Genomic DNA, 114,271 nt, shown 5'->3' with positions numbered 1-114,271 from the left:
TGCCCGCGCACCCTGGACGCTTGCCACGCCGCCCTGCCCCCGGCCGTGGCCCTGGGCGCGGGCCATGAGGCGCGCTGCATACGCCTGGGGGAGCCATGAGCACCACAAAATCAATAGCTGTTGGCGCAATATCCACGCGCGCTACAGGCCAAAATGACTCAAATAGTCCGCTGCTGCGCGTGCAAGACCTGCGGCGCGACTACCCGCTGCCGCGCACCAGTCTGCTAGGGCCGCGCCCCCAGGTGCACGCGCTGCGCGGCGTGAGCCTTGACATCCACGCCGGGCGCAGCCTGGGCGTGGTGGGCGAGTCGGGCTCGGGCAAGTCCACGCTGGCGCGGCTGGTGATGGCGCTCGACACGCCCAGCGCCGGCAGCGTGGAGCTGCTGGGCCGCGACCTGCACCGCCTGACCGCGTGCGAACTGCGTGCCGCGCGGCGCGACCTGCAGATGGTGTTTCAGGACCCCTACGGCTCGCTGGACCCGCGCCAGACGGTGGAGACCATAGTCACCGAGCCGCTGCAGGCGCTGGCCAACGCCACAAAGGCCGAGCTGCGCGAGCGCGCCGCCGAGGTGCTGGCCCAGGTCGGCCTGCGCGCGGGCGACGCGCACAAGTACCCGCATGAATTTTCCGGCGGCCAGCGCCAGCGCATCGCCATCGCCCGCGCCCTGATCACGCGCCCGCGCCTGATCGTCGCCGACGAGCCGGTGAGCGCGCTCGACGTCTCGGTGCAGGCCCAGGTATTGAATTTGCTGCAGGATCTGCAGGAGCGCCATGGCGTGAGCTATCTGCTGATCAGCCACGACCTGGCGGTGGTGCAGCAGCTGTGCGACGAAGTGCTGGTGCTGTACCAGGGCCAGGTAGTGGAGCGCGGCGCGCCCCAGGCGCTGTTCACCCAGCCGCGGCACCCCTATACCCAGGCCCTGGTGGCGGCCGTGCCGCGCATGGACTTGCTGTAGTACAAAGAGCCGCCCTTCAATCAAGGAGATTGCCCACATGTTCACCCGCCGCACCGCCCTCGCCTCCGGCGCCCTGGCCGCGCTGGCCACGCCGCTGCCGGCACTGGCCCAGGGCCGCAAGGACAGCGTCACCCTGGCGCTGGTGCTGGAGCCACCGGGGCTCGATCCCACGGCCGGCGCGGCCTCATCGATCGCCGAGGTCACGCTCTACAACCTCTACGAGACGCTGACCAAGATCCGCCCCGACGGCAGCGTCGCGCCCCTGCTGGCCGAGAGCTGGGAGGTCTCGCCCGACCTGAAGAGCTACACCTTCCGCCTGCGCCGTGACGCCCGCTTTCACAACGGCGCGCCGTGCAACGCGGCGGCCGTCAAGTTCTCCTTCGACCGCGCCGGTGGCGACAAGAGCACCAACAAGGACAAGCGCCTGTTCGCCGGCCTGTCCACCCAGGTGGTGGACGAGCACACGCTGGTGCTGCTCAACCGGGAGATAGAGCCCGACCTGCTGTTCCTGCTGGGCCAGGCCACGGCCATCATCGTCGAGCCCAAGAGCGCCGACAGCAACTCCACCAAGCCCGTGGGCACCGGCCCCTACCAGCTGGCCGACTGGCGCCGCGGCGCCTCGCTCACGCTCACCGCCTGGCGCGAGTGGCGCCAGGCCGCGCAGATCAAGATGCGCCGCGCCACCTTCCGCTTCATCCCCGACCCGGCGGCCCAGGTGGCGGCGCTGCTGGCCGGCGACGTGGATGCCTTCCCGCGCGTCACGCCGCGCGCCATGGCGCCGTTCAAGGCCAACCCGCGCTTTCAGCTCATCGTCAGCGGCTCGCGCGCCAAGACCATCCTGGCCATCAACAACGCGAGAAAGCCCTTGAGCGACCGGCGCGTGCGCAGCGCCATCGCCGCGGCCATAGACCGCAAGGCCGTCATCCAGGGCGCGGCCGACGGCCTGGGCGTTCCGATCGGCAGCCACTATGTGCCGGGCGCCTTCGGCTATGTGGACACGACGGGCATCAACCCCTACGACCCAGACAAGGCCAGGCGCCTGCTGGTCGAAGCCGGCGTGAAGACGCCTTTGGCACTCACCATGACCCTGCCGCCCGCGCCCTATGCGCGCCAGGGCGGCGAGGTCATCGCCGCGCAGCTGGCCAGGGTGGGCATCAACCTCCAATTGCAGAACGTGGAATGGGCGCAGTGGCTGTCGGGCACCTATGGCAGCAAGAACTACGACCTGACGCTGATCTCGCATGTCGAGCCCTTCGACCTGGGCAACTACGCCAAGCCCGACTACTACTGGGGCTACCAGTCGGTGCCCTTCAACGCCCTGTACGAGCAGATCAAGAACGCCGCGCGCGCCACCGACCGCGCACGCCTGCTGGCCGAAGCCCAGCGCCTGCTGGCCGAGGACGCGGTGCACGCCTTTCTGTACCAGCCGCAGTGGGTGACGGTGGCGAACAAGAACCTGCGCGGGCTGTGGAAGGACATGCCGGTCTTCGTCAACGACCTGTCGGCGCTGTCGTGGGCATGAGGACCGGCATGAGCGCGCTGCACGAACTGTCCGCCGCCCAGCTGCTGGCCGGCTACCGCCAACGCCAGTTCTCGCCCGTGGAGGTGGCGCGTGATGTGCTGGAGCACATCACCCGCTGGGAGCCGCACCTGGCCGCCACCTGGCTGCTGCGCCCCGAGGCCGCCCTGGCCCAGGCGCGCGCCAGCGAGGCACGCTGGCTGCGCGGCGCGCCCTGTGGCCTGCTGGACGGCGTGCCCGCCACGCTCAAGGACAACATCGCCACCGCCGGCGACCCCACGCCGCTGGGCACGGCCGCCGTGCCCCTGGTGCCGGCCAGCGCCGACGCCCCACCCGCCGCGCGGCTGCGCGAAGCCGGGGCCGTGCTGATCGCCAAGACCACCATGCCCGACTACGGCATGCTGTCCTCGGGACTGTCGAGCTTTCACGCGCTGGCGCGCAACCCCTGGGATTTGAGCAAGGGCCCAGGCGGATCGAGCGCCGGCGCGGGCGCCGCCGCCGCCGCGGGCTACGGCCCGCTGCATGTGGGCACCGACATTGGCGGCTCCATCCGCCTGCCGGCCAGCTGGTGCGGCATCTTTGGCCTGAAACCCAGCCTGGGCCGCGTCCCCATAGACCCACCCTACACCGGCCGCGCCGCCGGCCCGATGACGCGCACCGTGCAGGACGCGGCGCTGATGATGCAGGTGCTGAGCAGGCCTGACGCGCGCGACAGCATGAGCCTGCCACCGCAGGACATCGATTGGCTGCGGCTGGCGCCCGGCCTGGAACGCCTGCGCGGCCTGCGCCTGGGCCTGCTGCTGGACGCCGGCTGCGGCCTGGGCCTGGACGACGAGGTGCGCGCCGCCGTGGCGGCCGCAGCCCGGCTGTTCGAGCAGGCCGGCGCCATCGTCGAGCCCATGCGCCCCTTTCTCACGCGCCAGATGCTCGACGGCATGGACCATTTCTGGCGCATGCGCTCGCTCATCGATATGCGCCAGCTCGCGCCCGGGCAGCTGGACAAGGTGCTGCCCTTCATCCGCCAGTGGGCCGAGAGCGCCGCTGCCTTCGATGGCGCGCAGGTGTTCGAGGCCGGCGCGCAGTTCCACGCCACGCGCCTGGCCACGGTGCGCGCCTGCGCGCCGTTCGACTATGTGCTCTCGCCCGTGGCACCCATCACCGCCTTTGCCGCCGAGCTGCCCGCGCCCACCAACGACCCGCTGCAGCCGCTGGAGCACATCGCCTTCACCGTGCCCTTCAACATGTCGGAGCAGCCGGCCGCCTCCATCCACTGCGGCTACAGCGCCACCGGCCTGCCCATAGGCCTGCAGATCGCCGGGCAGCGCTTTGACGACCTGGGCGTGCTGCAGATCGCCCACGCCTTCGAGCAACTGCGCGGGCCGCAGCGGCCCTGGCCGCAGCCGCCAGAATGAGCATTAAAACAGGCTACAGCGCTTATCCATCAAGCGCTGACAGCTATCAAATCAGGAATCAACGCTGGGCCGTGGCCAGCCGCAGCGCCAGGCCCAGAAACACCAGGCCGGCCACACGGTTGAGCAGCCGCTGCGCCCTTGCCGAGCGCTGCAGCAGCGCGCCAAACGCCCCCGAGAAGCAGGCAATGGCGCCAAACACCAGCAGCGTCGCCAGCATGAACACCAGGCCCAGCAGCATGATCTGGCGCGCCATGCCGCCTTGCGCCGGGTCGGCAAACTGCGGCAGAAAGGCCAGGAAGAACACCAGCACCTTGGGATTCGTCAGGTTCATCACCACGCCGCGCCCCACCATGCGCAGGGCGCCGCCGTTGCCGCCGGCCGCCGCAGCGCCGCCGGGTGGCGCCTCGTGCACGCTGGCCGGCGCCCGCAGCGCGCCCCAGGCCAGCCAGGCCAGGTAGGCCGCGCCCACGACCTTGAGCACCGTGAACGCCATGCCGGAGGCTGCAAACACCGCCGCCAGCCCCAGGGCCACGGCCGCCGTGTGCCCCACCAGGCCCAGGCACAGGCCCAACACCACACACATGCCGGCACGCCAGCCGCGTTGCGCCGACTGCAGCAGCACGAAGATGTTGTCCGGCCCCGGGGTGAGGGCCAGCAGCACGGACACGCCAAAGAAGGCGATCAGGGTTTCGATGGAAGGCATGGGTGCCATTGTGCTGCGCCTGCCACGGCAGCCAACACCGGACGGGCGACAATCACCCCCTTTCGCCCGCTTTCACTTCAGTTTGCCCATGGATTTCTTTCTTCTGCTGGCCCTGGGCGCCACCGGCGCCTATGTGCTCAACCACCAGCAGCAGCGCCGGCGCATCGCCCTGCTCGCCCGGCACCTGCATCCCTACCAGATCGAGCGCCTGATGGAGCAGCTCACCCAGGGCTATCTGCGCGCCATGGGCGAGCAAGGCGACGAGCGCCGCCAGCAGGTGCTGAGCCTGCTGGCCGAGAGCGAGACGCAGCTGGTCGAGCAGTTCGAGCGCTTCGTGGACGACTTTCGCCGCGTGCCCACGGCACTGGCGCGCGTCAGCCGCCTGCCGCTGGGCCTGCCCTTTGCCACCCAGCTGTTGCCCGCCGCCACGTTCGACATGCGCGAGCTGCTGGCCATCCACGCCGCCGGCATGGGCCGCGCCCTGCGCAACGAGGGCAATCTGGCAGCGCGCGAGCGCGCCTTCACGATGACGGCCGAGCTGCTGCTGATGCAGCACAGCTGCCACTGGTTCTGCAAGTCCAAGACCGTTGCCTCGGCGCGCATGCTGGCGCGCCACCAGACGCCACACGCCCAGCTGCTGGCCTCGGTCTCGCCCGAGACAAGGCGCAGCTATCTGGCCTTGACCGGGCCGGTGTAAACCCGGGTCAACCCAGCGCCAGCGCCACCACGCCGCAGGCAATCAGCAGCGCCCCGGCGATGCGCGCGGCGCGGTCGCCCTCGCCCAGCAGATGGCCGCCCAGCAGGGCCGCGAACAACATGGAGACCTCGCGCGCCGGCGCCACATGGGACAGGGGCGCGCTCTGCATGGCAAACAGCACCAGCACATAAGCCACGGGGCTAACTGCGGCCACCAGCAGCGCAAAGCGCCACTGCGCGGCCCACAGCGGCGCCAGCTCGGCGGGTTTGCGCAGCGCCACGGGCGCCAGCACCAGCACGCGCACGAAGTTACCCATGTAGTCCACCAGAATGGGAGACAGCAGCATGACCTTCACCGCATAGCCATCGACCACCGTGTAGCTGGCGATGAACAGGCCGGTGAGCACGCCGTACTGCATGCCCTTCCTGACAAGCCGGCGCGCCTGCTCGTCCCGCCCGGCGCGCAGCAGGCCGGGCCCGCCGGCAATCAGGAACACCCCGGCCACCACACCGGCTATGCCCAGCACGGCGGTCAGCGACAGCCGCTCGCCCAGCAGCGTGACGGCCACCAGCGCCGTCACCAGCGGCCCGGTGCCGCGCGCCAGCGGGTAGACCACCGTCAGATCGGCCTTGCGATAGCCGCGCAACAGCACCACGTAATACAGCACATGCAGCACGCCGCTCAGGGCGACGATGGCCCATTCGCGCGCGCCCCACAGCGGCACGGCCGAGCGCCCCAGCCACCAGCCCAGTGGCGCCCAGACCAGCATCATCAGCACGGCGGTAAAGAAGGCAAAGCGCGCATCGCCACCGGCCTTCTTGGCGGCGATGTTCCACACGGCATGGATCAGTCCGGCGAGGATGATCAGGGCAAAGGCGTTGAGCGACATGCAAACGCAAGAAACCGCAGCGCCTTGCGGCCGGCTGCGGCGTTCAGTATGTGATTTGTCTCAGTTATAGATGATGCCGTGCGCTGCCCGCGGCCCATGAAACTGGCGCAACCCGAGCCAGGGCCGCCGCGCAAGGGCCGCCCCGCCGCGCTGGCGGCGTCCCCCTTCCCGTAGCGCGCAGCGCGTAGAGAGAAGGGGGAGGCGGCGCAAGCCGCTCAGGGGGTTGCACACCTCAAGCCCGGCCGATGATGCTGGCCGTGGCCATCAGCTCCTCGAGCAGCGCGAACGACACCTTGCCCGAGGACATATAGGGGTCGAACTCGGGCTTCTCGGAGTACTTGAGCACGATGGAATGGTTGAGCTTGGCCAGGTTCACATGGCCCATGGTCCAGCCGCCGAATCGGCGCTCGCAGATTTCCTCGAAGGCCAGCAGCTCCACGTCCTTGTGGCGCGCATCGCGCTGGATATGGCCGTAGAGCTCGCTCACCGCGGAGCGCCCGCCCTCTATGGCCTGCAGGAAGATGCCGCCGCCATAGCACAGCACGCCGGTAATGCCGGTGGCCGGGTTGTGTTGGCGCGATTGCGTGAGGATGGCCTCGATGGCCGCGGGCGAGGTGTCCACCGCGCGGCTGACGTAGAGCAGGCGAACCAGCATGGTCAGTTCCTTCCGGGTATCAGCGCCAGAAATTCGCGGCGCAGCGTGGAGTTGGTGAGGAAGACGCCGCGCATCACCGAGTTGAGCATCTTGCTGTCCATCTCGCGCACGCCGCGCCAGGACATGCAGAAGTGGCTGGCCTCCATGACGATGGCCAGGCCGTCGGGCTGGGTCTTCTCCATGATCAGGTCGGCCAGTTGCACCACGGCCTCCTCCTGGATCTGCGGCCGGCCCATGACCCAGTCCACCAGGCGCGCGTACTTGGACAGGCCGATGACGTTGGTGTGCTCGTTGGGCAGCACGCCGATCCAGATCTTGCCGATCACGGGGCAGAAGTGGTGGCTGCAGGCGCTGCGCACGGTGATCGGGCCGACGATCATCAGCTCGTTCAAATGCTCGGCGTTTGGAAACTCGGTGATCGCCGGCGGATGCACGTAGCGGCCCTTGAAGACCTCGTTCAAATACATCTTGGCGACGCGGCGCGCGGTGTTCTGCGTGTTGTGGTCACCGGCCGTGTCTATGACCATGCTGTCGAGCACGCCCTGCATCTTGGCCTCGACCTCGTCGAGCAGCTGTTCGAGCTCGCCCGGCCGTATGAACTCGGCGATATTGTCGTTGGCATGAAAGCGCCGGCGCGCCGCGGCCAGGCGCTCGCGGATCTTGACGGAAACGGGCAGGCCCTCGTCCGGTGTGCTGGCGTTGCTGGGTGCTACAGGTTCTGAAGACATGGCGGCATGGTAACAGCGAATGCTGATCACAGTTTTATGCTTGATTTATGCCCCTAACGCTTATCCAACAAGCGCTGGCAGCTATGTAAACAATAGCTCAATAGCGATTGCCCGTAACCCACAGCGCCGCGCGCATCAGGCCGAAGGCGACGCGGTCGAGCACCCGCTCGCGCCAAGGGCGGGCCGCGTACTCGTGCGGATCAAGCGGCCGCCCGCCCGCGTCGCGCGCGCGCACCAGGCGCGCATGCAGCTGCTGGGCAAAGGCCGCGTCGCGCACCACCACGTTGGCCTCACGCGCCAGCAGCAGCGACAGCGGATCCAGGTTGCTCGAACCCACCGTGGCCCAGGCGCGCCGGCCCTGCGCGTCCACCACGGCCACCTTGGCGTGCAGGAAGCTGGACTCGTATTCGTAGATCTCCACGCCCGCGGCCAGCAGCGCGCCGTAGACGGGGCGCGCGGCGTGGTATTGCATGAAATATTCGTAGCGCCCCTGCAGCAGCAGCTGCACGCGCACGCCACGGCGCGCGGCCAATATCAGGGCCCGGCGCAGCTTGCCGCCGGGCATGAAGTAGGCGTTGGCGATGATCACCTCGCGCCGCGCCTGGGCGATGGCGCGCAGGTAGGCGCGCTCTATGCTGGTGCGGTGCAACACGTTGTCGCGCAACAGCAGGGCGGCACGCATGCCGCGGCGCTGGCTTTGTGCGCGCTTGATGGCCAGGCGCGCCGCGCTGGCCGCTCGCATGTCGGCCAGCGCCAGCGACAGGCGGCGGTGGCGCACATCACTCACAGCGCGCATGCGCCACCACAACTGCTCCATGGTGTCGCTGGCATGCTGCACCAGGCTGCCCACGGCGCGCACGGCAAAGTCAAAGCGCGGCGCGGCCAACGGCCCGTGGTTGGGGTCGTAAAAGTCGTCCAGCACATTGATGCCACCGCAGAACAGCACGCAGCCGTCGATCACGCACAGCTTGCGGTGCAGGCGCCGCCAGCGCCTGGGCAGCAGCAGGCCCAGCGGCCCCAGCGGTGAATACACCTCGATGCGCACGCCGGCCGAGCGCAATCGCGTGCGCCAGGGCTCGGGCAGACGGCCCGTGCCCACGCCATCGACCACCAGGTGCACGCGCACGCCACGCGCGGCGGCGCGCATCAGCGCCTCGGCCACGTCGGCGCCCGTGCCGGTGCAATCAAAGATATAGGTCTCGAACTGGATGTCGGACAGGGCCGCATCCATCTCGGTGATCAGGGCCGGAAAGAACTCCCGCGCCCCTTCGAGCAGCTGGATCTGGTGGTCTGTGGCTGGCTTGGTCGGGCGCGTCGGGGTGACCATAGGGTGCGGTCAGAGCCGGAATTCGGCGATCAGCGGCAGGTGGTCCGACATGCGCCACCAGATGCGTCCGCGCGGTACCTGCAGGCCCAGCGGCGTGAGGCCACGCACATAGACATGATCGAGCTGCACGATGGGCAGGCGCGCCGGGTAGGTGAAGGTGCGGGCCGCATCGTCGTACTCGTGCAGGCCAAAACCCGCCAGCATGCGCTTGATCTGCAGGCCCCAGTCGTTGAAGTCGCCGGCCACGACCAGCGGGGCGCCGGCGGGCACTTCGCGCTCGATGAAGCGCTGCAGCTGGGCCACCTGGCGCACGCGGCTGCCCGGAATCAGCCCCAGGTGCACGACGATGGCATGCACGCGCCGGCCCTGCACCTCCACCTCGACATGCAACAGCCCGCGCTGCTCGAAGCGGTGGTCGGAAATATCTTCGTGCTGATGGCCAATCACCGGCCAGCGCGACAGCAGCGCGTTGCCATGCTCGCCATGGCGTGTCCAGGCATTGGTGCGATAGACCGCGTCATACCCTTCGGGCGCCAGGTACTCGGCCTGCGGCACGCGCGGCCAGCGCCGAAAGTACGCCGCCTCTTTGTGGTTGAGCCGGCGCACCTCCTGCAGGCAGACGATGTCGGCATCGAGCTGCTCCACCGCCAGGCCCAGGTTGTGGATCTCCAGCCGGCGCGCAGGGCCCAGGCCCTGCACACCCTTGTGGATGTTGTAGGTGGCCACGCGCAGGATGCCGGAATACTCGGCAGGCAGTTCTGAAATGGCAAAAGCAGTCATCGTGCAGCAAATCGGGGCAGCCAGAGTATGGCCTCGGCATTCGAGGGCGAGAAACAGCGATCCGCCGCCGCGCGCCAATTCAGCCAAGCATATGCCGTATGTTCGCGCGGATTCAAGACCACCGGTGTGCCCTGCGGTACCTGCAGGCCAAAGACATGCTCGGTGTTCCGCCACACGCCAGGGGCGTAGCGGTGCTGCCACTGCGGGTAAATGGCGTAAACATTCTCCAGCCCCCAGTCGCGCAGCCGGCAGCCGGGGGCGCCGGCGTCAATGCCTGTCTCCTCCCGCACCTCGCGCGCGGCCGTGGTGGTGAGGGCTTCATCCGGCCTGTCCTTGCTGCCGGTGACGGACTGCCAGAAATCCTCGGCCGCATCGGCGCGGCGGATCAGCAGCACCTGCAGGTCGGGGGTGTGGATGACCACCAACACCGACTCGGGGATTTTGTATGCCATGGTTGTGGTGGCGAATCTGAATCGTTCGCCTCAGCACCCGCAGTGGATAACAGCCGTGGCCTGCAGGAGTCTTGCCAAACCATGGGTCGGCGCACCGGAGGGCACTCTCGGCAGGCGCGCCAGCACAAATGCAGCCGGATGCCGCAGCCTCTGCACCGACTCGCCTGCCACGCCAAGGACGGAGCACCAATGGAGTAGCGGCCACGCAACCAGTGGGGCTGTCACGCCTCCAGCGGCAAATCGCCCAGTACAAACCCTGAAAGTACTTGCCATAGAATTCGGCACAATTTGTTTCATAAGTGAACAGTCGTTCTTTTCAGAGTCAGTCATGCGCAAAACATTGCAAATCCTCTGTCTACTTGGCTCCCTGTGCTGGGGAGCCCCGGCCTGGTCGGCCGTCGCGATTGCCGGCGTGCAGGTGCAGGAGACGGCCATCGTCGCCGGGTCGGAGCTCCGGCTGAATGGCGCGGGAATCCGATTCAAAGGCCCTTTCAAGGTTTATGTCGGCAGCCTTTACGCCAGCAAGCCAATCAAATCACTCGATGAGCTGATTGCTGCCCCAGGCCCCAAGCGCCTCAGCATGACGTTTATGCGGGAGGTCAAGTCGTCGGATTTTGGCAAGATGTTGACGCAAGGGATTGAAGACAACGTCAGCCGGCAGGAATTTCCCCAGATCATCCCGGGTATGGTGAAGATCAGTGAATATTTTGCACTGCATCAATCGTTCTCCCCCGGCGACGTGTGTTCCGTCGAGTGGGATCCTGCAAAGGGCCTGAGCATCTGGGTCAAAGGCAGGCAGCAAGGCGAACCTTCCAGGGATGCGGCTTTTTTCCGCGCCCTGATGTCGATCTGGCTTGGCCCTGCCCCCGCCGACTGGAAACTCAAGGAGGCCCTGCTCGGCGGGTCGCCATGATGCAAAAAGGGCGCCCGTTTGAGGCGCCCTTTTGATCCGGCGGGCAACACGGCCCACGGCAATGCTCAGCCTACGACCGCCGGGTTACGCAGGCGGATATGCAGCTCGCGCAGCTGCTTCTCATCCACCGGCGACGGCGCCTGGGTCAGCAGATCCTGCGCACGCTGGGTCTTGGGGAAGGCGATCACGTCGCGGATGGATTCGGCGCCGGTCATCAGCGTGATCAAACGATCCAGGCCAAAGGCCAGGCCGCCATGCGGGGGCGCGCCGTACTGCAGGGCGTCGAGCAGGTAGCCGAACTTGGCGCGCTGATCCTCGGGGGTGATATGCAGGGCGGCGAATACCTTGGCCTGCACCTCGGCGCGGTGGATACGCACCGAGCCGCCGCCCAGCTCCCAGCCGTTCAGCACCATGTCGTAAGCCTTGGCGATGCACTTGGCCGGGTCGGTGTCCATCAGGTCTTCGTGACCGTCCTTGGGGGCGGTGAAGGGGTGGTGCACGGCCACCCAGCGGTTGTCTTCCTCGTCGTGCTCGAACATGGGGAAGTCCACCACCCACAGCGGTGCCCATCGATCCTCGAACAGGCCGTGCTTCTTGCCGAATTCGCTGTGGCCAATTTTCAGGCGCAGCGCGCCGATGGCGTCATTGACGATCTTTGCCTTGTCGGCGCCGAAGAAGATCAGGTCGCCGTCCTGCGCGCCGCTGCGCTTGAGAACCTCGGCCAGGGCGGCGTCGTGGATGTTCTTGACGATGGGCGACTGCAGGCCATCACGGCCCTTGGCCAGCTCATTCACACGGATGTAGGCCAGGCCCTTGGCACCGTAGATCTTCACGAACTCGGTGTACTGGTCGATCTCGCCGCGGCTGATGCCGCCGTTCTCGACGGAACCATGGGGCACGCGCAGCGCCACCACGCGGCCGCCCACCATGTTGGCAGCGCCGGAGAAGACCTTGAAGTCCACGTCCCTCATCACGTCGGTGAGTTCGGTGAACTCAAGCTTGACGCGCAGGTCGGGCTTGTCGGAGCCAAAACGTGCCATGGCCTCCTGGTAGGCCATGATGGGGAACTCGCCCAGATCGACATTCAGCTGCGTCTGGAACACTTCCTTGATCATCTGCTGGAAGATGGCGCGGATCTCTTCTTCGCCCAGGAAGGAAGTCTCACAGTCGATCTGCGTGAACTCGGGCTGGCGGTCGGCGCGCAGGTCTTCGTCGCGGAAGCACTTGGTGATCTGGTAGTAGCGGTCGTAGCCGGCCACCATCAGCATCTGCTTGTACAGCTGGGGCGACTGCGGCAGGGCGAAGAACTGGCCGTCGTGCACGCGGCTCGGGACCAGGTAGTCGCGCGCGCCCTCGGGCGTGCTCTTGCCCAGCATGGGAGTTTCGATGTCGATGAAGCCCAGCTTGTCGAGGTAGTTGCGCACCTGGATGGCCGTTTTGTAGCGCAGCATCAGATTCTTCTGCATGGCCGGGCGGCGCAGGTCCATCACGCGGTGCGTCAGGCGCGTGGTCTCCGACAGGTTGTCGTCGTCCATCTGGAAGGGCGGCGTGACAGAGGCGTTGAGCACCGTCAGCTCGTGGCACAGCACCTCGATCTGGCCGCTTTTGAGCTTGTCGTTGGTGGTGCCGGCGGGACGCGCGCGCACCAGGCCCACGACGCGCACGCAAAACTCGCCGCGCACATCCTCGGCCACCTTGAACATCTCGGCGCGATCCGGGTCGCAGACCACCTGTACATAGCCTTCGCGGTCGCGCAGGTCGATGAAGATCACGCCGCCATGGTCGCGGCGGCGGTTCACCCAGCCGCACAGGCTGACGGTTTGGCCCAGGAGGGCTTCGGTCACAAGACCGCAGTATTCAGAGCGCATGGCCATGATGGGTTCAGCTTCCTGCGCCCTCGTGGGGCGCTTGTGTTGGGTTGTCTTTCTGCGCGCCGCCGATGAACGGGCACCCGGGAGCGCGCAACCTTGGTTTGTCTTACTTCGCAGCTTCCAGCGCTACCGGATCGGGCGGGGCCACCACACCCATGGAGACGATGTATTTCAGCGCCGCGTCAATGCTCATGTCCAGCTCCACGCAGTCGCTCTTGCGCATGAGCACGAAGTAGCCGCTGGTCGGGTTGGGCGTGGTGGGCACATAGACACTGACGAATTCATCGCGCAGATAGCCTGCCACCTCGCCGCTGGGCTGGCCGGTGATGAAGGCCACCGTCCACACGCCATCGCGCGGCCACTGCACCAGCACGGCGGTGCGAAAGGCGTTGCCGCTCTCGGAAAACAGCGTGTCCGACACCTGCTTGACGCTGGAGTAGATGGAGCGCACCACCGGTATGCGCGTCACCAGACTGTCGCCCAGCGACACCAGCTTGCGCCCGGCGAAGTTGCTGGCAAAGGCGCCCACGATGAGCAGGATGGCCAGCGTGAGCAGCACGCCAAAGCCGGGAATGTGAAAGCCCAGCAACCGATCCGGGTGCCAGGCCCCGGGCAGGATGGTCAGCGTCTGATCGAGCGTGCTCACTATCCAGGTCAGCACCCAGGCGGTGATGACGCCGGGCACGATGACCAGCAGGCCCGTGAACAGCCATTTGCGCAGTGCAGCCATGAAGATGTTCAGCCTTATGCGTCAGAACTGGCTGGAGCGCTTGCTGGTGCAGCGCTAACAGCTTCTTTTTTAGGAGCATCCGGAGCTGCTGGAGGGGCCGCCGCAGTGCCACCGGCGCCGCCGCGGAAGTCGGTCACATACCAGCCCGAGCCCTTGAGCTGAAAGCCGGCGGCCGTCAGCTGCTTGGTGAAGGTCTGCGCGCCGCAGGCGGGGCAGTCGGTCAGGGGCGCATCGGACATCTTTTGCAGCACGTCCTTGGCATGGCCACAGGTGCCGCATTGGTAGGCGTAAATAGGCATTGCGAAGTAGCGCGAAAAATGTGCAAAGCTTTTGATTATAGGTAGGCGCGCAGCAGACAGCCGGCGCGCCCTACTCCACCCCCACCACCCGGTGGTGCGGCGCGCGCGTATTGCGCACCATCTGCGGCGCCAGCGAGCCAGCCACCATGCCGAACACCGCGGACAACAGGCCGGCCAGCTGCTGCGGAAAGGCCTCGTGCAGCGCGGGCGTGAGCATGAACACCACCCACACGCCAATGCCCAGCACCACGGCGCAGACTGCGCCCTGGGTGTTGGCACGCTTCCAGTACAGGCCGAACACCAGCGGGACAAAGGCGCCCACCAGCGGCACCTGGTAGGCGCTGGACACCAGCTCATAAATCGGCGTGCCCTCCATCTTGATGGAGTAGACCAGCACGCCAGCGGCAAACACCAGCACGCTGATGCGCATGGTGAGCAGCTTTTCGCGGTCGCTGATGTGCTCGGGGCGGAACTGGCGCCAGATGTTCTCGGTAAACGTCACGCTGGGCGCCAGCAGCGTGGCCGAGGCGCAGGACTTGATGGCCGAGAGCAGCGCGCCGAAGAACAGTACCTGCATGACCAGCGGCATGCGCGTCATGACCAGGGTGGGCAGCACCTTTTGCGGATCCTCCTGCAGCAGCTCGGCGGCCTGCTCGGGCATGATGAGCAGGGCGCTGGCCACCAGGAACATGGGCACGAAGGCGAACAGGATGTAGGCCGAGCCACCGATCACCGTGCCATGCGTGGCGGCCTTTTCGGTGTTGGCCGACATCACGCGCTGAAACACGTCCTGCTGCGGAATCGAGCCCAGCATCATGGTGATGGCCGCGCCAAAGAAAAACAGCATCTCATGCCAGGTGGGCTCGGGCCAGAAGCGCAGCATGTCGCGGCTGGTGATCAGATCCACCACCTTGCCGGCGCCGCCGGCCATGTCGGCAGCAAACCAGGACAGGATCACCAGGCCCAGCACCAGGATGATCATCTGGATGAAGTCCGTGACGGCCACCGACCACATGCCGCCCCAGAGGGTATAGACCAGAATGGACAGCACGCCTATGGTCATGCCCCAGGGAATGCTGAGCGAGCCACCCGAGAGCAGGTTGAACACCAGCCCCAGCGCCGTGACCTGGGCCGACACCCAGCCCAGGTAGCTGAGCATGATGATCAGCGAGCAGATGATCTCCACCACCCGGCCATAGCGCTCGCGGTAATAGTCGCTGATGGTCAGCAGCGTCATGCGGTAGAGCTTGGCCGCGAAGAACAGGCCCACCAGGATCAGGCACATGCCGGCGCCGAACGGATCCTCGACCACGGCATTCAACCCGCCCTGGATGAACTTGGCGGGCACGCCCAGCACGATCTCCGAACCGAACCACGTGGCAAACGTGGTGGTGATGATCATGTACATGGGCAGGTTGCGCCCGGCAATCGCGAAGTCGGCCGTGTTCTTCACCCGCTGTGCGGCCCACAGGCCGATGCCGATGGTGACGAACAGGTAGGCAATCACCATGAAGATCAACACGTTGAAGCTCCTGGAGGAAAAAATGGATGGGGAGTGGTTCAGAAAAGGTGTACGCGCACCACCAGCTGCATCGCCAGCAGGCCGAGCACAAAGCCCAGGGCGCCGTAGATGATGCCTTGCAGCAGCCGGTTGGTGCGCTGCTGCGCGGCCAGCAGCGCCTGCAGGTCGGCGCGGCTGTCATGCGGGCGCTGGCGCAGATAGTCGTGCAGCAGACGCGGCAGGTCGGGCAGGATCTTGGCGTAATGCGGCGCCTCGGCCTTGAGCTCGCGCCACAGGCGCTGCGGGCCCAGCTGGTCGAGCATCCACTTCTCCAGGAAGGGCTTGGCCGTGCTCCACAAGTCCAGGTCGGGGTCGAGCTGGCGGCCCAGGCCCTCGATGTTGAGCAGGGTTTTCTGCAGCAGCACCAGCTGCGGCTGGATCTCCACCTGGAAGCGCCGCGAGGTCTGGAACAGGCGCAATAGCACCATGCCCAGCGAGATCTCCTTCAGCGGGCGGTCGAAATACGGTTCGCACACGGTGCGTATCGCCGCCTCCAGCTCGTTCACGCGCGTGCTCGCAGGCACCCAGCCGCTTTCGATGTGCAGCTCGGCCACGCGCTTGTAATCGCGCCTGAAGAAGGCCGTGAAGTTCTGCGCCAGGTATTCCTTGTCGAACTCGGTGAGCGTGCCGACGATGCCGAAATCGAGCGAGATATAGCGGCCAAAGCTGCTGCCATCCAGGCTGACCTGGATGTTGCCCGGGTGCATGTCGGCGTGGAAGAAGCCGTCGCGGAACACCTGGGTGAAGAAGATGGTCACGCCGTCGCGTGCCAGTTTTGGGATATCGACACCGGCGGCGCGCAGGCGATCAACCTGGCTGATGGGCACGCCATTCATGCGCTCCATCACGGCCACGTCGGCATGGCAGAAATCCCAAAAAATCTCGGGGATGAGCACCAGGTCCAGCCCCTCCATGTTGCGCCGCAGCTGGGCGGCATTGGCCGCCTCGCGCACCAGGTCCAGCTCGTCGTGCAGGTAGTTGTCGAACTCGGCCACCACCTCGCGGGGCTTGAGGCGCTTGCCGTCGGCCGACAGGCTCTCCACCCAGCCGGCCATCATGCGCATCAGCGCCAGATCCTTGTCGATCACCGGCAGCATGTTGGGGCGCAGCACCTTCACGGCCACGTCGCGCTCGCGCCCATCGCGGTCGCGGATCACCGCGAAATGCACCTGGGCGATGGAGGCGCTGGCCACGGGCTCGCGCTCGAAGGACACAAAGATTTCGCCCAGGGGGCGCCGAAAGGCGCGCTCTATGGTGGCAATGGCAATGTCGGGATCGAATGGCGGCACGCGATCCTGCAGCAGCGCCAGTTCGTCGGCGATGTCGGGGGGCATCAGGTCGCGCCGGGTGGACAGCACCTGGCCGAACTTGACGAAGATCGGCCCCAGGCTCTCCAGCGCCTCGCGCAGGCGCTGGCCGCGCGGGGCGTCCAAGCTGCGGCCTATGGTGATGATGCGCGTGAGCGCGCGCAGCCACGGGTGCTGGAAGCTGGACAGCACCAGCTCATCGAGCCCATAGCGCAACACCACCCAGACGATGCTGATGCCGCGAAAAAAACGACTCATAGACGCATGCGATCCGAAGCACCGGCGCCCTGGCCCATGCGAGCGCCGACGAAGCCGCGCAGCGCCCCGGCAGCGCGTTGCGCGACGGCGGCGAGCGCGCGCGCCGGCGCGTCGCCAATGACGCGCGCCAGGTCTTCCTCCACGTCCCAGCGCACATGATCGACCAGCCAGTTGATGTCGGCTGCCAGTTGCACGTCACCGTCGATGCGAATGGCGGGCTTGTCGCCACGCAGCGCACCCTTGGCCAGCGACAGCGGGGAGCTGTCGGACACCTCCACGCGCAGATCAGGCACCACGCCCAGCGGCGCCAGATCCAGCAGCCCCGCCGGGGTGACCTGCAGCGCCATGGTGAAGACTCGCCATTGCACCAGCGCCACCCGGCCGCGCTGGCGCGTCAGGCGCTCCATGGCCTCTCTTTCCTGCATCAGCACATGGTTCAAAAACAGCACCAGGCGGTGCTGCAGCTCATGCACCAGCCAGGCGGGCGGCTGCGGGCCGGCCAGGACGCGCTGGAGTAGCCCGTCCAGAAACGAAAAAGGGGACTGTGTTGCCATAGCCCCCGATTATCTGATCATTCGGCGCCGCGGCTTGATTGCCGCCAGCGCCGGCTGCTTATTGCAAGGCCTGCAGGCCCGCCACCAGCCAGCCGCTGGTGCCGCTCTTGGGCTTGGTCATGTTCCAGACCTCGCGAAACGGGCTGGGGCCAGCCGAGGGCTCCTCGCGGATCATGCCGGAGAACTCCACGCTGGCCATGTAGGCATCGCCCAGATCCTCGATGCCCAGCAGCTGCGCCTCCAGGATCACCACTTCGGTGTGGTTCGGGTGCTCGCCAGCGCGCTGTGCCTCGCGCTCGGCGAGCTGGGCACGGATCTCGTCGAGCATGCCGTCGGTCATCATGGAGCGCAGCGTGGCGATGTCCGACCTGTCCCAGGCGGCCTGCAGCGTGGTGAAGTTGCGCTTGGCCGCAGCCAGGAAACCCTCGGCATCAAAGTCGGCCGGCACGCCCCAGTTCTGCGAACCCGCCAGGGCCGAACCGATCATGCTGCCGCCGCCCTGCTGCGGGCTGGCCGAGAACTGCTCCCAGGGACGCGCCGAGGCGTCGTTGCCGACCTTCTCGGGGTTGTACTGGCGCGGCATCTGCACGTCGACAGGTGCTGGTGCGCCCGCGCCCTGGAAGGCAAAGGGCGAGCTGGCGGCCTGGCTGGCTGCGGGCTTGCGCGCACGCATCACCATGCCGATCACAACCATGACCACCAGCGCCAGCAGGGCGATCAGCAGGAAGTTGCCAAAGGCCGCCCCCAGGCCCAGCGAGTTGGCGAGCCAGGCCAGGCCCAAGCCCGCGGCCAGGCCGCCCAGCATGGCGCCCCAGGGCTTCTTGGGTGCCGCGGCAGCGGCGTTGGGCGCGGCCGCCGGCTTGGGCGCCGCGCTATTGGCGGCGTTTTGCTGCATGGGGGCGGCAGGCGCGGCGGGAGGCGCGGCCTCGCGCTGCGTCACATTGCTGGACTGCTTGCCGATGGACTTGCCACCGCCCATGCGGCGCGCGTCGGCATCCAGGTGCACGACCGACAGCATGGCGACCAGGATGACGGACCACAATTTCATGGCGTTACTCCAAAGTGTTGATAGTTATCAAGTATCGATTGTGCATCAGCATTTAATTCCGACATGCAACGCGGCAATACCCCCGGTCATGTTGTGATAATCCACATGGCCAAAGCCACTTTGTTGCATCAGGGCCTTGAGCTCATCCTGGCCCGGGTGCATGCGGATCGACTCGGCCAGATAGCGGTAGCTGGAGTCATCGCCCGCCACCAGCTTGCCCAGGCGCGGCAGCACCTGGAAGGAGTACCAGTCGTAGGCCTTGGCCAAAGGCTGGGCCACCTTGGAAAACTCCAGCACCAGCAGGCGCCCGCGGGGTTTCAGCACGCGGCACATTTCCTTGAGCGCCTCATCCTTGTGCGTCATGTTGCGCAGGCCAAAGGCCACGCTGACCAGGTCGAAATGGTTGTCCGGGAACGGCAGGGCCTCGGCGTCGCAGACCAGCGTGGGCAGCACCACGCCGAGGTTGATGAGGCGGTCGCGCCCCACGTTCAGCATGGCCTCGTTGATGTCGGTGTGCACCACTGTGCCCGTGCTGCCGACCTTCCTGGAAAACGCCAGCGACAGGTCGCCCGTGCCGCCCGCGATGTCCAGCACCTGATCGCCCTCGCGCAGGTTGGCGACCATCACCGTGTAGGCCTTCCAGGCGCGGTGCAGGCCGGCGGACATCAGGTCGTTCATCAGGTCGTACCTGGGCGCGACCGAGTCGAACACGCCGCGCACATGGCGCGCCTTGTCTTTCTCGTCAACCGTTTCAAATCCGAAATGCGTGGTACTCATATAGCGATGCATCCTAGGGGCGCACGCGCCCGGCGTACAGCGACAACCCCGCGTCCGCCCAGGGCATGTGTCGCAAAAAAGAAAATGCTTACCGCGCTTACAGGTAAAGCGCCAGCAGCTATGACGAAGATAGCATCAATGGCTGGAGCAACCCGATTTCTGCCCCTTTGGCGCCATCGGCGCATCCCTATCCAGTCCCGCGTCCCGCAGGCGCTGCAGGTAGCGCTGCCAAAGCGCATCCTGATCGCGCCCCAGCTCATACAGATAGGCCCAGGTGTAGATGCCGCTGTTGTGCCCGTCGGAGAAGCTCGGCTGTATGGCGTAGTTGCCCACGGGCTGCAAGTCCACCAGCGTCACGTCGTGCTTGCCGGTCTGCAGCACCTCCTGGCCCGGGCCATGGCCCATAACCTCGGCGGAGGGCGAGCACACCCGCAGCAGCTCCAGCGGAATGCGAAACCGCGCGCCATCGGAGAAGGCCAGCTCCAGTGCACGCGATTTTTCGTGCAGGGTGATGGATTCGGGAGTGGGGGTGCTGGGGGTCAGGCCGGCCATGGGTTACCTCTGAAATTTCACCGCATCAATCGTCGGAGCGCGTGCCGGTCCAGGCGCCAAGCCGCGCACGCATTGCCGCCTCCAGTGCCACCTGGCGCAGGCGCAGCTCATCCTCGCGCGCCGCTTCGCGCGCGCGCTGGGCGCCGGCCCACACCGGCGCGGGAAAGTGGCTGTCCCAGTCAAAGCGCGCGATCACATGCCAGTGCAGGTGCGGCACGACGTTGCCCAGCGCCGCCAGGTTGATCTTGGTGGGCTGCAGTTGCTCGCGCAGGGTCTGCTCGACCAGGGCCACGGCCTGCATGCAGTGCGCGCGCTCGGCCGCGCTCAGGTCGGAAAACTCGGCCACATGCGTGTTCCAGATCACACGGTAGAAGGCCGGAAAGCCGGCCTCGTCGGCGCGGATCACGCGCAGCTTGTCGCCGCGCCAGACGAGCTGGCCGCCGTCGCTGTCGCACAGCACGCAACTCATACAAGAACCCGCTCAATGCCGCCGGCGTTGGCCCGCGCCACGTACTCGGGCAGCCAGTTTTCGCCCAGGATTTGTTTGGCCATCTCGATGACGATGTAGTCGGCTTCCAGCAGGCCCGTGGACAGGTCATTCTCGTAGCGCGAGATGCCCTGCAGGCAGCTGGGGCAGCTGGTCAGGATCTTCACGTTGTCCTGCGCGCCCACCGCACCGCTGCTGCGCAAGGCGGCCTCGCCCTTCCTGATTTCTTCGGTCTTTCTGAAGCGCACCTGGGTCGAGATGTCGGGGCGCGAGACGCCCAGCGTGCCCGATTCGCCGCAGCAGCGCTCGCTCTTGAGCACCTTGTCGCCCACCAGCGCACGCACGGTGGCCATGGAATCGCCCTGCTTCATCGGGTTGTGGCAGGGCTCGTGGTACAGGTATGCCCTGCCCTTTTGGCTACCGCCTACGGCGTCCGCCGAAAGGGAATTACCTAAGGTAATTCCCTTTTCCAGCAGGTATTCGTGGATGTCGACGATGCGGCTGCCGGGGAAGATTTTGTCGAATTCGTAGCCCTGCAGCTGGTCGTAGCAGGTGCCACACGACACGACCACGGTCTTGATGTCCAGGTAGTTCAGCGTGGTGGCCACGCGGTGGAACAGCACGCGGTTGTCGGTGATCATCTTCTCGGCCTTGTCCTGCAGGCCGTTGCCGCGCTGCGGGTAGCCGCAGCACAGGTAACCGGGTGGCAGCACCGTTTGCACGCCGGCGTGCCAGAGCATTGCCTGCGTCGCCAGGCCGACCTGGCTGAACAATCTTTCCGACCCGCAACCGGGGAAGTAGAACACCGCCTCGCTGTCGGCGCTGGTCTGCGGGTTGCGGATGATGGGGACGTAGTCCTTGTCCTGGATGTCCAGCAGCGCGCGCGCCGTCTTGGTCGGCAGGCCGCCGGGCAGCTTCTTGTTGACGAAGTGGATCACCTGCTCCTTGATCGGCGCCGTGCCCACCGTGGCCGGCGGGCGCGCGGTCTGGGGCTTGGCGACGGCCTTCATCACGTCGACGGCCAGGCGCTGCGCCGGAAAGCCGACGTTCACCATGCCGGCGCGCAGCACGTTGATGGTCGTCGGGCTGGTGGCGTTGAGCATGGCCATGGCCAGCTTGTTGCCCGGGCGCCAGCTCTTTTTGTCCATCTTCACCAGCAGGTTGCGCATGGCCATGGTGACGTCGCCAAAGTCGATCTTCACCGGGCAGGGGTTGAAGCACTTGTGGCAGATGGTGCAGTGGTCGGCCACATCTTCAAACTCCTGCCAGTGGTGGCTGGAGACGCCGCGCCTGGTCTGCTCCTCGTACAAAAACGCCTCGGCCAGCAGCGAGGTGGCCAGGATCTTGTTGCGCGGGCTGTAGAGCAGGTTGGCGCGCGGCACATGGGTGGCGCACACCGGCTTGCACTTGCCGCAGCGCAGGCAGTCCTTGACGCTGGCGACGATGGCGCCAATGTCGCTCTGCTGCATGATCAGCGACTCGTAGCCCATCAGGCCAAAGCTGGGCGTATAGGCGTTGGTCAGGTCGGCGTAGCGCAGCGAGGTGCGCGAGCGTTTTTGGGCAATATCGGCGCTTTGCCCTTGTGGGTATTGCGCAAGCAGCTCCTGATTACGTAGCAATTTGCCCCAGTTGAAGCGCCCTTCGGGGTCGACGCGGCGCTTGTACTCGGCAAACGGCGCCAGCTCCTCCGGCGTGAGGAACTCCAGTTTCGTGATGCCTATGCCATGCTCGCCAGAGATCACGCCATCCAGGCTGCGCGCCAGCTGCATGATGCGCGCCACGGCCTGGTGCGCGGTCTGCAGCATCTCGTAGTCGTCGCTGTTGACCGGTATGTTGGTGTGCACATTACCGTCGCCGGCATGCATGTGCAGCGCCACCCAGACGCGGCCCTTGAGCACGCGCTGGTGGATGGCGATGGTCTCTTTGACGATGGGCTCGAAGGCGGCGCCGGTGAAGATCTCGGCCAGCGGCTTTTGCAGCTGGCTCTTCCAGCTGGCGCGCAAGGAATGGTCCTGCAGCTGCGGGAACAGCGCCTCGACACCATCGAGCCAGCCCTGCCAGAGCGCGCGCACCTCGGCCACCAGCGCTTGCGCCTGGGCCACGCGGTCGCCCAGCATGACGTCGGCGCCAATGCCCTGGGCGTCGCCCTGCTGGCTCAAGGGCAGGTCGCCGCGGGCCAGGAAGTCCCGCAGCGCGTCGCACAGCGCCAGCTTGTTGCGCAAGCTGAGTTCGATGTTGATGCGCTCAATGCCGTCGGTGTACTCGGCCATGCGCGGCAGCGGAATGACCACGTCCTCGTTGATCTTGAAGGCGTTGGTGTGCTTGGAGATCGCCGCCGTGCGCTTGCGATCGAGCCAGAACTTCTTGCGCGCCTCGCTGCTCACGGCCGTGAAACCCTCGCCGTCGCGCGAGTTGGCGATGCGCACCACCTCGGCGGCCGCGCGCGCCACGGCGTCCTGGTCGTCACCGACGATGTCGCCGATCAACACCATCTTCGGCAGCTTGCCGCCGCCCTTCTTGGATTTCGTCGCGTAGCCCACGGCCTTCAAGTAGCGGTCGTCCAGATGCTCAAGCCCCGCCAGCAAGACACCGCTGCGCTTTTGCTCGGCAAACATGAAGTCCTTGATCTCGACGATGCTGGGCACGGCCAGCTTGGCCGAGCCGAAGAACTCCAGGCACACGGTGCGCGTGTGCGCCGGCATGCGGTGCACGATCCAGCGCGCGCTGGTGATCAGGCCGTCCGTGCCCTCTTTCTGCACACCCGGCAGGCCGCTGAGGAACTTGTCCGTCACGTCCTTGCCCAGGCCCTCCTTGCGAAAGGTCTTGCCCGGGATGTCCAGGCGCTCGGTGCGGATGGCAGTCTTGCCGTCGGCCTCAAAGTAGGCCAATTCAAAGCTGGCAACCTCCACGTCGTGGATCTTGCCCAGGTTGTGATTGATGCGCGTGACTTCGAGCCACTGTGCATCCGGCGTGACCATGCGCCAGCTCGCCAGGTTGTCCAGCGCCGTGCCCCAGAGCACGGCCTTTTTGCCGCCGGCGTTCATGGCGATGTTGCCGCCTATGCACGATGCCTCGATGGACGTGGGATCGACGGCGAACACATAGCCGCCGCGTTCGGCCGCATCGGCCACGCGCTGCGTGACCACGCCGGCCTCGCTCCAGACCGTGGCGACTTCCGTGTCCAGCCCGGGGAGCTTGCGCATCTCCACCTCGCTCATGGCTTCGAGCTTTTCGGTGTTGATGACGGCGCTGCGCCAGGTCAGCGGAATGGCGCCGCCGGTGTAGCCGGTGCCGCCGCCGCGCGGGATGATGGTCAGCTCCAGCGCTATGCAGGCGGCCACCAGGGCGGCCATCTCGGCCTCGGTGTCGGGCGTGAGCACGACGAAGGGGAACTCCACGCGCCAGTCGGTCGCGTCGGTCACATGGCTCACGCGCGAGAGGCCATCGAACTTGATGTTGTCGCGCGCCGTGTGCCTGCCCAGGCGCTTTGCCACGCTCTTGCGCAGGGCCGTCACCTCGACCAGCGTGGCGTCGAACTCGGTGATGGCGCGGTTCGCCGCCTGCACCAGCAGGCCGACGCGGCGGTCGCGCCCGGCATCCTCCTGTGGCGTACGGCGTTTTTCGATCTCGCCCATGCGGTGCTGCATGGCGTCCACCAGCATCTTGCGACGCTGAGGGTTGGCGATCAGGTCGTCCTGCAGGTAGGGGTTGCGCTGCACCGCCCAGATATCGCCCAGCACCTCGTAGAGCATGCGCGCCGAGCGGCCAGTGCGGCGCTCGCGGCGCAGCTGGTCGAGCACGCCCCAGGCCTCGGCACCGAGCAGGCGGATGACAATCTCGCGATCGGAAAAACTGGTGTAGTTGTACGGAATCTCGCGCAGGCGCACGGGCTCTGTGCCAGCCGCCAGCAGCGCTGCGTGCGCTATCGGTGCATTCATGGGGTCAACCTGGGTTGGGCGCGGCGCGCCCTCATGCCTCGGGGCCGGGAATTCTATGCCACGGCTCCCAGGGACGCGCCCCGCCGCCGAGTGCCACTACGGCGCAGCAGGATGTCCCAGGTTGAATACAAGCAAAAACAGCCGCTAGCGCTTATGCACCAAGCGCTGAAAGCTATATTTATAGAAGCAACCTCAGAACAGCACGCGGCAACGCAGCGTGCCATCCACCTGGGCCAGCTTTTCCAGCGCCTGCACGGACGAGGCCGCGTCCAGGTCGATCACCACATAGCCCAGCTTGTCGCTGGTCTGCAGGTACTGCGCGGCGATGTTGATGTGCAGCTGTGCAAACACCTGGTTGATGGCCGACAGCACGCCCGGCTGGTTGCGGTGGATGTGCAGGATGCGGTGCTTGCCCGGGTGCGCGGGCAGCGCCACCTCGGGAAAGTTGACCGATGTGGTGCTGGTGCCGTTGTCGCTGTAGCGGACGAGCTTTTCCGCCACCTCCAGGCCGATGTTGGCCTGCGCCTCCTGCGTGGAGCCGCCCACATGGGGCGTGATGATGACGTTATCCAGCCCGCGCAGCGGCGACTGGAACTCGTCCTTGTTGCTCCTGGGCTCGACCGGGAACACGTCCACCGCCGCGCCCAGCAGCTTCTTGTCCTTGAGCGCCTGGGCCAGCGGCTCTATCTCGACCACCGTGCCGCGCGAGGCGTTGATGAGGATGGCGCCGGGCTTCATGGCCGCGATCTGCGCCGCGCCCATCATCCACTGCGTGGAGGGCAGCTCGGGCACATGCAGGCTGACGATGTCGGCGCGCCCGAGCAGATCGGCAAGGCCCGCCGCCTGGCGCGCATTGCCCAGCGGCAGCTTGTTCACCACGTCGTGAAAGATGACCTGCATGCCCAGGCTCTCGGCCAGCACCGACAGCTGCGAGCCGATGGCGCCGTAGCCGACGATACCCAGGATCTTGCCGCGCGCCTCGAAGGCGTTGTCGGCGCTCTTGAGCCAGCCGCCGCGGTGCGCCACGGCGTTCTTCTCGGGTACGCCGCGCAGCAGCAGGATGGCCTCGGCCAGCACCAGCTCGGCCACCGATCGGGTGTTGGAATACGGCGCGTTGAACACCGCAATGCCGCGCTCGCGCGCCGCGTCCAGATCGACCTGGTTGGTGCCTATGCAGAAGCAGCCAATGGCCACCAGCTTGTGCGCCTGCGCCAGCACCTCGGCCGTGAGCTGCGTGCGCGAGCGTATGCCGATGAAGTGCACGTCGGCGATCTTCTTGCGCAGCTCTTCGCCCTCCAGCGCGCCGGGCAGCAGCTCGATCTGGCTGTAGCCGGCGGCGCGCAGCACCTGCACGGCACTCTCGTGCACGCCTTCGAGCAGCAGAAACTTGATCTTGCTTTTATCCAGGGAGGTCTTGGGCATAGCTTGGCAATCCAGGTGGGCGCCTGCGGCGCGGTGGGTCAAAGAAGAAGAAAATTCAGCAACGCCGTTCATTGTGCAGCGCACAAATCCTTGCCGACATCCGGGAAATGGCATATCCCTGCTCGCGATAGCGCCATAAACCGCGCCAAAACGCGCAGATTCGCACACAAAGCATCACGCCAATGTCACAATTTGACCGTTCCGCCGGCTGGCGGGTTTCCCCGGTTGTTGCCGCATTTTCAGCATGCGACAACGACACCGTGTTGTCATGAAGCGGCCACACCATGGCGGGCTTCATGTCTGTCGTCCATCAACGAGGAGTATTTATGCAGTTCAAGCAACTGGCCCTGGCCGCGTCCCTGCTCGCCACCGGCCTGGCCGCGCAGGCCCAGACCGAGATCCAGTGGTGGCATTCCATGACCGCCGTGAACAACGAGTGGGTCAACGACCTGGCCCGGGACTTCAACGCCAGCCAGAAGGACTACAAGGTGGTGCCCACCTTCAAGGGCAGTTATGACGAGAGCATGACCGCCGCCATTGCCGCCTTCCGCTCGGGCAATGCGCCGCATATCCTGCAGGTGTTCGAGGTGGGCACGGCCACCATGATGGCCAGCAAGGGCGCCACCGTGCCCGTGGCCAAGGTAATGAAGGACGCCGGCGCGGACTTCAACCCGGCCGGCTACATCCCGGCCGTGGCCGCCTATTACACGGCGCCCGACGGGCAGATGCTGAGCTTTCCGTTCAACAGCTCGACCACCATCTTTTATTACAACAAGGACGCCTTCAAGAAGGCCGGCCTGAACGCCGACAAGGCCCCCGCCACCTGGCCCGAGGTGTTCGAGGCCGCCAAGAAGCTCAAGGCCAGCGGCCACAGCTGCCCCATGACGCTGGCCTGGAACGGCTGGACCCAGCTCGAATCCTTCTCCGCCTGGCACAACGTGGAATTTGCCACCGAGAGGAACGGCCTGTCGGCCAACGGCTACAAGGCCCGCATGAAGATCAACTCGCCGTTGCATGTGCGCCATATCGACAACCTGGCGCAGGCCGCCAAGGCCGGCGAGTATGTCTACAAGGGCCGTGGCTCGGCGGCCCAGGCATCCTTCACGGCCGGCGAATGCGCCATGATCCAGACGTCCTCGGGCTACTACGGCGACGTGGCCAAGAACGCCAAGTTCAACTACGGCCTGGCCCCCATGCCCTACTACCCCGATGTCAAGGGCGCGCCGCAGAACACCGTCATCGGCGGCGCCTCGCTGTGGGTCATGTCGGGCAAGAAGGCCTCTGAATACAAGGGCGTGGCCAAGTTCTTCGAATTCCTGTCGCAGACCAAGGTACAGGCCGCCAGCCACCAGCGCACCGGCTACCTGCCGATCACCATGGCGGCGTTCGAGCTGACCGACAAGTCCGGCTTCTACCAAAAGAACCCCGGCACCGACGTGGCCGTGAACCAGATGATCCGCAAGGTGACCGACAACTCGCGCGGCATACGCCTGGGCAACTATGTGCAGATCCGCACCATCGAGGACGAGGAACTGGAGCAGGTCTGGTCCGGCAAGAAGACCGCCAAGGAGGCGCTGGACGCCATCGTCAGCCGTGGCAACGAGCTGCTGGCGCGCTTTGAGAAGTCGTACAAGAAGTAAGCCTAGCGCTTCGCCCTCCCCCTACCGGGAGGGTTTGAAGAAAATTGGCCGCTAGCCCTTATAAATAAAGCGCAAGCAGCTATAAAAATATGAGTATTTCACAACCCTATCGCCAGCGCCCCGCCACCGCGGGTGCTGGTTTTTTTCCTGGGTGATGCGCCATGGCCATGGAAAAACGCGTTCTCTTCCGCTCCGCCTGGCTGCCCTGGGTGTTGATCGCCCCGCAGCTGGCCATCATCGGCATCTTCTTCTTTTTGCCCGCGGGCCAGGCCGTGCTGCAGTCCTTCCAGGTGGAGGACGCCTTCGGCATGAGCCGCGAGTGGGTGGGGCTGGAGAACTTCCGCCAACTCTGGGACAACCCGGACTACCTGGGCTCCTTCCAGCGCACGGCGCTGTTTTCGGTGCTGGTGGCGGGCATTGGCATCGTGGTGTCGCTGGCGCTGGCCATCTTCGCCGACCGCATCGTGCGCTTTGCCATGGTCTACAAGACCCTGCTCATCGTGCCCTACGCCGTGGCGCCAGTGATTGCCGGCGTGCTGTGGGTGTTCCTGTTCTCGCCCTCGATCGGCGTGGTGACCTACTACCTGGGCAAGCTGGGCTATGGCTGGAACCACCTGATGAACGAGAACCAGGCCATGGCGCTGATCGTGCTGGCCTCGGTGTGGAAGCAGATCTCGTACAACTTTCTGTTCTTTCTGGCGGGCCTGCAGTCGATACCCAAGGCCCTGATCGAGGCCGCCTCCATCGACGGCGCCGGCCCCTGGCGGCGCTTCTGGAACATCCAGCTGCCGCTGTTGTCGCCCACCACCTTCTTCCTGCTGGTGATCAACATCGTCTACGCCTTTTTCGACACCTTCGGCATCATCGACGCCGCCACCCAGGGCGGGCCGGGGCAGTCCACCTCCATCCTGGTCTACAAGGTCTATCTGGACGGCTTCAAGGCGCTGGATCTGGGCGGCTCGGCCGCGCAGTCGGTGGTGCTGATGGCCATCGTCGTGGTGCTGACGGTGATCCAGTTCCGCTACGTGGAAAAGAAAGTGCAGTACTGACATGGTTGACCGCAATCCCTGGCTGACTTTCCTGTCCCACGCCGTGCTCATCCTGGGCGTGGCCATCGTCGCCTTTCCGCTCTACCTGGCGCTCATCGCCAGTACGCACCAGGCCGAGACCATCGTGCAATCACCCATGCCGCTCTTGCCAGGCAGCCACATGTGGGAGAACTACCGCGACGCGCTGCTGGGCTCGGGCAAGCTGGGCTCCAACACCAACGTGGTGCGCATGATGTGGGTGAGCTTCGTCGTGGCCATCATCATCACGGTGGGCAAGATCGCCATCTCGCTCTTGTCGGCGTTTGCCATCGTCTACTTCCGCTTCCCGTTCAAGATGGCCTGCTTCTGGGCGATCTTTTTGACGCTGATGCTGCCCGTCGAGGTACGCATATTGCCCACCTACAAGGTGGTGGCGGATCTGGGCCTTTTGAACAGCTACGCCGGCCTGAGCCTGCCCCTGATCGCCTCGGCCACGGCCACTTTTTTGTTCCGCCAGTTCTTCCTCACCGTGCCCGACGAGCTGGTCGAGGCGGCGCGCATCGACGGCGCCGGGCCCATGCGCTTCTTCAAGGACATCCTGGTGCCGCTGTCGCGCACCTCGATCGCGGCGCTGTTCGTGATCCAGTTCATCTACGGCTGGAACCAGTACCTGTGGCCGCTGCTCATGACCACCAGCGAGGACATGTACCCCGTGGTGATAGGCATCAAGCGCATGCTCGCCGGCGGCGAGGCCGCCGTGGACTGGAACATCGTCATGGCCACCGCCATACTGGCCATGCTGCCGCCGACGCTGGTGGTGATCCTGATGCAGAAATGGTTCGTCAAGGGCCTGGTGGATACAGAAAAATAAGCCCCACGCCCACCGTGTTGCATATTGGCGCCTACCGCTTCTTTTCTATTTCAACAAAAAAAACGCACCCACACATAACATCACAGCCAGAAAAAACCGCATTGAAATGATTAACAAAAAAAAACCATGGATCAAGGCTAGATGGATAGGCGTTGCCCTGCTGCTGTTTGCCACGGGGTATCTAACACTCAATTATCGAATTCTCGTGGTCGGCGTCCTGTACCGATGGGCCGCGGATGATCAGTTCAATGCGATTTGGAATCTTGTCTCCTATGCCAGCCAAGGTCTGTTGTTATTTCTTGTCATTGGAAGCATCTCAGGCTGGGCATTTCGGAGTGTGCTGCTGCTCGTATTTATTTCCGGCACCGTTAATCTGGTTTATCAAAGCATCCTGTACGACCTGATTAACCTATCAACATTTCAATGGATGCTAGCGGAATCACGACAATCCCTTTCCGCCCTCAAGGAATTTTATAAGGATTTTATTTGGGGCGTAACCAGAGCGGGCATTGCAGTTGGTCTTTTCACGCTTACCAGAAAGGCAATAAAATACGCAGTATTTAGCAAGATGGCGCCACATCCAGAAAATGCCCCGATCTTGACAATAGTAGTGCTCATGATATTTCTGGCGGCTGATCCAGCACTAAAAGCATTGGGCAGAGATCGCGGCGCCGAAATGAATGTCTACGGCATGGCATATCAGACCATGACTGAGGAAATTCCAAATAGAATGCCGGCATCTGTAAAACCGGATTTCAAGCCATCCGCGAACAAAATCATCTGGTTAATTGATGAGAGTATTTCGTGGCGATACTATGATGAAATGTTCCGATCGGAGTGGGTGTCCAGGTGGGGTGGGATAGACTTTGGCGAGGCGCGCTCCTTAGGTAACTGCAGCGCCCAAAGCAATGCCGCCTTGCGCTGGGGCGTGAATGTAAGCAAGCTGAATGCCTCGACAGACCTCAGAACCAACAGTACGGTGTGGGCATATGCCAAGCAGGCGGGATTTCGGACGATCCTGATGGATGGGCAGGTACATGGGAATCCACAAAACTATCTCTGGCCGCCTGAGAAAAGGCTGATTGACGAGGTGGTGCCCATGGCCGCAGGACTGGACTCAGACCTAAAGATTGCCCGCCGGCTGAACGGACTGCTCAAGGCCGATGGACGGCACTTTGCGTACATTGTTCTAAAGGGGGCGCACTATCAGTACTTCTCCAACTACCCGGATGGAAATCTAGACCGGAGCTTACCGATTGAAGAGCAATACCGAAAGGCATTGAGGTATTCAAAAGGAAATTTCCTCAATGAACTACTAGACGGCGTTAACATGCGCAATGTGGTGATTTTTTACACATCAGATCATGGCCAGCACCTAGGAAATGGCGTTATTCCCCATTGCAACAACAAACCTCATCCGGAGGAGTTGTCCGTGCCACTTATTCTATTTACCGACCCAGATCTTAGAAACCAATTTCAGAGAAATGACGGCGAAATCCGATCGCACAGCCAGATATTTCCGACCACTCTTCTGCTGATGGGCTACGCGGCCGAGTACGCATCGCGGGAATACGACAATCCTTTGCCGACCACCTCAAAGCGTATTGTTCGCTTCGGAAAACGGATCTTTCCCAGCACCAACGCAGATTCAATAGAATTCTTTTTTGATGATTCAAACTAGTGCCAAACCGGCCTGGATTTTTCACCTCCAATTTATTGCAAGGCACAACCCTCAAATTCAAGACGTAAATTTGTATTACGCCGAATATATTCACGCACGATTTCAAAAATTTCACCAATTCAGTACAAGAGAAACGTCAACCAAAATTCACGAAGACCTGGAATGAGTACTTTGGCACTTGAAACCGCACCCCATGCCGTGGCCCTGCAATGCGCCGCCGACGCGCTGGTGATGACACTGCACTGCGGCCATATCCTGTCCGTGCCCCTGGTCTGGTTCCCCCGCTGGATTCGGGCCACTGCCGAGCAGTTGGCGGCCTTTGAATGGCTGGGCATGGGCGAGGGCATCCACTGGCCCCGGCTCGACAAAAACATCTCCATCGCCGGCCTGCTCGAAGGCCTCACCGCGCCCAACGCCTTACGACTCGCACTCACATGGCCTCCATCTCCCTGAAAAACATCGTCAAGCGCTATGGCAGCGGCAAGTCTGCCGTGCCCGTCATCCACGGCGTGAACGCCGAGATCCAGGACGGAGAATTCATCGTGCTGGTCGGCCCGTCGGGCTGCGGCAAGTCCACGCTGCTGCGCATGATCGCGGGGCTGGAGGAGATCACCGGCGGCGACCTCTTCATCGGCGACAAGCGGGTCAACAGCCTGGAGCCGGCCAAGCGCAACATCGCCATGGTGTTCCAGAACTACGCGCTCTACCCGCATATGAGCAACTACGAGAACATGGCCTATGGCCTGAAGCTCGCCAAGGTGCCGGCCGACGAGATACGCCAGCGCGTGGACAAGGCGGCCAAGATTCTGGAACTGTCGCACCTCCTGGAGCGCAAGCCGCGCGAGCTGTCGGGCGGCCAGCGCCAGCGCGTGGCCATGGGCCGCGCCATCGTGCGCCAGCCGCAGGTGTTTCTGTTCGACGAGCCGCTGTCCAACCTGGACGCCAAGCTGCGCGGCCAGACGCGCATCGAGATCCAGAAGCTGCACGCCGAACTCGGCATCACCAGCCTGTTCGTGACGCACGACCAGGTCGAGGCCATGACCCTGGCGCAGCGCATGATCGTCATGAACGCCGGCAACGTGGAGCAGTTCGGCACGCCCGAAGAGGTCTATCACCAGCCTGCCTCCACCTTCGTCGCCGGCTTCATAGGCTCGCCGCCGATGAACCTGCTGAAGAACGCCCCCGGCGGCCAGGCCGGGCGCATCCTGGGCATACGCCCCGAACATATCGACCTGGCGGCCAGCGGCGGCTGGCAGTTCCAGGTCGAGACCGTGGAGCTGCTGGGTGCCGAGCGCCTGCTCTACGGCAAGGTGGGCGGCGAGGAGGTGACCGTGCGCGTGGAGGAAGGCAGCGCCTACCCCCGCCCCGGCGAGACGGCGCATATCGTCCCGCGCGAGGATCGCCTGCACTGGTTCAGCCAGGAAACCGGCAAGAGGATCTGAATGAGTACGCCACTGCCACCCTGGCCCTACCCGCGCTGGATCGCGCACCGTGGCGCCGGCAAGCTGGCGCCCGAGAACACCCTGGCCGCCTTCCGCCTGGGCGCCCGGCATGGCTACCGCATGTTCGAGTGCGACGCCAAGCTCAGCAGCGATGGCGTGCTGTTTCTGCTGCACGACGCCACGCTGGAGCGCACCACCAACGGCCACGGCGCGGCCGGCGAGCGCAGCATGGGCGAGCTGGCGCAGCTGGACGCAGGCGGCTGGCATTCGCGCGCCTATGCCGGCGAGGCCATGCCCACGCTGGAGGCGCTGGCGCGCTACTGCCTGGCCAATGGCCACCACCTGAACGTGGAGATCAAGCCCACGCCCGGGCAGGAGCTGGCCACGGGCCGCGCCGTGGGCGAACTGCTCTCGCGCATCTGGCCGGCCACGGCCGTGCCGCCGCTGCTCACGTCCTTTAAACCCGCGGCCCTGACAGGCGCACGCGAAACGGCGCCCGCGCTGCCGCGCGGCCTGCTGCTGGACAAGCTGGCCGATGGCGCAGCCGATGTGCAGACCGCCCTCGACCTGGGCTGCCAGGCCATGGTGCTGAATCACGCACTGTGGGACGCCGCCCTGGTGGCACGCGTGCATGGCGCGGGCCTGCGCGCCCTGAGCTACACCGTCAACGACGAATGGGCCGCCGAGCGCCTGATCGCCCTGAACACCGACGGCATCATCACCGACCGCGTGGACTTGTTCAGCCCCGCCGCAACCTGAAGCACCAGGCGGACGGCAGACAATGCGGCCCATATGAACCGCAGCCATCCCCCCCGCCCAGACCTCACGCAGATGGCCCACGCGCCCCGACCCCTGGCGCGGCTGCTGTGCTGGCTGTCCGTCGCCTGGCTCATGGCCCTGGGCACACCGCCCACATTGGCCCAGGGCCGGCCCGCCAGCAGCGACGCAGCACCCACCGCCGCGGCCGACAAGCCCGGCGACAACGGCACCCCCCTGCCCCAGGTGGATGCGCTGCGCAAGCAGCTGGACGCCATTCCGCTCAAGCTCGGCGAGCCCGACGATGGGCGCAAGCTGCTGGCCGACATCAACGCCATCGGCCAGGCGGCAGAGCGCGTGGTCAGCCACCGCGGCACCGAGCTGGCCGAAATCGACCGCCGCCTCGAAGGCCTGGGACCGGCCCCGGGCAGCGGCGCGCCCGCCGATGCGCCGGACGTGGCGCAACAGCGCAAGCTGCTGACCCAGCAGCGCTCGGCCATCGACTCCGAGCTCAAGCTGGCGCGCCTGGTCGCCGTCGATGCCGAACAGCGCAGCGCCGACCTGGTGCGCCAGCGGCGCGCGCAATTCCGTGCCGCCTTGACCGCGCGCAGCGACTCGCCGCTGGCCCCCACGTTCTGGCGCAATCTGCGCAATGCCGCGCCGCGCGATCTGGTGCGCCTGCAGGCCCTGGGCGCGGATCTGGCCGGCGCCGTCAGGGCCACGCTGCAGTCGCCGCGCCACAACGCCTTCTGGGCCTACCTGGCACTGGCGCTGCTGCTGGCCGTGGGCGGCCCCTGGCTGGCCGAGCGCATTTTGCTGCGCGCCCTGCCGCCGCGCCTGCCCGCGACACGGCTGCGGCGCACCCTGCTGGCCAGCGCCGCCATCGTGACCCATGTGTTCATCGTTGGCACGGCCGTGCAGCTGGCCTGGAACGCGCTGCAGCTGGGCGCGCCGCTGGGCGACGATTTGCGCGCCTTGCAGCAGGCCAGCCTGCGCGCCGTGGTCTACGCCAGCTTTGTGATCGCACTGGGCCATGCCCTGCTCTCGCGCCGGCGCAGCTCGTGGCGGCTGCTGCCTATCGCCGACGAGCTGGCGCGGCGCCTGAGCCCCTTTCCCTGGTGGATTGCCAGCCTGTCGGCCCTGGGGGCGCTGGTGGCCGAGCTCAACGTCATCGTCGGCGCCAGCCTGTCGGCCGAGGTCTTGGTGCACGCCCTGTTTGCGCTGCTGCTGTCGCTGACGGTGGGCAAGGCACTGGGCCATATGCGCGCCGCGCCAGCCGCGTCGGATGCCGATGCCGGCGCGCCGCATGGCCAGGGCGAGCGCCCGCTGTGGCTGGGCCTGATCCTCGCGGCCGCCGGCCTGGCCGTGGGCGTGGCCGTGCTGGCCGTGGCCCTGGGCTATGTGGCCCTGGCCGGCATGCTGGCACGGCAGATGGTCTGGTCTGGCGTGGTGTTTGCCACCAGCTACCTGCTGATGCAGCTGGGCGACGACCTGTGCGACACGCTGCTGTCGTCCAAGGGCGGCTTTGGCGCGCGCATCCACGGCACCCTGGGGCTGGACGCCAGGCTGCTGGATCAGGCGGCGGTGCTGGTCTCGGGCGTGCTGCGGCTGGTGCTGTTTTTCTACATGGTGGTGGCGCTGATGGCGCCGCTGGGCACGGATCCGGACGAGCTGTTCCGGCGCGGCAGCAGCGTCGATCACAGCCTGCGCATTGGCGACATCACGCTGGCGCCCCAGGCCCTGCTCACGGCACTGGCCGTGGCCTGCGCCGGCTTTCTGGCCATACGCCTGCTCAAGCATTGGCTGAGCGAGCGCTTCTTTCCGCACACCACGCTGGAGCCGGGCATGCGCACCTCCATCGTCACGCTGCTGGGCTATGCCGGCGCGGTGGTGGTGGTGGCGGTGGCGCTGGCGGGCCTGGGGATCAGCGTGGAGCGCATCGCCTGGGTGGCCAGCGCGCTCACCGTGGGCATAGGCTTTGGCCTGCAGGCCATCGTGCAGAACTTCATCTCCGGCCTGATCCTGCTGGCCGAGCGCCCGGTGAAGGTGGGCGACTGGGTGGTGCTGGGCGATACCGAGGGCGATGTGCGCCGTGTGAACGTGCGCGCCACCGAGATCCAGCAAAGCGACCGCTCCACGGTGATCGTGCCGAACTCGGAGTTCATCACCAAGACCGTGCGCAACGTGACCCTGGACAGCGCCCAGGGCCGCGTGCTGCTGCGCCTGCCGGCACCACTGGACACCGACGCGCGGCGCATGCGCGCGCTGATCCTGCAGGCCTTTGAGGCGCAGGAGGCCATGCTGGACGACCCGGCGCCCTCGGTCACGCTGGAGGGCATACAGGGCGGCACGCTGACCTTTCTGGCCGTTGGCTACGTCAGCAGCCCGCGCCAGGTCTCGGGCGTGCGCAGCGATGTGCTGTTCTCCATCCTGGACGCGCTGCGCGAGGCCGGCCTGACGCTGTCGCCACCCGCCACCACCACCGTGGCCCAGCCCGTGAGCGAGGCGGCACCCGGGCGCTCGCTGATAGAGCGGATCTAATCGGACTTCAGCCGCGCCAGGCGCGCAACATGAGCCACTGGCTGCTGGCGCAGGCCAGCACCAGGGCGGCGTAGGTGAGCATCCGGCCATCGCGCCCCAGCCACGCCAGGCCGGCCACCAGCACCGCGCAGCCAACAACAAAATTGATAGCTATAGGCGCAACCCAGCCATGTGCTGCAGCCGTTTTTCGCATGAATAAATGGCTGACCAGCACGAGCAACACCGCCAGCGCCAGGGCCGGTGCGGCAAAGTTCAGAAGGTGGTTCAGGATGGCGAGCGGGTTCATGCAAACATGATGTAAATCAAGCATTTGACCGGTAGCGTGCCTGATTGCGCGGGCGATTTTATAATCCCCGGATATGGCAGTTTGGGCACTCGGCATCAACCACCACACCGCACCGCTGGATCTGCGGGGCCGCTTCGCGTTCGCGATCGATCAGATCGCGCCCACGCTGCACGGCCTGCGCCAGTCGCTGGCCAGCGGTGCCAGCAGCCACCCGGGTGTGGAGACGGCCATCATCTCCACCTGCAACCGCACCGAGATCTACTGTGCTGCGCACAAGCCGGCGCTTGATCACACGCTGGACTGGCTGGCCGCCAGCGGCGGTGTCAGCCCTTCGCTGCTGCGCTCGCACTCCTATACGCTGGAGAGCGGCCTGGTCGCGCGCCACGCCTTCCGCGTGGCCAGCGGGCTCGACTCCATGGTGCTGGGCGAGGCGCAGATCCTCGGCCAGATGAAGGATGCCGTGCGCGCGGCGGAAGGCGCGGGCGCCCTGGGCACCACGCTCAACCAACTCTTTCAGCGCAGCTTTGCCGTAGCCAAGGAGGTGCGCACCAGCACCGACATCGGCGCGCACAGCATCAGCATGGCCGCCGCCGCCGTGCGCCTGGCGGGCCAGCTGTTCGAGGACCTGTCCAAGATCCGCGTGCTGTTCGTCGGTGCGGGCGAGATGATCGAGCTGTGCGCCACGCACTTCGCGGCCAAGAACCCGAAGCAGATATCAATAGCCAACCGCACGCTGGAGCGCGGCGAGAAGCTCGCCACGCGCTTTGGCGGCGATGTGATGCGCCTGGCCGATCTGCCCGAGCACCTGCACGAATACGATGCCGTCATCAGCTGCACGGCCAGCAGCCTGCCCATCATCGGACTGGGCGCCGTCGAGCGCGCCCTGAAGAAACGCCGCCACCGCCCCATCTTCATGGTCGATCTGGCCGTGCCGCGCGACATCGAGCCCGAGGTCAAACAGCTCGAGGACGTCTACCTGTACACCGTGGACGACCTGGCCGGCGTGGTGCAGACCGCCCAGGCCAACCGCAAGGCGGCCGTGGCCCAGGCCGAGGCCATCATCGATGCCGGGGTGCAGAACTTCATGCACTGGATGGAGCTGCGCAGCCCCGCCAGCCAGGCCGGCGCCGTGGTGCCGCTGATCCGCCAGCTCAACAGCCAGGCCGATGAGTGGCGCGCCCTGGAGATCGCACGCGCCAAGCGCCTGCTGGCCAAGGGCGAGGACATCGACGTGGTGCTCGAAGCCCTGTCGCGTGGCCTCGCGCAAAAGATGCTGCACGGCACCATGGCCGAGTTGCGCGCCGGCGACGCCGATGCGCGCGCCCAGACGGCCGAGGCGGTTTCTCGCCTGTTCCTGCGCTCGCAAAGCAAGACCGGGCTGTAGCGCCGCTGCACCACAAGCCAAATCGGCATCCAGCGCTTACCAAGCAAGCGCTAATAGCTACATAAACAGTAGCAATAAATTTTCCTTTCCCCGATGAAACCCTTTCTCCGCAGCCAGTTGGAGCGCTACGCGCAGCGCCTGCAAGAGCTTGACTTCCTGCTCTCGCGCGAAGACATCATGGCCGACATGGCGCAATACCGCACCATCTCGCGCGAGCACGCCGAGGTCACGCAGATCGCCGGGCGCTACGCCCGCTACCAGCAGCGCGAGGCCGACCTGGCCGCCGCCCAGGAGCTGCTGGCCGACCCCGACATGGCCGAGATGGCACAGGAAGAAATCCAGGGCGCGCAAGACGAGCTGGTGGCACTCGAAGACGAGCTGCAGCGCCTGCTGCTGCCCAAAGACCCCGACGACGCGCGCGCGGCCTTTGTTGAAATCCGCGCCGGCACCGGCGGCGACGAATCGGCCCTGTTTGCCGCCGACCTGGCGCGCATGTACACGCGCCACGCCGCCAACGTGGGCTGGAAGGTCGAGGTCCTGAGCGCCAACGAAAGCGAGCTCGGCGGCTACAAGGAGGTGGTGCTGCGCGTGGACGGCGACAACGCCTACGGCGCGCTGCGCTTTGAATCGGGCGGCCACCGCGTGCAGCGCGTGCCGGATACCGAGACCCAGGGGCGCATCCACACCAGCGCCTGCACCGTGGCCGTGATGCCCGAGCCCGACGCGGCCACCGCTATCACGCTGAACCCGGCCGACCTGCGCATAGACACCTTCCGCGCCAGTGGCGCCGGCGGCCAGCACATCAACAAGACGGATTCGGCCGTGCGCGTGGTGCATATCCCCACAGGCATCGTCGCCGAATGCCAGGACGGACGCAGCCAGCACAGCAACAAGGCCAAGGCCTTGCAGGTGCTGCAGGCGCGCATCCAGGAGAAGGAGCGCAGCGAACGCGCCGCCAAGGAAGCAGCCACGCGCAAGGGCCTGATCGGCAGCGGCGACCGCTCGGACCGCATCCGCACCTACAACTTCCCGCAGGGGCGCCTGACCGACCACCGCATCAACCTCACGCTGTACAAGCTGCTGACCATCATGGAGGGCGATCTGGACGAGGTGTTGCAGGCCCTGCAGCATGCCCGCGAGGCCGAGCAGCTGGCCGAACTGGGCCTGGATTGATTTTGGCCTTGTACGCTTATCCATCAAGCGCCAGCAGCTATCAATAACAAAGCATTCATGCCCACCACCACCACCACCATCGCCCAGGCATTGGCCCGGGCACAGGCCCAGGGCCTGGCGCGCATCGATGCGCAGATGCTGCTGCTGCATCTGCTGGGCCGGCCCGTGAACGACCGCGCCTGGCTGCTCACGCATGACGGCGACGCCCTGGCGCCGCACGATGGACAGCGCTACACCGCGCTGTGCGCGCGCCGCGCGGGCGGCGAGCCCGTGGCCTACCTGACGGGCCAAAAGGAATTCTGGGGCCTGCCCCTGGCCGTGGACGCGCGCGTGCTCGACCCGCGCCCCGACACCGAGACCCTGGTGGCCTGGGCGCTGGAGGTCCTGCAAAACCAGCATGCCCCGCGCATCGCCGACCTGGGCACGGGCAGCGGCGCCATTGCCCTGGCGCTGCAGCATGAGCGCCGCGACGCCAGCGTGCTGGCCGTGGACGCCAGCGCAGACGCCCTGGCCGTGGCGCGCGCCAATGCCGAGCGCCTGGGCCTGCCGGTGCGCCTTCAGCATGGCAACTGGCTGGCCAGCATCACCGGCCCGTTTGACGCCATCGTCAGCAACCCGCCCTACATCCCGGCGCAGGACCCGCATCTGGCAGCCCTCACGCACGAGCCGCTGTCGGCCCTGGCCAGCGGCGCCGACGGCCTGGCCGACATCCGCGCCATCATCGCCCAGGCCCCCAGGGCGCTGGCCCCCGGTGGCTGGCTGCTGATCGAGCATGGCTGGGATCAGGCGCCAGCCGTGCAGGCCCTGCTGCGTGCCGCGGGCCTTGCCCAGGTGCAGGGCCGTAACGACCTGGCCGGCATAGCCCGCTGCAGCGGCGGGTCAATGCCAGTAGGGCTATCGCCTTCGGTGAAATAATCGCCGGTTATCGCCCCACACCGGGGCAGCCACTTCAGGAGAATTTGATGAGCGACGTGAAGCAACGCATTGAGCAACTGGTCAAGACCAACGACGTGCTGCTGTTCATGAAGGGCAATGCCAGCTTTCCCATGTGCGGCTTCTCGGGCCGCGCCGTGCAGATCCTCAAGGCCTGCGGCGTCGATCCCAAGGACATCGCGGCCGTGAACGTGCTCGAGGACGACGAGATCCGCCAGGGCATCAAGGACTTCAGCCACTGGCCCACCATCCCGCAGCTGTATGTCAAAGGTGAATTCATCGGTGGCTCGGACATCATGATGGAGATGTACGAGTCTGGCGAGCTGCAGCAGGTGCTGGGCACCAAGGCCCAGGGCTGACCTGCCCTCCGCCGCGCAAGAACCGCCCTCGCGAGGGCGGTTTTTTTTGTGCCCGCGCCGGCGATGCGGGATTACTCCGACAACCGCCGTTGCCCCGCTGTGCTTGAATGGCTGTGTCCATTGCCCTGGGGAGAGCATGAGATGACCAGCCACTGCCTTGTACCGCAAGCCCCAGCCCTGAGCCTGCCGGTGGCCCAGATGCGCAGCGTGTTCCACCCGGCCGACGTGGCGCGCAAGCTGGCCCGGCTGCAGGATGCCGGCGCGCAGCGCGACCATGAACCGTTGCGCACGGTGTACGAACGCATGCTCGAGCGCGGCCCCGAGCGCTTCCAGGTCAAACCCTCCGGCCTGCCCGACATGGCGGCCCTGTACGAGCAGCTGCCCAACTTCACCGAAGTGCTCGACGACGTGCGCCGCCAGGTGGCCCTGGCCCAGGGCAGCAGCGATGGCCTGGAGGTCACGCCCATGCTGCTGCTGGGCGCCCCGGGCATAGGCAAAACGCATTTCGCACGCCAGCTCGCAGCCCTGCTGGGCACGGGCATGAACCTGGTGCCGATGAGTTCCATGACCGCCGGCTGGCTACTCTCGGGCTCGTCAGCGCAGTGGAAGGGCGCGCGCCCGGGCAAGGTCTTCGAGGCCCTGGTGGAAGGCGAATATGCCAATCCGGTGATCGTGGTGGACGAGATCGACAAGGCCGCCGGCGACGCGCAGTACGACCCGCTGGGCGCCCTCTACGCCCTCCTGGAGCACGACACCGCGCAGAGCTTCACCGACGAGTTCGCCGACGTGGCCATAGACGCCAGCCAGGTCATCTGGATCACCACGGCGAACGACGAGCGCGCCATACCCGACCCCATCCTGAACCGCATGAACGTCTTCGCGGTGCAGGCGCCCACGCTGGCGCAGGCACGCGCCATCGCCCAGCGGCTGTACCAGGGCATACGCGCCGAGCATGACTGGGGCCGCCTGTTCGAGCCCGAGGCCCAGGCCGATGTGCTGGACCTGCTGGCCCAGATGCCGCCGCGCGAGATGCGCCGCGCCCTGATGACCGGTTTTGGCAACGCCCGCCTGGAGCAGCGCGAGCGCGTCGAGGTGGCCGACCTGCCGCGCACGGCCGGTGGCAAGAGCCGCATCGGTTTCCTGCAGTAGGCGCGGGCTACACTGGCTGCCATGGTGCGCCCAGCGCACGCCGCGGCGCCTGCCCATGAATCTGTCCCTGACCCACAGTCTGCTGCTCATTGCCCTGTTGATTGCCGCCAGCGCGTTTTTCTCGGTGGCAGAAATTTCGCTCGCCGCATCGCGCCGCCTGCGCCTGCGCCAGATGGCGGACGAAGGCGACACGCGCGCCGATCGTGTGCTGTTGATGCAGGACCAGCCCGGCGAGTATTTCACCGTGGTGCAGATCGGGCTCAACGCCGTCGCCATCCTGGGCGGCATCATCGGCGAAGGGGCGCTCAGCCCCTATTTCAACGCCCTGTTTGCGCTGTGGCTGCCTGAGAAGTCGGCCCAGACGCTGGGTTTTGTCGGCTCCTTCCTGGCCGTGACCTCGCTGTTCATCCTGTTTGCCGATCTGCTGCCAAAACGCCTGGGCATGGCCCACCCGGAGGTCGTGGCGCTGCGCGTGGTGCGCCCCATGCAGGGCTGCATGGCGCTGTTCAAACCCATAGTCTGGCTCTACAGCCGCTGCGCCGATGCCCTGCTGCGCCTGATGGGCCTGTCCAGCCAGCGTGACGAGCGCATCACGCCCGAAGACATCCTGGCCATGACCGAGGCCGGCGCACGCGCCGGCGTGCTGGCCCTGCCCGAGCAGCAGGTGATCGCCAATGTCTTCGAGCTCGACACCCGCAGCGTGACCTCGGCCATGACGCTGCGCGAGCGCATTGCCTTCTTCCTGCGCGACGACCCCGATGAGCTGATCCGCGCGCGCATCGCGGCCGAGCCGTTCTCGACCTACCCGGTGTGCGATGGCGACATCGACCATGTGGTGGGCTATGTGGATGCAAAGGATTTGTTCCAGCGCGTGCTGAACAACCAGCCCATCTCGCTGGCCGACGACCAGCTGGTGCGCAAGGTGCTCATCGTGCCCGACCGGCTGTCGCTGGCCGAGGTGCTGGCACATTTCCGCCAGGTGCACGAGGACTTCGCCGTCATCGTCAACGAATACAGCCGGGTGGTGGGCGTGGTCACGCTGAACGACGTGATGAGCACGGTGATGGGCGACCTGGTCGGCCCCGCGGACGAGGAGCAGATCGTGCGCCGCGACGAAAATTCCTGGCTCATCGACGGCACGGCCCCCATCGAAGACGTGCTGCATGTCCTCGGCCTGGACGAGCTGCCGCATTCCGAGGACTACGAAACCTTGGCGGGTTTTCTGATGGTGATGCTGCGCCGTGTGCCTCGGCGCACCGACAGCGTGACCGTTGGCCACTACAAGTTCGAGGTATTGGACGTGGACAGCTACCGCATCGACCAGGTCATGGTCTCGCGGCTCCTCACGGCGCCAGCGGAGAACGGGGCTCAGGCCGAGGCAGCGCGATCCTGAAAGGCCCAGCGGCTTTGCGCCGCGAACACCGCGTTCGGATACGGCGGCTTGCCACGGCTGCCGTTGTAACGCCCCAGGGCCATGAACAGGTCGCCGCGCTCGCGATCCAGGTAGTGGCGCAGGATGACGCAGCCAAAGCGCAGATTGGTCTGCATCTGAAACAGCTTGCCCGCGTCGCCATCGCCGATCGCACGGGTCCAGAACGGCATGACCTGCATATAGCCACGCGCGCCCACGCTGGAGACGGCAAACTTGCGAAACGCGCTCTCCACCTGGATCAGGCCCATGACCAGGGACACATCCAGCCCGGCACGCTTTGACTCGTACCAGACGGTCTGCAGGAAGTCGCGTCGCACCTCCCAGTCGGGTTTGTTGCGGCGCAGGCGGTCGCTCATGGTGCCCAGCCAGCGCAGGTAGGTCAGACGCGACTCGGTCGTGACAAACAGCGGCTCTGGTGGCGCCAGGTCGGCCACGGCGGAACTGAGCGCCATGCGCACCGAGTCCATCAACGGCTCCTCCAGCTGGCCACCGGCATGCGCAGCAGCCGGCAGGCCCAGCCAAGCACTCGGGCCGACCGCCAGCGATGCCAGACAGGCGCGCCGCGACAAGCCCGAAGCTGAATCTCCCCCTCTGGTCATACCTTTACACGTTCCTTCACGTAAGCAAACACCTCCGCCACCCCGAGCTTGGTAGTGGCGCTGTCACGGCGATGCTGGTATTCCACCTGGCCTTCCTTGAGACCCTTGTCGCCGATGGTGATACGGTGCGGCACGCCGATCAGCTCCCAATCGGCAAACATGGCGCCCGGGCGCTCGCCCCGGTCGTCCAGAATCACATCCACCCCAGCGGCAAGCAGCTCGCCATACAGCTTTTCGGCTGCTGCCCGGACTTCTTGACTGCGATCCATGCCGATCGGGCAGATGACCACGGTGAAGGGGGCAATGGCATCGGGCCAGATGATGCCGCGCTCGTCATGGTTTTGCTCGATGGCGGCCGCGGGCAGGCGTGTGATGCCTATGCCGTAACAACCCATCTCGAAGAAGGCCGGCTTGCCATCCTCGCCCAGAAAGGTGGCATCCATGGCCCTGGAATACTTGGTGCCCAGGTAGAACACATGGCCCACCTCGATGCCACGCTCTATGGCCAGCTCGCCCTTGCCATCGGGGGACGGGTCGCCCGCCACCACGTTGCGCAGGTCGGCCACGGCATCGGGCTCGGGCAGGTCACGACCCCAGTTCACGCCGGTGATGTGGTAGTCCTCCTCGTTGGCGCCGCAGATCCAGTCGGCCATCACGGCCACCTCGCGGTCGGCAACGATCCGCACCGATTGCTTGAGGCCGATCGGACCCAGGTAGCCGGGCTTGGCGCCGAAATGCGCCTCGATCTCGGCCACGGTGGCGAAACGGAAGCCCTTGTCCAGGCCGGAGACCTTGGAGACCTTGATCTCGTTCATGTCATGGTCGCCACGCAAGAGCAGCAGCCAGACCTGGGATTGGACGACTTCGCCCGCCTCGTTGGTCTCGTCGGTGGCCAGCACCAGCGACTTGACGGTGGTTGCCAGCGGCACGTTCAGCAGCTCGGCCACCTGGGCGCAGGTGGCCTTGCCGGGCGTAGGCGTGCGCGTCATGGGCGCTGCAGCTGCCGGGCGCGGGCCAGCTGGCGCCAGGGCCTCGGCCTTTTCCATGTTCGCGGCGTAGTCGCTGCCCGGGCAGTAGACGATGGCGTCTTCGCCCGTGGCGGCGATGACCTGGAACTCCTCGCTCAGATCGCCGCCGATGGCGCCTGAGTCGGCCGCCACGGCGCGGTAGGTCAGGCCGAAGCGATCGAAGATGCGGCGGTAGGCCTGGGCCATGACCTGGTAGCTGGCCTTGGCCGACGCCTGGTCACGGTCGAAGCTGTAGGCGTCCTTCATGATGAACTCGCGCCCGCGCATCAGGCCAAAGCGCGGACGGCGCTCGTCGCGGAACTTGGTTTGTATCTGGTAGAGGTTCTTGGGCAGTTGCTTGTAGCTGCGCAGTTCCTGGCGCGCGATGTCAGTGACCACTTCTTCGCTGGTGGGCTGGATGATGAAGTCGCGCCCATGACGATCCTGTATGCGCAGCAACTCCGGCCCCATCTTGTCAAAGCGCCCCGTCTCCTGCCACAACTCGGCCGGCTGCACCACGGGCATGGTGCATTCGACCGCGCCGGCGCGGTTCATCTCCTCGCGCACTATCGATTCGACCTTGCGGATCACGCGCAGGCCCATGGGCATGTAGTTGTAGATGCCGGCCCCCAGCTTCTTGATCAGGCCGGCGCGCATCATGAGTTTATGGCTGGCAACTTCGGCGTCGGCCGGTGCCTCTTTCAGGGTGGAAATGAAGAATTGGGAAGCTTTCATCGAACGCGCTCGGCAACTGGGGCTTCTAGGTTTGCCGCAGCCGGGGCAGCGTGCATAATGACCACAGTTTTAAAAATTTGGGGTTAGATTATGCTTGACAGGGACGGCTTTCGCCCAAACGTCGGCATCATCCTGCTCAACCAGAGAAACCAGGTATTCTGGGGCAAGCGCATACGCACCCACAGCTGGCAGTTCCCTCAGGGCGGCATTGACCGCGGAGAAAACCCGGAACAAGCCATGTTCCGTGAACTGCACGAAGAGGTAGGTCTGCAGCCCAGCCAGGTACGTGTAATTGCCCGTACGCGGGATTGGTTGCGCTACGAGGTGCCTGACCGGTACATCCGCCGCGACGCGCGCGGCCACTACCGTGGACAGAAACAGATCTGGTACCTGCTGCAGTTGCTGGGCCATGACTGGGACTTGAACCTGCGCGCCACCGACCACCCCGAGTTCGATGCCTGGCGCTGGAACGACTACTGGGTGCCACTGGACGTGGTGGTCGAGTTCAAGCGTGGCGTCTACGAAATGGCGCTGACCGAGCTGGCGCGCTTTCTGCCGCGTTTTGAACAGCGCAACCGCTACCTGCGCAGCGGCATGCGTGCGCGCGAAGCCGAGGGTGGCCAGCCGGCCATGCATCGCTCCGTCTCGATGATGCTCAAACCGGGGATGGAGCTGCCACCCGGGGCCAGCTTCGATCCCGACCCACAGAACAGCATGCCGGCGCCACTGCAGGAGGCAGCGCCCGCCGACCAGTACAACAAGCCGGCCAGCAGGTAGTTGGCACGTTCATGGCGGCGCGGCGGCCGGCCGCTGGTCAGGCCGTAAACACCACCATGTTGTCGCGGTGCACCATTTCGGGCTCGGCCGCATAACCCAGCAGGCGCTCGAACTCCGAGGATGGCTTGCGACACAGCCGACGCGCCTCGGCGCTGGCATAGTTGGCCAGACCGCGGGCAATCTCGGTACCGCCCGCATCGCGCACCGCGATCACATCGCCACGCGCGAAATCACCCTCCACCGCCACCATGCCTATGGGCAGCAGGCTCTTGCCCTCGCCGCGCAGCTTGGCGGCCGCGCCCGCGTCCACGGTCACCGATCCGCGCAGTTGCAGGTGATCCACCATCCAGCGCTTGCGCGCCTGTTTTTTCTGCGTCTGCGCCACCAGCAGCGTGCCGATGGCCTCGCCACGCGCCAGGCGCAGCAGCACGTCCGGCTCGCGCCCCCAGGCGATGACGGTGGAAGCGCCGGAACCTGCGGCGCGCTTGGCCGCCACAATCTTCGTGATCATGCCGCCCTTGCCAATGCTGGAGCCCGCGCCACCGGCCATGACCTCCAGCGCCGGATCGCCGGCTTTGGCCTCATGCACGAATTGCGCCTGCGGGTCGCGGCGCGGGTCGGCGGTGTATAGGCCCTTCTGGTCGGTCAGGATCACCAGGACATCAGCCTCCACCAGATTGGCCACCAGCGCGCCAAGGGTGTCGTTGTCGCCAAACTTGATCTCGTCGGTGACCACGGTGTCGTTTTCGTTGATCACCGGCACCACGCCCAGCTCCAGCAGCGTCAGCAACGTGGAGCGCGCATTCAGGTAACGCTCACGGTCGGCCAGGTCGGCATGGGTCAGCAGCACCTGGGCGCTGCCCATGGCCTGCTCGCGCAGCTTGGTCTCATACATCTGCGCCAGGCCCATCTGCCCTACGGCGGCAGCCGCCTGCAGCTCATGGATTTCGCTTGGGCGGCTGGACCAGCCCAGGCGCTTCATGCCCTCGGCGATGGCGCCGCTGGAGACCATGATGACCTCGCGCGCCACGCCGCCCTCACCGCGCACCAGCGCCGCCAGCTGACGGCTCCACTCGCCAATGGCGACCTCGTCCAGGCCGCGCCCCTCATTGGTGACAAGGCTGGAGCCCACTTTGACCACGATGCGACGCGCGTCGCGCAAGACACTGGAAACCATGTTTAGATTGAAATATTGCTCAAGCGCCCATCTATCAAGCGCAAACAGCTATATATTTTATAGTGAATAGATGATCAATCCTGGCCATGCTCGCCGGCAAAACGTGGATCGACCTCGGCGGGGGCATTTTGCGCCAGTTGCTCGGCATGCACATGCTGGAAGATCGCCTTCACCAGCGGGTCGCAACCCTCGCGTGTCAGGGCAGAAATCTCGTACACCGGCCCCTTCCACTTGAAGCGCTTGACGAAGTCCTTGACCCGCACGGCACGTTCCTCGGCCGGCACCATGTCCAGCTTGTTGAGCACCAGCCAGCGCGGCTTGCCATGCAGCCCTTCGTCGTATTTCTTGAGCTCGGCGACGATGGCCTTGGCCTGGGCCACGGGATCGACGGCATCATCGAAAGGCGCCATGTCCACCACATGCAGCAGCAAGCGCGTGCGCTGCAGGTGGCGCAGAAACTGGTGGCCCAGCCCAGCGCCCTCGGATGCACCCTCGATCAGGCCAGGGATATCGGCAACCACGAAACTCTGCTCCGGCCCCACGCGCACCACGCCAAGATTCGGGTAGAGCGTCGTGAACGGGTAGTCGGCAATTTTTGGCCTGGCATTGGAGACCGCGGCGATGAAGGTGGACTTGCCGGCATTGGGCATGCCCAGCAATCCGACATCGGCCAGCACTTTCAGCTCCAGCTTCAAGTTTTTGCGCTCGCCGGGCCAGCCCGGTGTCTTCTGGCGCGGCGCCCGGTTGATGGCGCTCTTGAAACGCAGGTTGCCAAAGCCACCATCGCCGCCCTTGGCAATGGTGATCACCTCGCCCGGCGTGAGCAGCTCGTACAGCTGCTCACCCGTGTTGGCATCGCTGATGATGGTGCCTACCGGCATCTTCAGCGTAATGTCGCTACCCGCCGCACCGAACATATCCGATCCCTTGCCATGCTCGCCGCGCTTGGCGTCATGGCGGCGCGAGAAGCGAAAGTCCACCAGGGTATTGAGATTCGGGTCGGCAACGGCAAACACATGGCCACCGCGCCCGCCATCGCCGCCATCGGGCCCACCGAACTCCTTGTATTTTTCGTGTCGGAATGACACGCAGCCATTGCCACCATCACCAGCGGCAATGTCAATAAAGGCTTCGTCGACGAACTTCATGGGTATCCAGTTTACAAAACCGCACCCGCGCTGCCCTTTGGGCCATGGGTGCCATCGGCGGACGCCATATGGCCAGGCGGTTCCGCGTTGAAAACAACAAAGCCCCGACGAATCGGGGCTTTGTCATGACGTCAGCAACTGACAGGCCAGGCCTTAGGCCGGCGTCACGCTGACCGTGTGCTTGGACAGGGCACCCTTGGTGCCAAAGGACACATGACCGTCCACCAGGGCAAACAGCGTGTGATCCTTGCCCACGCCGACGTTCACGCCGGGGTGGATGCGCGTGCCACGCTGACGCACGATGATGGAGCCCGCGCTGATCAACTCACCACCGTAAGCCTTCACGCCGAGCATCTTGGGCTTGGAGTCGCGCCCGTTTCGCGTAGAGCCGCCGCCTTTTTTCTGTGCCATGACTCTTGTCCTTCCTTAGGCAGTGATTGCACCGATTTGCAGCTCGGTGAACTGCTGGCGATGGCCTTGGCGCTTCTGATAGTGCTTGCGACGGCGCATCTTGAAAATGCGCACCTTGTCGTGCTTGCCATGGGCCACGATCGTGGCCTTCACCGCCGCGCCGGACACCAGGGGCGTGCCCACCTTCAGTTCTGCGCCGTTGCCGACTGCCAGAACCTGGTCGATCACGATCTCCTGGCCAACGTCCGCAGCAATCTGTTCTACTTTAATTTTTTCGCCGACAGCAACGCGATATTGCTTGCCACCGGTTTTTATGACCGCGTACATGTAAACCTCATCTGAGTTGGAGTTCTGTGAAACGGATTTCCACAGAACCGTCGATTGTACTGCGCGTTTGTACATTCCGCAAATTCAGGCTCCCGCCTCCCGTGCAAGCCGCGTGGCGCCGCGAATGCTTCGGGCGGCTTCCTATAATTGCCGCTTTTGTTTACCACCAGCATCCACCTTGGCCGCCAACTCCCCCAGCACCGCCGCCACCCTCGCCCTGATTGCCAACGACATGCAAGAGGTGGACAAGGTCATCGCATCGCGCCTTCAATCATCCGTCCCACTGGTGGGAGACGTTGCCCGCTACATCATCTCGGCCGGCGGCAAGCGCCTACGCCCCGCCCTGCTGCTGCTGGTGAGCGGCGCCCTGGGCTACCAGGGGGCGCAGCGCTTCAACCTGGCGGCTGTGGTCGAATTCATCCATACCGCCACATTGCTGCATGACGATGTGGTGGACGAATCCACCCTGCGCCGCGGCCGCGCCACGGCCAATGAAAGCTTTGGCAACCCGGCCAGCGTGCTGGTAGGCGATTTTCTGTATTCGCGCGCCTTCCAGATGATGGTGGACACCGGCAGCCTGCGCGTGATGCAGGTTCTGGCGGATGCAACCAACGTCATTGCCGAGGGTGAAGTCCAGCAGCTCATGAACACCCATGATGCATCGTTGGACGAAGCAGGCTACCTCAACGTCATACGTTCCAAGACCGCCAAACTCTTTGAAGCCAGCGCGCGATTGGCGGCCATTCTTGCCGGCAGCACGGCGGAAATCGAACAGGCCTGCGCCGACTACGGCCAGGCCCTGGGCACGGCCTTCCAGGTCATCGACGACGTCCTTGACTACGACGGCGACGCTCAGGAAATGGGCAAAAACCTGGGCGACGACCTGCGCGAAGGCAAGGTGACCCTGCCCGTCATCATCGCCATGCAACGCGGCACCGCCGAGCAGCATGAACTGCTGCGCAACGTGATCGAGACCGGCTCCACCGACGAACTGCAACGCGTGGCCGCCATCATTCGCGATACAGGCGCCCTCTCAGCCACGCGCGACGCAGCCGCCGCCCAAGCCAGATTGGCCATGGACGCCGCAGCGAAACTGCCAACCAATTCGTACACAGAAGGTTTGCTACAATTAGCGGCTCAGCTGCTTGAACGCCGCACCTAGGCGGTCACGGCACATCGGGGTGTAGCTTAGCCTGGTAGAGCGCTACGTTCGGGACGTAGAGGCCGGAGGTTCGAATCCTCTCACCCCGACCAGGACATCATAGAAAAAGCCCAAGTGAATCAACCACTTGGGCTTTTTGCTTTGAATCGTCATTCATGCCAATTGAGAGTAAATTTGTCCCATCGTTGTCCCAAATTTGTCCCAAATTTCCACAACGACATGAATGCAACCGTGTTGCGCCGCCTGCACTAGTCTTTGACAGACCGCGAATTGCTCGGTAGTGTTATGCACAGCCATGCACATTGCGCCGTATGTTCCCGCCTCCAAAAAGCTTCTTCGTGAGAGCCGAGATGCAGGGATGGACTTGGCCTGCAATTGCTTGTTGAGCGGCATGGCCTTGATGGCGTTCATGTTCTTAGCGGCGCCCTTGTTGCCAGGCATCGCGGGGGCACTGCTGACGCACCTACTTGCACTTAGCGTGATCGCCAGCGTTCTCGGCATCTTTGTTGCGATGATCGCTCTGTGGATCCCCTCGCATGACGATCTGGTCCGCCGCCGCAACGAACCCACCTATGACGGCGTGGATGCCTGGCGCGTCGCTCTGACTTGCCGGTTCTTTTCGGCCTCTCTTCTTCGGGCTACCCCGCCCCCTCGCCCCCTCCATCGCTGAACTTGCACGCAGCGCTGTCGTGCGCTGCATAGGCGACGCTGTCGCCCAACGCTTTCAGGATGGTGAAGAAGATGAGCATTAAATCAGCTGCGCCGAGCAGCGGCACGCCCCGGCGTATTGGAATTGAACGAACTTCGGCCATGATCGGTAAGGCGGAAACCACGATCAGGACTTATGCGACCAACAAGAAGTATCAGCACCTGATTCCTCCGCCATTCAAGATGCCGAATAGCAGGCGTCTGTGTTGGTTCGAACATGAGGTTCTGGCTTGGATGCAATCCAACCGACCAGCCGAGCCGCCACCGCCCAAACGACCGCGAGGACGGCCCACCAAAGTGGAGCAGCTTGCCCGCGCTCGCTGGCAGGAGCTAAATGCGTCTATCCAGGATCGGTCGCAGAGGACAGCGCCAGTCGAGCCACCTCCGCCCAAGCCACCGCAAAAACGTCCCCAAAAGATAAAGCAGCCTGCGCACGCAAGCTCGCACGAGCAAAACACAACAGATCAGCGTCGCGCAGGGGGTCAGAAATGAAAACCCATAAATTGCTCGACAAACTGCTGGCGGACGGTGAACTGATTCGCGCCACCTCACCTGACGGCGATGATTTAGCCTTCAATCATTCGCTGCTTTGCTCGATTGGCCTTCCCAGGCGCCCTGTCCCCAGTCGTGAATTTCTGCGACAAGCGGGCGAAGGGTGGTTGCACGTCCAGGCAGGAGTACTTGACGTAGGTGACGGCCCGGTTCTGCAGCCTGTACCTTACGGGGCCTTGCCGCGCCTTGCACTCATCTGGATTTCTACCATCGCCAGGCGTTCCAACTCCCGCGAAATATTCATCGGCCGTAGCGCAGCTGAATTTCTAGGGATGCTCGGCTTCGACCAGCAAGGGCACCGGTACTGCACATTACGACGACAGCTGCACGCACTGGCTGCCTGCCGGATGCAAATGGGCTTTCGAGGGCGCACGATCAACGAATCGGTGATCAAGCGCATCGATGCTTGGCTACCGTCTGCCCATACTCAACGCGCGACATGGCCGGGCTCTCTTGTGCTGGATGCCGAGTTCTTTGACGAGCTCGTGCAGCATTCAGTCCCCTTGGATGCACGCGCTTTACATGCACTGCGCGGATCGGCGTTGGCTCTCGATGTGTACGTCTGGCTGGCGCACCGCCTTCACCGCCTCAACCATCGACCAATGTGGCTTCCTTGGCGTACCCTCAAGACCCAATTCGGTCACGAATATCAAGGTGCGCACGGACAAGGTGACTTCTGCACCAGCTTCAAGACTGCCTTGGGCAAGGTTGTGATGGTATATCCAGCTGCAAGGGTATCCGTTCAGCGTGGCGGCATCGAGCTGCGTCAATCACCATCGCCTGTACCTGCCAGAACCTGGCTACCAGTCAAGGCACCCTCGTCAGATGCACGGGAGGCAGCATGAACGAACTAACCCTCAAAATTCAGGAGTTGGCAAACCGCTGCCAGGCCATCCTGGATACTATTGATCCGGCCCAATGAAGTTTTAAGCGGCATAGCGCACGCGAGGGTCTTGAAAGTAGCTGATCACACGCTCAGGATTGTTGTCCAGCATCCGCATATGCGCACTGGCTGCCTCGCGTAACTTGGCCTTGGTGCGCACCGGCACACGCTTGCCCATTTCCTGCTTCAAATCCGCGTTCAGCCGCTCCTCGGGATTGAGCTGTGGGCTGTAGCTGGGTAGATAGAACAGCTCGATTTGTTCCTTGCGCTCGGCCACCCAGGCCTTGACGATCTTGCTGTGGTGCACCCGCAGGTTGTCCAGAATCAGGAACACTTTGCGGCCCGCATCCTGAATCAAGGCTTGCAAGAACTCGATCAGCTTGTCGGCATTGAATGCTTCATCAATGATCATCCAGCGCGTCTTGCCCTGATTGGTGACGGTGGCGATCATGGACAGCTTCTGGCGTGTGCCGCCTACGGTGGGCAGCACCGGCGTTTTGCCTCTGGGCGCAAAGCTGCGCCCGCGCACGTCGGTGTTCACCAGCGCTGTCTCATCGCCCCAATGAATCTCGGCGCCCTCGGCGCGGGCACGCTTCTCGATGCCCGGATACTCGCCTTGCAACCACGCTTGCACCGCCTCGGGCTTTTGCTCGTAGGCGCGCTTGAGGGGGCGCTGGGGCGTAAAACCCCAGCGCGCCAGGTACTTGCCCACGCTGCGCGGTTGCAGGCGAATGCCGTATTCGCACTGGATGAGCTCGGCCACCGCAGCGCGACTCCACAGGAAGAAGTCCATCTTCAATTGCTCGGGACGGTGATCGATGATCATGCGCTGTATGGCTTGCTCCTGGGCGGGTGTGAGCACACGGCCAGCACCGCGCTGGCGTCCACGTCGCGCAGGTCTGATGGCCGCCCAGCCGCCCGCATCGAACCGATCTATGCAGCTCCTGACCGTGGGGTAACTGAGCCCCGTCATGGCCACGATCTGCATCACGCCCATGCCCCGCTTATGCAACCGCACGACCTGTTTGCGCCTTTCGTACAACTGCTCCAGGGTTTGCTTTCTTGCGTCTTCTTTGTCCATGTCACATCGGACTCAGTCATACACGGAAAGTTCATACTTCATTGGGCCGAATGAATATGCGCTCGACAGATGTACACGCCCTGCGAGGCCCCTCGCCCAAAACGAAAATTTCATACGAGCGACAAGCGCGGCAGCTTCTTCACCGTACGCTGCACACTGAAGGCGGCCTGTTTGCGGTCGTTCAATCAACAGTCCGTGTTACCACGTTTCGCAAACGCCTGGTAGCACTGGAACACTTCCTCGGCTCGGAGCAGGAACAACTGACGCGAGAGATGAGTGCTCCGGTCATACCCGCCGCAGAATTTCTGCATCTCCGCTTTCTTCTGCACCTAAAACACCTGCAAACGCTACAACGTCTGCGGCGGGAAGGCATGGCAGGTGAGCGTGCCAAACGCCGCAGCAAGCGTCAAGCACTGGCCGGACTACCGGCCAATTGGCGCATTGCCCTGTGCAAGCGCGCTGTAGGTGGCCGGTACCTGTTCTCGCTCATTGTGTTAGCCCTGACCGGGTGCCGCCCGAGTGAGCTGGTGCATGGCATTGACGTGTGGCGCGGGAAAGACGAAGTCACAGGCAAATGAGCTTGTCAGAAATTTTGTGTGTGAGGCATAGCATGTCGACAAGGAGCATGAATGCCACGCAAGACCAAACCCACCGCTTTGGCGGACCAGGCGGCACAGCCGCAATTTCACATCCCGGCCGAGCTGCTTGACCAGTTGGTGACCGGGCCCATGACGCCGGGCCAAGTCCAAGGGCTGTTCGATCAGTTCAAGAAGTCAATTCTTGAGCGGGCGCTGGGCGCCGAGATGAGTCATCACCTAGGCTATGCGCCCGGCCAAGCCAAGCCCACAGGCGGATCAGCCAACCACCGCAACGGCAAGAGCACCAAGACCGTACTGACCGATGTGGGGGCGCTGCGCATCGATGTCCCACGCGATCGCGAAGGCAGCTTCGAGCCGCAGCTCATTGGCAAGCACGAGCGGCGCTTTACGGGTTTCGACGACAAGATCATCGCCATGTACGCACGCGGCATGACGGTGCGCGAGATCCAGGGTTTCCTGGCTGAGATGTACTCGGTGGACGTCTCGCCCGAGCTCATCAGCCGTGTCACCGATGAGGTGATGGGCGAGGTCACGGCCTGGCAGACACGGCCGCTGGAGGCGATGTACCCGGTGGTGTTCTTCGATGCGCTGCGGGTCAAGATTCGCGAGGATGCGGTGGTGCGCTCCAAGGCCGTCTACCTGGCGCTGGGCGTACTGCCTGACGGCTCGCGCGACATCCTGGGAATCTGGATCGAGAACACCGAGGGGGCGAAGTTCTGGATGAAGGTCTTCAACGATCTGAAGACGCGCGGGGTGCAGGACATCCTGATTGCCGTCACCGACGGCCTCAAGGGCATGCCAGAGGCGCTGGGCGCAGTGTTCCCGGCGACGACGCTGCAGACCTGCATCGTGCACCTGATCCGGGGTGGCCTGGACTTTGCGTCATGGAAAGACCGCAAGGCGCTGGCCGCAGCCATCAAACCCATCTACACCGCGGTGAGCGCCGAGGCGGCCGAGGCCGAGTTGGATGCGTTTGCGGCCGGCCCCTGGGGGCAGCGGTTCCCGACCGTGGTCAGCGCCTGGCGCCGGGCCTGGGACAAGGTCATCCCGTTCTTCGCCTTCCCGCCCGAGGTGCGGCGCGTGATCTACACCACCAACGCCATCGAGAGCGTGAACGCACGGCTGCGCAAGATCATCAAAACGCGCGGCCACTTCCCCAGCGACGAGGCGGCCACCAAGCTGATCTGGCTGGCGCTGCGCAACATCACCGCGGACTGGGGGCGGGCGGCCAACCACTGGAAATCAGCGATGAACCAATTTGCGATCCTCTACGAGGACCGATTTACCAGATCGGGCCAGTAAGATCACCAAGCCGCCTCACGATTGAGTGACGGATTCAACAGCCTCACACACAGAAATCCTGACACTCCCAGGCAAATTGCTGATCCATTTCCGCATCCGGGGCGCCAAGGTCAAAGATTCGCAAGGCCAACCGCTTCGCACGATTTCCTATGACACCAATGATCCTCACCCCTTGGTCGTTGTCGTCAACGAACTGCTGGACACCCAGCCGGAACCACGGGTGTTCGCGCAGGTCAGGAGTGCCGTCAATTTGACCGTAGAGATACGCCGCCTGGCGCACAGCCTGTGGCCCAAGCACAAGCAACCGATCACGGCCTACTGCTTCCGCCACCAGTTTGCAGCCGATCTGAAGGCCAACGGCGATGACGAAGCCACAAGCCGTGGACTGGGGCACATCAGCGCCGAAACTCGGCGCTTGTATGGCACCGCCGGCCAGGCCAGCAAAGGGCACCGCCTTCGTCCTCTGCGGGTTGAAGTCGAACGCCCTGTGAAGCCTCGCCGTCGTGGGCCATGCACAAAGCGGCGTAACGAACCGTCTCAATAAAGCCTACCGTGCCGGACTGCCTTGCAGGCAGTTCGGCACGGCACTCGGCAATGACCTACAGGACTCTCGCCCAAGTCCCACCCCATCTTCAATTTACTCCGCTCAGCGTCACGTACCGAACGCCCGCTCCCTCTACTCGCACAGTCAGATGATCACTGTTTGACACTAAATAGGCGAGCGACTCCGCAAGGGTGAACGGAAACAGCACCGGCTGCAACGGCAGGTTCGAGATCGCCAGGGGCTTGCCCGCGTAACGCAAGGCGGCTTCGATCAGCCATGTCGTGAGTTCATCGCTCTCGACAATGGTTGGAGCCAAACGGATCACGCGCTTACCCTTTTCAACCCGCTCTACAGCACCCCAGCCAGCCTGACTCTGAATGACCATGTTGGTCATCCGGTAGGTGCCTTCGCGCTCGCCATAGGTTTCACTCATCCGCCGGTGGATTTCAGCGGACGCGCAATCGCCTTGCAAGGCGGACAAGCGCCCGATCAGTTCGGTTACCTTGCCGAAGAAGGGATAGGTGGCCACGGCCATGCCCCAGTGCAATGCGGCAACCGGCACGTCAGCATGCGCCTTAAAAATTGCCGCACCGCGATCTGCGTAGTCCACCAATTCGGCGCGCGGCTCCAGCCACAGACGGTTCAACACGGTGCGGGTTTTCGTACGCGCGGCAGCGCCCAGCCCGGCGGCGTCCAGCAATGCCTCCAGGTCTTCGCGTTGCGCTACGCCGGCACGAACTTTCAGCGCAGCCGTCGCCCAATCGAGATGTATGAACCGGTCAAAGCCGATCCGGGGAGCCGACACATTCATCCTTCACCACTCACAGCAGAAACCTTCACAAAAGGAACGATCAATTCCTCCACCGACACACCACCGTGTACCACCACCTGATCGCCGTCGGGTACGAACGCACTGCGTCTGCCTGCGAATAGAGGCGTGAAGTTCGCAGGCAGTCCAGCGATATCCAGGGAAATCGTTCCCGGATACGCCGCCGCCGAATCCGCACGCAACGATTCGCTGCGATACACCCGCACGCGCTCGCCGCGCGACTCAGCGATCACACCCTGATTGGGCCTGCCGACACCCGTAGCATCCACGTTGCCGTGATCCGCCGTGACATAGATGCTGAACCCTTCGCCTAGAAGGAATGCAAACAGCCGCTCGACGAATCCCGTCCGCACCCAGCGATCCAGCCAATACGCCACATCCGCCTTCGATCGCTCGTTATGCAGCCGCTCGTCCACTTCGTCGATCACCATGCCCAGCGCCTTGGGGTTGCGGTTGGTGATCTCGACTTGCAGCGCATCGAGTTGCTCAACTTGGCGCAGCGCGCGCCGGTACATCACATCATTGGGTGCGATGCCACCTTCGTTCTGCCAGAACGCCTTCCACAAGGCTTCTTCCTTGTTGGTGTGATCGATCGAGTCCTCGAACTCGCGTGGCCGCAAGCCGGAGAACAACGCTTGCCGCGACACCGATGTCACCGTCGGCAGCCAGGCGAAAGCCGTGTTTTCGTCGAACGCCAAGGGTTGCTGGCGGGCGATCAAATGCTCCCTGATCCGCACCCACTGGTCGAAAGCCATGCCATCGAACACCAGCAACGCCACCTTGGCTTCGCCCGCGCTGCGACGCTGGCGCAGAAAGCGCGGAATATGGTGCACCATCACCGGGCCTTTGATGGCCGGTTGCAGGATCAGGTCGGCGTAGTGGCGGGCCGCCACCCACGCCTGCAAACGCTCGTCCGACAGCGTCTGAATCGCCTCGACACGATCCCGAATCTTGGCCAACCGTTCACCGCCATCCTTGCCCGGCAAATCGTGAATCCGACTCAACATCTCGCCGTAGCGTTTGGCGAAGTCGCTCCACTGCTTGTGCGCGGAATCTGCGTCCGGCACCGCCAATGCCAATGCCGCGATGCTCTTCTCGGCCAGTGCAAACTGCGACCAAACGTCTTCGACGATGCCTACCCTGACCCAGGCCGGCACCGAGGCAGGAACGCCCGACACGGCCAGTGGATGAAGGCTTCCGTCAAGAAACATCGAATCGATGATGTTGCGCACATCCGTGTGGTCGAACGGAATCTCGATCTGTGCATTGGGTGGCATCAGATCAGACTCGGTAACGCGCCTACCTTCCAGCTTCAGCTTCTCCAGATAGCGATACCAGGCGTCCTGCACCACACGCAGCAGCGCACTTTTGGACGACAGGAATGAAGCCACCGGTTGCCCAGCAAGCAATCCCCTGCCACGCAGAATTCCAGCCACATGCTCGGCAAACGGCACCGGCAAGGCGCGGTTGGCGAAGTGCAGACGCAGCACCTCACGCCAGAAGTCCACCGGGGTACGGATGGAGCGCGGCATCAGCTGATAGACGTGTTCGAGGATGAAGTCTTTCGACTCACCTTCACCGCGCGCCGATTGCAGCTCGCCCTGGTGCGCCGCAAACAGTGCCGCCAGAAACTCAGGCTCTACCTGCCGCACCACACCGTAGGCCAGCTTGGGGAACAGCTCGGCCAGGCTCAACCGCACCTGGCGGGCGTTGCGCACGATGTCCCACGGCAAATCGTCCACGTTATCGCCGCGCAGATGCACGATCAGCGCCGCCGACGGCGCAGGCGCAGTGGAATCCCACGCGGCGCGATAGCGCTCCTCATATTCCGCGCGAAAGCCGAACGGATCGTCGTAGCCCATCAACTCGAAGCCGCGCGTGCGCAGCTCGGACAGCAGTTTTTCGTCCAGCAGCACACCGTCCGGATCGCAGGCCACCCACAGGCGGGAAAGATCCGCCGTGAACAAGCCGAGGATGCGCAGATGCCACGCGCTGGACGTGTTTGTCATGCCGCACCCTCGCAGTTCCGATTGGCTTTGGCATCAATCCGCACCATCGCCACGGCATTCAGTTCAGGCATGGTGGTCTCCATATCATCCAGCACAGCCAGGCGCGCCTCGTGCTCGGTTTGCAGACGGTGGCGACGGAACTCGCGCACGGCTGGCAAGCCGATGCGACCGATAGCCTGAAAACGAGCATCGAATGCGTAGGTCGCGCGATCTCGCTCTTCCTTGATGCGGGCGCGGTGTTCTTCCGCCAGCGCCGCGAACAGGGATTCGCCTTGCGCGCTGGCCACGGCGAATGAGACATCGAACCAGTGCGCCGACTCTTCAGCATCGGCCACGGTCTGCACGGATACGGCTTCGGTCAGCAGCAAGTCCCACACACGCTTGGCGGTGGGCACAAAGGGGCGGCCTTCGTCATTGATGAAGACCGGCAGAAACCGCTTGCGGCTGGCACCTTGCGCACCCAGCGCAATCTCCCACAGCGACCAGACGCCGCTGACCGACTCCGGCAGCCCCGTCACGCGGACAACCGGCAAGGGTTGCCCCGCCACGAAGCGCGGTGTATCGCCAATCAGGGCGCGGGCGCGCGGGTCTTCCAGTGTCAGCCACTGCGCAGCCGGGTTTTCATCCGCCGTGCGTGCGTCGAAGCACACCTGCGGCGACTCCGCACCGTCCGGCCAGCGCACGCGCCAGATGTCGCCGTTGCCACCGATATCGCCGTTTTTGCTGGCCGCGCCGCCGCGCGCCGCCAGGCCGTTGACGATAGCGCGTTCCAACCAGAACTGCGCCGGGTGGTCGCGCCAGCGGCGCGCTTCACCGGCATCCAGATCGTGCGGCATGGCCAGCAGGTCGCTGTGCGCGCGGGAGTCTTCCAGCGTGGTGCGCAAGGTCGATATCACGTTGTCTGTTTCCTGCTCAATGGCTTCCGGGTGTTGCAGGCTCCGCACGAACAACTCGTCGAACACCGGCTCCACTTCCGCCGAATCCATCACGTCCGCCGCCTTGTCCACGCCGAACTCCTCGGCGATGACGGCGAGCTTTTCCTCCAGAACCTGCCGCACGCGGTGCTCCACCGTATCTTCCAGCACAAAGTTCAGCGCACGCACGACGTGCTTTTGACCGATGCGATCCACGCGTCCAATGCGCTGCTCGATGCGCATCGGGTTCCACGGCATGTCGAAATTGACGATGACGTGGCAGAACTGCAGGTTCAGCCCTTCGCCACCCGCGTCGGTGGAAATCAGCACGCGCGCGTCCTGCGCAAACCGCTGCAAGGTGCGTGTGCGCGCTTCCATGTCCATGCTGCCGTTGAGCGTGGCCGCCGCAAAGCCACGGCTTTCAAGGTAATTGGTCAGCATCGCCTGCGTGGGCACAAACTCGGTGAACACCAGCACCTTGAGTAGTGGGTCGGCTTCTTCCTGTTGCAGCTTGTAGATCAGCTCCAGCAGGCTCTCAGCCTTGGCATCGGTACCTGCCGCCTCAGTCGAACGCGCCAGTTGCAGCAGCGTTTCCACCTCGGCCTTCTCGCGCTCGAAGCCCTCTGCCTGCAAGGCCAAGTCCACTTGCGCTTCACCGTCCAGCTCGGCCCAGTCTTCAGCGCTGACTTGCTCAAACAGGCGCGCCTGCGTCTGCGGCGTGTCCAGCACGACTTGGCGCTTTTCCAACGTGGCGCGAATCGCCGCCGTGCTGGATGTCACCAGCCGCTGCATCAAAATCATCAGAAAACCGACGTGGCGCTGCTTGGCCGCCAGCGCCTGGTTGTAGCCGTGGCGCACATAGTCGGTCACCGCCTCGTACAACTGCTGCTGTGCCGCGTGCCGCGCCTGCCACGCCACCGCGTGCAAGCGCGTGAGTCGGGGCCGAAAAAGCGGCTGGCCTTCGGTATTGATGGCGGCGCGCTTTTCGGTGCGGATCACGAAAGGCTGCACGCGCTCGCGGCTGACACTGCCTTCATCCGGGAAAGCGTCCCTGTCCAAAAGCTGCATCAGGCGCATGAACTGATCGGTCTTGCCCTGGTGCGGCGTGGCCGAAAGCAGCAGCAAATAAGGGGAGGCTTCGGCCAGTGCCGCGCCCAGCTTGTAGCGCGCCACCTGTTCGGTGCTGCCGCCCATGCGGTGCGCTTCGTCGATGATGACCAAATCCCATGCCGCCGACACCAAATCTTCGAAGCGTTCGCGGTTGTAGGTCTGAAGTTGTTCCAGAGTCCAGCCGCGCCGCGCTTCCAGCGGCTTGACCGAATCCAGCGCGCAGATCACTTGATCGTGCATCCGCCACGGGTTGTCTTCGGCATCATCTTCGCGCCACTGGCGCAAGGCGGCCAGCGCGGCAGGTTCAACAAAGTGGAACGGCTCGCCAAAGTGCGAACGCATTTCCGCCTGCCACTGGCGTACCAGCCCCTTGGGCGCCACCACCAGGATGCGCTTCACCCGGCCACGCAATTTCAACTCGCGCAGCACCAAACCGGCCTCGATGGTCTTGCCCATGCCCACCTCATCGGCCAAGAGGTAGCGGATACGGTCGCGACTGATGGCGCGGTTCAGTGCGTAGAGCTGGTGCGGCAGCGGCACCACGCTGGACTGGATCGGCGCCAACAGCAGGTTGTCCTCCAGTGCATCCAGCAGCTTGGCTGCCGCCGTGGTGTGCAGAATCTGCTCCACACTCGGGCGCACGCTTTCCAGCGCGGCCAGGTCAAGCGCCCGAGCGCGCACCACCGCGTCCTTGGCGGGCAGCCACACGCGGTAGGCCACGTCGCCCCACACGCCATGCCGCTCGATCACCCGGCACGGCGATGCCAGCCGGGTGAACCAGCACCAATCGCCGATGGTGAAGTCGCGCCTGACTTGCGTCATTGGCCCACCTCATCGCGCAGCACTTCGGGGGTGACTTGGCCCCGACTTAGTCCCAGATACGTCCTTGGTTAGCATGACGACATCAGCTCCCTACGCTTACCAAGCGACGCAAACCATCACGCAGCTTGCCGAAGCTGGGCGAAACATTGCGCTCCGGCTCTAACAAAGGGCCAATCCTTTCCGCCCACTCGCATTTGATTTGGCCCGGCAACGGCCATCCCGCCTTTTTTATCGCAACGGAGCCGCCGGGATAAATAGCATCGGCCAGCAGCTCCCACGTCCCGCAAACACTGTCCTGGGTGTAGCGTTGCAGCACATCGACCTTGGCTTTCGGGTAAGCCATGGTCAGCGCCTGCCGGTCGCCAAAATACCAGGCTTCCATTTCTTCGATGGCGATACGGAACAATGTGTTCGGCCCGGCGTTGCTGCTCGCCGCCAACGCTTTCAGCTCCACCAGAAAATCCGCGCAATCGCGCCGGTCGGAATCCAGCACCACCACCACGGCATCAATGCCGGGCGTCTTGCCATAGCCGCGCAGCAGCTTGGGTAGCTGATCGAGCAAAATCCGTTTCGCCGGGTCACCCCCTGCGTTCAGATTTTTCGGGATGCGCCCAATGCCTTTGTACGCATGGGTACGCCAGGTATGCGGCTCACCTTGCGCACCGAACAGCTTGGGCAATAGCGCTTCGAGCAGCTTCTCACCGGAAGCATCTTCCACCAATACCTCGATGTGCATCACTCACCTCGCATCGAGATAGTCGCTGTACCACAGCCCGCCCAACGGCAAACCTTCGGCCACCAGATTCGTGACCACTTCCAACTCAGATGCCCGGCGAATGGCGGAAAAACCGTCCGCGCCCTTCTCCAGAATCCACACCTCCTCTGGCGACAAGGCATCCACAAAATACGGCTGGTGTGTGGTCACGAAAACCTGCGGCGCATTTTTCTTGCCCGTGGCATGCGTGCGAAATTCCTGCGCAAGCGCCTCCAGCAGCTTGTGATACAGCCCGTTCTCCGGCTCCTCGATGCAGATGAAGGGTGGCGGGTCAGGGTCTTCCAGCAGCAACAGGTAGGCAAACATTTTCAAGGTGCCGTCGGACATCTGCTGCGCAAAAAACGGGTCGCCAAACGCGCCATCGTTGAAGCGCAACAGCACGCGCTTGTCGTCCGTCACCTTGGTGTCGATCTTCGCAATGCCCGGAATCTTGCTGGCGATGCGATCCAGAATGCTTTTGAAGCGATCCTTGTGCTCGCGCTCCATGAACTGCACCACGTTGCCGATGTTGTCGCCATGCACATTCAAATGCCGCTGCGGCCCCGCCGTGGGCAGGCTGCGTGCGGCATCGGGATAGAAATACGAGAGATACCAGCCTTTAAGGAAGTCCCGAAATTTGCCGATGCGCGGATGCTCTTTCAACGTCCCCAGGGTCGAAATCCCCAATTCACGCGGGTCGGTCAGCTCCACCGGGCTGCTGGCATTACTTTCCTCCTGCTCATCGCCCACCGCTTCCTCACCAGCCCACACCGTTCCCTTGCCATGCTCCAGCCGAAGAAAAGGAAAGGGGCGGCCACTCTTCAACCCCTTGCGCCGTTGCTTCAGTACCTCTGACAAAACAAAAGGTCGGCCACTGCTGTCCAGATCAATGGCCAGCTCGTAGCTGATGGGCCGCTCGTTCTGTGCCCCACGGTAGTAAATCTCAAAGCAGATGGGTTCGGTCACGCCCCTGGATCGCATGCGTTCAAAACCACCACGCTGCTTCATATCGCAGGCTGTTTCCACATCCGTCGCCAGGCAATCGGCCACAAAGCCAAAGGCATCGAACAAGGTGCTTTTGCCCACGCCGTTCTTGCCGATCACCACCGTGAATGGCGTCAGTGGGTCGCCCACTTGCTCCCCGGACAGCTTCCCCAGGGTCACATCGCGCAGCGCACGGAAGTTCTGTACCCGAAACCCTTCGATGATGGCCATGTCAATTCTCCTCGCTGCGCGTCAGCGCCATGTCGTACAGGGTGAGCAGCTTTTCGTCTTCCTGCAGGGTTTCGTCCGGCAGCTTGTTGGCGATGGCGAGGATGGTGGCGTAGTCCTTGCCCGCCCACGCGGCGCGGAACCCGGCGCGCAGCACTTCCAGCCGCGATTCCTTGATCTTGCGGCCGGTGAACGTCTTGTACTGCTCGAATTCCTTGAGCAGTGCCTTTTCGCGCTTCTTCTCCAAGTCCTGCGCCTTGTTCGGGTCGGGCACGTACCAGCGGTCTTGTGCCTTGGCGACCAGGCGCGGGTCGGTTTTCTCCAGCCCGCGCAGGTCGTGGTAGTTGGTGGACAGGTAACGGTGAATCTGGCTGGGCACCTCGCCTGCGCCCTCATAGCGCAGAAAGTTGGCTTCCAGCAGTGCCGAGAGTTCCGGGCGGGTTTCGTGCTTCTTCCAGCCTGCGCCCAGTTGCTTGATGAACTCGGGGTGGATGTCCTGATAGGTGGAAGGCCGCGCCTTCAGGTAATCCGCCGCCCAGTCGATGGCGCTGCGCTCGTCACTGACGAACAGCTCCATCTGCGGCGCTTGCGCCACTTGCGCGCGCTTCTTGTCGTACTCGGCCACTTGCTCGGCCAGAAAGACCATGCCGTCGCGCTCGGGGAAGCGGTTGCGCAGGCTGGACAGGAACTCATCGGTGGACAACGGCACCGGCGCGTCGTGGCGCACGAACCACGCGACCATGCGGTCATAGATGCGGCGCGGATCGCGCTCGATGATGAACTCCAGCTCGCCGCTCTTCACCTTGGTGACGGATAGTTGCCGCAGATGTGTCTGTACGAAGTCCCACGCCGACTCGACCGTCGCGCCACTCTTTGTGAAACGTTCTTCCAGCCCGCCGTTGGGCTTGTAAACGGAGATGACCAAATCCTGCTTGACGGTGTTGGGCGACATGACTTGCTGGAAGCTGCCTTGCACTTTGTCCAGTGCCGTGACTTCAGCCACGACGAAGCCGGTCTGCTGCAAAGCCACCTGGATAGCATTCCATACCGATGCCTTGCTGTTGGAAAAAACCACCGTCATCCAGCGACCCGGCTTGAGTACGCGGAAGTATTCGGCGAAGCAGCTATACATCAGGTGCTGGTATTCAGGGATGCCCTTTTGTCTGACACGATCGACGATGGCTTCCGGTTTCGGATCAGTTTTGACACCATGCCATGATTCGACAAGGAAGTTCAAATCCGAGTAGTAGATGTTTTCGCCGAATGGCGGATCGGTGAAGATATAGTCGATGGAAGCATTTGTCAGCGGCAAACGTGTCGCAGTGCCGGTATTGATGATCGCATTGCCGGAATGGGTGCTGAAATTCCGGAAAGCCTTGATGAGTCGATCCAGTTTGTTGTCCAAGTTGTACCAAGGACTGCATTCAGAAGTCTGTGACGCAACATAGTAGACACCAGACAACATGCGATTGACTTGAGAAAAGTGCGACGGGCTGTATCGATTGAGAATGGAAAACCCTGCAATCGCTTGCTCAACCATGAACAGCAACATGCTCCTAGTACGCGGCTCGGCATTTTTCTTGGCTTTGCTCCAAAGCAGCCCCATCGCCTGCGCCGCACGCGGAAGGAACATGAAGTGGATGGCCGCAGAGTTGGTTGTCTTCATCCGGCCCACCCGTGTCATCTGCATATCCGGAAAGCGATCCACCGGCAGGTCTTTTGGCAGCGGCAGCGCCGCAATTTTGGCGATTCGCTCCAAGTCGGCCTGATCCGGCTTCTTGGTGTAGGCCGTTCTACCCAGCTTGTATGTGATGAGCGACGGCACGCGCTTCGGGCGTTTGTCGGGCTGCCCAGTCGCCGGGTCAATGAAAGTTTCGAATTGCAGATCCATCTGCTCTTTCTTGGCCTGCGCGCCGCAATGCGGACAGGTCAGCAGATCCGCAACTGCTTTGGTTTCCTCATCCAATGCAGCATCAGTGAACACGATTTCGCCCGCGCACGAAGGGCACGCCAGCACTTCGCTCCAGACCGTGTAGTCAATCCGCACCACCGTCTTGCCATCGCTGTGCAGCGTCTCGTACATCCAGCCGATGTCCTGCTCCAAATCCTTGAGCAATTGCTTGCCGGCCTTGGCGAAGGCGTCCACATCGAAGGGAATGTTGTAGTTGGCGCCGATGAAGGTGGCGGCGGGCGACAGGTCGTTGAGCACCGCGCGGCGCGCACCCCACTTAGGCGCAGTGCGGCCTTCCTGTTTCCACGCCTGTTCCAGCTCAAAGCGGTAACTGGTGGGTGCCGTGCCGCACCACTGCGCGGCCACGCCGGTCATGCCGGAGCCGGAAAAGCCGTCCAGCACCACGTCGCCCGGCTGGGTGTAGTGCAGGATGGACGGCACGATGGCCAGGTGCGGCACCTTGGTGTGGTAGCTGTGCGCCTTGTAGATGGCGTCGGTCTTGCCGACGCTCACGTCAATCGCCAGCGGCTCGCGGCTGTACTTCACCGCCGGGTCGTAGGGCTTGCCGTAGTGCGCCACAAACTCCGCCAGCCACGGGTTGGGGCAGGCGGTGTAGTACGGCGGGTCGGACATGGCGAGGATGGCCGCGTCCGTACCCTGCGGGAAACCTTCTTGCTGTCGGAAGGCCGGGTCTTTAAGCCTTTTTGCCAGCAAGCCCAGGTAGTACGTGCGCCGGGCGCTATCATTTTCGAAGGTTTGACCGAGGCATTCGACGGGGTCGATGGTGGCTTCGCTAGTATGAAAAAAGTCGCTCATGTGCCTGTCTTATTTAGTCTTCGCTAGCTGCAAGTCGCTGCTGTAGCGCGGGATATGCGTAGTGGGAAGAAGCATCCCGGCTGGATAACATTCGGGCATTTATAAATGCCTGCCAATGGGGGCGGGACTGCGCCAAAAGACTCCGCGTGGCATCGAATACAGTTTCAAGAATTGCAGACGTTCCACTGGCGCCCCAGATTTGATCGTTTTCCTGGACTGCCTCAAGCATGACCCTTACGTCATCCGCATTCATCAACGGCGCAAGGGGGATCATCAATACCCGCCCACGCTGCTCGGCAGCTCGCCAACCACTGGCATCGCCATAAATTCGGATAGCCTGAGTAATGAACTCACGCCTTGGTATTTGAGAAATGATGCCGATCTGAACGTCTTGCTCAAAAGACTCAAATCGACCGACCAAGATAGAGGCCAATTCGGGGATGGCAAACGCATCGAAGGCCGAGTGTTTCTTGAGGGTTTCGGCATCGGCATCTTGAAGCAGCCTCCTGAATCGAATGCGCGTCGGCTCCGGCGACCACTCCCACAAGCGGGTATCGCACTCGACAAAGGCGCTGATGCTCAACAGCAGCGCATCGGGGATTGCGTCGAACTTGCGTGCAACGTGATCTTTGGCAGTTTCATCGTAGATCGCCGTTTTTGCTTTGGCGATCTCCCGCAGCGTTCGGGCAACCTGGTGTCGTTGCCCCATGTATTGAGCGGCCTCTCTGCCGAAAGGCGCGCTCAGCAGCGATTTGATCAAATTGACGACCATCACGTCCTTCGCGCGGTCGAGATACTTGGCGCGAACAAACGTGCCGATGCTTTCCTCATCCACCGGAAACGACGGGCTCAGCAGATCGGCATGGAAACGCTCAATCGCGCTCTTGCCTTGCAGCGGCGCATTGACGAGCAGATGCTTCAGCGCATGGGTAATGTGGGTGCGCACCAGTTCCGGTGTCGGCTGGAACAGGGCGTCTTCCGAGGCGAAGGCTGGATGCGCGCACAGATGTCTGTCCTTCTGTAAACGACTCAGATCCTCGAACTCGTGTGGAGCGAAGAGTTGGAGTTTTTCATTTGCCGTGGTCAGTACTACAGACTCTATGGCCTGCATTTTTTTCACATCGCGGCTCTGTATCGCGCACTCGATATCCTGCACAAACGTGGTGGCTGCGGCATCCCCATGCGCAGACAACTCCTTGGCTTTGGCGATGATGTCGTAGTCCACCGCGATCCATGTAGAGACAATTGCGGATCGCAATGCCCCACCGCGATAGGCCGAAAGAGCCTCACCAACGAGCCTTTTCGACTCGGGGTCGCGCACGGCCAGCGCCAGCGAATCGATGTCCGTCAACCCTTGACCTACAAGGGCGCTCATTCCTGCTCTCCAGCCGAATCTACGGTCTGCTGCTCGGCGTACTTCTTCATGCCATTACGCAGAATCTCAAGGAATGTGTGATTCCTGCGTTCTGCATCAGCCACGATCGCATCGAAAGACACAACAAAAGTCGGTGTTGGAACAATCCGCCCATCAGGGTGCGGCGTCTCGAATTCCTGATAGTAAACCTTGCCCTTCGAGAAGAATGGCGTCCACTTAAATTGTCGCAATCGAATGGCCGTGGCATCATTGATGTTCATGATTGCGTAGTACCAGACCCTTTGGATATTCGGGCAATATGCCACCAACTTCACAGCTCGATCAAGCAATTGATTAACAGCGTAGAAGTTGTCTTTCTCTTCGTCAGTTTTCTTTTTTATTTCAACCACCACCACATCGACTGGCGCTGCATCGCTTGGATTAGCCGAGAATATCATGGCAATATCTGGCCTACCTGTATCACCCACGCTTTCATCATCCAAGCGTATGGCATTGATTACAACATTCATGCTCTTCTCGCTCAGAATCGTGCGGAACACCATGAACTTGTCGTCTAGCAACCAAGCATTGTTCTGGTAAATTTCAGAAGACAAAGTGTCTTGCGAGAACTCCTTGAACCTTGGAACGATCAGATTGTGTATATCGGCTTCGGCGTTATCAGCCGTCATTGCTTTCATTCGACCAATGATCTTTTCGCGGTACAAGATGTACTCTGTCAACGTGCGAGACGAAAGTTCCAGCGATTTTTCATATGCAGCATCCGTCAGCATTTCACATTGCAGCACCTGTTTCTGAGCCTGAAAAAAGCGTTGCTGCGCGACATCCAAGGCATCATCTCGCTCAATCAGGCCAACGGTATCGTCCTCAAAGTAGCCCAGAAGATGCGGGAACTTCTCCTCAAATGTTTCTTTTACCTTTTTGTTCTTTTCTGTGATCTGGGGAATCTTGTCCGCTAGCACCTTGCCAACTTCCCGACGCAAAACGCGATAAAGACTTGCCACCGGCAAACCTTCTGGCAACACCAGCTTCTGGCGCGAGCTGTCGGCATTGGAATGGAACATCTCCGACTCGAACAAAAAGACACCAAGATAGCCCGCGGGAAAAGATGAAGGCGATATCAGACTTACCGGTATCGTCCGCCCATCAATACTGAAGGCAATGAGCAGGCTTCCTTTGCCCGACACCGGCTCGACGTGATAGTGCATGTCAATGGTTGAGAACGCGTCCAGAGAATCATCCTGGATGGCGATCTTGGTCATTGAAGGCAACTCATCTGGCGTTATCGCAACTTCGTGCGGAAAGAACTCTTTCTGCGCGTTGCTCTCAATGGTCTTCAGGCTGATTGAAATCTTGAACGCCTTGTCATCACGCTTACGCGCGTCAAGCGTCGGGAGGAACTGCTCGATCAATAGTGGCTTGATGGCATCCGGCTTCAGATCGTCATAGGACTTGACGCGCGCTCCGGTAAAGCCAGTGAAAGTCAGCGTCGTCTTGGCATCCTGCGCCTGCTCAATTTCTTGGAGCGGCGCGTTGCCATCAAAACCCTCTTTGAAGACGAATTTCCTCTGCCACTTGTCTCGCGTGCTGACAACTTCAACGCGATCAAAATAGTTGAGAAACACCAGGCGACCAATGCCCTTGTGGAATTTATCCCTTGGCTTCAACAAGGTTTTGAAGCGATCAAAGTTTTCTTCGGTAAATCCATCGCCGTTATCAGTAACGGTGATCTTCAGCGTGTCCGGCTTGTCGTATGCCTGCACATCAATATCAATGGACACATCCGTAGCACTGGCATCCAGCGCATTGGCCAATGCCTCGAAATAAACCAAGGCCAATGATGGATTGGGAAAGAACAGCCTTATGGCGCCAGAGGTTTCAATGTCCATGGTCTTCGTTCTCCGGTTGGCCTGCGGCCTGCTGTTGTTCGTGCAGTTGCTTTAGCTTCACACCTGCTTCGGTCAGCACATACCGCTGGGCAGGCGAAGTGGGCTTGTCCGGCACGGTCATTTTCAGAATCCCGCCCGCCAGCAGCGGCTCCAGATGCTGGCGCTTGAAGAAGGCGCGCTGCTTGTGGCCGGTGCGCCCCATCAGCTCGGTAATGGAACGGGGCGCGTCGGCAAAGGCCACGATCTGCCACTGGATGGCGGACAACTGCACAAGTGACTGCACAAGCTGGGCGCGCCCAGAGGCAGCTTGTGCAGTGGCTTGATCGGTGGCTTGTGCAGTCGCGTCGGTTGCCGCAGTTTCCGAGCCAAACCGTTGATTTTCTTCGCTATTTGCAGCCTGTTCGGGCGCGACGGGCAGAAAACGGGCGCGCAGGTGCTCGGCCAGAACGAACACGTTGTCGCTTCCGCCCTGCGCCACCAGCAGGGCTTGTACGGTGAGCCGCTGCGCAAGCTGGCGGGCGTCCGCACCAGACAGGCCGGTGAGCGCCTTCACGTCGGTCAGGTCGATCTGGCCCTTGCGGGTGAGGTAGGCGAAGACGTCGGCTTCCTGTGCGGACAGGTGTGCGCCCAGCTTGGCCTGCGCCAGCAGCTGGGCTTCGGTGATGAGTTTCTCCTTGCGCAGACGAAGGCGGAAGCTTTTTTCGGCCTTGTGGTTTTCGATTTCCGGCGGCAGGTAGCCCAGCTTGCGCCAGCCGTCGAAGATGGCGCGCACGCCGGTGCCGCCTTGGTCGGACAGGCCAATGCGGCGGAAGGCGCTGACGATGCTGGGGTTGCGCACTTCCTTGTCGCCGGGGTCGAGCAATTGCTCGCGCGAAGCGAAGGCATCGCCAGGGTTGAAGAACTCGGTCTGGTCGCGGAAGAAACGGATCACCGGCACGCGGGTGGTGTCGCCAAAGTCCTGATGGATGAGCAGGTTGATGGCGGCTTCGCGGAAGGAGATGTAGTCTGGCGGGTCGTCGTCGCGGCGCATCGTGGCCGCGTCCACGCCGAACGGACGCTCGCTGTGGCGGAAGTAGAACTCGACAATGGCCTGCCACGCCTTGATGAGGTTGTCTTCCACGGTGATGCGGTCGGCCCAGCGGATGGCGGAGTCGTACTCGGCGCTGGCATTGCGGTAGAGCTGCACGTCCACCGCCATGCGTGGCAGCACCTGGCGAACATATTCGCCGCTGCCCAGCACGAGGATGGCGGCGCGGGTGGGACGCAGCACGCCGCCTTGCTCAACCAGGAAGCCCCAGTTACGCAGGAAGGCGGTGTCATCGGCTGCGGTGTCCCCGCCGGGGTTGCTGGTGGCGAAGCGCGCGCGATACCAGCGCACGGTGGCTTCGTCGAAGCAGCGGCTGGTGTCCACGTCCAGCGGCTCGGCATCGAAGCGGATGTTCGATGCGTCACGGATGAAGCGCAGCAGTTCGTCGCCGGTGCAGGTGTCATCGCGACCACCCCGGCGGATGTGGGCTTTGCGCGGATTGCGCTCCAGATACACGGGTTTTTCGTTGCGCTGGGCTTCGGGCACATAGAAGGCAAGAACCGTGCCTTCAGCCAAGGCATGAACCGAGCCGTTGATGGGCAGAAACACGCTGATCTTGTTCTGGTCGCGCACCCAGCCAAGGAAGGTGTTTTGGACTTCGTCGGCATTGGTGACGCCGGTGACGGTGAAGGTGCCGTTGGCCTGCTTGACGCCGAACACCAGGTGCCCGCCCGATGTGTTGGCAAAGGCACTGACGGTTTCCAGCGCATCGCGGGGCGCAGCCCACGACGCTTCCTTGAATTCGATGTCGCTCCATTCGATGGACTGGAGCTTGGCAAGCAGTTCGTCTCGGGTCATGGCGTCACTCGATCACAAACCTTAGCTTGGTGGCGTCCTTGCCCTTGCCACGCTCGCTGATGAGCGTGTCAAAGCGCTTGCGCAGTTCGTCCAGCGTGGCGGGCGAGCCGCCGTGGAGCAGGGCGAGTCGCAGCTCGCCGGTGGTGACGATGATCTTCTCCAAGCCGGACAGAGCTTCCTGCACGGCGCTGGCGAAGTCGGCGGTGACTGGCTCCGGCAGCTTGCGCGCGGCTAAGAAGGCTTCGATCTGCTTTTTGCTGGTAGCGGGCAGCAGGCCGAGGCTGGCTTGCGTGAACGGGTCTTCCAGGTTCTCCAGCAGGGTTTGCTGCCAGTTGGCCTGCAACTGATCCAGGTCATCGTCCAGCTTGTGCAGGCGGTTGGCGGCGGGCAGCAGCTCCAGTTGCTCGGCGGACGGGCGGAACTGGCAGTGCGGGCACACCGGGATGGCGAGCAGGGTGGGTTCGTCCAATGCGGAGCAGCTTTTCAGGCCGCCCAGCTCATCCTCGAAGGCGGTGAGCTGGCTGGTGGGCATCAGCGACACGTTCGCCAGCACACGCAGGCCCAGCAGGCGGTCGTCGCGGCGCAGGGCGTTGCGGGTTTTCTCCTCGGACACGCCCAGCCGCGCCTTGCTGTGGCTGGCGATGTAGGCGGCGACATAGTCCTTCTTGAGCTTGGCCAGCGTCTGGCGGCCTTCGCCCAGCACGGCGGCGACGCGCTCTGCCGTGCGGTCTTCTCCCAGTTTGTCGAACAGCGCCTTGCGTGCGGCTTCGGCCTGCTTCACCCAGTCGTGACCGGGCTGCAAGACCATTTCGGCCTGCGACAGGTAGGACGCGGTGCTGCCCAGTTCGCCGACCAGTTCCAACAGGCGTTCGACGCCGGTGAGCACGTCGAGATTCTTCTTCTGGAGTTCGATGTCCTCCGGCGTGATGCGCAGGTTCTTGAGCTTACCGACGGTGTTGTAGGGCGAGAGCGATTCGGTGAATTTCTTGAGCGCATCCAGCCGCGCATACCAGTCCTTGGCTTCTTCGTCGCGTAGCAGGTTCTGGCCCCAGAAGCCGAGCTTGCCTTGCTGGAGATCGGAGCCCGCCTTGAGCACACGCGGCACCAGTGCGCTGACTGCGTCCTGCAACCGCCTGACAGGCTCCTCCTTCCCTTGAGCGGCTTCTTGCGCCAGGCCTGGTGGCAACCCAAGCAATTCGAACAGCGCGCGCAGCACCGCAAGGTTGATTTCCTTGGGTGCTTCGATGTGCTTGAAGGCCTTGAGCTCGTCGAGCGAGCGTTCGGCCAGCAGGGCGAGCTTGCTGGAGTCGATCTTGTCGCCGGTGATCGACAGCACGATGTCGCCGGTGTACGCCAGCACGCCCAGCACCACGACGAGCAGGTCAGGCTCCAGTCGCTGCTTGTCCGGAGAAAAGTACTCGACATCCGTGCTGCCCGTGATGAGTTCGTTGCGGTTGAGCACCTGCCCGTGGCCCTTTGCCGCAAGCCGCTTCAACACTTCTTGCGCATAGCGCGAATGGGCCGGGTCGATGCGTTCGCCTTCCAGCACTTCCAACGCATCGAGCACGGCGGTGGCGTCCTTGGTGCGCGTGCCGCCCGCCAGTGCGCGCAGCGTGCTGCCGATGAGGGATTTGCGGTTGGCCTCGGTGACCAACACGGGAAACTTGGGGTAATCCGGCGCGATGTCGGCAAAACGCTGGCCCAACACCAGGCCTGAGACGATATTCACGATGTCGCGGAAGTTGATGCGTTCGTCCGCGCCCAAGCGTGCACGGTCGCGCAGCGACACGCCCTTGGCCCAGTCTTGCAGGGTCTTTGCCTTGCCCTGATAGGTGACTTCAAAGGCGGTGAGCTGCTTTTCTTGCAGCCACTTGCTCATGGCACGCAGGGCATCCTGCGCCTTGGACTGGTACACCGCCTTTGCGCCGCCGCTGGCGGTGGAGGTCAAGTCCAACGCAGCGGCGTATTGCGACAAGTGGCGCTTGTAATTTTCATCCGGCGCTTTCAGGCGGAAGAACACTTCGTCCGGCTGTTGGGTGTCCGAAAAGCGGGGCTTGTCGAATGGCTGAATGAAGTAGATGTAGAAGTCGCGCTCGGGCTGCGCCGTGGGGCGGTCGTTGGGCGCGCCGAAGAACAGGTAGCCCAGGCGCTCGACACGGTGCTCCTGCCACTCGATCTGGTATTGCCAGATTTGAAAGCCGGGATAGCGCAGGTCGTCGCTGCACTCCATCAAGGCCTTGATAGCGCTGTAGTAGGCGCGGTCGAGCGCGTCGTCGGACAGGGTTTCGGCGCGCTTATCGATCTGGGCGTCGTAGTCAATGTCTTTCTTGAGATCGAGGTAGTACTGCTCTGTGTCCGATGTTTTGGAGATGAACTGGCCGTTGACGGTTTTCAGCACCTCGCGCATAACGGTTTGCACCATCGAGAGCAAGTTTTCGGCGGGCTCGCCGGGCATGTCTTCGACGCCGGGCTGAAACAGGCACAGGGAGTCGCGCAGCTCGGCGGCGGTGGGGCCAATGGGAATGTGGATGTCGCCGCCGGTGGTCAGGCGGTGTACGGACAAACCATTGATAACACGCAGCGCCATCGGCTTGTAGGCTGGGCGCGTGAAGGCCTGCTGAATGCGGGATTCGAGCACTTCGGAGACGCGCAGCACTTCCTTGATGTTGGGATCGGCTTTCAGCACCGAGTTGCCCTTGACCGTGCTCCAGAAACTCTCAAAGGCGATCAGTTGCGGGCGGTCGGTGGGCACGTTCTGATCGAGGATGGCCTGCATGGCGGTCTCGATGGTCTTGAGCGCGCCGCGCTTTTCGGTGAAGTGAATTTGCTCGAAGGTCTTGAGGTAGTCCGGGTGAACGGGGAACAGACGCACGTATTCGTCCATGCGTTCGTTCATCGAGCCATAGAACTTGGCAAACGGCGTGAGGTATTCGCGAATCTTGTTCTGCTGGTCGGTAGTCTTCTTGAGCAGACGTGCGGAGACGACGAAGCTCACGTCCTGACGGTCGATCAGGATTTGCGTGAAGCGCTCGTTGACGCGGCGGATGCTGTCGGCCACGTGCTGGAAGCGGCCATTGTCGAAAATGGCCTCCTGCACGCCCGCGACGAAGCGGAATTTCAGGTGTTTGGCGACTTCGCCGATCTGGCGCAGGATGGCTAGGTCGAGTACCAGTTCGTGGTCGCGGCGCGATTGCAGGTATTCGAGGAACTCGTCCACCACCAGCAGCAAGCCCTGGTTCGGGAATTTCTCACCAAACGCGGCCATCATCTCCTCGAAGGAGTCTTTATTGTTCAGCTCCTGATCCGCCGCCGGGAAGGTGAAATCGACACCGAGCTTCTTGAGAAAGCGTTCAAGCTGCTGGGTGATGACCTGGCGCAGCGGCATTTCCAGGCCGCCCACTTCGATGCGCAGCACCTTGAATTGTCCGGCAATGGATGCCACCGCATCCACAACCTTGGGGTGGCGGATCATCGGCGCGTAGGCGGCGTCCTCGGCGACCAGCGACAGCACCGACATCAAGTGCGATTTACCGGTGCCGTAGTTGCCGACAATAAGCACACCCTTGTGATCGACCGCTTCGTCGAAGCCGAGCTGCGGAACCATGAGTTTGCTGATACGTTCGGCCATGTCGTCGGAGATGACGAAGGTCGAGACGAGCTTTTTGGCCTCGTCGGGGCGGTCGGCGTCGAGCAGTTGAACCACCGACTCGATCTGCTCGAACTGGATGAGATCCCTGTATTTCATGTTCTGTTTCCTTATTGGCCCTACGTCGCCTCGAAGACGACAACGCCATCGCGGGTGTAGTCGCGGTATTCGGGATGCCCCATGCGGGCATACACCAAGCGGTCATCCCGCAGCTCGCCCGGCCACACGGCAACGACACGGCGCGAGTGCGCCAGCCGCTTGATCATGTCGAGCGGGTTGATCTTCAGGCTTGGCTCGAACAGCACTTCGAGGTTGTCGAGCAACAGCGGTGCGTTGCCGCGTGCGGTGTCGGTGATGTCGCGTAGCAGTTCGTTGGTCGAGAAGCCGCGCTCGGCAACGGGCGTGGCCGCCAACCGATGCCCCAGCGTCGCACCGACATTGCGCGGGGCGACGCTCAGCCGTTGCGCCAACTGACGCAGGAGAAGGGTCTTGCTGCTGTTGCCCACCAGCAGGATCAGCTTGCTTTGCAGATCGCCAACCTCTGCGACCAGCCGTTCAAGCCTGTCGAGCACCGGGTTGCTGGAATGACCTTGCGGGACACGATGGCTCACTTCTCCACTCCGTCTGACTTGGAGTGGCCGTGCGTATCAATCCGGCTTGCAATCCAACGATCCAGTTCAGTGCGCCGAAAGCGCCACGTACCGCCCAGCTTGAAGGCAGGAATCTGGCCGTTGGCCGCAAGGCGATAGACCGTGCGTCGCCCTGCTTTCAGGTAGGCAGCGACTTCGTCGATGGTAAGGATTTCATCGGACGCTTCGTTCATGTCTATGTCTGCTGGGTGTGTGTGAATTTGTGCAATCTTGGCACAGATTGGCAATACCTCGAACATGGAGGCACCCAGCCAGTTCTGACGAGCATCCGGCTGAAGCCTTCTTTCAGCCGCCAGTGCGAGCGACCCAAAAGTACATGCCACAACGGCAACTTCCACCGGCGTTGAATTCGCGACACGCAGACTGCCGTGACAACACCATAAAGACACCATAACGACACCTTCATGGCGCGCAACTGGCACCTATGTGATCCTATCCGTCACCCTGGCGGCACCTACCTGAGCCGCTCACGACACCTTGATGTTTGACTGGCCAACAGTGGCAGCGCACCATGGAAGCACCATGGAACCACCCAACGCGCACGCATATGGCACCGTTATGTCACCTGGATCGGGCATTGCCGCTGGAGAGGCTGCGTTTTCACGATGACGGCACCATGCGGGCACTTGAATGGCACCATCGCGACACGCTGGCAACACGTATTCGGCACCGCGATAGCACAGTGCTTGGACGCAAAGAGCCACAAAGAACACCTGTCCCCAACCCCATTCGTCCCATTCTTTGTGCTGGCTGGCCAAGCACAAAGAATGGGGCCGCTGGGTCAGATTGCGGGAGAAATCGGGCACGGCGGCTCCTGGGGACAAAGCCGCGCGTTCCTGCGTCCGAAGCGACGGCTCCTTTTGCGGCCACTTGCCGCGCTGCCGCCACGCGCGGTCTTGTGGCCTGAAACGATGGCGTTACCTTGGCACCAGCCAAGCCATGCAGAATTGCGAATCCCTCAGATTGTCAGGATTTATCCTTCCATAGCGTCGGATTCTCAAGAATCCACACAATCGTAAGGATTCGTTGTCAAACGCTCCAGCATGATAGAAAATCCTCTCAAACGCGAGGATTAACCATGCACATACCCATCCCCAACGCCGCCGCCATTGGCCAGGTGGTGCGCGCCAGCCGCAAGGTGCAGAAGATCCGCCAGGACGACGCCGCAGGCAGCATCGGCGTGAGCGAGAACTTCCTGGGCAAGATCGAGTGCGGCGGCGAGACGGTGCAGTGGGGCAAGCTCTTTCAGGTGCTGGAGGGCCTGGGCATCCGGGTCATGGTGGACGTGCCCGAGAGCGTGGCGGCTTATCTGAACGACCCGGCCAATCACAAGGACAAGGGCAAGGGCAAGCCATGAGTGGCCGCTCTTTGCGCGCATCAATCAATCAGCAGGAAGTTGGCAGTTTGCAGGAAGTGGCAGGGCTGTGGAGTTTTCAGTACACCCCGGACTGGCTGGCCAACCCCAAGGGCTTTGCGCTCAGCCCGCACATTCCCTTGTCTGCGCAACCTTTGCTGGATGGCGCCAGCCAGCGCCCGGTGCAGTGGTACTTTGACAATCTGCTGCCGGAAGAAGATCAACGGGTGTTGCTGGCCAAGGATGCCCGGCTGGATGCGGCGGACGCCTTTGGCCTGCTGGCCTGGTACGGGGCGGAATCCGCCGGGTCGCTGACCTTGCTGCCGCCAGAGGCCGCGCCGCAAACCACCGAGCCCTTGCGCCCCTTGCCCGACGATGCGCTGCAGGCGCGCATCCGCCAGTTGCCCAGGGCACCGCTGACGCACGCCGCCGTCAAGCGCATGTCGCTGGCCGGTGCGCAGCACAAGCTGGCCGTCGTTTTGCAAGATGGCGCGTTGTTTGAGCCAGCGGGCGCCACGCCCTCCACCCACATCCTCAAGCCCGATCACCCGGACGCGGACTACCCCCATTCCGTGATCAACGAATGGTTTGTGATGCGCCTGGCCAGGCGGCTGGGCCTGGATGTGCCTGAGGTGCATCGGCGTTACGTGCCATCGCCCGTTTACCTGATCGCCCGCTTTGACCGGATCGCTGGTGAGCAAGGCTGGCAGCGCCGCCATGCGATCGACGCCTGCCAGCTGCTGGGGCTAGATCGCAGTTTCAAATACACCCAAGGCAGCCTGGAAAGCCTGGCCGCGCTGGCCAATGCCTGCCGCAGCCCGGCGGTGGCGCGTTCGCGGCTGTTTGGCTGGCTGGTGTTCAATGTGCTCGTCGGCAACAGCGACGCACACCTGAAAAACCTCAGCTTTCTGGTGTCGCACGAGGGCGTTCAGCTGGCGCCGTTCTACGACCTGCTGAGCGTCGCAACGTACGACTCACCGGCCTTCGACAAAAGCGGCTGGCCTGCGCAAACCCAATTGGCTTGGCCGATCCTGAGCGTGCGGCACTTCTCGGACATTCGCCGGGGCCTGTTGCTGGAGGCCGGTGCGGCGCTGAACCTGGTCAAAGGCACGGCCGAGCGCCTGCTGGAGAGTCTGCGCAGCCGCATCGTTTCCGAGGCTGAAGCGCTGTATGGCGAAGTCGAAGCCGAGAACACCCAGATCGCCCATGCCCAACCTGAGCTGGCGGCGACGATGGCAGGTGAGTCCCGCTGTGTCAGGGCCATTTCGCATACCGTCATCAAAGAGATGGCTCGACAAATTCGTTGACGGGTTGGTGCCAATTGCGATGTGTCCTTATTTTTCACCGCCCCGACATGGAGTTTGCATCCGCTGCGGCTGTGTTTGCCTCACTGCAGACTCCAAAAGCCCCTGCAAACGGACTATGGCTGCAGGATCGCCCAGTCCTTGCTGAGGATCGGTCTGAATCAACCGAGCGCGGTCAGCGTCGGCCCATCCCTCTGGCGCATCATCAATGGCCAGCCAGCTCACCAGTTGCGCCCTATCCACATAGCGCCGAATTTGTTGATAGCGGGTCGCCCGATCCCACCACGTATTTCTGTTTCGGGTATAGAAATCGCCATAGTCATTGGATGCCATGCGGCTGTTCCACGTTGCGCCGATGACGCGCTGCTGCAGCTCGGGCGGAAGGAAGCTGCGTGCCCGCGTGAACCTCAATTCACGCGCCCAACTCGTGCTGAGAACGATCTGCACGCCTGGGTAATTTTTCAGCGCACCCACCAACAGTGGCGCCCACATGAACAGAGCGCCTTCTGCGCGCAGCACTGGACGGCCCTTGACCAAGTACGCCTCGTCAGGGTGCAGGACTCCGTCAAAATCCAGGAACAGAATCACCTTGATCTTTCAAGAAATGTCCTTCGGTGTGCACCTACATGGCGGAGCCATCTTCGTGTGTCATCGCACGCAGGGCAGAAGTGACCCGTCACCGTGATTTCGACCTTGTAGGAACAAGGCAAGTCATCCATTCCTTTACCGCAGGCGCCCTGCCCGCGCATAGTCAAACTTCCCCGGCTGAATGCAGCCACCGTTCATGTCGGTCACCCCGCAAAACCCCACACCAAAGGCCGCGAACCCCAGCCGCGCCTGATCGCGGCTGTAGTCCAGACAGTCATGGTGGTGGCCATGGAACGCCTTGCCGACCCGCAGGCTGCGCGCCAGTTCATCAATCGCATCAAAGCCATGCGGATGCGCGCTGGGCGCCTCGTGCGTCACCAGAATATCGGCGCGTTGCGAGACCAGGCGAAAGTAATCCTCCGGAAAGATGGAGCTGCGGTGCTTGCGCGGCAGGCCGTCGCGCCAGCGATTGCCCCTGCCGCAGCGCGCGGTGAACTCCTTGGATGACTCGTAGAGCCAGTCCACCGGCGGCGTCCATACCTGCCCCCGGAACACACCGCCCAGTCCGGCAATGCGCACGCCATTGACCACGGCGACGCGGCCATGCAGGTTCCTGTCTGCCAGCGCTGAACCAAACAAGTGGTCGTAGTCGGCATCGGAATCCGTGTCGTGATTTCCGTGGATGAACCACACTTCGGTCATCCCAAGAATGGACTCCAGCTCCACGTCCAGCGGTCGCTGCGCCTGCAGGTCGCCCAGGAAGACGATGGCAGCCGGGCAATCCCTGGAGACGATCTCCAGCACATGCTGGAAGTGGCCGTGGGTGTCGCCAAAGAAGTAAATCATTGCGCCCTCGCCATTCGCAATTTGCGCTCCAGACGATCGCACAAGCGCGGCAAGTTGGAAACCCAGCCGCGCCTGACGATCTCTGCCGATTCAACCTCCTCGCCGGGATGCGCTTCGAAGTACCTTGCCGCAGCCGCCGATAGCCTCTTTTGTGAAGCAGGAAAGCTCCTGCCGATGACCATCGCCGCCACACGCATGACATTGGCCTGCTGCGCAGAACAAGGCATTTCACGAACACCTTGGGCAACCTCCAGGCAGCTCATCAGCATGACTTCTTCGGCCTCGCGTGGATTCGTCTGCACGACCACACCCAACTGCTGCATGAAGGCGCGCTCGTTCTCCGACACCTCGTACTGCGCCAACACCGATCCAGCAGCCTCGTAGAGGTAGCGGCAGGCCCGGCCATCAAGCCTGGCGGCTTGAGTGCGCGACGCGGCAAGAGCCGCCAGCACCGGATATTCGGCAAGCTGGTGAAGTGTCTGCATCACGGCTGGATCGCCGAACGCCTGGCCGCACACCCAACCCTCCCAGTCCCAGGCGTAGGCAGCACGTTCTACCCCCTCGACGATGGGGCGCCCGGAGCCATGAAGCGCCGCCCAGAACTCATCCCGCCATGGCTGCGGGATGTCTGCCAGATCAACGTAGTAGCGCCCGCCTTCCGCGTTGCGGATGGATACGCTGGCGAGCAATTCCTGCCGGGTCATCCCCCGTGGCAAGGCCTGACCCGCGTGCAGCAGCAGGGTGGCAATTTCCTCCTGTCGGGCCATCTTTTGCGCGGACGTCCATTGGCTGGCGTAACCCATCTTGAGCAGCAAGGCCCACTCCCGACGTAGAGCGTCGGCCTGCTTCTGGCTCATGGGCTGGGTATGGTTGGCGGTCATGTTCATCTCCCGTGAAGGATTGTTATCACCAGCATGGGCTTGCATGGAAGGGCAATTTCATGGATAGTTAGTTTAACTAGTGTTGTTAATTAAACAAGCATGGCACGTCCACGAACCGGCAGGCAGTCCTCCGCCGAATACCAACGCCGCTACCGGGAGCGCAAAAAGGCCCAGGGCGCGATGGCGCAAACCAACTGGATGCTGGACATGCGTCTGGCGGATGCGATCCGGCACGAGGCCAAGACCCGAGGCCTGCGCGAATCCGAGCTCGCCACAGAAATCCTGGGCGAGTGGTACGAGGCGCGGTTTGGCGGGCGGCTGCCACCGGCGCAGCCCGAACCGCTCCAGGGCACCGCCGCGCCCACGCCACCACCGACACCCATCAACGCCACGGTCGAGCTGCTGCTGGGCAAGTTGGAGGAGCTGGGTTTCATCATTCCGCTGCAGGGCATGGCCACGCAGTGCCTGCATGGGGACGAACGCAATGGCCTGTGGGCCACGGTCACCCTCAACGGGCTGGACGCCATCGAGTTCGGCCTGGTCGAGCGCAGCGACGGCCTGGCGCAAAACATCCTGCATTGTGTGGTGGACACGGTCGCGCGCCATGCCTGGCTGACCAGTGACGCCTATGGCGATCTGAACCAGGACAGGGACATCGGCACCAGGATCAACACCAAAGGCCTGCAGGCGCTTGACGATGTGTTTGCGCGGCTGCGCGAGTTCATCATGGCCAAGCGCAAGCCGCTGCACTACGAAGAAACGCTGGCCGCGCTACCGGGCTATCTTGACCAGGAGCCGTCACGCTCGCTGCTGGTACTGGCGTTCCTGCGCGTGGGCCTGGAACTGGTGCACGTGGCGCCCACCGATCTGGTGATTTCTGCGGCTGAGCCGCCAGAAAACATTGCGCTGCATGACCTGCAAGCCCTGGCGCAGTACGTTCGACAGGAATTCCTGCGCATGGGGAAAACGGTTTGCACCTTCCCGCTGTGGGATGGCGGAGAACTCATCGCCTTCGCACCCGAGGAACGGGCTTTCGTCTATGCCGGGCTACGGATGCCGTCACCTGATACCGAGGGAGGCAATCCATGAACACCAACGAAGCCGCCGAGCTGGCGGCAGAGTTGCGCAAGGCCGCGCAAGACCTGCTGCTGTGTGTCAACACCATCGTGGGGCAGGAGCAGTCCCTGGCTGCTGATTTGCTGAGGCATTTTCCGGGGCGGCTGGAGTTGCTGGCCTTGCGCGTGGCGCCGCGCCCCGAGCCCGATCTGCCGCCCGAGTGGCCGCAATGGAATGCGCCCGGTGCAGACCATTTTCAGGCCCTGCTGGAACGCCAGCGGTGGAGGTTGGAACGTCGTTCGGAAAGGAACTCATCATGAATCGGAATCTGCGTGCTCTGCGGCGCTGGCTTGCATGTGGCTTGGCCGTGTTCGGCGTTGGCCTGGCATGGGCACAAATGCCCGTGCCGCTGCTCGATGCCAATGTTCCAACAGCCGCACCCTCAGCCGCTGCACAGCAGCTTGAATCCTTGCTGCAATGCAAGGCCGGAACGGTGCTCAAGACCGATGAAGTGGAATCCAGGCTCCGCGCAATCGGCCTGGTCAAAGGGGCTGATGGCTTCTTTCTGCCTCCACAAAAGAGTCCTCGCCCTTCGCTGTTCGGGGACGAGGTGGTGGCAGCGCTGGTGACTGCCGCAGAGGGCGAGAACAAGGCGACCGTCTATCTGAAACGCCAGACCGGCAAACAGATGGCCAAACGGCTGGGCGTCAGCCGGATCGACGAACAGGCGGACACCGATGAGCCGTCCTACTTCAAGCAGACCAGCAAGAAGACGACCTTGCTGGTAGGCGCGGCGTCCGAGGTTTTTGTGGGCAATGACAGCATCAAGTACCAATCGTCGGTGGCTTGTCAGCACGCAGCGCGTTGATCGCCTGGGAAACGGGGATGGCTGTCAATCGCCGCATCAAAACGCAGAAACCATCACTTAATCCATCACAAAGTCGTCAAGGTATAAAAAATCCGAAGCCGATGCCGCCGTGTATTTCAATTTCCTGTCTTCGCCGTCCTTGCCTGAGCCACGCCAGACGCGATGAAGCGCGTTCGCCCCAGCGTTGCGTGCAAGTTTCGAAAGGCGATGAAGTGCCTTCGGAGAGTGCGTACCAAATCCTATTGGTACGCTCAGCACATCCATCGAAGGCACCTTCCATTGGTACATCGCCGCGCCGTACACACCAGGCAAAACCATCGTCTCGAATCGCTCGAACCTCGCAATCGACGGTCCGAGGTAAACTTTACTAAAGCCAGCATCCAAGAGAAGATTGCCTCTTTTGCGTATGCGTTCGACCGGTTCGTCTTGAAGCGCAGGGGCAATTCCCACAACGTCAACTGGCTCGCCCCATACATTGGCAATGGTAGCGCTCAGCCTCTCGATGAATCGGCGCACAAGCTCAGTACGCCCCCATAAGTCCGTTTCCGGAATCACCCAGAGCATTTCAAGCGGGTAGCTCGTATCGGCAGTGGCTGCCCTCTTGAAGTGGTCGGCTGCGGCGGAGAGGGCCTCAACCAAACGATCCTGGTTCTTCGGCATATAGAGGGCGCCGAGCAGAGCGCGACTCCGCTTATCGTCATAGACCTCACCGTCCGCTCCACCATGGACCTCTCGTATATAGCGCTGGAAGTCGAAGTCCAGAGGCTTACGCAAGACCAGCTTGTGCCCGGATTGAATGACAGAGCTCGCCGACTTCCCGTCGGCTCTGCTAACAGGCAGGTATCGCAACAAGAGCGCGTCCTCGAAGAAGTCCACGAACCCCTTGAAGTAGTCGCTGTGCGCCTTGAGGCTACCGATACGATCCGCCGTGAGTCGCCGAACCCGCGAACGCAGTTCGTCAGGAAGGAGATCAAGTTGCGTGTCAACATCGAACTCAACGTTCCCATCGAGATCCACCTCGAAGTGAACCGGGAGCGGGACATTGAAAGGCCGCCCGGACGTGATGCTATCCACCTTGTAGCAGGAGAAAGCCCGCCGCCATTCTTCGTCTTGCTGAAAACGCTCAATGTCGAGAAAGTGCTGATGGAAGGCTGCCTCCGCACGCTCGACGGTTTGACCATGCGCCTCGTCGTTCGATGCCCATTCGAGTTCGAGTGCGTTGTCCCAATACGTTCCAGATAGCGCCTTCGGGATGGGCGTGTACGAGAGAAGCTCGAAGACCGGCCTGCTCTGGCGTTCAACGATCCTAGTGAATCTCGGCAGGTCATCGCTAGAACCAACAAAGCGGCCCTCAGCATAGGATGTGAGGGAGTACCGGCCACCGGACTCTTCGACGAGGCCCTCGCTGCGCAGCAGGTCGATGAGGTCGATGGTCTGGCTGCTACTGAGACCGAAGTACTCCTGCATGGCATTGATTTCAAGCGGCCCAGTGAGATGCAGTAGCCGAACGGCGAAGTCCGTCATTACGGGAACCTGTCGTTCGATCGAGACATGGCAACGCACGTGAAACTGCTGCGCCGGAATGGCAACCGCAACGGTGTTGAAGCGCTCACGCATGGGCAACGCTCCGCTTTAAGTCTTGCGAAGGTACGAAAGCCGCGAGGTCGCTGGCAGCGAGTTTCCTAATTTCCTCTAGCACGCTGTGCATGGGTGACCTTGGATGCGACTGCCACATTGCCGATGAACTGACCACGATGAGTCGATCCCTGGCTCTTGACATTGCGACGTTGATACGCTCGGGGTCAGAGAGGAATCCGATTGTCCTTGAAGTGTCGTTGCGTACCACGGACAAGATGATGATTCGATTTTCCTTGCCTTGATAGCTATCAACCGTGCCCACGCTGTACAGGTCGCGGATGTCTGCAGCCCAGTCAGCCTGCTCCAGCTTACGTCGAACAAGGTCTCGCTGCGCGGCATACATGGCAATGATCCCGATTGGTGGGTGCGTATCTCCATCCAATTCACGAACACGCCGGAGGAAGTCGCCTGACTTGGCAATGCTCCTAACGATGTCAACGACTGCCACGGCTTCGGCTTCGTTCTCCAGTGCGCCTTCATGCGTTCCCGCACTGCGGTGGAAGGCGCTGCGCGCCTGATCGCTGGTGTCCACCCAAACGACCTGCTTAGCCAGATAGCCAGGCAGTTCATCGTACTCGGGGCCGGGCGCGTCTCTGCCGACCTCCAGAGCATTCTTGTAGAAGCAGTGCGATACGACTTGATTGATTGCAGAAGCCATGCGGTATTGACGCAAGAGCGTGCGGCCAACTGCCTTACCATAGTTCGACGAGAACGCCCTCTGAAAGTTGTTCATCCGGCGGAACTCCCCGCGCGAAATACCCAGCATCTGCGCAGCGTTCTCTTCCACCGCAACGGGATAAGTTGGTGGCAATTGCAGATGATCTCCAACCATGAGCACTCGCTTTCCAGCCTGCATCGCGACGACGAGTTCCATAGGAGACGCCCGTGCAGCCTCGTCCACGATGACCCAGTCATAGGCCAGATCCACAATGCCCAGCGCGTGCTTGCCAACCCCGACGCACGTACCGGCAACCACGCTGGCGCTACGTGTCAGGAAAGCAGTGAAATTCGAACGCGGATTACGTAGGACTTGGGAGAATTCGGTGGATAGCCTTGCAATCTGACCGAGCCGTAAGCACTTTGCAGGACTCGGCGAATCATGCAGAGTGGCCAAATCGGCCAACTCGGCTTCTAGGACGGCCCCCAGATCATCGGTCGATGCGAGTTCAATGCCGAATCGTGCCGAGGCAATCTCAACGAACACTTCGCGCAGGCGCTGTATGTGGGTCGAAGATGCCTCCGAACCATCCTCATTGTTGTTTTGCGCTCGCTCAATGTAGCAAATGCGCTCTAGCAGAGTCCCGAGGCTCGTGTGCATCTCGACTGCGGCTCGGACGTACTCTTGCGGCAGGCCCATCGCGTAGCCCACGGTGCGCACGCGCTGCTTCAACTCAGCGTCGAAGGCCTCGCGGTAGCGTTGTCGAAGCGCATCCTCTTGAATGTGCCTCAGCTGCGGTGAAACCATCGACGGCAACCCAATGCGGACCATCGTGTCGTTCATACCGCTTTTGATGCTTAGATCAACCACCTTCTCCATCGCGTTGTTGACGGCTTCGTGCGACTGGCTGACCAACAAAACGTTGCTGGCCAAGCCGCGCGAAAGAACGAGATTCACGAAGGACGCTATGAATTTCGTCTTGCCAGTGCCCGGTGGCCCCTGGAGCAGTGACACCGGACCGAACGAGATGGCAGTGCGCAGCGCCTCGGCCTGCTGGTCATTCAACTCGTACTTGGACAAATCTCCCAAGTCTGCGACCTCCGCTTGGTATGGCATCAATTCCGTGCCGGGATCAAAGTAATCAACGATCCGGGGAATGAGTGCGCCACCCGCCAGAACCCGGTTCATGGCGGCCACTCGGCGCTCCGATGCCGATCGCTCCAGTGCGCCGCGCAGAAACAGCGATATACCTTCCTTGGGACCAAAGCGAAGACTCGTCTGCTGAACACGAATGACATCCTTGCCAATGTCTGGCGCGACGATACCAACTGTGTACCAGCGATCGCCGCCGTCAATCGGGTCGTGGCCGCGTTCGAGCAGTTCGATGCGCTCGTCCTCGGAGAAGTCAAGAACACCGCCATCGAGGTCGAAGGGAATGAGCCAGCTGCCGCTTCCTTCTGGAACTTGCCGCGCACCAGCTCGAACAGTAATGGATGCTCCGTTCATGTCGTCGGTGCTGGCCAAAGCGCTCCAGAGTTCACCTGTAGTGATGCTCCTAGAGTCATCTGTACGCGTTGCACCTTGGGCATAGGGATCGATAGTCGGTCGGCGCCACCCGGCGTCTTGGACGCCACTTTCTGGCAGGCTGTCGATGTACAGCTCATACAAGTCTTCGCCCAACGCCGTGGCATCGGCTGTGTCGTGCCATGCGACGTGAATTTTCGCGCGCAATACAAAGCTACGACGCTTGTACGCGCTCACGAACTCCTGATGGCCAATCTCCTTCAATGTCGCATGCACAGCAATTTTTCTTGTCAAATCGAACTTGATGAATAGCTGCTGCCTTACACCTGTCACGATGAACCGTTGCTCGCCTGCATACTCATCGCGAACGACACCGATTGAGAACTCGCCGTTATTGCTGTCCAAGTCCAGAGGTGGAGAAACATCGCGGCCACGACGTCTAAGTAAGACCAAATACGTTGGTGCCGTATCGATCCGGGGTGATAGTTCGCCCTTCAGCGTCTCAGCCAAGAGTTCGACCGGAGGCAATGCGTCCCCAAGCTCGAACGCACGTTCGGCATCTCTACGGGTGTTCGGAAATTCGTCCGTGAGCAGATCGAGACCAATTTGCGTAACGGCATAGAGGTCGCGATGCTGCGGCGAGGCTGATTCCAAAACGGGTGGCACACTGCCGACTGTCAGCCCCTCGTCGCCGTCGGCGCTAAGGTCCGGCACGTCGAGCAGGACGGCGCGTTCGTCCTCACTTTCGCTAGCCATGGCAATGACAATGTTGTGGGCCTTCAAGTCCCCATGGCTCAAGCCCAACGCGTGCAATCGGCATACCGCGTTAAAGAGGGACAAGGCTACGACCGCGCGCCGACGTGCGCTGGGCTCTGTACCCAACCATGTTGCCAAGGTGCTGCCCTCTACCCAACGGGTGACCAAGATCAGGCCGAACTGCCCCATGCCAAAATCCAGGACATCCGGAGCGGCATCAAAACCAGATTGACGCAACGATCTCGCTTGTTGTAGGAATCCAAGGAGCCGCAAGTTACGGGCTCCGTACTTGGGGTCGTACTTCAGATTCGTCCAGCACTTCACCAAGACCTTGACCCCGTCGCGCTCGGACAAGTAAACCATCTTGCCGCCACCCGACGAGATTTGTTCCTTCATCGGCAAAGTGAACGGACTAGCCTCGGTGCGGTACGCATCGAAATCGGACTCGGATACTGTGGGACCGCTCTCGACCGCAAAGCAGTCATTTAGGGCATCCAACGCCTCGACGGCGGACCGGAACCGCGCCGATGGCTCCCAGTCCATGGCACGCTCGTACCATTGGGCGAGGGCTGGTAATTGAAGCGGCAGCTTGGCGTCGTAGAGCGGAACGCGATTGACCCGCTCTAACTCCTTGCGTTCCAGCATCTCGTACACCAGCACGCCGAGCAGGAAAACATCGCGGGCGAATGGATCTGTGGACGACTTCCGCTCATCAGCACCGTCGTCTTCAGGGAGGTCGATGGAGCCAGTCTCCAACTCGAACCGATGTACGCCGACAGTCAAGGTCCCGGGGGCGCGAGCGGCAGCGAATGTCGAAAGGATCACGCGAGCCGGTTCCATGACCCATAGAGTTTTTTTCGTGATGTCCCGGTGGGCGATGCCCAGCGTGTGTAGTTTTGCGAATCGGGCCAGGATGCTCAGTGCCAGCGCACGCCGCTCCTCAAGCGCCATGTTCGGTTGACGCGAGAGATGCTCCGCAAGCCGCTCAATGCTTCCGGGTAATCGGTATGCCTCGACGAAATTGGTGGTGACATCATCGATAGTGGCGGGCGCCACTGGCTCAAGCAAGTCCGCATGCAGTTCTGGCGCCTGCACGCGCAGCATTTCGTTCAAACGCAGTTCGCGCAGCCCGATGGTTTGTCGCTCCACGGACGTGGTGCCACCGCCAGCCAGTTCCTGGAAGTTCCACTTGCGAAGCAGTGCCTTGGAACCACGATTTTCTCGGTGCTCGGCACGGAATTCAGTCCAGATTTTCTTCGGGTGATCGTAGTCTGCGGTTGTGTCCGCCTGCTCGAAGCCGTGCAGAACCATGCGGCGCTCAAGAATACCCTCGCTCTGGTTGGAGAAGATTCGCTCGTACTTCTGGCGATCGGGCAATGGATCTTTCGACCGATATGGCTGTCCCACAGGGGTATCGGGGAATTTCGCCTTGTAGCGGACAGGGTCTGAGGCCGCGTGGCAGAAGTCGGCCAGCGTCATGACAAAGCGCCTCTCCTCATCCGGAAAACGCACGAGCCGACATTGCGGGTGGCACAGAACAACGACATTCTCGATGAAGGGCACCGTCAATGCGGAGTTCTTGTCCTTGATAAACCCCTTGAGAACGCGTGCCTTGTTGTCGTTGACTTCTACTGGCGACTTCTTTGGCGTTCCCTTGTGAATCCACTGTCCTGCCGAGTATTCGATGTCGCCGGCCCAGTTCTTCAACTCGACGACAAGAATGCGGTTGTAAGTAAGGATCAAGAGATCCACATCCAAAGGGAGCTTCGATCCTCTAGCGAGCAGCCTAAACGCTGCGAAACCCATCCAGTCGCGGGGGAGACTGCGCTCCAACTCGCGCAACGCGCCTTGCTCTACTTCGAGAACGCCTTGGGCGCTCAGATAGTGAATTCGCACTCTTCTTAACTCCCTTTCCAATCGTGCAACTATAGAAGAAACAACTACGCGAGATGAATTTGAATTCGCCTGTGGAGCGATTCAGGTGGAACTCTTTGCCCACCGACGCGTCGTCGCCCGCAATGTCTGCTGCGCCTTGGCATTCAGGGGCATGTTGCCCACGAGCGCCAAGGCGGCTTCCAGGTTCACATAGCCGTACTGCAGCAGCGCGATGCAGAACTCCCGATCCTTCTCCCGTGCGGCCGCCGCCTTGGACAGGAAGAGATCGACAACGTCCAGGCAGTACCCAATGCGATCCTGCGTATTGCGGTTCTGGATGCGATGCACGCGCTGCATCCAGCCCGCTGGCAGGCACGCCGTTTCCGGGCCAACACCTTGAGCGTAGTAGCCATAGGTTTCATGGAACTGCGAGCCATTCGCCAATGGAGCCGTCGATCCTGTCGGCCAGCTCCGGCGCCTGCAGGGGATAGATGTCCGCTTCCATGGACACCGTGAACACCTCCTCGGGCCGGGGCACCGCGCCCAGGATGGACTGGCTGCCGACAATGACGAATTCGTACTGGTCGGTGATGTCACCGCTGGCACGGATGATGTGCTCCAGCTCTTCGCGCGTCATGGTTGCTCCTCGGGCGCAGCGCCCAGCTCATCGCCGATCGCAATCCCCTTCTTGAGTTCGCCCACCTGTTGCAGGATGGCCTGACGGGTCTCGGCCGACAGGGTCGTGACCAGCGGTGATGCCTGGCGCAGTTGCTGCGCGCGGCGGGTGTGGGCCAACACCTTGCGCCAGGCGCCCGCCTTCAGGATGTCCTCCCACTCACGCCACAAGGCTGCAGAGCGAACATCTCCAGTAGCCAGCCAGCGCTGGAGCGTGTCCTTTGCCTGCTGCACCTGAGCAGGGTCGGCCTTGGCCAGCCGCACGGCTTCTTCATGCAGGGCCAGGCTTTGTAGGTCCTGCAGCTGGTGTCTGGTTGGATCGGCACGCACGCGCACTTGCACCACGGGCGCGGGATGCCGGGAACGTGCGGCGGCGGAGCGCGCAGGCGCCGGTTGCAAGACATCGCCCGCCAACAATGCCAGATCACCACCAACGCCCAGGATGGACATGACGCGCAGATAGGTGCCGATGGACGGCGCGGGATCACCCGACTCGACCGAGCGCAGGGTGTTGCGCGTCATGCCTGCGCGCGCCGCAAGCTCTACCGTGCCCAGGCGCTGGGTCTTGCGCAGGTGCTTGAGACGGTCGCCAAGCTGCAGAAGCAGTTGGCGTTCAAGGAGGACATGCGATTCATGAGAACTCATTTGATCATTAATTTAACCAATTTCCATTTTTTGGTCAAATTATTGATCATTTTTTTGATACGCTCCACGAACCTCTACAACAACCCTGCATCCCCATCCCACTGTCGGCAAGGTCGGCTTGGTTTGGCTGCGCCACCTGAACCGCTACAGGCTGTCCAGGAATCCACCCGCCACGGCCACGCAGTGGTCGAAGCTGGGTGTGTAATCCAGCGTAGCGATAGCGCCAAACGCAGCCTGCAGACTGGCATGCGGCTGCCGAATCTGAGTCAGGAAGGCACTCCGATGGCGCAACAAGAATGGCTTTGCCGCCAAAAGCTGCTGCGGCTCTCGCTCGATCACCAACGCCAAATCAAACAGGTCACGTGCAGTGGCACGGTCGCCACGGTGATACATCTTCTTGGCGATGATCTCGGCAGCTGTTTCCACTTTGACGGCACGTCCTCCAATTTCCCAGGTATCCCAGGCGTCATCCAGCAGATTGGGGGCGGATACGAAGTCCACCTCACCCTCTTCGAACTGGAGCTTGACGAACATGCCCGGCTGTTCCGTGTAGTCCTCGGTCATATCCGCCGCCGTATCGCTCAGCCGTGGGGTGACAAAACCCAGGTACTGCGGATCAGGCACAAAGATGTCGATGTCCTTGCTCAACCGGTGACGGTAGCGGAACATCAACACGGTTCCACCGCCCAAGGTCCAGAACGGGTCTGCCATGCCGCCGTACTTGCTGATCTCGTCGATCAAGGCCAACGCACGCGGAAACAGGCTTTCCCAAGCCCCGCTGGGCAACGAATCGGTTTTCATGCCCACAGCGCCCGGCGATGGACAGACAGCGCCTCTGCGAGTTTTGCGACGTTGCGCCAGACCTGCCGAGGCGGCAGATGCGCATGCGCCGCAGCCTCCTCTACCGCCATCACGACGGTGGGCACGGGGGCCTCATCCAGCAGATGGGTCAGGTGTGGGGCGAACGCAGGCGGCACGTCGCCGCTGGCCAGCACCTGCTCCAGCACCTCGGGAACCAGCTCATGCACGTAGCTGACACTGGCCGTCTTGGCCGCCATCCACAAGCCACGCTTTTTGCGCCGCGCCTGGATGTCCGGCTTGGCGCTATCGAGCCCCAGCACCGCCATCACCTGCCCAACACGGTTGACACCCAGATCACTCAATGTGCCTTTTTCCAGCCCGACCACGGTCTGGCGCGACAGGCCGCTCAGGTGTGCCAGTTGCGCCTGAGTCAGGCCCAGCTCGGCACGCCGGGCTCCTACGACATGGCCGATTTCGATCAGATTCATGGTTGGCGGAGAAATTGAAATGTCTAAAATATTTGACATACTAGACTGCGACACGCTTCCGGTCAATTCAATTCAACTTGCCCTGCCTCAGCACCCGCAGACTTTTCCACTGATACGCAAGCGCTACCAGCAAGAATTAAAGGAAGGCTATAGGAACACGCTATAGGTATAGAGAAGGGGTGATCTAACGAATCGACAAGGGGCGATCTAACGAACCCCACCCCAGAACACGATCAGGGGCGATGTATCGAACTCTCAAGGGGCGATATAACGAGGACAACCCGTTCAGAACACAGCCTTGTCCACAGTCGAGGCTGGCTCAGCTACCCCAGCTTCTTCGCCAGGTCTTCGGCACGGGGATGGTAGTAACGCTTGAGCATGCGCAAGTCCTTGTGACCGGTCACGGCGGACAACTCCAGAACGTTGCTCAGCTTTTCCGACAAGCGCGATGCAGCTTCGTGGCGGGTGTCATGGAAATGGACATCCTCCAGAAAGCCACGAACAGGGCGTTTACTGGCTGCTCGGCAGTCTTCCTTGTACTGCTGCTGGGCACGTTCCAGGGCGCGCTTGAATCCTTTGCGCAAAGCCATGGCCGTCGTCTGAAACACCGGCCCTTCATGGGCGTCGTTTGCACCAGCCAAGACCTGCAGTTCCTGCAGGATGGACACTGCCTTGCGCGACAGGGGCACCATACGTGAGTCGCCATTCTTGGTGTCGGGCAGAAACGCGGTCTGCCGAGCCAGATTCACACACTCCCATCGCAACGACAACAACTCTCCTCGGCGCATGGCGGTCTCCACCGCCAATTCCACCAGAGGTTGCAGCCATGGGTTACGAGCCCCCTTGCTGAACGTGCCATCGGCCAGGCGTTCACCACCCGTCAAGGCCGCGAGCAGGTACACCATCTCTTCGTCCGAAAAGCGCCTGTCCCTGGCTTTGGCCTTCTCCGGTCGGCGTACCAGGGGCACGGGGTTTTCGATATGGATGCCCCACTCACGCCGCGCGTGGTTGATTGCAGCCGACAGAACATCGATCTCGCGGTTGACCGTAGCCCCGCTGACCTGCTTGAGGCGGCGGTCACGCCAGGCGGCAACAATCGAACTGTTCAAGGCCGAAATCTTGATCTGCGTAAGGGCGGCATCCCTGAGCAAGAGCTTGATCTTGGTGGACTCCATCACTGCCGATTTTTTCTGCGGCGTGACTTCCTGCGCGTACCGCAAAAGGATGTCGGCCAAGGTACTGCGCTCGGCCTCCCGGCGGTCGATAAAACCGGTCGTCTCCAGCTCGCGCTCCATCGCGCGAACCCAGCGTTCGGCGTCCTCCTTGTAGGAGAAGGTTCGTGACTGCGCAGGGAAACCACGGCGCCTGACCTTGGCCTGCCACTGCAGCTCTCCGCGTTTTGTAATAGTGCCCACCGGCCCGTGTCCCCGAAGTGTCCCAAATAATGGGTTTCATCGTACAACACATTGATTTTATTGGCAATAAATAGGCGTTCGGGACGTAGAGGCCGGAGGTTCGAATCCTCTCACCCCGACCAGAAATACCTTGTAAATCAAGCACTTAGAACAGCTGCCACGACGCGGCTGTTTTGTTTTCTGGCGGTTCTGTGCCAATTCTGTGCCAAACGGCAGAGATTCAAGGGCGCCGCAACCGATTGCGTATAAGCGCTCTGCCTACAGGAGTCTCCTCATTCAACGGAGATATCCATGGCACACATCGCCAACCGCAGCCGCTTTCGCGTCACCGTCAAGAACAAGCCCGACCTGACCCAGCACTTCAGCTTCAGCAAGGTGGCCGCAGTCGAGGCCTACATGAAGGAGCTGCGCGCCCAGGGCTACAAACCTCGCGCCGAGCAGCTCGACGAAAGCTGGCTGGTCCGCATCCGCGAGCGGGGGCACAAACCGCTCGAAGCCACTTTCGAGTCAGAAGCAGCGGCCACCCAGTTCATCGAGAAGACCAGCGAAGAGCGCAAGCGCGGCCTGTTCATCGACTACACAGCCGCCCTGAAGGTCACTTTCGCGGACATCCTGGTGCGCTATCTGCTCGAAGAAACCAGCCGCAAGAAAAGCGGCGAGGTGCTGGCCTACGTTCTGGAGGGCTGGCTCGAGGACAGCGGGCCCCGAGGTATCGAATTGCTCGCCCAATACCGTGAAGAGCTTCGGGCGCGGGGGCGCAAGGTGCGCCAGCCCAAATTCAAGATGCGCCAACCCAGCACGGAACTCGCCTGGATTCACAAGCGCCTGGCAGAGGTCACCACGGTCGACATCGAGGGCTTCATCGACGAGCGCCTCGAGGTCGTCGCAAAGGGAACGGTTGACCCGGAAATCGACCGACTCAAGGCCATCTTCAAGGTGGCACTGAAAGTCTGGGACTACAACCTCGCCAAGAACCCGATGGACGCCGTGCGGCGCCCGGACTTCTTCAACGAGCGCGACCGCCGGATTTCTGCCGACGAAGAGCGTCGGCTGCTGGAAGCGCTCGCCCAACTGGACCTGGAGCGCGCCGTCCAGCCCGTTCTGCGCGAACTTGCCGACCAGGAAATGTCGAACATGCAGTTCACCAGCCTGAGCGCCCGCAAGAAGGTATTGGTGGAGGTTCGAAATCGCCTGCGGGCGCAGGCCGAGGAAGAGGCTCATGTCGAGCCCTATCTGCAAGCTTTTTACCTCTTCCAGGTCATGACAGGAGCGCGCCGCGGCGAGACCGTGAATCTGACTTGGGACCGCATCGACTTTGAAGCCAAGACGGCCTACCTTCCTGAAACCAAGAACGGGCGTGCACGCAAGCTCGCACTGCGCCAGGACAGATGCTCTCGCAGTGCCCAACGCCTGATGACACTCAATGTCGCCACGTCAATCACTCCTGTACTCCTGCCACTAAAAGCAGCAGGTTAGGGTTCTTACGTGGGTCAGATTTGGATGGAAATTACCCGTGAAGGTGGGTCAGTTCTGGGTGGAAATCAACACATCAAACCCATCTACACCGCGGTGAGCGCCGAGGCGGCCGAGGCCGAGTTGGATGCGTTTGCGGCCGGCCCTGGGGGCAGCGGTTCCCGACCGTGGTCAGCGCCTGGCGCCGGGCCTGGGACAAGGTCATCCCGTTCTTCGCCTTCCCGCCCGAGGTGCGGCGCGTGATCTACACCACCAACGCCATCGAGAGCGTGAACGCACGGCTGCGCAAGATCATCAAAACGCGCGGCCACTTCCCCAGCGACGAGGCGGCCACCAAGCTGATCTGGCTGGCGCTGCGCAACATCACCGCGGACTGGGGGCGGGCGGCCAACCACTGGAAATCAGCGATGAACCAATTTGCGATCCTCTACGAGGACCGATTTACCAGATCGGTGTTGGCGCCGATTCAAAATTGAGCCACCGTGCCGCTTGAATTTTGAGCCAGGGCTGCAAGCCAGCCTGAGAGGGCCGGCTGTGGATAAGTGTAGTGCCTGATCCCGGTTCGTAATCTCCTTGAAGGACTGTTGTCATCGGTATTGAAGAAGGCAAGCCGCGCCAGCGGCTTGCCTTCTGGCCTTCAAAACGGCTGCCCCTTGTGTGCCTGTTCACGTGCCTTGATGCGTTTCTTGGCCACGGCCGTGCTGTGCAGGAAGCGGTGCGACTCGTTGCCCGTCTCCACGATGTGGCAATGGTGCGTGAGCCGATCCAGCAGCGCCGTGGTCATCTTGGCGTCGCCAAACACGCTGGACCACTCCTTGAAGTCCAGGTTGGTCGTGATCATCACGCTGGTGTGCTCGTAGAGCTTGGAGAGCAGATGGAACAACAAGGCACCTCCAGCCTGGCTGAAGGGCAGATAACCCAGTTCATCGAGGATGACCAGATCCATGCGCTGCAAGCTCGCTGCGATGCGCCCCGCCTTGCCCTGGGCCTTCTCCTGCTCCAGCGCGTTGACCAGATCCACTGTGGAGTAAAACCGCACCCGTGAGCCATGGCGCGTGATGCCCGCCACGCCGATGGCCGTGGCCAGGTGCGTCTTGCCCGTGCCGGGGCCACCTACCAGCACCACGTTGTGCGCCTGCTCGGTGAACGCCATGCCTGCGAGCTGTTCGATCAGCTTTCTGCCCACCGGCGAGCACTCGAAGTCAAAGCCCGCCAGGTCGCGGTGCACAGGGAACTTGGCCGTGTGCATCTGGTAGCTGATCGAGCGCATGGCACCGTCCGCCGCCTCGGCCTGCAGCAGGTGCTCCAGCAACCAGCGCGAGCTCTCCAATGTCGCATGACCGCCTTGCTTGACCAGATCCTCCCAGGCCCCCGCCATGCCATACAGGCGCAGCTCTTTGAGCTCTTTGTCCAACTCACGCATGATCGGCCTCCTGCACGACAATGTCTGTGCGCAGGCTGTCGTAGCGTGCCGTGTCGGCCAGGGGGGCCTGGCTCACCTGCAGGATGGTCGCAACTGTCTCGGGCAGGGGCTGTGCCTGCAAGCGTGCCAGCACGTTGATGACGTGTTCGCAGCTCACCCGCCCTGAGGGTGGGGCGCTCTGCAGCGCCAGCTCCACCGCCACCAGTACCGCGTCCAGCCCTTGCTTGGGCACTTCGGCCAGCACCTGCGCCATGACCTTGTCGCCGCCGTCCTGATGCAGCAGGGCGCGGCGCATGCGTTGCAAGGGGTCGGGCAGATCGGCAAACGGAGCGCCGTTGCGCAGCGCCCCTGGCTTGCGCTCGATCAGTGGCACGTAGTGCTGCCAGTCGTAGCGTCTCTGGTTGCGCTCGCTCAGGCGCTCGTGCGTGGCCACCACGGTATCGCCGGCCACCACCACGATCTGCGCCGGGTACAGGTGCGTGCTGACCATCTGCCCTGCCCATTCACAGGGCACCGAGTAGCGGTTGCGCGCCACTGTCACCAGGCAGGTGCTGCTGACCCGCACCGGGTGCTCGACGTAGCCGTCAAACGCCGCAGGCATGGGCATGAGGTGCTCTTGCTCGAGTTCGAGCATCTCAGCGATGCTGAATTCTTTGTGCTGCGGGTGGCGCAACTCCTGCCACAGGGCCCGGCAGCGCTCGCCCAGCCAGGCGTTGAGTTCGGCAAAGCTGCCAAAGCGCCGCTGCCCGGCCTCCAGCCAGATGCGCCTGCGACTGTCCTGCACGTCCTTCTCCACGCGCCCCTTCTCCCAGCCGCTGGCGCGGTTGCAAAAGTCCGCATCGAACAGGTAGTGCGCGCACATGGCGGCAAAGCGGGCGTTGACCACGCGGCCCTTGCCCTTCTTGACCTTGTCAACGGCCGTCTTCATATTGTCGTAAATGCCCCGGCGCGCCACGCCGCCCAGGGCCTCAAAGCTGCGTGTGTGGGCATCGAACAGCATCTCGTGGCCCTGGCTGGGGTAGGCCACCAGCCAGAACGCGCCGCTGGCGCACAGCAACATGTGCGAGACCTGCAGCCGGTAGTACACCCCACCGATCACCAGCCCGTCTTCGCTCCAGTCGAACTGGAAGGCCTCGCCCAGCTCGAACGTCAGGGGCACGAAAGCCTTGGCTGCATCGCCCTGGCCTTTGCCTTGGCGCCACTTGCGGATGAAGTCCGTCACCCGTGTGTACCCACCCTCGTATCCGGCCGCCTTGATCTGCGCAAACAGCGCCTTGGCCGTGCGCCGCTCCTTCTTGGGCCGCCTGGCATCGGCCTTCAACGCTTGTGTGAGTTCGGCCTCATAGGCCGACAGCTTCGTGGTCTTGACCGCCTCCCGGCGGTACTTGGGCTCGAGCGACTCAACCTCATCGAGCCACTTGGCCACCGTGTTCCTCGATAGCCCCGTCTCCCTCGATATCTGCCTCTTCGTCTTCTTGTCCCGGCGGTGCATCCGCCTGATCTTGCCAATCATGTCCATGGTGATCACCTTCTTCATTCCCCTGCTCAAAAATGCAGCAGGGTAGGTAAAACACCTGGCTCAAATTTGCGTCGGCATCACCGCAAAAAGTGGCTCAGTTTTCGGTCGGCGTCAACACAGATCGGGCCAGTAAGATCACCAAGCCGCCTAACGAATGAAAGGGACTTCCCCGTCCCAAGCGCAGCGCGTATTTGCGCAGAACGGCATCAAAGTGCCACGATGGGAAGTGCAATCTCTCATCAACACGCTTGTTTCATTGGAAGGGGAAGTCCATGACCATCGTAACCGTAGGAATCGACCTGGCAAAGAACGTCTTTGCCGTACACGGCGTGGATGCGGCAGGCAAGCCAGCCCTCGTGCGCCCGAGCGTAGCGCGCAGCAACCTGCTGGAACTCATCGCCACCTTGCCCCCGTGCCTGATCGGCATGGAGGCATGCTCCGGCGCCCACCACTGGGCCCGGGAATTCGAGAAGCTCGGCCACACCGTGCGGCTGATGGCCCCCAAGTTCGTCGCCCCCTACCGCCTCTCGGGCAAACGCGGCAAGAACGACGCGGCCGATGCCGCAGCGATCTGCGAAGCCGTCACCCGCCCCCAGATGCGTTTCGTGCCCCACAAGAGCATCGAGCAGCAAGGCCAGCTCATGGTGCACCGCACCCGCCAGGGATTCGTGGAACAACGCACCGCCACGCTCAACCGCATTCGGGGTCTGCTCTCGGAGTTGGGGCTGGTGCTGCCCCTCAAAGCCGCCACCGTGCGCCGTGAAGCGCTGGCACGCCTCGAAGAGCTGCCCGGCTGGGCCAACACCGTCATCGGCGATCTCTTGAGTGAAGTCACCCGGCTTGATGAACGCATCACCGAGTACGACCGCCACATCGCCCTCATGGCCCGCCACAGCACCCAGGCGCAGCAGTTGATGCAACTCGGCGGTATTGGCCAGACCACCGCCATGGCACTCATCAGCACCGTGGGCAATGGCCACGACTTCGCCTGCGGGCGCAGCTTCAGCGCCTGGCTGGGCCTGGTGCCCGGGCAATACAGCTCGGGCGGCAAGCAGAGATTGGGACGCATCACCAAAGCCGGAGACGCCTACCTGCGCAGCCTGCTGGTGATGGGAGCCAGAGCGGTGCTTGCCGCTGCCATGAACACCCGCACGCCCAAGCAAGACCCCATCAGCCGCTGGGCCCGCAGCCTGGCCGAGCGCCGGGGCTACTGGCGCGCCGTGGTGGCCATTGCCGCCAAGAACGCCCGCATGTGCTGGGCCGTGCTGCAGCGCGGGGAGGCCTTCAAGATGCCCGCGTGAGCTGGGCCGGCTACGCAACAGACACCAGAACAAGCTGACAGATCAGAAATCCGCCGCGTGAAGGCAGTCGTTGATGTGCAAAAGGCAAGGACCTGCGCCGGGGAATGCTCGGTTAACTCAAGGGGCCCCATGGGAGCCATCCCAAAGCCCGACTAACGAATGGAGCCCCCGGCGCGCGTCTTTCATCAGGGTTTGCTGCCAACCAGAAGGCAGCGTAATGACCGTTTGTAGTCACGCCGTCCGCACCGTTTGCCAAGAAGCATCGACGCGCTGCATGCACAAGGCTGGGAGCTGATCTGAAATTGACGAAAACCATGCCTGGGTTGATCGCTGTGCGATCAACCCAGGGAGAGGTATTGCTTGCAAAGGTGGGGAAGCCCTTGTAGATTGAGTGACGGATTCAACAGCCTCACACACAGAAATCCTGACACTCCCGGGAAAGCTTTCAGAGCCCAGACACGACACGGCGTCCGGGCTTTACTCCCTTCTTGAACCACGCCTGGTTGTGGACCGTCTGGACAAGGTCAACGCCTTGCTGACTCGACCGTCGTAGTCCACAGCGATAGCCTTGGGCGGTCACGCCCAGCCTGAACGCGCTGTGGTGCGACCGATGCACGGCCACGCCGTGGCTTACCGGCTGGGGAGGACCCAGTTCTCCACCTCGAGTGCAGGCACGCGCTCGAATTCCGACATGTTGTTCGTCACCAGCACCAGGCCCTCGCTGCGTGCGTGGCCTGCGATGTGCAGGTCATTCACGCCGATGGGCTGGCCGAGTTTTTCCAGGGCGGCACGGATGGCGCCGTAGTGCTGGGCGGCCTTGGCGCCGTAGGGCAGAACCTCCAGGCGGCTGCAAAAGTCTTCGATGACGGACAGGTTCTCGCTCACGCGGCTGCTTTTCTCCGCGCAGTGCAAGAGTTCGGCCAGGGTGATGGAGGAGATGGCCATGCGGCTGGCGTTGGCGTTGAAGGTGGCCAGGACCTCGATGGGGCGCCGCTTCAACACGTAGATGACGATATTGGTGTCCAGCAGGTAACGTAGCATCAGAGCGTTTCCCGCTCGGGCTGGTGCTGGCTGGCGCGCTCAGGCAGGAAGTCGTCGCTGACGGCGGGGCCGCCCAGGAAGAAACTGTCCCAGGTCTGGCCGACAGGGGCGATGATGCGCTCGTTGCCCCTGGCGCGGATTTCAACCTTGTGGACACCCTCGGGCAGGCGCACGTCCAACGGGAGGCGGACGGCCTGGGTGCGGTTGTTGACGAAGACGGTGCCGATGGACATGCCTTTCACCCCATGAAGATGTATATCGCAATTGTATATAGCATCGCAGACGCAGTCAATTCAGCTCTTTCCATAGGGTTCAGTTCGCGCCGCATCGGTACGCGTCACGAACAAAGCCAAGGATAAACAGCGGGACTAAGCACCCGCTCTGTGTCGCTTTCGCAATGATTGCGTGCGCCGACCGAGAACTTCAGGTCCCAAGCGCGGATGCAGAAAGGCGTCGGATGGCGCTAAAGCGGCGGCTTTAAGCTGCTTCAGGGCACCAACACCCGTCGAAATCAATGTCCTATACAACAGACAAATTCACAACTATTGTCTAAATTATCGGACAAACATATCCGGACAAGCCTATACGTCCGATACTATTGACAAAAATCCCAGAAGACGAAAGTATCGGACAGCATGACCAGGACCTTCCAGCGCCCCTTTCCGGCTGCCGAGCGGCAGATGACAGCGCTCGGCAGCCGCCTGCGCTTGGCTCGCCTGCGCCGGAAGATTTCGACGGTGCAGATGGCCGAACGCATGGGTGTCTCGCGCGACACCCTGCACCGCCTCGAGAAAGGCGATGCCGCCATCGCGTTGGGCACTTACCTGCGTGCGCTGCGCGTGCTGGGACTGGACCGGGACCTGGACTTCGTGGCCCGTGACGACGAACTGGGCCGCAAGCTGCAAGACTTGGCACTCGAGCCTGCGTCGGCGAGGGGTTCACGCCCTACCCGTCGGCGCAACCAGCCGTCCCCTTCCACGCCGGAGCCCGACCATGGCAACAAGTAGGCCCCGCGCGCGCGAGTCCTACCAGGTGCACCTGGACGCCCAGGAGCTCGGCGGCCTTGTGCGGGTCGGTACCCTCTGGCGGCACGACGCCAGGGCCGACGTGCCTGCCGCGTTCGAATACGACCCCGCATGGCTGCAAAGCGGCATGGCCTTCATGCTCGACCCCCGGCTGGAGCTGTACCGGGGCGAACAGCACCCGGCGCACCCGGCGTCGGCATTCGGCGTGTTCATGGACTCGGCCCCAGACCGCTGGGGGCGGGTGCTGATGGAGCGGCGCGAGGCCATCGCCGCCCTGCGGGAGGACCGCAAGCCCAGGCGCCTGCGAGAGATGGACTTCCTGCTCGGCGTGCACGACCTCACCCGGATGGGTGCACTGCGCCTGCGCGCAACGGACGATGGGCCATTCCTCGACCACAGCGCACTCGGCGCCCCGCCTGTCACTGACCTGGAGGAACTCGCGCGAGCCAGCCGGGCCATTGAGAATGCCGACGCCGAGAAGCTGCCCGAGTACGAGCGATGGCTCGCCATGCTCATCGCCCCCGGCTCATCGCTGGGTGGCGCCCGTCCCAAGGCCAACTTCATGGAAGAAGACGGCAGCCTCTGGCTGGCCAAATTCCCGGCCCGGGATGACCGCTATGACGTGGGCGCATGGGAATTGGTCGCACGCAACCTCGCCCAGCGTGCGGGCATCTGGATGCCCGAAGCACGGGGGCTGCGGCTGACCGACCGGCACCTGACCTACTGTGCCAAGCGCTTCGACCGGGAGGGGCAGAGCCGACGCATGTTCTCCTCGGCGATGACACTTCTGGAGTACACCGACGGTGAAGACGGTGCGAGCTACCTCGACCTGGCCGAATTCCTCAGCGACCAGGGCGCACAAAGCCACATCGAGGCCGACCTCGACCAGCTGTTTCGGCGCGTGCTCTTCAATATCCGCATCGGCAACCGCGACGACCACCTGCGCAACCACGGCTTCATCCGCACGCCGACCGGCTGGCACCTGGCGCCGGCCTACGACGTCAACCCCAACCCGCACAAGGACGCGCACGGCATCACGGTCGATGGCCAGACCGATGAGCCGGACATTCACGCGGCGATGGCCTGTGCCGACCTCTACCGGGTCAGTGGACGTCGCGCTCAGGAACTGCTCAGGGAGGTCGATGCAGCCGTCGCGGGTTGGCGCGACGAGGCCGCCACCCTCGGACTGGGGCGCTCCGAGGTGGCCGTGATGGAGCGCGTCATCGGTGCATGATGCGCCCCCTGCCACCGGCGTCCAGGCGCCAGGCCGGAGCATATAAACCGGTCGCTACATGTAGCACACGCACTACGGTTTCTGGAGCAGCGCTGCTCCAAATCTGCTCCAGATGACCGGAGCGCAACGGCACGAAACAACCCGAAACGGCGCGCAAAAATGCGCTAAGATGTTGATTCTTCGTACCAACGAGGCCCAAAAAGGCGTCCAGGCGAAATTCGGGACGTAGAGGCCGGAGGTTCGAATCCTCTCACCCCGACCAGTTCATTGGTCAATCTTTTACAAAGCCCCATCAACACGGGGCTTTGTCGTTTCTGCCACCTACGTAGACTTGTTGCACAGTCACTGGGCCACATACCACCCACAACACCGGACGTCGTTCTGCTGTTCACGCAACGCTACCCCTGGTAATTCTGTACATAGTTCAGGGTATCGGCGATGATAGGTGCGTTTCGTTTTCTCCCATAAGAATCCGCTGGTTACATGGCTACCGTCGATAGTCCTCAGAAAGCCGCTCAACCCGTTGCCTTGCCAGGCTTGGCACGGGCGTTGATGTCTGTAGACAAGCTGAATCAGAAAACCGCGGAAGAGATTTACAAGAAGTCTGTTTCCGGGCGCTCCAGCTTCATCGCCGAGTTGATCGGTGCCAATGTCATCACATCCACTGACCTGGCCCATACCCTGTCGTCCATCTTTGGCGCGCCGCTGCTCGATGTCCAGGCTCTGGATCGCGAGCGCCTGCCGCATGATTTGCTGGATCTGAAGCTGTGCCAGGCTTACCGCGTGGTCGTCCTGAGCAAGCGCAACAACCGTCTGATCGTGGCGACGGCAGATCCGACGAATCAGGAAGCAGCGGAGAAAATCAAATTCACCACCCAAATGGGTGTTGACTGGATCATTGCTGAATACGACAAGCTGATTCAGCTCGTGGATGCGGCAGCCAAGAGCAGCAACGAAGCTTTGGACAGCATCGTCAGCAGCGGCGACTTTGAATTCGGCGATATCTCCGTAGAGGAAGCCACGGAAGACAACAACGAGGCCGCACCCAACGAGGTCGAAGACGCTCCGGTGGTGCGCTTTCTGCACAAGATGCTGCTTGATGCGTTCAACATGCGCGCATCCGATCTGCATTTCGAGCCCTACGAACACAGCTACCGCGTGCGCTTTCGCATCGACGGCGAGCTCAGGGAAATCGCATCCCCCCCGATTGCCATCAAGGAGAAGCTGGCATCGCGCATCAAGGTGATATCACGCCTCGACATTTCAGAAAAGCGCGTGCCCCAGGATGGGCGCATGAAGCTCAAGGTCGGTCCGGACCGGGTCATCGATTTTCGCGTAAGTACGCTGCCCACCCTGTTTGGCGAAAAAATCGTGATCCGTATCCTGGATCCGAGCAGTGCCAAGCTGGGTATCGACGCACTCGGCTATGAACCGGAGGAGAAAGAGCGCCTGCTGCAGGCCATCAACCGGCCTTACGGAATGATTCTGGTGACCGGCCCCACGGGTTCGGGCAAGACCGTCTCGCTCTACACCTGCCTGAATCTGCTCAACAAGCCGGGGGTGAACATCGCCACGGCCGAAGACCCGTCGGAAATCAACCTCCCGGGCGTGAACCAGGTCAACGTCAATGAAAAGGCCGGCCTGACATTCGCCGTCGCCCTGAAGTCGTTTCTGCGCCAGGATCCAGACATCATCATGGTGGGTGAAATCCGCGACCTGGAGACGGCGGACATTTCCATCAAGGCCGCGCAGACAGGCCACCTGGTGCTGTCCACGCTGCACACCAACGATGCGCCAACCACGCTCACGCGGATGCGCAACATGGGGATTGCACCCTTCAATATCGCATCCAGCGTGATTCTGATCACGGCCCAGCGACTGGCGCGCAGGCTGTGCCCACAGTGCAAGGAACCAGCCGACATACCGCACGAGACGCTGGTAGAGGCCGGTTATCGCGACGAAGAGATCGATGGTTCCTGGGTCACCTATCGGCCCGTGGGCTGCTCGGCCTGCAACAACGGCTACAAGGGCCGTGTCGGCATCTACCAGGTGATGCCGATATCAGAAGAGATCCAGCGCATCATCCTGCGCGACGGCAGCGCGCTGGACATTGCCGAGCAGGCACGCCGCGAAGGCGTGCGCAGCCTGCGCGAAGCGGGCTTGCACAAGGCCAGGATAGGCCTGACCTCACTGGAAGAGGTCCTGGCCGTGACCAACGAATAAACATACCGGGGGGAATGCACCATGGCGACCGCTGCATCGCGAGGCATCAAGGACTTCGTCTTTGAGTGGGAAGGCAAGGACCGTACCGGCAAGATCGTGCGCGGCGAGGTTCGCGCCGCGGGCGAAAACCAGGTGCAGGCAACCCTGCGCCGCCAGGGCGTCCTGCCCACCAAGATCAAGAAGCGCCGGATGAGCTCGGGCAAGAAGATCAAGCCCAAGGACATCGCCCTGTTCACGCGCCAGATGGCCACCATGATGAAGGCCGGCGTACCCCTGCTGCAAGCGTTTGACATCGTGGGCCGAGGCAACACCAACCCCAGCGTGACCAAGCTGCTCAACGACATCCGTGCGGACGTGGAAACCGGGACCTCGCTGAACTCCGCGTTTCGTAAATACCCCATGTATTTCGACAGCCTGTACTGCAACCTGGTAGAGGCGGGTGAGGCGGCCGGTATCCTGGAGGCGCTGCTCGACCGCCTGGCGCTCTACATGGAAAAGACCGAGGCCATCAAGTCCAAGATCCGCTCGGCGCTGATGTATCCGATCTCGGTGATCGTGGTCGCCTTCGTGGTGGTGACCATCATCATGATCTTCGTGATTCCGGCGTTCAAGGAGGTCTTTACATCGTTTGGCGCGGATCTCCCCGCGCCGACGCTGTTCGTGATGGCCATCAGCGAGTTTTTTGTCGCCTATTGGTGGCTGATCTTTGGCGTGATTGGCGGCGGCTTCTACTTCTTCATGCAGGCCTGGAAGCGCAGCGAGAAAATGCAACAGGTGATGGATCGCTTCTTGCTGAAGATGCCCATCTTTGGTGCGCTGATCGACAAATCCTGCGTGGCGCGCTGGACGCGCACCCTGTCCACCATGTTCGCCGCCGGCGTGCCGCTGGTGGAGGCGCTGGATTCTGTGGGTGGCGCCTCGGGCAACTCGGTATACGCCATGGCCACCGACAGGATCCAGCAGGAGGTCTCCACCGGCACCAGCCTCACCGCCGCCATGGGCAATGCCAATGTCTTCCCCTCCATGGTGCTGCAGATGTGCGCCATTGGCGAAGAATCGGGCTCCATCGACCATATGCTGAGCAAGGCGGCCGACTTCTACGAGGCCGAGGTCGATGAAATGGTGGCAGGCCTGTCCAGCCTGATGGAGCCCATTATCATCGTCTTCCTGGGCACCATCATCGGTGGCATCGTGGTCTCCATGTACCTGCCCATCTTCAAGCTGGGGCAAGTGGTCTGATGACGGGCTCGGTGCTTGCGGACGCCGCGCTGTTCGGCGTCCTGGGGCTGTTGATCGGCAGCTTTCTGAACGTGGTGATCCACCGGCTGCCGCGCATGATGGAGCGGCAATGGGCCGCCGAATGCGCGCAATACGCCCAGGACACAGGCCTGGCGGCCGGCGGGCAGGCCGCAGCGCCAGCCGAGCCCTTCAACCTGATGCAGCCACGCTCGCGCTGCCCATCCTGCGGGCATGAGGTGCGCTGGTACGAGAACATTCCGGTGCTCAGCTACATCGGGCTGCGCGGACGCTGCTCTGGTTGCGGCACGCGCATCAGCGCACGTTACCCGCTGGTGGAACTGGCCACAGCAGGCTTGTTCTGCGCCTGCGCCATGCGCTGGGGCTGGTCTTTCACGACCCTGGCCTGGTGCGGGTTTTCCGCCGCTCTGGTGGCGCTGACGCTGATCGACTGGGACACCACGCTGCTGCCCGACGACATCACCCTGCCCCTGCTGTGGGCCGGCCTGCTGGCCGCCGTGGCGGGCTGGACGGCGGTGCCACTCGCTGACGCGGTCGTGGGCGCAGCGGCCGGCTATCTGTCCCTGTGGCTCGTCTACTGGGGCTTCAAGCTCGCTACGGGCAAGGAGGGCATGGGCTATGGCGACTTCAAGCTGTTTGCCGCGCTGGGTGCCTGGTTTGGCTGGCAGGCCCTGGTGCCCATCATCCTCATAGCGTCGGTGATAGGCGCCATTGTCGGCATAGCCATGAAGCTCGCCAGCAACCTGCGCGAGGGCAAATATGTGCCGTTCGGTCCCTTTCTTGCGGGCGGCGGCCTGGCTGCCATGCTCTGGGGGCCGGGGCACATCATGCAGACCATCTTTTCCACCCTGGGGCTGTAGATGACGACCACGCCCGCCCGCCCCATCTGCCCACGGCCACTACGGCTGGGGGTGACCGGCGGCATAGGCAGTGGCAAGAGCACCTTTGCCGCCATGCTGCGGGACTGCGGGGCGGCGCTGATCGATGCCGATGCCATCGCCCGCGCCGTGACGGAGGCCGGTGGGCCGGCCATTGCGGACATACGGGACACATTCGGCGCCGACTACATCGACGCCCAGGGTGCTCTGGACAGAGTACGCATGCGCGCCCTGGTGTTTGCCGATGCGGGTGCCAAGGAGCGGCTGGAGGCCATCGTCCATCCCCTGGTGGGCAATGCCATCGCCCAGGCCGCCGCGGTGGCCGCGCAAGCCGGTCAACGGCTCATCGTGTTCGACATCCCGCTGCTCACCGAGTCGCCGCGCTGGGCGCGCCAGCTCGATGCCGTGCTGGTGGTGGACTGCCGCGAGGAGAGCCAGGTAGCCCGGGTGCAGGCCCGCAACGGGCTCACCGAGGATGCCATCCGCGCCATCATGGCCACGCAGAGCAGCCGCGCCGTGCGGCGCGCGGCCGCCGATTTCGTGGTCTACAACGATGCCCTGACACTGTCAGATTTGCAAACAAAGGCGCGCCAGGTCGCGGCCGGCTTCGGGCTATGATGCAGGCGCACCCAGGAAGCCCGCAGCGTGATCCTTTACGAATACCCTTTCAACGAACGCCTGAGAACCTACCTGCGCCTTGAGCAGCTGTTTCGCCGCCTTGGCGAACTCATTGCGCGCACGCACCCGCTGGATCACCACTATGCCCTGGTGACCATCTTCGAGGTCATGGACGTGGCGGCACGTGCCGACCTGAAGGCCGATGTGCTCAAGGACCTGGAAAAACACAAACACCAGTTCGACGGCTATCGCGGCAACCCCTCGATCTCCGAGGCTGCGCTCGACGGCGTAATCGCCCAGCTCGACCAATGCTTTGCCGCGCTGAACGCGCAAACCGGCAAGGCTGGCCAGTCGCTGACCGAGAACGACTGGCTCATGAGCATTCGCAGCCGTGTCGGCATTCCCGGCGGCACCTGCGGTTTTGACCTGCCGGCCTACTACGCCTGGCAACACCACGCGCCCGAGCAGCGCCAGAACGACCTGCACCACTGGGCCGCCACGCTGGCCCCGCTGGCCGAATCGGTATACCTGCTGCTGCGCCTGATGCGCGACTCGGGCCTGCCGCAGAAGGTGGCTGCAGAGCGCGGCCAGTTCCAGCAAAACCTGCCCCCGGGCCGCACCTTCCAGCTGCTGCGGCTGCGCATAGACCCGGCCCTGCAACTGGTGCCCGAAATCAGCGGCAACCGTCTCATCGTCTCGGTACGCCTGATGCGCCAGGAGGAAGGCGGCAAGCTGGTGTGCAGCAACGAGGATGCTGCCTTCGAGCTGACGCTGTGCGCCTGAGCACGATGACAAGCAAGCCACAACCCGCCAGCGCCAAGCAGGTGCCCTGCCCAACCTGTGGCGGGCCCAGCCTGTTCAGCCCGGCCAACCCGTACCGGCCGTTTTGCAGCCAGCGCTGCCAGCAGATCGACCTGGGCGCCTGGGCCGCCGAAGACTTCCGCATGCCGGCCGAGGCGCCGCCCGAGGATGCCGAATTCGGCGACCCCAAGCGCCAGCCTTGAATTTGAATCAAATATGCTGCTAGCACTTATCTAGCAAGCGCAAGCAGCTATCTTTTTTGATAATCAATCGAACTGCGCGGCGTCAAACGCCAGGCCGCGCTCCTCGGCCAGCCATTGCAGCACCGGGTAGGCGCCGGGCAGCACCGGGCGCACCTGCAAGGGCCATTGCTGCCAGGCCATGGTCTGGCCCTCGCGCATCTCGAACTTGCCGCGCCAGTCATGCACCTTGCACCAGTGCAGGCGAACCAGGGCGTGCGGGTAGTCGTGCTCGGTCACCTTCCAGACCTCGGCCGGGCCTATGGTCACGCCCAGTTCCTCGATGAGCTCGCGGCGCAGGGCCTGCTCCACGCTCTCGCCGGCCTCGATCTTGCCGCCCGGAAACTCCCAGTAGCCCGCATAGGGCTTGCCCGCGGGACGCGTGGACAGCAGCAGGGCGCCGTCGGCGCGCAGCAGGATGCCGACCGCGACCTCGGTGTGCTTGCGGGTCATGCGCCCTGGCGCCCGGCGTAGTCGCGCGCGAACTGGTAGGCCACGCGGCCACTGCGCGAGCCGCGCTCCAGCGCCCAGACCAGGGCCTGGGGTCGGGCGCTCTCAATGTCGGCCGGGGCCACGCCGAGGGCCGAGAGCCACTGCGCGACTATTGTTAGGTATTCGTCCTGGCTGAAGGGGTAGAAGCTGACCCACAGGCCAAAGCGCTCGGAGAGCGAAATCTTCTCCTCCACCACCTCGCCGGGATGGATCTCGCCATCGTTGGACGTGGTGTAGCTCAGGTTGTCCTTCATCTGCTCGGGCAGCAGGTGGCGGCGGTTGCTGGTGGCGTAGACCAGCACGTTGGGCGTGCTTGCGGCCACGGAGCCATCCAGGATGGATTTGAGCGCCTTGTAGCCGCCCTCGCCCTCCTCGAAGCTCAGGTCGTCGCAGTAGATGATGAACTTCTCGGGGCGGTCCGAGACCACCTCGACGATGTCGGGCAGATCGGTCAGGTCCGCCTTGTCCACCTCGATCAGGCGCAGGCCGCGCCCCGCGTAGCTGTTCAGGCAGGCCCGGATCAGCGAGGACTTGCCCGTGCCGCGCGCGCCCGTCAGCAGCACGTTATTGGCCGTCTTGCCGGCCACGAACTGCTCGGTGTTGCGCTGGATCTTCTCTTTCTGCGCGTCGATCTCCTTGAGGTCGGACAGTTGCATGGCGGCGACATGGCGCACAGGCTCGAGCACGCCATGGCCGCTGCTGCGCTTGCGGTAGCGCCAGGCGATGGCCGCCTGCCAGTCGGGCGCGCCCAAGGGCTGGGGCAGCACGAATTCGATGCGGGAGATGAGCTGCTCGGCGCGGGCGATCAGGCGGTCAAGATTTTCAGTCATTTCAGGCTCTAGCGCTTATCTGGTAAGCGTATACAGCTATCAAAATAATCAGGACCGGTAGTCGGCGTTGATGGTCACGTAGTCGTGGCTCAGGTCACAGGTCCAGACGGTGTCGGCCGCCTGACCGCGCCCCAGCAGCACGCGTACGGTGATCTCCTGCTGCTGCATCACGCGCTGGCCGTCCTCCTCGCGGTAAGCCGGGTTGCGTCCGCCCTGCACGGCTACGTGCACCTCGTCCAGGTACAGGTCGATGAGGGTCTGGTCCAGGTCGACAATGCCGGCGTAGCCCACCGCCGCCAGGATGCGCCCCAGGTTCGGGTCGCTGGCGAAGAAGGCTGTCTTGACCAGCGGCGAGTGCGCGATGGCGTAGGCCACCTGGCGGCATTCCTCGCCGGTCCTGCCGCCCTCGACGCGCACGGTGATGAACTTGGTCGCGCCCTCGCCGTCGCGCACTATGGCCTGGGCCAGCTTTTGCGCCACCTCCAGCAGCGCGGCCTTCAGGGCGCGGCCCTCGACGCTGTCGAGCACTGTAATCGGCGCGTGCTTTGCCTGGTGCGTGGCCATCAGCACGAAGGAGTCGTTGGTGCTGGTGTCGCCGTCAATCGTCACCCGGTTGAACGACTGGTCGGCCAGCTCGCGTACCAGTTGACGCACCAAGTCTGGGGCGATGCAAGCATCGGTGGCCAGAAAGCCCAGCATGGTCGCCATGTTCGGGCGAATCATGCCGGCCCCTTTGCTGATGCCGGTGACGGTGACCGTGGCGCCGCCAATCTGCAGCTGCCGGCTGAAGGCCTTGGGCAGGGTGTCGGTGGTCATGATGCCCTCGGCCGCGCGCGCCCAGTGGCCGCCCTGGGCGTCGGCCAGCGCGGCCGGCAGGCCCGCCACGATGCGATCCACGGGCAGCGGCTCCATGATCACGCCGGTGGAAAACGGCAGCACCTGGCCGGCGTCAATGCCCAGTTGGCCCGCCAGCGCATCACAGGTGGCGCGCGCGCGTGCCAGACCGTCAGCGCCGGTGCCGGCGTTGGCATTGCCGGTGTTGATGACCATGGCGCGTATCGCCTGGCCACCGTCCAAATGCTCGCGGCAAACCTGCACCGGCGCGGCGCAGAAGCGGTTTTGCGTGAACACGCCGGCCACCGTCGTGCCCTCGTCCAGCAGGAACACCGTCAGGTCCTTGCGGTTGGCCTTGCGCACGCCAGCCTCGGCGACGCCAATGCGCACGCCGGCAACGGGGCGCAGGTCTGCGGCTTGCGGGGCAGAAAGATTCACGGGCATGGAGCACTCCTGGGTCAAACAAGGGGATGAAAAGCAAACACGGGCCGCAGCCCGTGTCGTTCAAGGTCGCAGCATCAGGCAAGTTTGCCGTGGCACTGCTTGTATTTTTTACCACTGCCGCAGGGGCAGGGGTCGTTGCGACCGACGCGCACGCCGGGCATGGCCTGGGCCGGCGCGGCCTTGGCGGTCTGGGCATCGACCACGGTTTCCACCTCGCCGGTCTCGGTGGGCGAGGAGTAGGTCACGTTGCTGACCTTCTCGCCCCGCTCCTCCATGGCATGGGTGGCCTCGTCGAGCTCGGCGTTGGACTGCACCTGCACGGTCAGCATGACGCGCGTGACCTCGTTCTTCACCTGGTCTATGAGCTGGCGGAACAGCTCGAAGGCCTCACGCTTGTATTCCTGCTTGGGCTGCTTTTGTGCATAGCCGCGCAGGTGGATGCCCTGGCGCAGGTAGTCCAGCGCGGAGAGGTGATCGCGCCAGTTGGTGTCAAAGCTTTGCAGCAGCACGGCGCGCTGGAAGGGGGCGAAGTTCTCGTTGCCCACCGCATCCACCTTGGCCTGGAAGGAGTCGCGCGCGGTCTGCTGCACCTTCTCCAGGATTTCGTCGTCGGTGATGGCCTGGGAGCTGGCCACCTCCTGCTGCAGCGCCATCGGCAACTGCCAGTCGCTGGCCAGGGACTTCTCCAGACTGGGCAAGTCCCATTGCTCCTCCACCGACTCGGCCGGAACGTACTGGCGCACCAGGTCGGCCATACAGTCGTCGCGCATGGCGGAGATCAGGGTCGTGAGCTCGGGTGCGTCGAGGATCTCGTTGCGCTGCTGGTAGATCACCTTGCGCTGGTCATTGGCCACGTCGTCGTATTCAAGCAGCTGCTTGCGGATGTCGAAGTTGCGCGCCTCGACCTTGCGCTGCGCGCTCTCGATGCTGCGCGTGACGATGCCGGCTTCGATGGCCTCGCCGTCGGGCATCTTCAGCTTGTCCATGATGGCCTTGACGCGGTCACCGGCAAAGATGCGCATCAGCGAGTCGTCCAGGCTCAGGTAGAAGCGCGAGGAGCCGGGGTCGCCCTGGCGGCCCGAGCGGCCACGCAGCTGGTTGTCGATGCGGCGCGACTCGTGGCGCTCGGTGGCGATGATGCGCAGACCGCCCAGGGCCGTGACCTTCTCGTGATCGAGCTTCCACTGCGCGCGCAACTCCTCGGCCTTGGCAGCGCGCTGCTCGGGCGTCAGCGATTCGTCGGCCTCCAGTGCCGCCACGGCCTTCTCCACGTTGCCGCCAAGCACGATGTCGGTACCACGGCCGGCCATGTTGGTGGCGATGGTGATCATGCCCGGGCGCCCGGCCTGGGCCACGATGTCGGCCTCGCGCGCATGCTGCTTGGCGTTGAGCACCTGGTGCGGCAGACCGGCCTGGTTCAGCAGGCCGTCGATGATTTCGGAGTTCTCAATCGAGGTCGTGCCCACCAGCACCGGCTGGCCGCGCTCATGGCATTCGCGGATGTCGGCAATCGCCGCCTCGTACTTCTCGCGCGTGGTCTTGTAGACGCGGTCGAGCTGGTCGTCGCGGCGGCTTGGCCGGTTGGGCGGGATGATGACGGTTTCCAGGCCGTAGATTTCCTGGAACTCATAGGCCTCGGTATCGGCCGTGCCGGTCATGCCCGAGAGCTTGCCGTACAGGCGGAAGTAGTTCTGGAAGGTGATCGAGGCCAGGGTCTGGTTCTCGGCCTGGATGTTCACGCCCTCCTTGGCCTCGACGGCCTGGTGCAGGCCCTCGCTCCAGCGCCGGCCGGCCATCAGGCGGCCGGTGAATTCATCGACGATAACGATCTCGCCGTTCTGCACCACGTAGTGCTGGTCGCGATGGAACAGGTTGTTGGCACGCAGCGCCGCGTACAGGTGGTGCACCAGCGTGATGTTGGCCGGGTCGTAGAGCGAGGCGCCCTCGGCGATCAGGCCGGCCTGCGCCAGGATGCGTTCGGCGTTTTCATGGCCCTGCTCGGTCAGGAACACCTGGTGCGTTTTTTCGTCCACGGTGAAGTCGCCCGGCTTGGTCACGCCCTCGCCGGTGCGCGGGTCGGCCTCGCCCTCCTGGCGCGTCAGCAGCGGCACCACCTTGTTGATGGCCAGGTAGACGGCCGTGTGATCCTCGGCCTGGCCGCTGATGATCAGCGGAGTGCGCGCCTCGTCGATCAGGATGGAGTCCACCTCGTCCACGATGGCGAAGTTCAGACCGCGCTGCACGCGCTCGCGCGCGTCGTAGACCATGTTGTCGCGCAGGTAGTCGAAGCCGTATTCGTTGTTCGTGCCGTAGGTGATGTCCGAGTTGTAGGCGGCCTGCTTTTCCTCGCGCGGTATCTGCGGCAGGTTGATGCCCACCGAGAGGCCCAGGAAGTTGTACAGCCGCCCCATCCACTGTGCGTCCCGGCCGGCCAGGTAGTCGTTCACCGTGACCACATGCACGCCCTGGCCCGACAGCGCATTCAGGTACACCGGCAGCGTGGCGGTGAGCGTCTTGCCCTCGCCGGTGCGCATCTCGGCGATCTTGCCGTGGTGCAGCGCCATGCCGCCGATCAGCTGCACGTCGAAGTGGCGCATCTTCATGACGCGCTTGGAGCCCTCGCGCACCACGGCGAAGGCCTCGGGCAGCAGCGCATCCAGCGTCTCGCCCTGGGCGATGCGCTCCTTGAATTCCTGGGTTTTGCCGCGCAGTGCCTCGTCGCTGAGCTTTTCGTACTCGGGCTCCATCGCGTTGATGCGCGCCACGGTCTTGCGGTATTGCTTGAGCAGCCGGTCATTGCGGCTGCCGAAAAGTTTGGTGAGGAAGTTGGTGGCCATGCGAGCAGATCGGCGCTGCACTGCCCGAGCAAAGCGGCAGAGCGACCGGAATCCTTGAGATGAATTGAATCCAGGTGGGGCTTGCGCCGCCAATTGCAAGCGCTTGCAACCAACCGGCGAACCCAAAAGCCTGCCATTCTACCTTTGCGCCACCGCGTGGCCCACGCGCGACCGGCAGTGCTGGCCGTATCCGCAATAATCAGCCTGCGCACTCCGGCACCCGCCCAGTGGACAGCCCAGAACCTGCCATGAACCGCCGCCACTACGCCATCCCACTGCAGCAAGCCAGCCAGGAATCACCGACCCTGGCGCGCCTGACGGCCCTGACTCGCGACTCCAGCGCGCGGCTCAAGGCCATAGAGGGCTTGATTCCGCCCTTGCTGCGCCCAGCGGTGCAGGCCGGCCCCATCGAGGGCGGCAGCTGGTGCCTGCTGGTCAAAAGCAATGCGGCGGCTGCCAAGTTGCGGCAGTTGCTGCCGGCATTCCTGGCGCATCTGCGCACAAAGGGGTGGGAGGTGGACTCGATACGCCTGAAAATCCAATCCTGACCCGTGGGGAGGAAGGCTGGCGTCGAAAATCCTGAGGGAAATGGTGCCGGTTGTCGGATTCGAACTGACGACCTACCGCTTACAAGGCGGGTGCTCTACCAACTGAGCTAAACCGGCGAAGGCTGCATTCTAGCCGCCAAAAAAGGACGCTTGCCCGGATGTCGGGCAGCATCCCCTGATCATTCACTTGACACGCTTGAGGGAGGGACGACCGCCGCCAGCGGGCGGCTGGGGCGGGCGTGGGCCGTCCTTGTCCCGTGCTTTGTCGGCCCTGCCGGACTTGCCATCGACAGATTGCAACTGCACCGTGCCGCGTGCCTCGGGCTCGGATACGACTGCGGCCTCCGTGGGCGACAGCGGGGAATCGCTGGGCTGAACCTCGACGTCGTCATCCAGCGGAAAGGCCATGCCCTGCCCGTTCTCGCGCGCGTAGATGGCGATCACCCGGCGCACGGGAACCAGAATGTCACGCGGCTTGCCGCCGAAGCGGGCCTTGAACTC

At 63.1% G+C, this 114,271-nt stretch carries 103 protein-coding genes, 2 tRNA genes and 3 pseudogenes (2 of these 108 cut by a window edge); 43 read left to right on the top strand and 65 right to left on the bottom strand.

What is annotated here, in order from left to right; genetic code table 11:
- The 4 genes in view from P4826_RS17385 to P4826_RS17370 are tightly spaced (at most 37 nt apart) and all read left to right on the top strand, a layout consistent with a single transcriptional unit that may run on beyond the window.
- Positions 1-99, top strand: partial view of an ABC transporter ATP-binding protein gene (locus P4826_RS17385; protein WP_317701608.1) — the 3' end only. 888 nt of this gene lie to the left of the window's left edge; 99 of the gene's 987 nt are visible here — the last part of the coding sequence; its start codon lies beyond the left edge, outside the window; it ends in the stop codon at positions 97-99.
- Positions 96-956, top strand: coding sequence for an ATP-binding cassette domain-containing protein (locus tag P4826_RS17380; RefSeq protein WP_317701607.1), 861 nt, complete (start codon positions 96-98; stop codon positions 954-956). The genes P4826_RS17385 and P4826_RS17380 overlap by 4 nt, the downstream gene beginning before the upstream one ends.
- A 37-nt stretch (positions 957-993) precedes the next feature.
- Positions 994-2,478 carry an ABC transporter substrate-binding protein gene (locus P4826_RS17375; RefSeq protein WP_317701606.1) on the top strand — a complete coding sequence of 495 codons (1,485 nt, stop codon included), beginning with the start codon at positions 994-996 and terminating at the stop codon, positions 2,476-2,478.
- Positions 2,479-2,486: 8 nt separating this feature from the next.
- Positions 2,487-3,887, top strand: coding sequence for an amidase (locus P4826_RS17370; protein WP_317701605.1), 1,401 nt, complete (start codon positions 2,487-2,489; stop codon positions 3,885-3,887).
- 58 nt (positions 3,888-3,945) lie between these two features.
- Here the strand turns inward: P4826_RS17370 and P4826_RS17365 are convergent, their stop codons facing one another.
- Positions 3,946-4,590 (bottom strand): LysE family translocator, encoded by a 645-nt coding sequence (locus P4826_RS17365; protein ID WP_317701604.1) that lies wholly within the window; start codon positions 4,588-4,590, stop codon positions 3,946-3,948.
- An 88-nt stretch (positions 4,591-4,678) separates the two neighbouring features.
- Between P4826_RS17365 and P4826_RS17360 the strand changes: the two genes are divergently transcribed.
- A complete protein-coding gene (locus P4826_RS17360; RefSeq protein ID WP_317701603.1) occupies positions 4,679-5,287 on the top strand; it encodes a hypothetical protein in 609 nt (202 codons plus the stop codon).
- Between the two features lie 7 nt (positions 5,288-5,294).
- Here P4826_RS17360 and P4826_RS17355 read toward each other — a convergent pair whose 3' ends face one another.
- The 6 genes from P4826_RS17355 to nudB all read right to left on the bottom strand — a co-directional run bounded on the left by P4826_RS17355 (position 5,295) and on the right by nudB (position 10,118).
- A complete protein-coding gene (locus P4826_RS17355) occupies positions 5,295-6,176 on the bottom strand; it encodes an EamA family transporter (RefSeq protein ID WP_317701602.1) in 882 nt (293 codons plus the stop codon).
- A 232-nt stretch (positions 6,177-6,408) separates the two neighbouring features.
- Complete coding sequence (locus P4826_RS17350) at positions 6,409-6,831, bottom strand: BLUF domain-containing protein (protein ID WP_317701601.1); 423 nt, start codon at positions 6,829-6,831, stop codon at positions 6,409-6,411.
- Positions 6,832-6,833: 2 nt separating this feature from the next.
- A complete protein-coding gene (folE, locus tag P4826_RS17345; RefSeq protein WP_317701600.1) occupies positions 6,834-7,559 on the bottom strand; it encodes a GTP cyclohydrolase I in 726 nt (241 codons plus the stop codon).
- 97 nt (positions 7,560-7,656) lie between these two features.
- Positions 7,657-8,886 (bottom strand): cardiolipin synthase ClsB, encoded by a 1,230-nt coding sequence (clsB, locus tag P4826_RS17340; RefSeq protein ID WP_317701599.1) that lies wholly within the window; start codon positions 8,884-8,886, stop codon positions 7,657-7,659.
- A 9-nt stretch (positions 8,887-8,895) separates the two neighbouring features.
- Positions 8,896-9,666 carry an endonuclease/exonuclease/phosphatase family protein gene (locus P4826_RS17335; protein WP_317701598.1) on the bottom strand — a complete coding sequence of 257 codons (771 nt, stop codon included), beginning with the start codon at positions 9,664-9,666 and terminating at the stop codon, positions 8,896-8,898.
- Positions 9,663-10,118, bottom strand: coding sequence for a dihydroneopterin triphosphate diphosphatase (nudB, locus tag P4826_RS17330; RefSeq protein WP_317701597.1), 456 nt, complete (start codon positions 10,116-10,118; stop codon positions 9,663-9,665). Before nudB ends, P4826_RS17335 begins: the two co-directional genes overlap by 4 nt.
- A gap of 328 nt (positions 10,119-10,446) precedes the next feature.
- On the opposite strand from nudB, the gene P4826_RS17325 reads away from it, so the two are divergent.
- Positions 10,447-11,031 carry a chalcone isomerase family protein gene (locus tag P4826_RS17325; protein ID WP_317701596.1) on the top strand — a complete coding sequence of 195 codons (585 nt, stop codon included), beginning with the start codon at positions 10,447-10,449 and terminating at the stop codon, positions 11,029-11,031.
- Positions 11,032-11,096: 65 nt separating this feature from the next.
- Here P4826_RS17325 and aspS read toward each other — a convergent pair whose 3' ends face one another.
- The 13 genes from aspS to P4826_RS17260 form a co-directional block, all read right to left on the bottom strand.
- Complete coding sequence (gene aspS, locus P4826_RS17320) at positions 11,097-12,905, bottom strand: aspartate--tRNA ligase (RefSeq protein ID WP_317701595.1); 1,809 nt, start codon at positions 12,903-12,905, stop codon at positions 11,097-11,099.
- A 103-nt stretch (positions 12,906-13,008) separates the two neighbouring features.
- Positions 13,009-13,632 carry a DUF502 domain-containing protein gene (locus P4826_RS17315; protein WP_317701594.1) on the bottom strand — a complete coding sequence of 208 codons (624 nt, stop codon included), beginning with the start codon at positions 13,630-13,632 and terminating at the stop codon, positions 13,009-13,011.
- Between the two features lie 14 nt (positions 13,633-13,646).
- Entirely contained in the window at positions 13,647-13,931 is a 285-nt protein-coding gene (locus P4826_RS17310; RefSeq protein WP_317701593.1) for an FmdB family zinc ribbon protein, read from the bottom strand.
- A gap of 70 nt (positions 13,932-14,001) precedes the next feature.
- Positions 14,002-15,453, bottom strand: a complete 1,452-nt coding sequence (locus P4826_RS17305; RefSeq protein ID WP_317701592.1) for a high affinity choline transporter 1 — start codon at positions 15,451-15,453, stop codon at positions 14,002-14,004.
- Between the two features lie 38 nt (positions 15,454-15,491).
- Complete coding sequence (ubiB, locus tag P4826_RS17300) at positions 15,492-17,057, bottom strand: ubiquinone biosynthesis regulatory protein kinase UbiB (RefSeq protein WP_317701591.1); 1,566 nt, start codon at positions 17,055-17,057, stop codon at positions 15,492-15,494.
- Positions 17,054-17,611, bottom strand: coding sequence for a hypothetical protein (locus tag P4826_RS17295; RefSeq protein ID WP_317701590.1), 558 nt, complete (start codon positions 17,609-17,611; stop codon positions 17,054-17,056). Before P4826_RS17295 ends, ubiB begins: the two co-directional genes overlap by 4 nt.
- A 58-nt stretch (positions 17,612-17,669) precedes the next feature.
- Positions 17,670-18,659, bottom strand: a complete 990-nt coding sequence (locus P4826_RS17290; RefSeq protein WP_317701589.1) for a Tim44 domain-containing protein — start codon at positions 18,657-18,659, stop codon at positions 17,670-17,672.
- Between the two features lie 45 nt (positions 18,660-18,704).
- Positions 18,705-19,436 (bottom strand): bifunctional demethylmenaquinone methyltransferase/2-methoxy-6-polyprenyl-1,4-benzoquinol methylase UbiE, encoded by a 732-nt coding sequence (ubiE, locus tag P4826_RS17285; RefSeq protein WP_317701588.1) that lies wholly within the window; start codon positions 19,434-19,436, stop codon positions 18,705-18,707.
- Between the two features lie 135 nt (positions 19,437-19,571).
- The gene (locus P4826_RS17280; RefSeq protein WP_317701587.1) at positions 19,572-19,988 is read right to left on the bottom strand and encodes a gamma-butyrobetaine hydroxylase family protein; all 417 of its coding nucleotides are present in this window, start codon (positions 19,986-19,988) and stop codon (positions 19,572-19,574) included.
- Between the two features lie 25 nt (positions 19,989-20,013).
- Positions 20,014-20,457 carry an HIT family protein gene (locus P4826_RS17275; RefSeq protein ID WP_317701586.1) on the bottom strand — a complete coding sequence of 148 codons (444 nt, stop codon included), beginning with the start codon at positions 20,455-20,457 and terminating at the stop codon, positions 20,014-20,016.
- The gene (locus P4826_RS17270) at positions 20,454-24,413 is read right to left on the bottom strand and encodes an FAD/FMN-binding oxidoreductase (RefSeq protein ID WP_317701585.1); all 3,960 of its coding nucleotides are present in this window, start codon (positions 24,411-24,413) and stop codon (positions 20,454-20,456) included. Before P4826_RS17270 ends, P4826_RS17275 begins: the two co-directional genes overlap by 4 nt.
- A gap of 192 nt (positions 24,414-24,605) precedes the next feature.
- Positions 24,606-25,835 (bottom strand): phosphoglycerate dehydrogenase, encoded by a 1,230-nt coding sequence (gene serA / locus P4826_RS17265; protein ID WP_317701584.1) that lies wholly within the window; start codon positions 25,833-25,835, stop codon positions 24,606-24,608.
- Between the two features lie 55 nt (positions 25,836-25,890).
- Positions 25,891-26,133: a hypothetical protein gene (locus P4826_RS17260; protein WP_317701583.1), complete on the bottom strand. Its 243-nt coding sequence runs from the start codon at positions 26,131-26,133 to the stop codon at positions 25,891-25,893.
- A 28-nt stretch (positions 26,134-26,161) separates the two neighbouring features.
- Between P4826_RS17260 and ugpB the strand changes: the two genes are divergently transcribed.
- From ugpB to P4826_RS17220, 8 genes are all read left to right on the top strand, one after another.
- The gene (gene ugpB, locus P4826_RS17255; protein WP_317701582.1) at positions 26,162-27,475 is read left to right on the top strand and encodes a sn-glycerol-3-phosphate ABC transporter substrate-binding protein UgpB; all 1,314 of its coding nucleotides are present in this window, start codon (positions 26,162-26,164) and stop codon (positions 27,473-27,475) included.
- Positions 27,476-27,642: 167 nt separating this feature from the next.
- Positions 27,643-28,524 carry a sn-glycerol-3-phosphate ABC transporter permease UgpA gene (ugpA, locus tag P4826_RS17250; RefSeq protein ID WP_317701581.1) on the top strand — a complete coding sequence of 294 codons (882 nt, stop codon included), beginning with the start codon at positions 27,643-27,645 and terminating at the stop codon, positions 28,522-28,524.
- Between the two features lies 1 nt (position 28,525).
- The gene (ugpE, locus tag P4826_RS17245) at positions 28,526-29,374 is read left to right on the top strand and encodes a sn-glycerol-3-phosphate ABC transporter permease UgpE (RefSeq protein WP_317701580.1); all 849 of its coding nucleotides are present in this window, start codon (positions 28,526-28,528) and stop codon (positions 29,372-29,374) included.
- A 106-nt stretch (positions 29,375-29,480) separates the two neighbouring features.
- A complete protein-coding gene (locus P4826_RS17240; protein WP_317701579.1) occupies positions 29,481-31,055 on the top strand; it encodes a sulfatase-like hydrolase/transferase in 1,575 nt (524 codons plus the stop codon).
- Between the two features lie 162 nt (positions 31,056-31,217).
- Positions 31,218-31,508, top strand: coding sequence for a DUF2442 domain-containing protein (locus P4826_RS17235; RefSeq protein WP_317701578.1), 291 nt, complete (start codon positions 31,218-31,220; stop codon positions 31,506-31,508).
- On the top strand, positions 31,490-32,497 hold the full coding sequence (gene ugpC / locus P4826_RS17230) for a sn-glycerol-3-phosphate ABC transporter ATP-binding protein UgpC (RefSeq protein ID WP_317701577.1): 1,008 nt from the start codon (positions 31,490-31,492) through the stop codon (positions 32,495-32,497). Before P4826_RS17235 ends, ugpC begins: the two co-directional genes overlap by 19 nt.
- Positions 32,498-33,256 (top strand): glycerophosphodiester phosphodiesterase, encoded by a 759-nt coding sequence (ugpQ, locus tag P4826_RS17225; RefSeq protein WP_317701576.1) that lies wholly within the window; start codon positions 32,498-32,500, stop codon positions 33,254-33,256.
- Between the two features lie 132 nt (positions 33,257-33,388).
- The gene (locus P4826_RS17220; protein WP_317703788.1) at positions 33,389-35,794 is read left to right on the top strand and encodes a DUF3772 domain-containing protein; all 2,406 of its coding nucleotides are present in this window, start codon (positions 33,389-33,391) and stop codon (positions 35,792-35,794) included.
- A 7-nt stretch (positions 35,795-35,801) separates the two neighbouring features.
- On the opposite strand, the gene P4826_RS17215 is transcribed toward P4826_RS17220, so the two are convergent.
- Positions 35,802-36,080 (bottom strand): hypothetical protein, encoded by a 279-nt coding sequence (locus P4826_RS17215; protein ID WP_317701575.1) that lies wholly within the window; start codon positions 36,078-36,080, stop codon positions 35,802-35,804.
- A 73-nt stretch (positions 36,081-36,153) separates the two neighbouring features.
- On the opposite strand from P4826_RS17215, the gene hemA reads away from it, so the two are divergent.
- The 6 genes from hemA to paeA all read left to right on the top strand — a co-directional run bounded on the left by hemA (position 36,154) and on the right by paeA (position 42,471).
- On the top strand, positions 36,154-37,464 hold the full coding sequence (gene hemA / locus P4826_RS17210) for a glutamyl-tRNA reductase (protein ID WP_317701574.1): 1,311 nt from the start codon (positions 36,154-36,156) through the stop codon (positions 37,462-37,464).
- A 93-nt stretch (positions 37,465-37,557) separates the two neighbouring features.
- The gene (prfA, locus tag P4826_RS17205; RefSeq protein ID WP_317701573.1) at positions 37,558-38,637 is read left to right on the top strand and encodes a peptide chain release factor 1; all 1,080 of its coding nucleotides are present in this window, start codon (positions 37,558-37,560) and stop codon (positions 38,635-38,637) included.
- Positions 38,638-38,694: 57 nt separating this feature from the next.
- Positions 38,695-39,552 (top strand): peptide chain release factor N(5)-glutamine methyltransferase, encoded by an 858-nt coding sequence (prmC, locus tag P4826_RS17200; protein WP_317701572.1) that lies wholly within the window; start codon positions 38,695-38,697, stop codon positions 39,550-39,552.
- Between the two features lie 47 nt (positions 39,553-39,599).
- Positions 39,600-39,929: a Grx4 family monothiol glutaredoxin gene (gene grxD, locus P4826_RS17195; protein WP_317701571.1), complete on the top strand. Its 330-nt coding sequence runs from the start codon at positions 39,600-39,602 to the stop codon at positions 39,927-39,929.
- 141 nt (positions 39,930-40,070) lie between these two features.
- A complete protein-coding gene (locus P4826_RS17190; protein WP_317701570.1) occupies positions 40,071-41,078 on the top strand; it encodes an AAA family ATPase in 1,008 nt (335 codons plus the stop codon).
- Between the two features lie 61 nt (positions 41,079-41,139).
- Entirely contained in the window at positions 41,140-42,471 is a 1,332-nt protein-coding gene (gene paeA / locus P4826_RS17185) for a polyamine export protein PaeA (protein ID WP_317703787.1), read from the top strand.
- Here paeA and P4826_RS17180 read toward each other — a convergent pair.
- Together P4826_RS17180 and P4826_RS17175 are read right to left on the bottom strand one after the other, a co-directional pair.
- On the bottom strand, positions 42,447-43,109 hold the full coding sequence (locus P4826_RS17180) for a lytic transglycosylase domain-containing protein (RefSeq protein ID WP_317701569.1): 663 nt from the start codon (positions 43,107-43,109) through the stop codon (positions 42,447-42,449). The two genes, paeA and P4826_RS17180, sit on opposite strands and share 25 nt — an antisense overlap.
- A complete protein-coding gene (locus tag P4826_RS17175) occupies positions 43,106-44,851 on the bottom strand; it encodes a proline--tRNA ligase (protein WP_317701568.1) in 1,746 nt (581 codons plus the stop codon). Before P4826_RS17175 ends, P4826_RS17180 begins: the two co-directional genes overlap by 4 nt.
- Before the next feature lie 90 nt (positions 44,852-44,941).
- Here P4826_RS17175 and P4826_RS17170 point away from each other — a divergent pair, with 90 nt between their 5' ends.
- On the top strand, positions 44,942-45,628 hold the full coding sequence (locus P4826_RS17170) for an RNA pyrophosphohydrolase (protein ID WP_317701567.1): 687 nt from the start codon (positions 44,942-44,944) through the stop codon (positions 45,626-45,628).
- Positions 45,629-45,665: 37 nt separating this feature from the next.
- Here P4826_RS17170 and proB read toward each other — a convergent pair whose 3' ends face one another.
- The 4 genes from proB to rplU all read right to left on the bottom strand — a co-directional run bounded on the left by proB (position 45,666) and on the right by rplU (position 48,691).
- On the bottom strand, positions 45,666-46,805 hold the full coding sequence (gene proB, locus P4826_RS17165) for a glutamate 5-kinase (RefSeq protein WP_317701566.1): 1,140 nt from the start codon (positions 46,803-46,805) through the stop codon (positions 45,666-45,668).
- 74 nt (positions 46,806-46,879) lie between these two features.
- Positions 46,880-47,953 carry an Obg family GTPase CgtA gene (gene cgtA, locus P4826_RS17160; protein ID WP_317701565.1) on the bottom strand — a complete coding sequence of 358 codons (1,074 nt, stop codon included), beginning with the start codon at positions 47,951-47,953 and terminating at the stop codon, positions 46,880-46,882.
- A gap of 153 nt (positions 47,954-48,106) precedes the next feature.
- Positions 48,107-48,364 (bottom strand): 50S ribosomal protein L27, encoded by a 258-nt coding sequence (gene rpmA, locus P4826_RS17155; RefSeq protein ID WP_011804286.1) that lies wholly within the window; start codon positions 48,362-48,364, stop codon positions 48,107-48,109.
- A gap of 15 nt (positions 48,365-48,379) precedes the next feature.
- The gene (rplU, locus tag P4826_RS17150) at positions 48,380-48,691 is read right to left on the bottom strand and encodes a 50S ribosomal protein L21 (protein ID WP_317703786.1); all 312 of its coding nucleotides are present in this window, start codon (positions 48,689-48,691) and stop codon (positions 48,380-48,382) included.
- A gap of 178 nt (positions 48,692-48,869) precedes the next feature.
- On the opposite strand from rplU, the gene P4826_RS17145 reads away from it, so the two are divergent.
- Entirely contained in the window at positions 48,870-49,853 is a 984-nt protein-coding gene (locus P4826_RS17145; RefSeq protein ID WP_317701564.1) for a polyprenyl synthetase family protein, read from the top strand.
- A gap of 15 nt (positions 49,854-49,868) precedes the next feature.
- Positions 49,869-49,945: transfer RNA gene (locus P4826_RS17140), tRNA-Pro, on the top strand.
- A gap of 61 nt (positions 49,946-50,006) precedes the next feature.
- On the opposite strand, the gene P4826_RS17135 is transcribed toward P4826_RS17140, so the two are convergent.
- Together P4826_RS17135 and P4826_RS17130 are read right to left on the bottom strand one after the other, a co-directional pair.
- On the bottom strand, positions 50,007-50,264 hold the full coding sequence (locus tag P4826_RS17135) for a hypothetical protein (RefSeq protein WP_317701563.1): 258 nt from the start codon (positions 50,262-50,264) through the stop codon (positions 50,007-50,009).
- 227 nt (positions 50,265-50,491) lie between these two features.
- Positions 50,492-50,665, bottom strand: coding sequence for a hypothetical protein (locus P4826_RS17130; protein ID WP_317701562.1), 174 nt, complete (start codon positions 50,663-50,665; stop codon positions 50,492-50,494).
- Positions 50,666-51,049: 384 nt separating this feature from the next.
- On the opposite strand from P4826_RS17130, the gene P4826_RS17125 reads away from it, so the two are divergent.
- The gene (locus P4826_RS17125; RefSeq protein ID WP_317701561.1) at positions 51,050-51,958 is read left to right on the top strand and encodes a replication protein RepA; all 909 of its coding nucleotides are present in this window, start codon (positions 51,050-51,052) and stop codon (positions 51,956-51,958) included.
- Positions 51,959-52,039: 81 nt separating this feature from the next.
- Here the strand turns inward: P4826_RS17125 and P4826_RS17120 are convergent, their stop codons facing one another.
- Positions 52,040-53,077 (bottom strand): IS630 family transposase, encoded by a 1,038-nt coding sequence (locus tag P4826_RS17120; protein ID WP_033981307.1) that lies wholly within the window; start codon positions 53,075-53,077, stop codon positions 52,040-52,042.
- Positions 53,078-53,127: 50 nt separating this feature from the next.
- On the opposite strand from P4826_RS17120, the gene P4826_RS17115 reads away from it, so the two are divergent.
- Both P4826_RS17115 and P4826_RS17110 read left to right on the top strand, forming a co-directional pair.
- Entirely contained in the window at positions 53,128-53,655 is a 528-nt protein-coding gene (locus tag P4826_RS17115; RefSeq protein ID WP_317701560.1) for a hypothetical protein, read from the top strand.
- Between the two features lie 51 nt (positions 53,656-53,706).
- Positions 53,707-54,978, top strand: coding sequence for an IS256 family transposase (locus P4826_RS17110; protein WP_047350851.1), 1,272 nt, complete (start codon positions 53,707-53,709; stop codon positions 54,976-54,978).
- A 43-nt stretch (positions 54,979-55,021) separates the two neighbouring features.
- Here the strand turns inward: P4826_RS17110 and P4826_RS17105 are convergent, their stop codons facing one another.
- The 13 genes from P4826_RS17105 to P4826_RS19745 all read right to left on the bottom strand — a co-directional run bounded on the left by P4826_RS17105 (position 55,022) and on the right by P4826_RS19745 (position 75,803).
- Positions 55,022-55,429: a hypothetical protein gene (locus P4826_RS17105; RefSeq protein WP_317701559.1), complete on the bottom strand. Its 408-nt coding sequence runs from the start codon at positions 55,427-55,429 to the stop codon at positions 55,022-55,024.
- 181 nt (positions 55,430-55,610) lie between these two features.
- Complete coding sequence (locus P4826_RS17100) at positions 55,611-56,333, bottom strand: hypothetical protein (protein ID WP_317701558.1); 723 nt, start codon at positions 56,331-56,333, stop codon at positions 55,611-55,613.
- Positions 56,330-58,360 (bottom strand): BREX-3 system phosphatase PglZ, encoded by a 2,031-nt coding sequence (pglZ, locus tag P4826_RS17095; protein ID WP_317701557.1) that lies wholly within the window; start codon positions 58,358-58,360, stop codon positions 56,330-56,332. Before pglZ ends, P4826_RS17100 begins: the two co-directional genes overlap by 4 nt.
- A complete protein-coding gene (locus tag P4826_RS17090) occupies positions 58,357-61,206 on the bottom strand; it encodes a helicase-related protein (protein ID WP_317701556.1) in 2,850 nt (949 codons plus the stop codon). The genes pglZ and P4826_RS17090 overlap by 4 nt, the downstream gene beginning before the upstream one ends.
- An 82-nt stretch (positions 61,207-61,288) precedes the next feature.
- Positions 61,289-61,942: a DUF4276 family protein gene (locus P4826_RS17085; RefSeq protein WP_317701555.1), complete on the bottom strand. Its 654-nt coding sequence runs from the start codon at positions 61,940-61,942 to the stop codon at positions 61,289-61,291.
- Between the two features lie 3 nt (positions 61,943-61,945).
- Positions 61,946-63,175 (bottom strand): AAA family ATPase, encoded by a 1,230-nt coding sequence (locus tag P4826_RS17080; RefSeq protein ID WP_317701554.1) that lies wholly within the window; start codon positions 63,173-63,175, stop codon positions 61,946-61,948.
- A gap of 1 nt (position 63,176) precedes the next feature.
- Complete coding sequence (locus P4826_RS17075) at positions 63,177-65,939, bottom strand: DNA methyltransferase (protein WP_317701553.1); 2,763 nt, start codon at positions 65,937-65,939, stop codon at positions 63,177-63,179.
- A 13-nt stretch (positions 65,940-65,952) separates the two neighbouring features.
- Positions 65,953-67,314 (bottom strand): hypothetical protein, encoded by a 1,362-nt coding sequence (locus P4826_RS17070; RefSeq protein WP_317701552.1) that lies wholly within the window; start codon positions 67,312-67,314, stop codon positions 65,953-65,955.
- Positions 67,311-69,200 (bottom strand): ATP-binding protein, encoded by a 1,890-nt coding sequence (locus tag P4826_RS17065; RefSeq protein ID WP_317701551.1) that lies wholly within the window; start codon positions 69,198-69,200, stop codon positions 67,311-67,313. Before P4826_RS17065 ends, P4826_RS17070 begins: the two co-directional genes overlap by 4 nt.
- A complete protein-coding gene (locus tag P4826_RS17060) occupies positions 69,190-71,085 on the bottom strand; it encodes an RNA-binding domain-containing protein (RefSeq protein WP_317701550.1) in 1,896 nt (631 codons plus the stop codon). The genes P4826_RS17065 and P4826_RS17060 overlap by 11 nt, the downstream gene beginning before the upstream one ends.
- A gap of 4 nt (positions 71,086-71,089) precedes the next feature.
- On the bottom strand, positions 71,090-74,830 hold the full coding sequence (locus P4826_RS17055; RefSeq protein ID WP_317701549.1) for a DUF6079 family protein: 3,741 nt from the start codon (positions 74,828-74,830) through the stop codon (positions 71,090-71,092).
- Positions 74,831-74,850: 20 nt separating this feature from the next.
- Positions 74,851-75,342, bottom strand: coding sequence for a BREX-3 system P-loop-containing protein BrxF (gene brxF, locus P4826_RS17050; protein ID WP_317701548.1), 492 nt, complete (start codon positions 75,340-75,342; stop codon positions 74,851-74,853).
- A complete protein-coding gene (locus tag P4826_RS19745; RefSeq protein WP_425605183.1) occupies positions 75,339-75,803 on the bottom strand; it encodes a helix-turn-helix domain-containing protein in 465 nt (154 codons plus the stop codon). The genes brxF and P4826_RS19745 overlap by 4 nt, the downstream gene beginning before the upstream one ends.
- Positions 75,804-76,459: 656 nt before the next feature.
- On the opposite strand from P4826_RS19745, the gene P4826_RS17040 reads away from it, so the two are divergent.
- On the top strand, positions 76,460-76,738 hold the full coding sequence (locus P4826_RS17040; RefSeq protein WP_317701547.1) for a helix-turn-helix domain-containing protein: 279 nt from the start codon (positions 76,460-76,462) through the stop codon (positions 76,736-76,738).
- A complete protein-coding gene (locus tag P4826_RS17035) occupies positions 76,735-78,042 on the top strand; it encodes a HipA domain-containing protein (RefSeq protein WP_317701546.1) in 1,308 nt (435 codons plus the stop codon). Before P4826_RS17040 ends, P4826_RS17035 begins: the two co-directional genes overlap by 4 nt.
- A gap of 27 nt (positions 78,043-78,069) precedes the next feature.
- Here the strand turns inward: P4826_RS17035 and P4826_RS17030 are convergent, their stop codons facing one another.
- The 3 genes from P4826_RS17030 to P4826_RS17020 all read right to left on the bottom strand — a co-directional run bounded on the left by P4826_RS17030 (position 78,070) and on the right by P4826_RS17020 (position 80,354).
- On the bottom strand, positions 78,070-78,627 hold the full coding sequence (locus P4826_RS17030; RefSeq protein WP_317701545.1) for an HAD domain-containing protein: 558 nt from the start codon (positions 78,625-78,627) through the stop codon (positions 78,070-78,072).
- Positions 78,628-78,762: 135 nt separating this feature from the next.
- Positions 78,763-79,473 carry a metallophosphoesterase family protein gene (locus P4826_RS17025; RefSeq protein ID WP_317701544.1) on the bottom strand — a complete coding sequence of 237 codons (711 nt, stop codon included), beginning with the start codon at positions 79,471-79,473 and terminating at the stop codon, positions 78,763-78,765.
- Complete coding sequence (locus P4826_RS17020) at positions 79,470-80,354, bottom strand: hypothetical protein (protein WP_317701543.1); 885 nt, start codon at positions 80,352-80,354, stop codon at positions 79,470-79,472. The genes P4826_RS17025 and P4826_RS17020 overlap by 4 nt, the downstream gene beginning before the upstream one ends.
- 99 nt (positions 80,355-80,453) lie before the next feature.
- Here P4826_RS17020 and P4826_RS17015 point away from each other — a divergent pair, with 99 nt between their 5' ends.
- Genes P4826_RS17015 through P4826_RS17005 form a run of 3 tightly spaced genes read left to right on the top strand, consistent with a single transcriptional unit; the run spans position 80,454 to position 82,278 of the window.
- Complete coding sequence (locus tag P4826_RS17015) at positions 80,454-81,443, top strand: hypothetical protein (protein WP_317701542.1); 990 nt, start codon at positions 80,454-80,456, stop codon at positions 81,441-81,443.
- A complete protein-coding gene (locus P4826_RS17010; protein WP_317701541.1) occupies positions 81,440-81,730 on the top strand; it encodes a hypothetical protein in 291 nt (96 codons plus the stop codon). The genes P4826_RS17015 and P4826_RS17010 overlap by 4 nt, the downstream gene beginning before the upstream one ends.
- A complete protein-coding gene (locus tag P4826_RS17005; protein ID WP_317701540.1) occupies positions 81,727-82,278 on the top strand; it encodes a hypothetical protein in 552 nt (183 codons plus the stop codon). Before P4826_RS17010 ends, P4826_RS17005 begins: the two co-directional genes overlap by 4 nt.
- Positions 82,279-82,335: 57 nt before the next feature.
- Here P4826_RS17005 and P4826_RS17000 read toward each other — a convergent pair whose 3' ends face one another.
- From P4826_RS17000 to P4826_RS16965, 8 genes are all read right to left on the bottom strand, one after another.
- Positions 82,336-83,895 carry a hypothetical protein gene (locus P4826_RS17000; RefSeq protein ID WP_317701539.1) on the bottom strand — a complete coding sequence of 520 codons (1,560 nt, stop codon included), beginning with the start codon at positions 83,893-83,895 and terminating at the stop codon, positions 82,336-82,338.
- Positions 83,888-88,750 (bottom strand): AAA domain-containing protein, encoded by a 4,863-nt coding sequence (locus P4826_RS16995; protein WP_317701538.1) that lies wholly within the window; start codon positions 88,748-88,750, stop codon positions 83,888-83,890. The genes P4826_RS17000 and P4826_RS16995 overlap by 8 nt, the downstream gene beginning before the upstream one ends.
- An 81-nt stretch (positions 88,751-88,831) precedes the next feature.
- Positions 88,832-89,077 (bottom strand): hypothetical protein, encoded by a 246-nt coding sequence (locus P4826_RS16990; protein ID WP_317701537.1) that lies wholly within the window; start codon positions 89,075-89,077, stop codon positions 88,832-88,834.
- A gap of 70 nt (positions 89,078-89,147) precedes the next feature.
- The gene (locus tag P4826_RS16985) at positions 89,148-89,366 is read right to left on the bottom strand and encodes a hypothetical protein (protein ID WP_317701536.1); all 219 of its coding nucleotides are present in this window, start codon (positions 89,364-89,366) and stop codon (positions 89,148-89,150) included.
- Positions 89,363-90,049: a helix-turn-helix transcriptional regulator gene (locus tag P4826_RS16980; RefSeq protein WP_317701535.1), complete on the bottom strand. Its 687-nt coding sequence runs from the start codon at positions 90,047-90,049 to the stop codon at positions 89,363-89,365. Before P4826_RS16980 ends, P4826_RS16985 begins: the two co-directional genes overlap by 4 nt.
- Before the next feature lie 144 nt (positions 90,050-90,193).
- Positions 90,194-90,850 (bottom strand): nucleotidyl transferase AbiEii/AbiGii toxin family protein, encoded by a 657-nt coding sequence (locus P4826_RS16975; RefSeq protein ID WP_317701534.1) that lies wholly within the window; start codon positions 90,848-90,850, stop codon positions 90,194-90,196.
- Positions 90,847-91,338, bottom strand: coding sequence for a helix-turn-helix domain-containing protein (locus tag P4826_RS16970; protein WP_317701533.1), 492 nt, complete (start codon positions 91,336-91,338; stop codon positions 90,847-90,849). Before P4826_RS16970 ends, P4826_RS16975 begins: the two co-directional genes overlap by 4 nt.
- A gap of 323 nt (positions 91,339-91,661) precedes the next feature.
- On the bottom strand, positions 91,662-92,753 hold the full coding sequence (locus P4826_RS16965) for a site-specific integrase (protein WP_317701532.1): 1,092 nt from the start codon (positions 92,751-92,753) through the stop codon (positions 91,662-91,664).
- Between the two features lie 291 nt (positions 92,754-93,044).
- Between P4826_RS16965 and P4826_RS16960 the strand changes: the two are divergent.
- A pseudogene (locus tag P4826_RS16960) lies at positions 93,045-94,088 on the top strand (site-specific integrase); the annotation flags it as partial.
- Positions 94,089-94,114: 26 nt separating this feature from the next.
- Here P4826_RS16960 and P4826_RS19740 read toward each other — a convergent pair.
- Positions 94,115-94,195: pseudogene (locus tag P4826_RS19740) on the bottom strand (XRE family transcriptional regulator); the annotation flags it as partial.
- A 106-nt stretch (positions 94,196-94,301) separates the two neighbouring features.
- On the opposite strand from P4826_RS19740, the pseudogene P4826_RS16955 reads away from it, so the two are divergent.
- Positions 94,302-94,702 (top strand): annotated as a pseudogene (locus P4826_RS16955) (transposase); the annotation flags it as partial.
- Between the two features lie 161 nt (positions 94,703-94,863).
- Here P4826_RS16955 and istB read toward each other — a convergent pair.
- Together istB and istA are read right to left on the bottom strand one after the other, a co-directional pair.
- Positions 94,864-95,649 (bottom strand): IS21-like element helper ATPase IstB, encoded by a 786-nt coding sequence (gene istB, locus P4826_RS16950; RefSeq protein ID WP_317701530.1) that lies wholly within the window; start codon positions 95,647-95,649, stop codon positions 94,864-94,866.
- Positions 95,642-97,168, bottom strand: coding sequence for an IS21 family transposase (istA, locus tag P4826_RS16945; protein ID WP_317703784.1), 1,527 nt, complete (start codon positions 97,166-97,168; stop codon positions 95,642-95,644). The genes istB and istA overlap by 8 nt, the downstream gene beginning before the upstream one ends.
- A gap of 272 nt (positions 97,169-97,440) precedes the next feature.
- Here istA and P4826_RS16940 point away from each other — a divergent pair, with 272 nt between their 5' ends.
- The gene (locus P4826_RS16940; RefSeq protein ID WP_317701529.1) at positions 97,441-98,469 is read left to right on the top strand and encodes an IS110-like element ISPa29 family transposase; all 1,029 of its coding nucleotides are present in this window, start codon (positions 97,441-97,443) and stop codon (positions 98,467-98,469) included.
- A gap of 630 nt (positions 98,470-99,099) precedes the next feature.
- On the opposite strand, the gene vapC is transcribed toward P4826_RS16940, so the two are convergent.
- Together vapC and vapB are read right to left on the bottom strand one after the other, a co-directional pair.
- A complete protein-coding gene (gene vapC / locus P4826_RS16935; protein ID WP_317701528.1) occupies positions 99,100-99,510 on the bottom strand; it encodes a type II toxin-antitoxin system tRNA(fMet)-specific endonuclease VapC in 411 nt (136 codons plus the stop codon).
- Complete coding sequence (gene vapB / locus P4826_RS16930; RefSeq protein WP_317701527.1) at positions 99,510-99,743, bottom strand: type II toxin-antitoxin system VapB family antitoxin; 234 nt, start codon at positions 99,741-99,743, stop codon at positions 99,510-99,512. The genes vapC and vapB overlap by 1 nt, the downstream gene beginning before the upstream one ends.
- Before the next feature lie 402 nt (positions 99,744-100,145).
- Between vapB and P4826_RS16925 the strand changes: the two genes are divergently transcribed.
- The 8 genes from P4826_RS16925 (at position 100,146) to P4826_RS16890 (ending at position 107,749) form a co-directional block, all read left to right on the top strand.
- On the top strand, positions 100,146-100,517 hold the full coding sequence (locus tag P4826_RS16925) for a helix-turn-helix domain-containing protein (RefSeq protein ID WP_317701526.1): 372 nt from the start codon (positions 100,146-100,148) through the stop codon (positions 100,515-100,517).
- Positions 100,504-101,769, top strand: coding sequence for a type II toxin-antitoxin system HipA family toxin (locus tag P4826_RS16920; protein ID WP_317701525.1), 1,266 nt, complete (start codon positions 100,504-100,506; stop codon positions 101,767-101,769). The genes P4826_RS16925 and P4826_RS16920 overlap by 14 nt, the downstream gene beginning before the upstream one ends.
- Before the next feature lie 483 nt (positions 101,770-102,252).
- Complete coding sequence (pilB, locus tag P4826_RS16915) at positions 102,253-103,992, top strand: type IV-A pilus assembly ATPase PilB (RefSeq protein WP_317701524.1); 1,740 nt, start codon at positions 102,253-102,255, stop codon at positions 103,990-103,992.
- A 21-nt stretch (positions 103,993-104,013) separates the two neighbouring features.
- Positions 104,014-105,231, top strand: coding sequence for a type II secretion system F family protein (locus P4826_RS16910; protein WP_317701523.1), 1,218 nt, complete (start codon positions 104,014-104,016; stop codon positions 105,229-105,231).
- Complete coding sequence (locus P4826_RS16905) at positions 105,231-106,109, top strand: prepilin peptidase (RefSeq protein ID WP_317701522.1); 879 nt, start codon at positions 105,231-105,233, stop codon at positions 106,107-106,109. The genes P4826_RS16910 and P4826_RS16905 overlap by 1 nt, the downstream gene beginning before the upstream one ends.
- Entirely contained in the window at positions 106,110-106,745 is a 636-nt protein-coding gene (gene coaE / locus P4826_RS16900) for a dephospho-CoA kinase (protein ID WP_317701521.1), read from the top strand.
- A 27-nt stretch (positions 106,746-106,772) separates the two neighbouring features.
- On the top strand, positions 106,773-107,528 hold the full coding sequence (zapD, locus tag P4826_RS16895; protein ID WP_317701520.1) for a cell division protein ZapD: 756 nt from the start codon (positions 106,773-106,775) through the stop codon (positions 107,526-107,528).
- 5 nt (positions 107,529-107,533) lie between these two features.
- Entirely contained in the window at positions 107,534-107,749 is a 216-nt protein-coding gene (locus P4826_RS16890) for a DNA gyrase inhibitor YacG (protein ID WP_317701519.1), read from the top strand.
- 63 nt (positions 107,750-107,812) lie between these two features.
- Here the strand turns inward: P4826_RS16890 and P4826_RS16885 are convergent, their stop codons facing one another.
- The 4 genes from P4826_RS16885 to secA form a co-directional block, all read right to left on the bottom strand.
- Positions 107,813-108,238, bottom strand: a complete 426-nt coding sequence (locus P4826_RS16885; RefSeq protein WP_317701518.1) for an NUDIX domain-containing protein — start codon at positions 108,236-108,238, stop codon at positions 107,813-107,815.
- Positions 108,235-109,107: an ATP-binding protein gene (locus tag P4826_RS16880; protein WP_317701517.1), complete on the bottom strand. Its 873-nt coding sequence runs from the start codon at positions 109,105-109,107 to the stop codon at positions 108,235-108,237. The genes P4826_RS16885 and P4826_RS16880 overlap by 4 nt, the downstream gene beginning before the upstream one ends.
- A 48-nt stretch (positions 109,108-109,155) precedes the next feature.
- A complete protein-coding gene (gene argJ, locus P4826_RS16875; protein WP_317701516.1) occupies positions 109,156-110,385 on the bottom strand; it encodes a bifunctional glutamate N-acetyltransferase/amino-acid acetyltransferase ArgJ in 1,230 nt (409 codons plus the stop codon).
- A gap of 74 nt (positions 110,386-110,459) precedes the next feature.
- On the bottom strand, positions 110,460-113,222 hold the full coding sequence (gene secA / locus P4826_RS16870) for a preprotein translocase subunit SecA (protein ID WP_317701515.1): 2,763 nt from the start codon (positions 113,220-113,222) through the stop codon (positions 110,460-110,462).
- Positions 113,223-113,470: 248 nt separating this feature from the next.
- Here secA and P4826_RS16865 point away from each other — a divergent pair, with 248 nt between their 5' ends.
- Positions 113,471-113,770 (top strand): hypothetical protein, encoded by a 300-nt coding sequence (locus tag P4826_RS16865; RefSeq protein WP_317701514.1) that lies wholly within the window; start codon positions 113,471-113,473, stop codon positions 113,768-113,770.
- A 41-nt stretch (positions 113,771-113,811) separates the two neighbouring features.
- Here the strand turns inward: P4826_RS16865 and P4826_RS16860 are convergent.
- Both P4826_RS16860 and P4826_RS16855 read right to left on the bottom strand, forming a co-directional pair.
- Positions 113,812-113,887 (bottom strand) — tRNA-Thr (locus P4826_RS16860).
- A 66-nt stretch (positions 113,888-113,953) separates the two neighbouring features.
- Positions 113,954-114,271, bottom strand: partial view of a ClpXP protease specificity-enhancing factor gene (locus P4826_RS16855; RefSeq protein WP_317703783.1) — the 3' portion only. 207 nt of this gene lie beyond the right edge of the window; 318 of the gene's 525 nt are visible here — the last part of the coding sequence; the start codon falls outside the window, past its right edge — the gene reads right to left on this strand; it ends in the stop codon at positions 113,954-113,956.

The sequence above is a fragment of the Diaphorobacter limosus genome, from assembly GCF_033100095.1.
Classification (GTDB): Bacteria; Pseudomonadota; Gammaproteobacteria; order Burkholderiales; family Burkholderiaceae_C; genus Alicycliphilus; species Alicycliphilus limosus.
The sequence above is the reverse complement of the archived record's forward strand: the minus strand, read 5'-3'. Positions and strand labels throughout refer to the sequence as shown.

Excerpts from the sequence above, each read along its gene's own strand:
- P4826_RS17235 (WP_317701578.1), top strand. The coding sequence starts at position 31,218 with ATGAGTACTTTGGCACTTGAAACCGCACCCCATGCCGTGGCCCTGCAA.
- P4826_RS17020 (WP_317701543.1), bottom strand. The coding sequence starts at position 80,354 with ATGACCGCCAACCATACCCAGCCCATGAGCCAGAAGCAGGCCGACGCT.
- P4826_RS17310 (WP_317701593.1), bottom strand. The coding sequence starts at position 13,931 with ATGCCTATTTACGCCTACCAATGCGGCACCTGTGGCCATGCCAAGGAC.
- P4826_RS17275 (WP_317701586.1), bottom strand. The coding sequence starts at position 20,457 with ATGAGTTGCGTGCTGTGCGACAGCGACGGCGGCCAGCTCGTCTGGCGC.
- P4826_RS16865 (WP_317701514.1), top strand. The coding sequence starts at position 113,471 with ATGAACCGCCGCCACTACGCCATCCCACTGCAGCAAGCCAGCCAGGAA.
- P4826_RS17190 (WP_317701570.1), top strand. The coding sequence starts at position 40,071 with ATGACCAGCCACTGCCTTGTACCGCAAGCCCCAGCCCTGAGCCTGCCG.
- pglZ (WP_317701557.1), bottom strand. The coding sequence starts at position 58,360 with ATGACAAACACGTCCAGCGCGTGGCATCTGCGCATCCTCGGCTTGTTC.
- P4826_RS16970 (WP_317701533.1), bottom strand. The coding sequence starts at position 91,338 with ATGAATCTGATCGAAATCGGCCATGTCGTAGGAGCCCGGCGTGCCGAG.
- ugpE (WP_317701580.1), top strand. The coding sequence starts at position 28,526 with ATGGTTGACCGCAATCCCTGGCTGACTTTCCTGTCCCACGCCGTGCTC.
- rpmA (WP_011804286.1), bottom strand. The coding sequence starts at position 48,364 with ATGGCACAGAAAAAAGGCGGCGGCTCTACGCGAAACGGGCGCGACTCC.
- P4826_RS16925 (WP_317701526.1), top strand. The coding sequence starts at position 100,146 with ATGACCAGGACCTTCCAGCGCCCCTTTCCGGCTGCCGAGCGGCAGATG.
- aspS (WP_317701595.1), bottom strand. The coding sequence starts at position 12,905 with ATGGCCATGCGCTCTGAATACTGCGGTCTTGTGACCGAAGCCCTCCTG.
- P4826_RS16985 (WP_317701536.1), bottom strand. The coding sequence starts at position 89,366 with ATGACGCGCGAAGAGCTGGAGCACATCATCCGTGCCAGCGGTGACATC.
- clsB (WP_317701599.1), bottom strand. The coding sequence starts at position 8,886 with ATGGTCACCCCGACGCGCCCGACCAAGCCAGCCACAGACCACCAGATC.
- P4826_RS17270 (WP_317701585.1), bottom strand. The coding sequence starts at position 24,413 with ATGAATGCACCGATAGCGCACGCAGCGCTGCTGGCGGCTGGCACAGAG.
- P4826_RS17060 (WP_317701550.1), bottom strand. The coding sequence starts at position 71,085 with ATGACCCGAGACGAACTGCTTGCCAAGCTCCAGTCCATCGAATGGAGC.
- nudB (WP_317701597.1), bottom strand. The coding sequence starts at position 10,118 with ATGGCATACAAAATCCCCGAGTCGGTGTTGGTGGTCATCCACACCCCC.
- P4826_RS17000 (WP_317701539.1), bottom strand. The coding sequence starts at position 83,895 with ATGCGTGAGCGCTTCAACACCGTTGCGGTTGCCATTCCGGCGCAGCAG.
- P4826_RS16940 (WP_317701529.1), top strand. The coding sequence starts at position 97,441 with ATGACCATCGTAACCGTAGGAATCGACCTGGCAAAGAACGTCTTTGCC.
- P4826_RS16910 (WP_317701523.1), top strand. The coding sequence starts at position 104,014 with ATGGCGACCGCTGCATCGCGAGGCATCAAGGACTTCGTCTTTGAGTGG.
- P4826_RS17375 (WP_317701606.1), top strand. The coding sequence starts at position 994 with ATGTTCACCCGCCGCACCGCCCTCGCCTCCGGCGCCCTGGCCGCGCTG.
- P4826_RS17380 (WP_317701607.1), top strand. The coding sequence starts at position 96 with ATGAGCACCACAAAATCAATAGCTGTTGGCGCAATATCCACGCGCGCT.
- P4826_RS17355 (WP_317701602.1), bottom strand. The coding sequence starts at position 6,176 with ATGTCGCTCAACGCCTTTGCCCTGATCATCCTCGCCGGACTGATCCAT.
- P4826_RS17015 (WP_317701542.1), top strand. The coding sequence starts at position 80,454 with ATGGCACGTCCACGAACCGGCAGGCAGTCCTCCGCCGAATACCAACGC.
- P4826_RS16885 (WP_317701518.1), bottom strand. The coding sequence starts at position 108,238 with ATGACCCGCAAGCACACCGAGGTCGCGGTCGGCATCCTGCTGCGCGCC.
- P4826_RS17125 (WP_317701561.1), top strand. The coding sequence starts at position 51,050 with ATGAAAACCCATAAATTGCTCGACAAACTGCTGGCGGACGGTGAACTG.
- vapC (WP_317701528.1), bottom strand. The coding sequence starts at position 99,510 with ATGCTACGTTACCTGCTGGACACCAATATCGTCATCTACGTGTTGAAG.
- P4826_RS17035 (WP_317701546.1), top strand. The coding sequence starts at position 76,735 with ATGAGTGGCCGCTCTTTGCGCGCATCAATCAATCAGCAGGAAGTTGGC.
- ugpQ (WP_317701576.1), top strand. The coding sequence starts at position 32,498 with ATGAGTACGCCACTGCCACCCTGGCCCTACCCGCGCTGGATCGCGCAC.
- proB (WP_317701566.1), bottom strand. The coding sequence starts at position 46,805 with ATGGTTTCCAGTGTCTTGCGCGACGCGCGTCGCATCGTGGTCAAAGTG.
- P4826_RS17350 (WP_317701601.1), bottom strand. The coding sequence starts at position 6,831 with ATGCTGGTTCGCCTGCTCTACGTCAGCCGCGCGGTGGACACCTCGCCC.
- ubiE (WP_317701588.1), bottom strand. The coding sequence starts at position 19,436 with ATGAGTACCACGCATTTCGGATTTGAAACGGTTGACGAGAAAGACAAG.
- P4826_RS17335 (WP_317701598.1), bottom strand. The coding sequence starts at position 9,666 with ATGACTGCTTTTGCCATTTCAGAACTGCCTGCCGAGTATTCCGGCATC.
- ubiB (WP_317701591.1), bottom strand. The coding sequence starts at position 17,057 with ATGAGTCGTTTTTTTCGCGGCATCAGCATCGTCTGGGTGGTGTTGCGC.
- P4826_RS16920 (WP_317701525.1), top strand. The coding sequence starts at position 100,504 with ATGGCAACAAGTAGGCCCCGCGCGCGCGAGTCCTACCAGGTGCACCTG.
- P4826_RS17240 (WP_317701579.1), top strand. The coding sequence starts at position 29,481 with ATGATTAACAAAAAAAAACCATGGATCAAGGCTAGATGGATAGGCGTT.
- P4826_RS17010 (WP_317701541.1), top strand. The coding sequence starts at position 81,440 with ATGAACACCAACGAAGCCGCCGAGCTGGCGGCAGAGTTGCGCAAGGCC.
- prfA (WP_317701573.1), top strand. The coding sequence starts at position 37,558 with ATGAAACCCTTTCTCCGCAGCCAGTTGGAGCGCTACGCGCAGCGCCTG.
- P4826_RS17055 (WP_317701549.1), bottom strand. The coding sequence starts at position 74,830 with ATGAAATACAGGGATCTCATCCAGTTCGAGCAGATCGAGTCGGTGGTT.
- istB (WP_317701530.1), bottom strand. The coding sequence starts at position 95,649 with ATGCGTGAGTTGGACAAAGAGCTCAAAGAGCTGCGCCTGTATGGCATG.
- P4826_RS17180 (WP_317701569.1), bottom strand. The coding sequence starts at position 43,109 with ATGACCAGAGGGGGAGATTCAGCTTCGGGCTTGTCGCGGCGCGCCTGT.
- coaE (WP_317701521.1), top strand. The coding sequence starts at position 106,110 with ATGACGACCACGCCCGCCCGCCCCATCTGCCCACGGCCACTACGGCTG.
- vapB (WP_317701527.1), bottom strand. The coding sequence starts at position 99,743 with ATGTCCATCGGCACCGTCTTCGTCAACAACCGCACCCAGGCCGTCCGC.
- P4826_RS17075 (WP_317701553.1), bottom strand. The coding sequence starts at position 65,939 with ATGAGCGACTTTTTTCATACTAGCGAAGCCACCATCGACCCCGTCGAA.
- rplU (WP_317703786.1), bottom strand. The coding sequence starts at position 48,691 with ATGTACGCGGTCATAAAAACCGGTGGCAAGCAATATCGCGTTGCTGTC.
- ugpB (WP_317701582.1), top strand. The coding sequence starts at position 26,162 with ATGCAGTTCAAGCAACTGGCCCTGGCCGCGTCCCTGCTCGCCACCGGC.
- P4826_RS17065 (WP_317701551.1), bottom strand. The coding sequence starts at position 69,200 with ATGGACATTGAAACCTCTGGCGCCATAAGGCTGTTCTTTCCCAATCCA.
- P4826_RS17260 (WP_317701583.1), bottom strand. The coding sequence starts at position 26,133 with ATGAAGCCCGCCATGGTGTGGCCGCTTCATGACAACACGGTGTCGTTG.
- P4826_RS17130 (WP_317701562.1), bottom strand. The coding sequence starts at position 50,665 with ATGGCCGAAGTTCGTTCAATTCCAATACGCCGGGGCGTGCCGCTGCTC.
- P4826_RS17080 (WP_317701554.1), bottom strand. The coding sequence starts at position 63,175 with ATGGCCATCATCGAAGGGTTTCGGGTACAGAACTTCCGTGCGCTGCGC.
- P4826_RS17360 (WP_317701603.1), top strand. The coding sequence starts at position 4,679 with ATGGATTTCTTTCTTCTGCTGGCCCTGGGCGCCACCGGCGCCTATGTG.
- hemA (WP_317701574.1), top strand. The coding sequence starts at position 36,154 with ATGGCAGTTTGGGCACTCGGCATCAACCACCACACCGCACCGCTGGAT.
- P4826_RS17090 (WP_317701556.1), bottom strand. The coding sequence starts at position 61,206 with ATGACGCAAGTCAGGCGCGACTTCACCATCGGCGATTGGTGCTGGTTC.
- P4826_RS17070 (WP_317701552.1), bottom strand. The coding sequence starts at position 67,314 with ATGAGCGCCCTTGTAGGTCAAGGGTTGACGGACATCGATTCGCTGGCG.
- P4826_RS17120 (WP_033981307.1), bottom strand. The coding sequence starts at position 53,077 with ATGGACAAAGAAGACGCAAGAAAGCAAACCCTGGAGCAGTTGTACGAA.
- P4826_RS17290 (WP_317701589.1), bottom strand. The coding sequence starts at position 18,659 with ATGAAATTGTGGTCCGTCATCCTGGTCGCCATGCTGTCGGTCGTGCAC.
- pilB (WP_317701524.1), top strand. The coding sequence starts at position 102,253 with ATGGCTACCGTCGATAGTCCTCAGAAAGCCGCTCAACCCGTTGCCTTG.
- P4826_RS16975 (WP_317701534.1), bottom strand. The coding sequence starts at position 90,850 with ATGAAAACCGATTCGTTGCCCAGCGGGGCTTGGGAAAGCCTGTTTCCG.
- P4826_RS17025 (WP_317701544.1), bottom strand. The coding sequence starts at position 79,473 with ATGATTTACTTCTTTGGCGACACCCACGGCCACTTCCAGCATGTGCTG.
- P4826_RS17220 (WP_317703788.1), top strand. The coding sequence starts at position 33,389 with ATGGCCCTGGGCACACCGCCCACATTGGCCCAGGGCCGGCCCGCCAGC.
- P4826_RS17325 (WP_317701596.1), top strand. The coding sequence starts at position 10,447 with ATGCGCAAAACATTGCAAATCCTCTGTCTACTTGGCTCCCTGTGCTGG.
- ugpA (WP_317701581.1), top strand. The coding sequence starts at position 27,643 with ATGGAAAAACGCGTTCTCTTCCGCTCCGCCTGGCTGCCCTGGGTGTTG.
- istA (WP_317703784.1), bottom strand. The coding sequence starts at position 97,168 with ATGGACATGATTGGCAAGATCAGGCGGATGCACCGCCGGGACAAGAAG.
- P4826_RS17315 (WP_317701594.1), bottom strand. The coding sequence starts at position 13,632 with ATGGCTGCACTGCGCAAATGGCTGTTCACGGGCCTGCTGGTCATCGTG.
- P4826_RS17135 (WP_317701563.1), bottom strand. The coding sequence starts at position 50,264 with ATGAACGCCATCAAGGCCATGCCGCTCAACAAGCAATTGCAGGCCAAG.
- argJ (WP_317701516.1), bottom strand. The coding sequence starts at position 110,385 with ATGCCCGTGAATCTTTCTGCCCCGCAAGCCGCAGACCTGCGCCCCGTT.
- P4826_RS17115 (WP_317701560.1), top strand. The coding sequence starts at position 53,128 with ATGAATATGCGCTCGACAGATGTACACGCCCTGCGAGGCCCCTCGCCC.
- secA (WP_317701515.1), bottom strand. The coding sequence starts at position 113,222 with ATGGCCACCAACTTCCTCACCAAACTTTTCGGCAGCCGCAATGACCGG.
- P4826_RS17085 (WP_317701555.1), bottom strand. The coding sequence starts at position 61,942 with ATGCACATCGAGGTATTGGTGGAAGATGCTTCCGGTGAGAAGCTGCTC.
- P4826_RS16980 (WP_317701535.1), bottom strand. The coding sequence starts at position 90,049 with ATGAGTTCTCATGAATCGCATGTCCTCCTTGAACGCCAACTGCTTCTG.
- cgtA (WP_317701565.1), bottom strand. The coding sequence starts at position 47,953 with ATGAAGTTCGTCGACGAAGCCTTTATTGACATTGCCGCTGGTGATGGT.
- P4826_RS17365 (WP_317701604.1), bottom strand. The coding sequence starts at position 4,590 with ATGCCTTCCATCGAAACCCTGATCGCCTTCTTTGGCGTGTCCGTGCTG.
- prmC (WP_317701572.1), top strand. The coding sequence starts at position 38,695 with ATGCCCACCACCACCACCACCATCGCCCAGGCATTGGCCCGGGCACAG.
- P4826_RS17170 (WP_317701567.1), top strand. The coding sequence starts at position 44,942 with ATGCTTGACAGGGACGGCTTTCGCCCAAACGTCGGCATCATCCTGCTC.
- P4826_RS17175 (WP_317701568.1), bottom strand. The coding sequence starts at position 44,851 with ATGAAAGCTTCCCAATTCTTCATTTCCACCCTGAAAGAGGCACCGGCC.
- P4826_RS17040 (WP_317701547.1), top strand. The coding sequence starts at position 76,460 with ATGCACATACCCATCCCCAACGCCGCCGCCATTGGCCAGGTGGTGCGC.
- P4826_RS17110 (WP_047350851.1), top strand. The coding sequence starts at position 53,707 with ATGCCACGCAAGACCAAACCCACCGCTTTGGCGGACCAGGCGGCACAG.
- P4826_RS17295 (WP_317701590.1), bottom strand. The coding sequence starts at position 17,611 with ATGGCAACACAGTCCCCTTTTTCGTTTCTGGACGGGCTACTCCAGCGC.
- P4826_RS17100 (WP_317701558.1), bottom strand. The coding sequence starts at position 56,333 with ATGAATGTGTCGGCTCCCCGGATCGGCTTTGACCGGTTCATACATCTC.
- P4826_RS17280 (WP_317701587.1), bottom strand. The coding sequence starts at position 19,988 with ATGGCCGGCCTGACCCCCAGCACCCCCACTCCCGAATCCATCACCCTG.
- P4826_RS16905 (WP_317701522.1), top strand. The coding sequence starts at position 105,231 with ATGACGGGCTCGGTGCTTGCGGACGCCGCGCTGTTCGGCGTCCTGGGG.
- P4826_RS16890 (WP_317701519.1), top strand. The coding sequence starts at position 107,534 with ATGACAAGCAAGCCACAACCCGCCAGCGCCAAGCAGGTGCCCTGCCCA.
- grxD (WP_317701571.1), top strand. The coding sequence starts at position 39,600 with ATGAGCGACGTGAAGCAACGCATTGAGCAACTGGTCAAGACCAACGAC.
- P4826_RS16880 (WP_317701517.1), bottom strand. The coding sequence starts at position 109,107 with ATGACTGAAAATCTTGACCGCCTGATCGCCCGCGCCGAGCAGCTCATC.
- serA (WP_317701584.1), bottom strand. The coding sequence starts at position 25,835 with ATGCCCAAGACCTCCCTGGATAAAAGCAAGATCAAGTTTCTGCTGCTC.
- ugpC (WP_317701577.1), top strand. The coding sequence starts at position 31,490 with ATGGCCTCCATCTCCCTGAAAAACATCGTCAAGCGCTATGGCAGCGGC.
- P4826_RS17370 (WP_317701605.1), top strand. The coding sequence starts at position 2,487 with ATGAGCGCGCTGCACGAACTGTCCGCCGCCCAGCTGCTGGCCGGCTAC.
- P4826_RS17005 (WP_317701540.1), top strand. The coding sequence starts at position 81,727 with ATGAATCGGAATCTGCGTGCTCTGCGGCGCTGGCTTGCATGTGGCTTG.
- folE (WP_317701600.1), bottom strand. The coding sequence starts at position 7,559 with ATGTCTTCAGAACCTGTAGCACCCAGCAACGCCAGCACACCGGACGAG.
- P4826_RS17215 (WP_317701575.1), bottom strand. The coding sequence starts at position 36,080 with ATGAACCCGCTCGCCATCCTGAACCACCTTCTGAACTTTGCCGCACCG.